This is a genomic window from Azohydromonas lata (assembly GCF_034427735.1).
Taxonomy (GTDB): Bacteria; Pseudomonadota; Gammaproteobacteria; order Burkholderiales; family Burkholderiaceae_C; genus Azohydromonas; species Azohydromonas lata.
Genome location: NZ_JAXOJX010000013.1, coordinates 1 through 112,740, shown reverse-complemented (window position 1 = coordinate 112,740; position 112,740 = coordinate 1). Strand labels below are relative to the sequence as shown.

Annotated in this window: 106 protein-coding genes (1 of these 106 only partly in view); 75 read left to right on the top strand and 31 right to left on the bottom strand. The window is 68.8% G+C overall.

The features are described 5' to 3' along the window. The 5 genes in view from SM757_RS10650 to SM757_RS10630 are tightly spaced (at most 20 nt apart) and all read right to left on the bottom strand, a layout consistent with a single transcriptional unit that may run on beyond the window. Positions 1-1,169: the 5' portion of a secretin N-terminal domain-containing protein gene (locus tag SM757_RS10650; protein WP_322465456.1), read on the bottom strand. The gene continues 787 nt to the left of window position 1, outside the view; the window shows 1,169 of its 1,956 coding nt (coding positions 1-1,169); it begins with the start codon at positions 1,167-1,169; its stop codon lies beyond the left edge, outside the window. Continuing rightward, positions 1,166-1,597, bottom strand: coding sequence for a hypothetical protein (locus SM757_RS10645; RefSeq protein WP_322465455.1), 432 nt, complete (start codon positions 1,595-1,597; stop codon positions 1,166-1,168). The genes SM757_RS10650 and SM757_RS10645 overlap by 4 nt, the downstream gene beginning before the upstream one ends. Before the next feature lie 20 nt (positions 1,598-1,617). Then, positions 1,618-2,343, bottom strand: a complete 726-nt coding sequence (locus SM757_RS10640; RefSeq protein ID WP_322465454.1) for a hypothetical protein — start codon at positions 2,341-2,343, stop codon at positions 1,618-1,620. A 13-nt stretch (positions 2,344-2,356) separates the two neighbouring features. After that, positions 2,357-2,965, bottom strand: a complete 609-nt coding sequence (locus SM757_RS10635; protein WP_322465453.1) for a hypothetical protein — start codon at positions 2,963-2,965, stop codon at positions 2,357-2,359. Then, positions 2,962-3,912, bottom strand: coding sequence for a type IV pilus biogenesis protein PilM (locus SM757_RS10630; RefSeq protein ID WP_322465452.1), 951 nt, complete (start codon positions 3,910-3,912; stop codon positions 2,962-2,964). Before SM757_RS10630 ends, SM757_RS10635 begins: the two co-directional genes overlap by 4 nt. Before the next feature lie 673 nt (positions 3,913-4,585). Between SM757_RS10630 and SM757_RS10625 the strand changes: the two genes are divergently transcribed. The 7 genes from SM757_RS10625 (at position 4,586) to SM757_RS10595 (ending at position 11,870) form a co-directional block, all read left to right on the top strand. Next, the gene (locus tag SM757_RS10625) at positions 4,586-5,014 is read left to right on the top strand and encodes a prepilin-type N-terminal cleavage/methylation domain-containing protein (protein ID WP_322465451.1); all 429 of its coding nucleotides are present in this window, start codon (positions 4,586-4,588) and stop codon (positions 5,012-5,014) included. Between the two features lie 93 nt (positions 5,015-5,107). Continuing rightward, entirely contained in the window at positions 5,108-5,593 is a 486-nt protein-coding gene (locus tag SM757_RS10620) for a pilus assembly FimT family protein (protein ID WP_322465450.1), read from the top strand. Positions 5,594-5,608: 15 nt separating this feature from the next. Further along, on the top strand, positions 5,609-6,049 hold the full coding sequence (locus SM757_RS10615) for a hypothetical protein (RefSeq protein WP_322465449.1): 441 nt from the start codon (positions 5,609-5,611) through the stop codon (positions 6,047-6,049). An 11-nt stretch (positions 6,050-6,060) separates the two neighbouring features. Next, positions 6,061-6,687, top strand: a complete 627-nt coding sequence (locus tag SM757_RS10610) for a prepilin-type N-terminal cleavage/methylation domain-containing protein (protein WP_322465448.1) — start codon at positions 6,061-6,063, stop codon at positions 6,685-6,687. A gap of 9 nt (positions 6,688-6,696) precedes the next feature. Beyond that, positions 6,697-8,805 (top strand): hypothetical protein, encoded by a 2,109-nt coding sequence (locus tag SM757_RS10605; protein ID WP_322465447.1) that lies wholly within the window; start codon positions 6,697-6,699, stop codon positions 8,803-8,805. Between the two features lie 69 nt (positions 8,806-8,874). Beyond that, positions 8,875-10,578: a GspE/PulE family protein gene (locus tag SM757_RS10600; RefSeq protein WP_322465446.1), complete on the top strand. Its 1,704-nt coding sequence runs from the start codon at positions 8,875-8,877 to the stop codon at positions 10,576-10,578. Positions 10,579-10,634: 56 nt separating this feature from the next. Next, complete coding sequence (locus SM757_RS10595; protein WP_322465445.1) at positions 10,635-11,870, top strand: type II secretion system F family protein; 1,236 nt, start codon at positions 10,635-10,637, stop codon at positions 11,868-11,870. A 935-nt stretch (positions 11,871-12,805) separates the two neighbouring features. Here the strand turns inward: SM757_RS10595 and SM757_RS10590 are convergent. From SM757_RS10590 to SM757_RS10580, 3 genes are all read right to left on the bottom strand, one after another. Further along, entirely contained in the window at positions 12,806-13,594 is a 789-nt protein-coding gene (locus SM757_RS10590; RefSeq protein WP_322465444.1) for a DNA adenine methylase, read from the bottom strand. A 143-nt stretch (positions 13,595-13,737) separates the two neighbouring features. Beyond that, positions 13,738-14,790, bottom strand: coding sequence for a phage portal protein (locus tag SM757_RS10585; RefSeq protein WP_322465443.1), 1,053 nt, complete (start codon positions 14,788-14,790; stop codon positions 13,738-13,740). Then, positions 14,790-16,577: a terminase large subunit domain-containing protein gene (locus tag SM757_RS10580; protein ID WP_322465442.1), complete on the bottom strand. Its 1,788-nt coding sequence runs from the start codon at positions 16,575-16,577 to the stop codon at positions 14,790-14,792. Before SM757_RS10580 ends, SM757_RS10585 begins: the two co-directional genes overlap by 1 nt. A 143-nt stretch (positions 16,578-16,720) precedes the next feature. Here SM757_RS10580 and SM757_RS10575 point away from each other — a divergent pair, with 143 nt between their 5' ends. The 29 genes from SM757_RS10575 (at position 16,721) to SM757_RS10435 (ending at position 37,913) form a co-directional block, all read left to right on the top strand. Then, on the top strand, positions 16,721-17,584 hold the full coding sequence (locus tag SM757_RS10575) for a GPO family capsid scaffolding protein (protein WP_322465441.1): 864 nt from the start codon (positions 16,721-16,723) through the stop codon (positions 17,582-17,584). Between the two features lie 40 nt (positions 17,585-17,624). Next, the gene (locus tag SM757_RS10570; RefSeq protein WP_322465440.1) at positions 17,625-18,635 is read left to right on the top strand and encodes a phage major capsid protein, P2 family; all 1,011 of its coding nucleotides are present in this window, start codon (positions 17,625-17,627) and stop codon (positions 18,633-18,635) included. Positions 18,636-18,637: 2 nt separating this feature from the next. Further along, positions 18,638-19,342, top strand: a complete 705-nt coding sequence (gene gpM, locus SM757_RS10565; protein ID WP_322465439.1) for a phage terminase small subunit — start codon at positions 18,638-18,640, stop codon at positions 19,340-19,342. Between the two features lie 105 nt (positions 19,343-19,447). After that, complete coding sequence (locus SM757_RS10560; protein WP_322465438.1) at positions 19,448-19,918, top strand: head completion/stabilization protein; 471 nt, start codon at positions 19,448-19,450, stop codon at positions 19,916-19,918. After that, positions 19,918-20,130 carry a tail protein X gene (locus SM757_RS10555; RefSeq protein ID WP_322465437.1) on the top strand — a complete coding sequence of 71 codons (213 nt, stop codon included), beginning with the start codon at positions 19,918-19,920 and terminating at the stop codon, positions 20,128-20,130. The genes SM757_RS10560 and SM757_RS10555 overlap by 1 nt, the downstream gene beginning before the upstream one ends. Positions 20,131-20,156: 26 nt before the next feature. Beyond that, positions 20,157-20,372 carry a hypothetical protein gene (locus SM757_RS10550; RefSeq protein ID WP_322465436.1) on the top strand — a complete coding sequence of 72 codons (216 nt, stop codon included), beginning with the start codon at positions 20,157-20,159 and terminating at the stop codon, positions 20,370-20,372. After that, positions 20,369-20,836 (top strand): lysozyme, encoded by a 468-nt coding sequence (locus tag SM757_RS10545; RefSeq protein ID WP_322465435.1) that lies wholly within the window; start codon positions 20,369-20,371, stop codon positions 20,834-20,836. Before SM757_RS10550 ends, SM757_RS10545 begins: the two co-directional genes overlap by 4 nt. Beyond that, positions 20,833-21,009, top strand: coding sequence for a hypothetical protein (locus SM757_RS10540; RefSeq protein WP_322465434.1), 177 nt, complete (start codon positions 20,833-20,835; stop codon positions 21,007-21,009). The genes SM757_RS10545 and SM757_RS10540 overlap by 4 nt, the downstream gene beginning before the upstream one ends. A gap of 11 nt (positions 21,010-21,020) precedes the next feature. Beyond that, positions 21,021-21,458, top strand: coding sequence for a phage tail protein (locus SM757_RS10535; protein ID WP_322465433.1), 438 nt, complete (start codon positions 21,021-21,023; stop codon positions 21,456-21,458). Between the two features lie 27 nt (positions 21,459-21,485). Then, the gene (locus SM757_RS10530; protein WP_322465432.1) at positions 21,486-21,935 is read left to right on the top strand and encodes a hypothetical protein; all 450 of its coding nucleotides are present in this window, start codon (positions 21,486-21,488) and stop codon (positions 21,933-21,935) included. Between the two features lie 49 nt (positions 21,936-21,984). Further along, positions 21,985-22,347 carry a hypothetical protein gene (locus SM757_RS10525; RefSeq protein ID WP_322465431.1) on the top strand — a complete coding sequence of 121 codons (363 nt, stop codon included), beginning with the start codon at positions 21,985-21,987 and terminating at the stop codon, positions 22,345-22,347. Further along, positions 22,344-23,153: a hypothetical protein gene (locus SM757_RS10520; RefSeq protein ID WP_322465430.1), complete on the top strand. Its 810-nt coding sequence runs from the start codon at positions 22,344-22,346 to the stop codon at positions 23,151-23,153. Before SM757_RS10525 ends, SM757_RS10520 begins: the two co-directional genes overlap by 4 nt. Positions 23,154-23,155: 2 nt before the next feature. Continuing rightward, entirely contained in the window at positions 23,156-23,482 is a 327-nt protein-coding gene (locus SM757_RS10515) for a hypothetical protein (RefSeq protein ID WP_322465429.1), read from the top strand. Between the two features lie 3 nt (positions 23,483-23,485). Next, positions 23,486-24,481 (top strand): hypothetical protein, encoded by a 996-nt coding sequence (locus SM757_RS10510; RefSeq protein WP_322465428.1) that lies wholly within the window; start codon positions 23,486-23,488, stop codon positions 24,479-24,481. Positions 24,482-24,484: 3 nt separating this feature from the next. Further along, entirely contained in the window at positions 24,485-24,940 is a 456-nt protein-coding gene (locus SM757_RS10505) for a phage virion morphogenesis protein (protein ID WP_322465427.1), read from the top strand. A 76-nt stretch (positions 24,941-25,016) separates the two neighbouring features. Continuing rightward, a complete protein-coding gene (locus tag SM757_RS10500) occupies positions 25,017-25,673 on the top strand; it encodes a phage baseplate assembly protein V (RefSeq protein WP_322465426.1) in 657 nt (218 codons plus the stop codon). 5 nt (positions 25,674-25,678) lie between these two features. After that, positions 25,679-26,032 carry a GPW/gp25 family protein gene (locus SM757_RS10495; RefSeq protein ID WP_322465459.1) on the top strand — a complete coding sequence of 118 codons (354 nt, stop codon included), beginning with the start codon at positions 25,679-25,681 and terminating at the stop codon, positions 26,030-26,032. Then, positions 26,029-26,916, top strand: coding sequence for a baseplate assembly protein (locus SM757_RS10490; RefSeq protein ID WP_322465425.1), 888 nt, complete (start codon positions 26,029-26,031; stop codon positions 26,914-26,916). Before SM757_RS10495 ends, SM757_RS10490 begins: the two co-directional genes overlap by 4 nt. After that, the gene (locus SM757_RS10485; protein WP_322465424.1) at positions 26,909-27,574 is read left to right on the top strand and encodes a phage tail protein I; all 666 of its coding nucleotides are present in this window, start codon (positions 26,909-26,911) and stop codon (positions 27,572-27,574) included. The genes SM757_RS10490 and SM757_RS10485 overlap by 8 nt, the downstream gene beginning before the upstream one ends. Positions 27,575-27,610: 36 nt before the next feature. Further along, positions 27,611-29,674 carry a hypothetical protein gene (locus SM757_RS10480; RefSeq protein ID WP_322465423.1) on the top strand — a complete coding sequence of 688 codons (2,064 nt, stop codon included), beginning with the start codon at positions 27,611-27,613 and terminating at the stop codon, positions 29,672-29,674. A gap of 2 nt (positions 29,675-29,676) precedes the next feature. Beyond that, complete coding sequence (locus tag SM757_RS10475) at positions 29,677-31,305, top strand: phage tail-collar fiber domain-containing protein (RefSeq protein ID WP_322465458.1); 1,629 nt, start codon at positions 29,677-29,679, stop codon at positions 31,303-31,305. Between the two features lie 2 nt (positions 31,306-31,307). Next, entirely contained in the window at positions 31,308-31,667 is a 360-nt protein-coding gene (locus SM757_RS10470; RefSeq protein ID WP_322465422.1) for a phage tail protein, read from the top strand. Positions 31,668-31,758: 91 nt separating this feature from the next. Then, on the top strand, positions 31,759-32,934 hold the full coding sequence (locus tag SM757_RS10465; protein ID WP_322465421.1) for a phage tail sheath protein: 1,176 nt from the start codon (positions 31,759-31,761) through the stop codon (positions 32,932-32,934). 27 nt (positions 32,935-32,961) lie between these two features. Beyond that, the gene (locus SM757_RS10460; RefSeq protein ID WP_322465420.1) at positions 32,962-33,471 is read left to right on the top strand and encodes a phage major tail tube protein; all 510 of its coding nucleotides are present in this window, start codon (positions 32,962-32,964) and stop codon (positions 33,469-33,471) included. A 36-nt stretch (positions 33,472-33,507) separates the two neighbouring features. Further along, a complete protein-coding gene (locus SM757_RS10455; RefSeq protein ID WP_322465419.1) occupies positions 33,508-33,816 on the top strand; it encodes a phage tail assembly protein in 309 nt (102 codons plus the stop codon). 8 nt (positions 33,817-33,824) lie between these two features. Next, the gene (locus SM757_RS10450) at positions 33,825-33,941 is read left to right on the top strand and encodes a GpE family phage tail protein (RefSeq protein ID WP_322465418.1); all 117 of its coding nucleotides are present in this window, start codon (positions 33,825-33,827) and stop codon (positions 33,939-33,941) included. Positions 33,942-33,968: 27 nt separating this feature from the next. After that, entirely contained in the window at positions 33,969-36,404 is a 2,436-nt protein-coding gene (locus SM757_RS10445; protein WP_322465417.1) for a phage tail tape measure protein, read from the top strand. Positions 36,405-36,414: 10 nt separating this feature from the next. Then, a complete protein-coding gene (locus SM757_RS10440; protein ID WP_322465416.1) occupies positions 36,415-36,864 on the top strand; it encodes a phage tail protein in 450 nt (149 codons plus the stop codon). Between the two features lie 8 nt (positions 36,865-36,872). Beyond that, positions 36,873-37,913, top strand: a complete 1,041-nt coding sequence (locus tag SM757_RS10435) for a phage late control D family protein (protein WP_322465415.1) — start codon at positions 36,873-36,875, stop codon at positions 37,911-37,913. 60 nt (positions 37,914-37,973) lie between these two features. On the opposite strand, the gene SM757_RS10430 is transcribed toward SM757_RS10435, so the two are convergent. The 4 genes from SM757_RS10430 to SM757_RS10415 all read right to left on the bottom strand — a co-directional run bounded on the left by SM757_RS10430 (position 37,974) and on the right by SM757_RS10415 (position 40,300). Next, on the bottom strand, positions 37,974-38,351 hold the full coding sequence (locus SM757_RS10430; protein ID WP_322465414.1) for an ASCH domain-containing protein: 378 nt from the start codon (positions 38,349-38,351) through the stop codon (positions 37,974-37,976). Continuing rightward, positions 38,329-39,381 (bottom strand): N-acetyltransferase, encoded by a 1,053-nt coding sequence (locus SM757_RS10425; RefSeq protein WP_322465413.1) that lies wholly within the window; start codon positions 39,379-39,381, stop codon positions 38,329-38,331. Before SM757_RS10425 ends, SM757_RS10430 begins: the two co-directional genes overlap by 23 nt. Positions 39,382-39,548: 167 nt before the next feature. Then, entirely contained in the window at positions 39,549-39,902 is a 354-nt protein-coding gene (locus SM757_RS10420) for a hypothetical protein (RefSeq protein ID WP_322465412.1), read from the bottom strand. A gap of 68 nt (positions 39,903-39,970) precedes the next feature. Beyond that, positions 39,971-40,300, bottom strand: a complete 330-nt coding sequence (locus SM757_RS10415) for a helix-turn-helix domain-containing protein (protein WP_322465411.1) — start codon at positions 40,298-40,300, stop codon at positions 39,971-39,973. Between the two features lie 92 nt (positions 40,301-40,392). Here SM757_RS10415 and SM757_RS10410 point away from each other — a divergent pair, with 92 nt between their 5' ends. The 15 genes from SM757_RS10410 to SM757_RS10340 all read left to right on the top strand — a co-directional run bounded on the left by SM757_RS10410 (position 40,393) and on the right by SM757_RS10340 (position 51,295). After that, positions 40,393-40,764 (top strand): hypothetical protein, encoded by a 372-nt coding sequence (locus tag SM757_RS10410; RefSeq protein WP_322465410.1) that lies wholly within the window; start codon positions 40,393-40,395, stop codon positions 40,762-40,764. Positions 40,765-40,798: 34 nt separating this feature from the next. After that, entirely contained in the window at positions 40,799-41,173 is a 375-nt protein-coding gene (locus SM757_RS10405) for an ogr/Delta-like zinc finger family protein (protein ID WP_322465409.1), read from the top strand. A 195-nt stretch (positions 41,174-41,368) separates the two neighbouring features. Further along, entirely contained in the window at positions 41,369-41,710 is a 342-nt protein-coding gene (locus SM757_RS10400; RefSeq protein WP_322465408.1) for a hypothetical protein, read from the top strand. Continuing rightward, entirely contained in the window at positions 41,707-44,397 is a 2,691-nt protein-coding gene (locus SM757_RS10395) for a toprim domain-containing protein (protein WP_322465407.1), read from the top strand. Before SM757_RS10400 ends, SM757_RS10395 begins: the two co-directional genes overlap by 4 nt. A gap of 4 nt (positions 44,398-44,401) precedes the next feature. Further along, positions 44,402-44,671: a hypothetical protein gene (locus SM757_RS10390; RefSeq protein ID WP_322465406.1), complete on the top strand. Its 270-nt coding sequence runs from the start codon at positions 44,402-44,404 to the stop codon at positions 44,669-44,671. Positions 44,672-44,688: 17 nt separating this feature from the next. After that, complete coding sequence (locus SM757_RS10385; RefSeq protein ID WP_322465405.1) at positions 44,689-45,384, top strand: hypothetical protein; 696 nt, start codon at positions 44,689-44,691, stop codon at positions 45,382-45,384. After that, positions 45,381-45,608: a hypothetical protein gene (locus SM757_RS10380; protein ID WP_322465404.1), complete on the top strand. Its 228-nt coding sequence runs from the start codon at positions 45,381-45,383 to the stop codon at positions 45,606-45,608. Before SM757_RS10385 ends, SM757_RS10380 begins: the two co-directional genes overlap by 4 nt. Before the next feature lie 2 nt (positions 45,609-45,610). Then, positions 45,611-46,063: a hypothetical protein gene (locus SM757_RS10375; RefSeq protein ID WP_322465403.1), complete on the top strand. Its 453-nt coding sequence runs from the start codon at positions 45,611-45,613 to the stop codon at positions 46,061-46,063. Between the two features lie 2 nt (positions 46,064-46,065). Continuing rightward, entirely contained in the window at positions 46,066-46,239 is a 174-nt protein-coding gene (locus SM757_RS10370) for a hypothetical protein (RefSeq protein WP_322465402.1), read from the top strand. Between the two features lie 433 nt (positions 46,240-46,672). Continuing rightward, positions 46,673-47,536 carry a YdaU family protein gene (locus SM757_RS10365; RefSeq protein ID WP_322465401.1) on the top strand — a complete coding sequence of 288 codons (864 nt, stop codon included), beginning with the start codon at positions 46,673-46,675 and terminating at the stop codon, positions 47,534-47,536. Further along, on the top strand, positions 47,523-47,741 hold the full coding sequence (locus tag SM757_RS10360) for a hypothetical protein (RefSeq protein ID WP_322465400.1): 219 nt from the start codon (positions 47,523-47,525) through the stop codon (positions 47,739-47,741). The genes SM757_RS10365 and SM757_RS10360 overlap by 14 nt, the downstream gene beginning before the upstream one ends. A gap of 2 nt (positions 47,742-47,743) precedes the next feature. Next, entirely contained in the window at positions 47,744-49,072 is a 1,329-nt protein-coding gene (locus SM757_RS10355; protein ID WP_322465399.1) for a hypothetical protein, read from the top strand. Next, a complete protein-coding gene (locus tag SM757_RS10350; RefSeq protein ID WP_322465398.1) occupies positions 49,072-49,428 on the top strand; it encodes a hypothetical protein in 357 nt (118 codons plus the stop codon). The genes SM757_RS10355 and SM757_RS10350 overlap by 1 nt, the downstream gene beginning before the upstream one ends. Next, the gene (locus SM757_RS10345) at positions 49,428-49,658 is read left to right on the top strand and encodes a hypothetical protein (protein WP_322465397.1); all 231 of its coding nucleotides are present in this window, start codon (positions 49,428-49,430) and stop codon (positions 49,656-49,658) included. Before SM757_RS10350 ends, SM757_RS10345 begins: the two co-directional genes overlap by 1 nt. A gap of 80 nt (positions 49,659-49,738) precedes the next feature. Continuing rightward, a complete protein-coding gene (locus SM757_RS10340; RefSeq protein WP_322465396.1) occupies positions 49,739-51,295 on the top strand; it encodes a recombinase family protein in 1,557 nt (518 codons plus the stop codon). On the opposite strand, the gene cynS is transcribed toward SM757_RS10340, so the two are convergent. The 3 genes from cynS to SM757_RS10325 form a co-directional block, all read right to left on the bottom strand. Then, positions 51,258-51,698: a cyanase gene (cynS, locus tag SM757_RS10335; RefSeq protein ID WP_322465395.1), complete on the bottom strand. Its 441-nt coding sequence runs from the start codon at positions 51,696-51,698 to the stop codon at positions 51,258-51,260. The two genes, SM757_RS10340 and cynS, sit on opposite strands and share 38 nt — an antisense overlap. Before the next feature lie 200 nt (positions 51,699-51,898). Then, positions 51,899-52,768 (bottom strand): phytanoyl-CoA dioxygenase family protein, encoded by an 870-nt coding sequence (locus SM757_RS10330; RefSeq protein ID WP_322465394.1) that lies wholly within the window; start codon positions 52,766-52,768, stop codon positions 51,899-51,901. A 75-nt stretch (positions 52,769-52,843) separates the two neighbouring features. Next, positions 52,844-56,479 (bottom strand): hydantoinase B/oxoprolinase family protein, encoded by a 3,636-nt coding sequence (locus SM757_RS10325; RefSeq protein WP_322465393.1) that lies wholly within the window; start codon positions 56,477-56,479, stop codon positions 52,844-52,846. A gap of 199 nt (positions 56,480-56,678) precedes the next feature. Here SM757_RS10325 and dctP point away from each other — a divergent pair, with 199 nt between their 5' ends. The 3 genes from dctP to SM757_RS10310 all read left to right on the top strand — a co-directional run bounded on the left by dctP (position 56,679) and on the right by SM757_RS10310 (position 62,030). Next, positions 56,679-57,641, top strand: a complete 963-nt coding sequence (gene dctP, locus SM757_RS10320) for a TRAP transporter substrate-binding protein DctP (protein ID WP_066336603.1) — start codon at positions 56,679-56,681, stop codon at positions 57,639-57,641. 227 nt (positions 57,642-57,868) lie between these two features. Further along, positions 57,869-60,754 (top strand): EAL domain-containing protein, encoded by a 2,886-nt coding sequence (locus SM757_RS10315; RefSeq protein WP_322465392.1) that lies wholly within the window; start codon positions 57,869-57,871, stop codon positions 60,752-60,754. A gap of 67 nt (positions 60,755-60,821) precedes the next feature. After that, the gene (locus SM757_RS10310) at positions 60,822-62,030 is read left to right on the top strand and encodes a pyridoxal-phosphate-dependent aminotransferase family protein (protein ID WP_322465391.1); all 1,209 of its coding nucleotides are present in this window, start codon (positions 60,822-60,824) and stop codon (positions 62,028-62,030) included. Positions 62,031-62,070: 40 nt separating this feature from the next. Here the strand turns inward: SM757_RS10310 and putA are convergent, their stop codons facing one another. Beyond that, entirely contained in the window at positions 62,071-65,790 is a 3,720-nt protein-coding gene (gene putA, locus SM757_RS10305) for a trifunctional transcriptional regulator/proline dehydrogenase/L-glutamate gamma-semialdehyde dehydrogenase (RefSeq protein ID WP_322465390.1), read from the bottom strand. A 103-nt stretch (positions 65,791-65,893) separates the two neighbouring features. Here putA and SM757_RS10300 point away from each other — a divergent pair, with 103 nt between their 5' ends. Continuing rightward, entirely contained in the window at positions 65,894-66,370 is a 477-nt protein-coding gene (locus SM757_RS10300) for an Lrp/AsnC ligand binding domain-containing protein (protein ID WP_066336613.1), read from the top strand. Between the two features lie 24 nt (positions 66,371-66,394). On the opposite strand, the gene SM757_RS10295 is transcribed toward SM757_RS10300, so the two are convergent. Together SM757_RS10295 and SM757_RS10290 are read right to left on the bottom strand one after the other, a co-directional pair. Beyond that, entirely contained in the window at positions 66,395-67,363 is a 969-nt protein-coding gene (locus SM757_RS10295; RefSeq protein ID WP_322465389.1) for a PQQ-dependent catabolism-associated beta-propeller protein, read from the bottom strand. A gap of 161 nt (positions 67,364-67,524) precedes the next feature. After that, positions 67,525-70,446, bottom strand: coding sequence for a PAS domain-containing protein (locus SM757_RS10290; protein WP_322465388.1), 2,922 nt, complete (start codon positions 70,444-70,446; stop codon positions 67,525-67,527). A gap of 288 nt (positions 70,447-70,734) precedes the next feature. Between SM757_RS10290 and SM757_RS10285 the strand changes: the two genes are divergently transcribed. Next, on the top strand, positions 70,735-71,241 hold the full coding sequence (locus tag SM757_RS10285; protein ID WP_322465387.1) for a YgjP-like metallopeptidase domain-containing protein: 507 nt from the start codon (positions 70,735-70,737) through the stop codon (positions 71,239-71,241). Between the two features lie 58 nt (positions 71,242-71,299). On the opposite strand, the gene SM757_RS10280 is transcribed toward SM757_RS10285, so the two are convergent. Continuing rightward, the gene (locus SM757_RS10280; RefSeq protein WP_066336632.1) at positions 71,300-71,515 is read right to left on the bottom strand and encodes a hypothetical protein; all 216 of its coding nucleotides are present in this window, start codon (positions 71,513-71,515) and stop codon (positions 71,300-71,302) included. A 212-nt stretch (positions 71,516-71,727) separates the two neighbouring features. On the opposite strand from SM757_RS10280, the gene SM757_RS10275 reads away from it, so the two are divergent. The 4 genes from SM757_RS10275 (at position 71,728) to SM757_RS10260 (ending at position 75,217) form a co-directional block, all read left to right on the top strand. Next, positions 71,728-72,882, top strand: coding sequence for a CaiB/BaiF CoA transferase family protein (locus SM757_RS10275; protein ID WP_322465386.1), 1,155 nt, complete (start codon positions 71,728-71,730; stop codon positions 72,880-72,882). Between the two features lie 51 nt (positions 72,883-72,933). Further along, entirely contained in the window at positions 72,934-73,341 is a 408-nt protein-coding gene (locus tag SM757_RS10270; RefSeq protein WP_066336635.1) for a DUF2784 domain-containing protein, read from the top strand. Positions 73,342-73,514: 173 nt separating this feature from the next. Further along, positions 73,515-73,760, top strand: coding sequence for a hypothetical protein (locus SM757_RS10265; protein ID WP_322465385.1), 246 nt, complete (start codon positions 73,515-73,517; stop codon positions 73,758-73,760). A gap of 17 nt (positions 73,761-73,777) precedes the next feature. Continuing rightward, positions 73,778-75,217, top strand: coding sequence for an aminotransferase-like domain-containing protein (locus tag SM757_RS10260; RefSeq protein ID WP_322465384.1), 1,440 nt, complete (start codon positions 73,778-73,780; stop codon positions 75,215-75,217). Between the two features lie 47 nt (positions 75,218-75,264). On the opposite strand, the gene SM757_RS10255 is transcribed toward SM757_RS10260, so the two are convergent. From SM757_RS10255 to SM757_RS10245, 3 genes are all read right to left on the bottom strand, one after another. Continuing rightward, positions 75,265-76,095, bottom strand: coding sequence for an enoyl-CoA hydratase/isomerase family protein (locus SM757_RS10255; protein WP_322465383.1), 831 nt, complete (start codon positions 76,093-76,095; stop codon positions 75,265-75,267). A gap of 179 nt (positions 76,096-76,274) precedes the next feature. Further along, on the bottom strand, positions 76,275-77,834 hold the full coding sequence (locus SM757_RS10250) for a methyl-accepting chemotaxis protein (RefSeq protein WP_322465382.1): 1,560 nt from the start codon (positions 77,832-77,834) through the stop codon (positions 76,275-76,277). A 173-nt stretch (positions 77,835-78,007) separates the two neighbouring features. Next, positions 78,008-78,139 carry a hypothetical protein gene (locus tag SM757_RS10245; RefSeq protein ID WP_322465381.1) on the bottom strand — a complete coding sequence of 44 codons (132 nt, stop codon included), beginning with the start codon at positions 78,137-78,139 and terminating at the stop codon, positions 78,008-78,010. Between the two features lie 205 nt (positions 78,140-78,344). Here SM757_RS10245 and SM757_RS10240 point away from each other — a divergent pair, with 205 nt between their 5' ends. Continuing rightward, positions 78,345-79,163 carry a thioesterase II family protein gene (locus tag SM757_RS10240; RefSeq protein WP_322465457.1) on the top strand — a complete coding sequence of 273 codons (819 nt, stop codon included), beginning with the start codon at positions 78,345-78,347 and terminating at the stop codon, positions 79,161-79,163. Positions 79,164-79,335: 172 nt separating this feature from the next. On the opposite strand, the gene SM757_RS10235 is transcribed toward SM757_RS10240, so the two are convergent. Both SM757_RS10235 and SM757_RS10230 read right to left on the bottom strand, forming a co-directional pair. Beyond that, the gene (locus SM757_RS10235) at positions 79,336-79,629 is read right to left on the bottom strand and encodes a hypothetical protein (protein ID WP_322465380.1); all 294 of its coding nucleotides are present in this window, start codon (positions 79,627-79,629) and stop codon (positions 79,336-79,338) included. A 172-nt stretch (positions 79,630-79,801) separates the two neighbouring features. Beyond that, positions 79,802-80,104, bottom strand: a complete 303-nt coding sequence (locus SM757_RS10230) for a helix-turn-helix domain-containing protein (protein WP_066342382.1) — start codon at positions 80,102-80,104, stop codon at positions 79,802-79,804. 285 nt (positions 80,105-80,389) lie between these two features. Between SM757_RS10230 and SM757_RS10225 the strand changes: the two genes are divergently transcribed. Continuing rightward, positions 80,390-82,033, top strand: coding sequence for an acyl-CoA synthetase (locus tag SM757_RS10225; RefSeq protein WP_322465379.1), 1,644 nt, complete (start codon positions 80,390-80,392; stop codon positions 82,031-82,033). 66 nt (positions 82,034-82,099) lie between these two features. Here the strand turns inward: SM757_RS10225 and SM757_RS10220 are convergent, their stop codons facing one another. The 4 genes from SM757_RS10220 to SM757_RS10205 form a co-directional block, all read right to left on the bottom strand. After that, entirely contained in the window at positions 82,100-83,167 is a 1,068-nt protein-coding gene (locus tag SM757_RS10220; protein ID WP_322465378.1) for an ornithine cyclodeaminase, read from the bottom strand. A gap of 138 nt (positions 83,168-83,305) precedes the next feature. Further along, positions 83,306-84,490, bottom strand: coding sequence for a hypothetical protein (locus SM757_RS10215; RefSeq protein ID WP_322465377.1), 1,185 nt, complete (start codon positions 84,488-84,490; stop codon positions 83,306-83,308). Then, positions 84,487-85,746, bottom strand: coding sequence for an MFS transporter (locus SM757_RS10210; RefSeq protein WP_322465376.1), 1,260 nt, complete (start codon positions 85,744-85,746; stop codon positions 84,487-84,489). The genes SM757_RS10215 and SM757_RS10210 overlap by 4 nt, the downstream gene beginning before the upstream one ends. A gap of 284 nt (positions 85,747-86,030) precedes the next feature. Further along, positions 86,031-87,452 (bottom strand): replication initiation protein, encoded by a 1,422-nt coding sequence (locus SM757_RS10205; protein ID WP_322465375.1) that lies wholly within the window; start codon positions 87,450-87,452, stop codon positions 86,031-86,033. A gap of 575 nt (positions 87,453-88,027) precedes the next feature. Between SM757_RS10205 and SM757_RS10200 the strand changes: the two genes are divergently transcribed. Together SM757_RS10200 and SM757_RS10195 are read left to right on the top strand one after the other, a co-directional pair. Continuing rightward, entirely contained in the window at positions 88,028-89,287 is a 1,260-nt protein-coding gene (locus SM757_RS10200) for an AAA family ATPase (RefSeq protein WP_218011443.1), read from the top strand. Positions 89,288-89,365: 78 nt separating this feature from the next. Then, positions 89,366-90,367, top strand: coding sequence for a ParB/RepB/Spo0J family partition protein (locus tag SM757_RS10195; protein ID WP_066335071.1), 1,002 nt, complete (start codon positions 89,366-89,368; stop codon positions 90,365-90,367). 802 nt (positions 90,368-91,169) lie between these two features. On the opposite strand, the gene SM757_RS10190 is transcribed toward SM757_RS10195, so the two are convergent. After that, complete coding sequence (locus SM757_RS10190; RefSeq protein ID WP_322465374.1) at positions 91,170-92,972, bottom strand: tyrosine-type recombinase/integrase; 1,803 nt, start codon at positions 92,970-92,972, stop codon at positions 91,170-91,172. A gap of 141 nt (positions 92,973-93,113) precedes the next feature. Further along, positions 93,114-94,391 carry a phospholipase D-like domain-containing protein gene (locus SM757_RS10185; protein ID WP_322465373.1) on the bottom strand — a complete coding sequence of 426 codons (1,278 nt, stop codon included), beginning with the start codon at positions 94,389-94,391 and terminating at the stop codon, positions 93,114-93,116. 227 nt (positions 94,392-94,618) lie between these two features. Between SM757_RS10185 and SM757_RS10180 the strand changes: the two genes are divergently transcribed. After that, positions 94,619-95,359 (top strand): YtxH domain-containing protein, encoded by a 741-nt coding sequence (locus SM757_RS10180; protein WP_322465372.1) that lies wholly within the window; start codon positions 94,619-94,621, stop codon positions 95,357-95,359. Positions 95,360-95,518: 159 nt separating this feature from the next. On the opposite strand, the gene SM757_RS10175 is transcribed toward SM757_RS10180, so the two are convergent. After that, positions 95,519-96,622: an alpha/beta fold hydrolase gene (locus SM757_RS10175; RefSeq protein ID WP_322465371.1), complete on the bottom strand. Its 1,104-nt coding sequence runs from the start codon at positions 96,620-96,622 to the stop codon at positions 95,519-95,521. A 175-nt stretch (positions 96,623-96,797) separates the two neighbouring features. Here SM757_RS10175 and SM757_RS10170 point away from each other — a divergent pair, with 175 nt between their 5' ends. From SM757_RS10170 to SM757_RS10125, 10 genes are all read left to right on the top strand, one after another. Beyond that, positions 96,798-97,142: a hypothetical protein gene (locus SM757_RS10170; protein WP_066335054.1), complete on the top strand. Its 345-nt coding sequence runs from the start codon at positions 96,798-96,800 to the stop codon at positions 97,140-97,142. 124 nt (positions 97,143-97,266) lie between these two features. Further along, complete coding sequence (locus SM757_RS10165; RefSeq protein WP_322465370.1) at positions 97,267-98,664, top strand: hypothetical protein; 1,398 nt, start codon at positions 97,267-97,269, stop codon at positions 98,662-98,664. A gap of 132 nt (positions 98,665-98,796) precedes the next feature. Further along, entirely contained in the window at positions 98,797-99,276 is a 480-nt protein-coding gene (locus tag SM757_RS10160) for a hypothetical protein (protein WP_322465369.1), read from the top strand. Between the two features lie 692 nt (positions 99,277-99,968). After that, the gene (locus tag SM757_RS10155) at positions 99,969-101,522 is read left to right on the top strand and encodes a methyl-accepting chemotaxis protein (protein ID WP_322465368.1); all 1,554 of its coding nucleotides are present in this window, start codon (positions 99,969-99,971) and stop codon (positions 101,520-101,522) included. Positions 101,523-101,635: 113 nt separating this feature from the next. Then, positions 101,636-102,883 carry a nucleoside recognition domain-containing protein gene (locus tag SM757_RS10150; RefSeq protein WP_322465367.1) on the top strand — a complete coding sequence of 416 codons (1,248 nt, stop codon included), beginning with the start codon at positions 101,636-101,638 and terminating at the stop codon, positions 102,881-102,883. Between the two features lie 95 nt (positions 102,884-102,978). Continuing rightward, positions 102,979-105,168 carry a 1,4-alpha-glucan branching protein GlgB gene (gene glgB / locus SM757_RS10145; RefSeq protein WP_322465366.1) on the top strand — a complete coding sequence of 730 codons (2,190 nt, stop codon included), beginning with the start codon at positions 102,979-102,981 and terminating at the stop codon, positions 105,166-105,168. Continuing rightward, entirely contained in the window at positions 105,165-107,240 is a 2,076-nt protein-coding gene (gene glgX, locus SM757_RS10140) for a glycogen debranching protein GlgX (RefSeq protein WP_322465365.1), read from the top strand. The genes glgB and glgX overlap by 4 nt, the downstream gene beginning before the upstream one ends. A gap of 190 nt (positions 107,241-107,430) precedes the next feature. Next, a complete protein-coding gene (glgC, locus tag SM757_RS10135; protein WP_322465364.1) occupies positions 107,431-108,690 on the top strand; it encodes a glucose-1-phosphate adenylyltransferase in 1,260 nt (419 codons plus the stop codon). Next, positions 108,690-110,141: a glycogen synthase GlgA gene (gene glgA / locus SM757_RS10130; RefSeq protein WP_322465363.1), complete on the top strand. Its 1,452-nt coding sequence runs from the start codon at positions 108,690-108,692 to the stop codon at positions 110,139-110,141. Before glgC ends, glgA begins: the two co-directional genes overlap by 1 nt. Before the next feature lie 47 nt (positions 110,142-110,188). After that, positions 110,189-112,740: glycogen/starch/alpha-glucan phosphorylase (locus tag SM757_RS10125; protein ID WP_322465362.1), on the top strand; the 2,552-nt coding region annotated here is incomplete at its 3' end.

Sequence of the window (112,740 nt, the reverse complement as noted above, 5' to 3'; positions counted from 1 at the left end):
GCGGTGTTGGCCCCCACGCCGCCGCGCACCAGGCCGTCGCGGAAGGCGGCCCAATTGATGCCCTGCTGCGAGTCCTTGTTGAGCTGGACGTCGATGACCTTGGCTTCGATGATGACCTGGCGCTCCACGGTGAGCTGCATGGCGCGCAGCAGCCGCTCCACGGTGCGCAGCTCCTTGGGCATGCCGCGCACCAGCACCGTGCCGCTCATCTGGTTGACGCTCACGGCGCGGCCGTCGCCGCAGCCCTCCACGCCCCGCAGCCGCTCGCCGGTGGGCGCGTCGCCCAGGTAGGACACGTCGGCGCGGCTGGAGGCGACGGCGGCGCTGCCGCCGCTGCCGGCGGCGCCGGCGCGCGCGCCGGAGGGGCCGAGCTTGGGAATCTGGCAGGCCAGGATGGTGCGCATCGAGTCTTCGAGCTCGCCCCAGAAGTCCGACTTGGAGATGGTGCTCAGCGCACTGGCCTGCGTGGAGCCGTAGCTGGCCGCGCCGCCGCCGTTGCCTCCACTGCCGCCGCTGCCGCCGGAAGACGACGAGCCGCCGCCGCTGCCGCCGCTGCCGGAGGAGCCCCCGCCGCCGCCCGTGGCCGCGCCGGCCACGACCTGAATGTCGCTCACGCCGCGGCGCTGGCCCAGCGTGTAGTTCACGATGTAGAAGCGCGTCTGCAGCTCCGGCGGCTCCACGACGATGCGCGTGCCGGAGACGCTGTACTCGTAGCCGTAGGTCTCGCGTATGGAGTCCAGCGCCTCGAACACGGTGACGTTCTTCAGGTGCACGGTGAGCAGCTCGCGGCGGCTGGCGGCGGCCGCGGCCTCGCCCTGCGCGCCGGACACGGGTGCGGCCGGCAGGCCGGCCCTTGGGCTGAGCAGGATGCTCCAGCGCGAGTCCGACGCGATGGCATGCAGCACCTGGCTGATGGGTGCGTCGGAAACCACCAGGTCAAAGCGCGGCTCGGCCTGCGGCACGGCGCCGCGCGGCAGCGTGCCGCGCAGCGGCGGCAGCAGCGACTGGCTCACGGCCGGCGGCAGCTCAGGCGCCGGCGCGGGCCGGGGCTGCGCGGCCTGGCGCAGCGTCTCGTCGATGCGCTGCTGCGCGGAAGGGTCGCGTGCGCTCTGCGGAGAAGCGCAGCCGCCCAGCAGCACGGCCGCGGCAAGAAAGGCACAGGTTTTCATGGGCGTTCACCACCGTTGGAGCCGCGGGCGCCGGCCGCCGCGCGCGTGTTCTTGAGCACCGAGGGGTTGACCAGCAGCCGCTCGGAAGCGCCGTCCTCGCCGGAAAGGGTGACGCCCTGGGCGTCTATGCGCGTGACGCGCAGGCCGTTGACGCTGTCGCCCACGTGCACCATGCGCCCGTCGATGGCGGCGGCCTGGCGCCCGCCGCGCAGCAGGACGACGCGCAGCCCCGGCAGCGCATCGCCGCGCGCGGCGCCGGCATCCGGGCGGGCGTCGGCACCGGCGGCCGGGCGGAAGGACGCGCCCAGGCCGCTCATCGAATCCGCCGCCAGGGCGGCAGGGATCGCGACGGCGGCCGCGGCGGCGGCCAGGGCCAGCGCGGCCAGGCGCGCGCGCCGGGGGCGGCGGCGATGGTGGTCGGACTTCATGGGCGAGGCTCCGCGATGCATCAGTGGAAGGGCGTTTCCGCGCGATTGCTCAGCGTGTAGAGGCTCAGCTGCAGGCTGGCCTGCGGGAAGTTGGCGGCGCTGAACTGCAGCCGGTCCCAGTACAGCTCGCCGGGCGCGCGCTGCAGGCTCTGCAGGTAGCGCAGCAGCGCGGCGAACTCGCCGTCCAGCGCGATCTCGGCGCGGTGGCGGTAGATGGAGGGCATGTCCGGCAGCGCCACCGGCGCCGCGCTGGCGGCCTGCGCCGCGGCGGCGTTGGGGGCGCCGGGCTTGGACGCGGGCGCCAGCGCCTGGCGCGCCATGGCGGGGGTGAACACGGCCTCGGCCGGCAGCGCCTTGAGCTGGGTGATGGCCAGGCCGGGCACGCCGGAGGCCGTTGGGCGCAGCACCGAGCCCCAGGCCATGGGCTGGCTCACGGCGGCCAGCAGCTCGCGCGAGGCCGCCACGCGCTGCCGCAGCTCGCCGCGCTCGCGCTGCAACTGGTCGGCCGCGGGCAGCGGCGCCGTGGCGGGCTGGGCCGAGAGCTGTGCCTGCAGCGTGGCCAGCTCGGCGCGCAGCCGTTCGGACTCCTGCGCGGCGTGCGCGGCGGCGTCGCGCGCGGGGGTGAACCACAGCGCCTCGGCTGCGGCCACCAGCGCCAGCGGCACGCCGGCCACCACCATCACGCGCTCGCGCAGCGAGAGGTCCTCCAGACGGTTCAGGAGCTGCAGCAACTTGGCATTCATCATTCACCCCCGGTCATCAGCGCAGCCGGAAGGACACGGCGCCGCCCTGCCCGCCCTGGCCGCCGCCCTGCGGCAGCGGCTGCATCTCCAGCCCATCCAGCCGCGCGCCCAGGGGCTGCAGCAGCTCGTTGGCGCGGCGCGCGAAGCGCAGCACCGCCGCGCCGCTGCCGGCCACGCCCTGCACCTCCAGGCGCCGGCCGCCCTCGCCCACGTTGAGCGCCGTGAGCCACAGCCCCGGCTCCTTCACGCTGGCCAGCGCCCCCAGCGCCTGCAGGAAAGCGTCGGCGCGCCCGCCCTCGGCCGCGTGCATCGCGTCCGTCAACGCCTGCGCGGCCTGCGCCTGCGGCCTGAGCGACTCGACCTCCTGGCGCAGCTGCAGCACGCCGGCGTTTTGCGCCTGCTCGCCGCGCAGCGCGGCCAGCCGCGCCTTGGCCTGCGAGAGCTGCTGCGTCAAATCGTCGCGCTCGCGCCGCGCCCGGGACGAAGCGGAGGAAACGTCGCTGCCGTGGTAGGCCACGCCCGCCAGGGCCAGCGCCAGCAGCGCCGCCAGCGACTTGCCGACCCCGAACGTGGCCGCGCGCGGCTGCAGCAGGTTGATGTGGATGACGCTGGCGTGCCGGCTCATGCCGCCTCCCTCATGCCGCGCAGCGCCGCGCCCAGGGCCACCATGCAGCGCGCCTGCAGCGCGGCGGACTGCGCCAGGTGCGGCACCTCGGTGAGATCGAACACCTGCTCCAGCGCGAAAGGCAGCACCGGCTGCGCCAGCCGTGCGGACAGGAAGGTGCCCAGCTCCGGCCACCGCGGCGCGGGACCGACCAGCACGCTGGCGGGCGGCAGGCCGGGGTAGGCATGGCCCAGCACGTCCAGCGAGCGCTGCAGCTGCGTGGCGATGCGCTCCTGCTGGCGCTCGTGCGCGGCGGGGTCGGCGGCCCCCGGCTCCTCGGCCGCCAGCTCGGCGAAGCGGTCCAGGACCAGCGCGCCCTGGTGCGTGAACACCATGGCCACGCCCGCTGCCTCGGCGCTGAGCAGCGCCACGCTCTGGCCCGGCGGCTCCACCGCGCCGGCCAGGTTGCGCAGCGCCGTCTCGCGGATGTCCACCACCTTGGGCCGCACGCCAGCCGCACGCCAGGTGGCCAGCCGCGCATCCAGCGCCTCGGAAGGCGTGCTCACCACGTAGCCCTGGCGGCCGCGCGAGGGCGCCTGCTCCTGCGCGGGAATGGGCAGCCAGGCCAGGTTGTGCTCCTCCTGCGGCGTGTCCCCCTCGGTGCTCAGCGCCCAGCGCAGGCTTTGCAACAGCTCGCGCGCCGGCACCGCCGGCTCGGCCATCACGCGCAGCCGGTATTGAGAGCGCGAGAGCGTGCACAGCAGCGGCAGCCGCCGCTCCACCTGGCCCATGAGCCCGCGCAGCGCATCAGGCTCGGCCTGGGCGTCGGCGCACGCCACCTCCACCGCGGCCAGCACCCTTGGGCGCTGCCCGCCGCGCGCGGCACAGCGCACGCTCACGGCGCACATCGACCGCCCGTCGCCGCTGTCCAGCACCGTCCATCCGCTTGTATTGGCACCTAGTCCCATGTGTCCCACCTGAACCAGCCCGCGCGTTTACGCAAAGCCTCGTCCTGTTGTGAATCTCATGATTTGTTACGACGCCATTAAATACCCGCCCCTCATTCAAGACCATGCGCAAAATGTCCCGGCAAATACCGTGACAAGGCGGTACCCCATCCCCAGGATTGGTGAAAACCATCCCTCACTCATTCAAACAATCAAATATTGAACCGATGGCTTCACTGGTGGATCGGCAGGCCGAAACAGGCAGAAAACACAGCCCTTCAAACCAGGCCTTAAGCAAAAAAACTCCTGTCAGTCCACGACTTTTCGTGAAGAAGCCTTGGATTTAACAATCTCCTGATCTTTCATCGAAAGGTTTTTGCCGGCGCCAGCAATCCGTCCAGCCGCTATTGGGTAAACGCCTCCAGCCGCGCTGGGTAATGGCACGCGGTAGGTATTACCCATTTTGTTCAAGACCTTCCCCCAAAACCCGATCGAAACCCGATCAAAACCAGGACGCCGAATATTTCAGGGCATGGACTTATATGAAACGGTCCATTTAGCCTTGTAACGCGCCATCGACAGGGCCGACCGGCCAACCGCCGTCAGAAGGGATCCGGAGGAGGCGGCGGACGCGGACCGGCCAGGGGCAGCGCACCCCAAGACCGTTGACTTTTAAACCGTGAAGGAAACAGACATGAAGACGCGTTTCGGCAAGCTGGCTCAAAAGGGTTTCACGCTCATCGAGCTGATCATCACCATCGTGATCATCGGCGTGCTGGCGGCGGTGGCCATTCCGAAGTTCCAGAACCTCAGCGGCGACGCCGAGGTGGGCGTGGCCGCAGGCGTGGGCGCAGCCATCGCCTCGGCCACCTCGGTGAACTACGGGCGCAAGAACGTGCCCAATGCCACGGCCTGCACCGCGGCGAACACGCCTGCGGGCTGCACCTACTGGCCGCTGGCCGCCTGCACCGATCTGGCCGGCGCCGCGCTGACCGCCATGGTGGACGTCCCCGCCGGCTACGCGGTGACGGGCAACGCCCTGCCCATCACCGGCACCACGGCCGCCTGCACGCTGACCACGCCCACTGGCCGCACGGTCACGTTCAACGCCTACGGCGCCTGAGCGAGCCCTGAGGGCTGCTCCCGCCGCCGCAGGGCCCGAAGCCTTCGCGTGGCGGGAGCGCTTTCCGCCCATTCCTGGCCTGAGCACCCGCGCATGAACACAAGGCTGCGCCGCTCCCGGCAGGGCTTCACCCTGCTGGAAGCCATCTTCACCATCGTGCTGCTGACGGCGTTGGGCGGCTTCGCCATGGCCAAGCTCGCCACGCCGGCCAGCCTGACGGTGTCCACGCAGGCCCAGGCCCTGGCCGACCTGCTGCGCCGCGCCCAAGGCCTGGCCATGGCCCGCGCCCAGCGCATGGGCGTGAGCGTGGCGGTGGCCGGCGGCAACGGCCGCGTGGCGCTGGCCTGCACCACCGGCACCACGCCGTGCAACACGGACGAGAGCCTCACGTTCAGCCAGGGCGTGTCCCTGGCGGGCAGCGCCGTGGTCTTCAACACCTTGGGCCAGCCCCTCAACGCCGCCGGCACGCCGCTGGCGGCGGACACCAGTTTCACGCTGAGCGTCACCAGCGCCGGCAGCACGGCGACCTGGACCGTCACGGTCGCCGCGCTGACGGGGCGCGTGTCGGTCAGCCCCTGACCCCGGCAAGACGCCATGCACACGCCACGCCTTTGCACCCAAGCGCGCCGCGCCGCGGCGCGGCCCCGGGGCTTCGCCCTGCTGGAAACGGTGCTGGTCATCGGCCTGCTGGGCCTGGTGGCGGCCGGGCTGCTGAGCATGCAGCCCCGCGTCTTCGCCACCCAGAACGAGGCGCGCGACCAGTACGTGGGCCTGGAAATCCAGCGCGCCTGCGCCGAGCGGCTGCTGGGCCTGCGGCGGCAACTGGGCTTCACCAACGTCAACGCCAGCCTGTGCAACGGCTTGGGCGGCGTGGGCGGATTCGCCGCCAACCCCGGCGTGGCGCTGCTCGACGCCGCCGGCACCAGCATCACCACCTGCGCCAGCGCCACCTGCACGGCCACCATCACCCTCGCCCGCGCCAACGGCGCCGCCGCAGTGCTGCCGGCGCTCACGCTGCAGCTCAGCGCCTACTGAGGTCCGCGGCCATGGCTCCTGTCCCGTCCAGCGCCCGCCCTCGCCCCCGCCGCCACGCGCGGCCGCCGCGCCAGCACGGCTTCACGCTGGTGGAGCTCATCCTCTCGGCCGGGCTGCTGAGCCTGCTGGCCGTGACGGCCACCTTCTTCTGGGTCAACGGTTGGGAGCTGGCGCGCAGGGTCAATGCCGACAGCGCCGCGCTGGACGAGGGCCGCGCCGCGCTGGAGCGGCTGGCGCGCGAAATCCGCGAGCTCAAGTACGACCGCGCCAGTGCCGCCTACTGCGTGAGCACCATGACGGCCACGCAAATGGTGTTCAACAAGACCAGCGGCGGCTACGTCTCGGCCTGCGGCGGCGCGTCGCCGGCCTCGGCCAACGGCGACATCGCCGTCACCATCCAGTGGACCGCCAACGGCACCAGCCTGAGCCTGCGCTATGCCGGCAGCCTGGCCAGCCCCGCCGCCACGCGCACGCTCACCGGCTACGCCAGCGCGTTTTCCATGCGCTACCTGGACGCGGCGCTCGCCACCACGACCAGCGCCGCGGCGCTGCGCTTCGTGGAGCTGAGCCTCACCGTGCAGCCGCCCGGGCTGCAAGCCACCCAGACCCGCACGCTGGTGGCCGTGCGAAACAACTGAAGCCCCCCCATGACGCCCCGCCGACGCTCCCACGCCAGGCCCGCGGCCCAGCGCGGCATGGTCACGGTCGTGGCCATGCTCTTCCTCGTCGCCACCGTGGTGTTCGGCCTGACGCAGATGCTCAACATGAGCAGCGGCAACGTGGCCGAGAGCCAGCGCCAGGCCGACCGCACGGCCGCCTTCTTCCTGGCCGAAAGCGGCCTGGAACAGGCCCAGGCCAGCCTGGCCGCGGCGCTGGTGGGCAGCTACACCAACAACTCCTGCACCGGCATCGCCAGCACCTACACGCTGGGCCGCGGCACGGTGGGCCTGAGCGCCGTCTCCTCGCCCGCCAACTGCGACAACAGCGGCGCCACGCCCTGCGGCGCCTGCACCGTGACCTCGGTGGGCCGGGTGGGCAACACCCAAAGCACGCTGACGCAGGACATGAACCTCACCGTGCGCAACGGCGTCTACTGCAACGGCGCCACCACCGACTGCGCCAACTCGCCCACGCTCAACTGGCAGCTGCAGCTCCAGAACACGGCCGCCGTCGCCGGCATCGGCCTCTTCGCGCTCACCTACGACGAGCAGGGCAACAACCAGGCGAGCTGCGCCGCCGCCTCCAACTGCCGGCTGCAGATGAGCGTGAGCTCGCCGGCCGCGGGCAACAACAGCGTGGGCCTGATGGGCAACGCCGTGCTCATCCCGGCCGGCAGCACCTACCCCATCTACCAGACCATGACCAAGGGCCGCAACAACCTCGCGGAGGTGGGCGGCTTCTTCCTGGGCACCAGCGCGCCCACGCTCACCGGCCCCACCACGGCCGCCGGCGCGGCCAGCTACTGGAACACCCGCAACAACGACGCCACCTCCAAGACCGTGGGCTCCAACGGCAGCAGCACCGGCGGCACCAACGACGGCACGGCCACCAGTGGCGGCACGTGCGCCGCGCCCGGCACCACCACGCAGAGCTGCACCAGCTGGTGCCAGGGCGGCGACATGCTGGTCTTCTCCTTCTCCGCCAACGTCACGCAGCTCAGCGACGAGCTCAGCGGCGTGACCTTCGGCACCAACGCCAGCGCGGGCCAGAACGTGGCCATGACGCGCATCGCCAAGTACCCCAGCCCGCAGGTCACCGGCGCGCCGGCCAACGTGGACGCGGAAATCTGGTACGCGCGCAACCCCAACTTCACCGGCGCCTCGCCGCTGGCCGTCAACGCCTCCTCCTACAAGGGCCGCGGCAGCGGCGCCGTGGGCGCGCGCTGGGTGAGCAACAACGCCGACACCACCAGCATCAGCAGCGGCACGCTCACCGTGGGCGCCAGCTTCACGGGCCCCCCCGGCCAAGTCATCAGCGTGGGCGACACGGTGTCGTGGTCCGGCGGCAACGGCAACCCGAGCTGCCCCACCAACACCAGCTGCGGCACCGTCACGGCCCAGGTGACGCCGCTGCTGGCCAATGAACAGTTGGGCGGCCGCGGCCGCTACCAGCTCAGCGGCGCGCTCAACGTGCCCTCGGCCAACAACCGCACCTGGACGGTGAGCTCCACCGTGCTGCGCGTCTCGGCCTGCACCGTCTGCCACTTCGCGGCGGGCGACGCGCTCTCCGGCCTGGTTTCGGGGCGCAGCATCAGCAGCCAGGCCACACCGAACAACGGCTACGGCGCCACCGAGGCCACGGGCGGCGTGGGCCGCTACGCCCTCAGCGGCGCGGCCACCTACGTGGCGCCCGGCACCAACCTCTACGCCGGCACGCCGGGCAGCACGCTGTACCTGCCCGCCACGTCCAGCCAGCCCACGGTCACGTCGCCGCAGATGCTCATCGCGCTCAAGTCCGGCACCGGCGCGATCACGCCCGGCACGCGGGTGACGGCGGTGAGCGCGGCCAACGCCGCCACCACCGCCTTCACCGTGAGCACCACGCCCACCACGCCGCTGGACGGCGCCACGCTGTGCGCGGGCACCTGCGCCTTCTTCGTCCCCAACACCGACACCACCTTCGCCCTGGGCGGCGTCACCGCCAACTTCAACGGCTGGGCCGGCGGTTTCACCTGCCTCAAGGGCGTGGACCTCACGCCCCAACCCGTGACCAGCTCCACCACCAGCACCGCGCGCTGGACCGAGGCCGTGCAGTGAGGCCATGACGTGAAAACGCCCGCCGTCCGGCCCATCTCCGCAACCACCCCCCACAGCAAAGAGGCTCACATGCAAGCCACCACCAAACCCCTGACCCTGGGCACCGTGCTGATCGAGCAGGGCCTGCTGCGCCCCGACCAGCTCGCCCAGGCCCTGGCCGAGCAAAGGAACAGCGGCCAGCTGCTGGGCAAGGTGCTCGTGGCGCTGGACATGGCCAGCGAGGAGCAGGTGGGCCAGGCCATCGCGCGGCAGCTGGGCCTGCCCTTCGTGGACCTGCGCCGCTTCGACGTGCTGCCGGACGTGGTGCGCCAGCTCAGCGAGCAGCACGCGCGCCGCTTCGGCGCCGTGGTGCTGGAGCAGCGCGGGGACGACGCCTGCCTGGTCGGCGTGGTGGACCCCACCGACCTGCGCGCGCAGGACGCGCTGGCCCAGCTGCTGCGGCGCCACGTGGAGCTGGCCGTGATCACGCACGAGCAGCTGCTGGCCACCATTGACCGCATCTACCGCAAGACCGAGCAGATCGGCGCCTTCGCCCGCGAGGTGGAGCGCGAGATCGACGACCAGGACCGGGTCATCGACCTGACCTCCATGGGCGGCACGCTCAGCGACGACGAGGCCCCCATCGTCAAGCTGCTGCAGACCATCTTCGACGACGCCGCGCGCGTGAACGCCTCGGACATCCACTTCGAGCCCCAGGAGCACGCGCTGCTGGTGCGCTTTCGCATAGACGGCGTGCTGCACGTGCAGGTGCAGGCCGACCCGCGCATCACGCCGGCGCTCATCGTGCGCCTGAAACTCATGGCGCAGCTCGACATCGCCGAGCGGCGGCTGCCGCAGGACGGGCGCATCACGGTGAAGTCGGCCGACTCGCGCTTCGACATCCGCATGTCCACCATGCCCACGCAGTACGGCGAGTCGGTGGTGCTGCGGCTGCTGCGCCAGGGCGGCACGCGCCGGCGCATCGAGGACCTGATGCCGCCCTGGGCCGCCGAGCGCATGAACCGCGCCATCCGCGCGCCGCACGGCATCGTGCTGGTCACGGGCCCCACGGGCAGCGGCAAGACCACCACGCTGTACGCCGCGCTGGAAACGCTCAACGACCCCGGCGTGAAGATACTCACCGCGGAGGACCCGGTGGAGTACCGCATGGCGGGCATCAACCAGGTGCAGATCAACGACAAGATCGAGCTGACCTTCGCCCGCGTGCTGCGCTCGCTGCTGCGCCAGGACCCGGACGTGCTGCTGGTGGGCGAGATACGCGACAACGAGACGGCCGACATCGCCGTGCGCGCGGCCATGACGGGCCACATGGTGCTCTCCACCCTGCACACCAACGACGCGCCGGGTACGCCGGCGCGGCTGCTGGACATGGGCGTGCCCGGCTACATGATCGCCTCCACGCTGCGCGCGGTGGTGGCGCAGCGGCTGCTGCGCGTGTCCTGCGCCTACTGCGCCGAGCCCTACGAGCCCACGCCCAACGAGCGCGCCTGGGTGGCCCACCACGCCAGCGCCCACGAGCTGTCGCTGGCCAGCTTCCGCAAGGGCCGGGGCTGCTCGCGCTGCAACGGGCTGGGCTTCAACGGCCGCCGCGGCGTGCACGAGGTGCTGGAGATCAGCCTGCCGCTGACCGAGGCGCTGCAGCGGGCCGACGTGCAGAGCGTGGAACGCCTGGCGCGCGAGCAGATCGCCGGCCGCACCCTGGCCCACGGCGCCGTGGCCATGGCGCTGGAGGGCCGCACCACCGTGGCCGAGGCCATGACCATCGCCCACTGACCGTCGCGCACGGACCGTCGCGCACTCGGCGGCGCCATCACACCGGAGCACTCCACATGCAGACCTACCTCTACGAAGGCCGCAACAAGCTCGGCGAGCGCATGAAGGGCCGCATCGAGTCCACCACCCCGCAGGCCGTGGCCCGCTGGATGCTGGACAGCGAGATCTCGCCCGTGCGCATACGCCCAATGCCCAAGCCCGTGGAATCGCCCCCCTGGCTGGCCGAGATCACGGGCGAGAACAAGGTGCCCATCCTGGAGCTGCAGATGCTCACGCGGCAGCTGGCCAACATGGTGCGCGCGGGCATGCCGCTGCTGCTGGCCATAGAAGGCATTCAAAAGACCACCGGCCACAAGGCGCTGGCCAAGGCTTTGACTGCAGTGCGCAACGACCTGGATCGCGGCCTGGAGCTGAGCGCGGCCTTCTCGCGCCACCCGCACATCTTCGACGACTTCTACGTGAACATGGTGCGCGTGGGCGAGCAGTCCGGCCGCCTGGACGACTGCTTCCAGGCCCTGTACCGGCAGATCGAGTTCGACCGCGACATCCGCAAGAAAGTGAAGTCCGCCGTGCGCTACCCGAGCTTCGTGCTGGGCGCCGTGGCCATAGGCCTGGCGGTGCTGATGCTGTTCGTGATCCCGGTGTTCGCCTCCACCTACAAGAGCCTCAAGGCCGAGCTGCCGCCGGTGACGCAGGTGCTCATCGCCATCTCCAACTTCAGCCGCGAGTACTGGTGGGTGCTGGTGGCCGGCGGCGGCGGCGGGGTGGCGTTGCTGCGGCGCGGGCTGGCCACGGAGCGCGGGCGCTACCGCTGGGACAAGCTCAAGACCAAGCTGCCCGTGGTGGGCAGCATCATCTCCAAGTCCAGCGTGGCGCGCTTTTGCCGCAACTTCGCCATGGCCAGCCGCAACGGCGTGCCGCTGGTGGCGGCGCTGGAGCTGGCCGCGCGCGTGGTGGGCAATGCGTTCTACGAGCGGCGCATCCTGCAGATGCGCCGCGGCGTGGAGCGCGGCGAGGGTTTCACCCGCGTGGCCACCGGGGCGGGCATCTTCAGCTCCATGGAGCTGCAGATGATCAGCGTGGGCGAGGCCACCGGCGACGTGGAGGAAATGCTGGAGCAGATCGCCCAGATCCACACCGAGGACGTGAACTACGAGGTCAGCAAGCTCAGCGAATCGGTGGAGCCCATCCTGTTGGGCGTCATGGGCCTGCTGGTGGGCATGCTGCTGCTGGGCGTGTTCTCGCCGCTGTGGAACCTGGGCCAGGCCGCCCTGCACCCGGCCGGGCACTGAGCGGTTGCGGGGGCAATCAGCCGGGTCAGTAGGTCTTGTAGGGCAGGAATTTGCAACCCGGCTTATAGACGGCTCCGCCTTCTTTGACGCGTTCGCCGCCGGCCGCTCGCGCCGGCGCGTACCTGGCCAACCCCTCAGCCAGTAGCCCACATCCCAGACCCCTCGGAAAGTTTTCGCGCCAAGAGCGCGCCGAGGCACAGCTGCGCCCGCCATAGAGCACCGCCATCAAAATTCAAAGGGGTGCGGGACCGACCTAACTTTCCTAACCTCTGTCGCAAGAACCAGAAAAACTCTTTGTGGATCAACAACTTGCCGTTCTAGCGAAAACCTAACTTTTTCATAACCTAGCCATAACCAGATTAGGTTTCTATACCTGAACCAATGACATAGAAAAAGTGCTTTTAAATCAATGACTTGCGAAAAAGTTAGGAGACAGATTAGGTCTGATTAGGTTGCGGACCTAACCAAGATTCCTTTTGCGCGACAACGACTTACGTGCACTTTTCCAGGCTGATTAGGTTGGTTAGGAAGTTCCCGCACCACTTCCGGAAAACGTGCTCAGCGACTTGCCGGCCTGCGACTCACTCCCAACTTCAGTACAACGCCACACATCCCGTCAGATCCCGTCACGTTGAGACCCAACTCAGCCGCCTCTCCTCCCGAGAGCAACAAGGCTTCCGACATCGCCGTCAAAAGCGGCACGTTTAGAGCGGGGGCGGGGCGGGGTCCCGAGCGCGCGCCGCGGGTCGGCATGGGGGTAAATGCCCCGTGTTGGTGCGAAAAGGCGGGCAGGCCCAGGGCGGGCCACCGAAGCGGGCTGGTGGGGGGTGGGCACGGCGCCGCGGCGCGCGGCCTGCCTGGGCCGGCGAGGGCCGGTGCGCAGGCATGAAAAAAGCCCCGCGAGCGGGGCCTAGTGGTGGGGTTGGTGGACGGCGTCAGAACAGCCCGGCGGGCTCGGCCTCACGGTCCCAGCTATAGATGATCAGCTCGCGCCGACGCGCCGCCTTGGCCCCGCCGCCGACCGTGTAGTCGATCTCCAGCTCCTCGAGTTGGAAGCCGTCGAAGGCGCGTCGGATGTCGGGGTGGTCATTGATGCTCAGGATGGCCTTGCCCTGCATGCCACGGAGGACCTCGGCCATGGCCTCGTATTGTTCGAACGGGAATGGCACGCCGTAGCCTTCGGTCTGCCAGTACGGTGGGTCCAAGTAAAAGAACGAATGCGGCCGGTCATACCGGCGCATGCATTCGCGCCAGTCCAAACGCTCGACGTATGTGCTGGCCAAGCGCAGGTGCGCGGCGCTGAGCTGCTCCTCGATGCGCAGCAGGTTGATAGGCGGCGTGGTGGTCGCCGTGCCCCAGGTCTGCCCCTCCAACTTGCCGCCGAAGCACTGCTGCTGCAGGTAGTAGAACCGGGCCGCGCGCTGAACGTCTGTGAGCGTCTCGGGCGGGGTGTCCTGAATCCACTTGAACACCTCGCGGCTGGACAGCGCCCACTTGAACTGGCGCACAAACTCCTCCAGGTGAACCTTCACAACCCGGTACAGGTTGACCAGTTCCCCGTTGACATCGTTGATCACTTCCACGTCGGCCGGCGGCCTGAGGAAGTAAAGCGCGGCGCCGCCGGCGAAAACCTCGATGTAGGTCTTGTGCGCAGGAAAGCGCGGGATGAGTAAATCAGCCAGGCGGCGCTTGCCGCCTATCCACGGAATGATCGGTTGTGCCATGGGTTGAGTGTTAAATGTTTACACTAGCCCCGCCGTCCGGACGGTGGCAGGGCCTTGATCCAAGGCAGGCGTGTTCTGCTGAGGATGGTTGGGTAGGTGTTACCGCACCGACCCAGCCGCCCTGTCTTTTTCGACGGCGCGGGCTACGGCATCGCAGGCTCCCTGCCAGCCGCGGCGGCCGTCTCGGCCGCATACGGCGCGAACTGGACAACCTCCTCTCCCAGCCACTCATTGAGCGACGCCAGACGGTTCTGCAGCGGCGTGATCTCGTTGCGCACGAACACCGCCGCGGCTTTCTCAACGTCGCCAAATCCACCGGCATTTGAGGGCACGATGCCCAGTAGCTGAGGCGGGATGCGGTGCGCCGCCAACACGTCGTCGCGCGTGACGCCCTTGATGTTTAGAAACTCGTCCTTGGCTGCGACCTCGCTGATCGGAATGATCTTGATCCCGTCAGTCTTGCCACCCGGGGCGTAGTAGAAGAGGTTGCGGAAGTTGCCCACGCCCTTCGACTCGCGCAGCGCCTGGCGCATGGCATCAATGTCGCCCTGGCTCTGGGCGTTGTCGCTCACGTACAGGATGAACCCTGCGTGGCTGCCGTTGTTGTAGTAGCGCCGGCGGAACAGCGTGGCGCTCTCGTTGAGCAGGGCTGCCTGTAGTGCGCTCAAGTACTCCGGCAGCCCGTACACCTCTTGATTGATGTCCGGCTCGCGCAGGTGCCACACCGAGCCGGGCTCGAACTGGTGCTCGTCCCGCCAGCCCCGCACAAAGAAGTAGCTCTCCATGTCCGCTCCGCGGCGCGTGTACTTCGCCAGCGCGTGCCGAAGCTGCAGCGCCCGGCCGCTGAGGGCGTTGCGCTTTTCAAGGTAAGCATTGCCAAATGTGAGGTAGTCCAGGACCAGAGCGCCAAAGGCCTCGCGACTGAGCAGCCGGTGCGGCTGGAACAAGCTGGCCAGCACGTTGCGCTTGAAGTAGATGCTGGAGGTGTGATGCGGATTCGCGCGGAAGGCCTTGGCCAAGCCGTCTAGACTTACCGGCGGCTCGTACCACCGGCCGTTCATCCAGCACTCGATGTAGTCCAGGATCTCGCGCTGGAGCACCGGCTCCGGGTCACCGAAGGTAAACGCTTGAACGCGGGTAGGCGGCGAGGCCTCGGAAGCCTGCGCATTGGTGCTGGCCTGCGTGGTTGTCGTCATCAGTAAATCTCCAGAATTCCGCGGTTGGTTGCGGTCTCGCCTTCAAGTGGCTCGTGGTCGAGGACGTGCATCACAGCCCACGCCAGGTCGGCGTGGCCTGTGGCTTCAGTGCGGCCCGCCAGGTAGGTAACGTTGCGGCCGGACTGCGTGAGACCCCGGCGGATGGCCATGAACGAGTGCGCCAGGTCGGTCCAGCTGGCGTCGAACTCCAGTCGACCTTTATCAATCACGCTCTGGGTCTTAAGCACCATTCGCGTTTTGAGGTCGAGGCTGTAGTTCAGCTCTGTGAGCGCTGGGAAGAACCCCTTCACCAGTTCGGCCACCGCAGCGCCATAACCACCGGTGGAGTCGATGCCGATGTACGTCACGTTGTAGCGCTGCGTGATCTGTCGGATCTTCTCGGCCTGCTGCTCAAAGGTCAGCTTTGCAAAGCTGTGCTTTTCGAGGATGCGGAACTTGCCGCCAGGCTGCAGCGGCGGTGCGATCACCACCACCGCCGCGTTGTCGCCGGTCTTCGACGGGTCCACACCGACCCACACAGGCATCCAGGCATAGGGGCGTGGCGCAAACGGTTGGAAATCCCGCCAGACCTCCCACGCGTCCACCATGCCCTTCTGAAGCGCTGAGAGCGGGAACACGCTCTGCGTGTCATCCACGAACTGGCACATCAGCAGGTTCGCGAACTCGTCGTCGGAGTACTCGAAGCGCAGCTCGTCGATGTCGAACAGGTCACACCCACCGCGCTGCGCGTCGAGGATGGTGCAGATCTGCCTCCAGATCTTGTCCTCACCCGTGAAGCCACCGGCCAGGCGCTCGTGCGACACGTCGAGCTTGATGCGGTCCTCTTTGCGGCGGCGCTTGTTATGGCGCTCACCGGTCCACATCTCGTAGGCCTCGTGCTGCACGGTGCTGGGCGTCGAGAAGTAGGTCTTGCGCCACTGCTTGTGAAGCGCCATGCCAGAGGCCACCTTCTGCAGCTCCGTGAAGCCATGCACCCAGAAGAATTCGTCGAAGTAGAAGTTGCCGTGGAAACCTTGGGCAGTGCGCGCATTCGTTCCCAAGAACGTCAGCTCGGCGCCGTTGCTCAAGAGGATCGGATCGCCGCTGAGCTCCACGTCAGCCGCGTCTTTCGCGAAGGCCTTGATGTAGTTTTTGAAGACGTGAGCCTGTGCCTTCGATGCGGAAAGGAATATCTGGTTGCGCCCGGTCTTGAGCGCGTCTTCAAGCGCCTCGCGTGCGAAGTACCACGTGGCCCCAATCTGGCGCGACTTCAAAATCATCCGCGTGCGCAGGTGCGAATTCCGAAGCCAGACCTTCTGGTAGTCGAATAGAGAGTCGCGGAATGCCTCGCTTACCTTCTCTACTTGTTCATCGGTGAAGTGATTGCGCTCTGGACGCTTTTTCGGGCCTTCGTTGCGCTTCGCGAGGTTCGGGTTGAGATCGCCATGCTTTCCTGAAAGCTCGAACTTCCGCACCCGCGCTGTGCGCTCCATCTGCCGGCCAAGCAGGTCAATCTCTTTGAAGTCACCGCCCGTCTTCTGGTCTTTCACGATGAGCTGGACCATGCGGGCTTCGAGCGTGCCGTCGACGCGCTCCAGCGGTGTGGCCTCATCCCATTTTTCTGCCTCTTTCCATTCGTGCACTGTGGTGCGCGGCAGCCCAAGGTGCTCGGCGATGTACGTGACACGCCAACCCTGCCAGTACAGCGCGCGAGCACGTGACTTGGCTGCAGCGCGGGTCTCTTCCACGCTGACAGGTGCTGTAGTGGTTGCTTCTGCATCAGCCATGCCTCGCAGTTTCCGCAGGCCTCCGCGCGCGCGCGAGAGCCGTATGAGTCGCTGCCCGCCGGCAAACCATGGCCTTATTGAACGAGCCTGTTACCAGCGACAACATGAGAACACGTACAGACCAACTGCAGAGGCCGCAGCCCATGTCCCAAAAATCCGGCGCCAAGAAGTACAAGGCGAAAGAGTTTCGTGTCGCCGTCGAAGGTGGAACCACCGATGGCCGCACCATCCAGCGCAACTGGCTGACCGAGGCGGCGGCGACCTATAGCCGCGAGTTGTACGGCGCCCGCGGCTGGGTGGAGCACCTGCGCAGCATCTCGCCGGACGGAATGTTCGGGGCCTATGCCGACGTGTTGTCGCTGCGAGCAGCCGAAGTCGCGGACGGACCGCTGAAGGGCCGCATGGCTCTGTACGCGACTATCGAGCCGCTGGAATCGCTCGTCGCGCTGACGAACGACAAGAAGCAGAAGATCTACACCAGCATCGAGATTGACCCCAATTTCGCGAAGACCGGCTCCGCGTATTGCATGGGCATCGGCTTCACCGACACGCCGGCCAGCCTGGGCACGTCAATCCTGGAGTTCGCATCCAAGAACCCGGACGCCAATCCGTTCAAGGGCCGCAAGTTCTCCGCGAACTCGGTCATCACCGAGGCCGTCGAGCAAGAGATGGCGTTCGAGTTGGACGAAGGTGCCGACGACAGCGGCGGCAAGTTCAAGGCGTGGATGACTGGCTTCGTGGCCAAGTTCTCCGCCAAGGCCAAGACCGACGACGAGAAGTTCGAGGACGTCAAGACGGGCTTCAACGCGATTGGCGAGCAGTTCACCAAGCAAGGCGAGGCCCAGGCCAAGACGGCGCAGGACCTGGAAGCGGCCACCAAGCGCATCGCGACGCTGGAAACCCAGTACTCCGACATCAAGAAGGTGCTGGACAACACCGACGCCAGGCAGTTCAACCAGCGCCCGCCGGCTACGGGCGGCACCGGCCAGCAGCTCACGGACTGCTGAGCCCCCGCCATCCCTCTGACCGATTCACAAAGGTTCTCACATGCGCAACGACACCCGCTTGGCGTTCAACGCCTACCTGACCCAGCTTGCCGCGCTCTCGGGCGTGGCCGAAGCGAACACGATGTTCACGGTCGCTCCTTCCGTGCAGCAGAAGCTGGAAACCAAGATCCAGGAGAGCAGCACGTTCCTGTCGTCGATCAACATGATCGGTGTCACCGAGCTGAAGGGGGACAAGCTGGGCCTGGGCGTCTCCGGCCCCGTGGCCGGCCGCACGAACACGGCCACCAAAGACCGCGCCACCCGTGACATCACGACGATGGACTCGCGCGGCTACGAGTGCTCGAAAACCAACTTCGACACCCACATCACCTACGCCAAGCTGGATGCCTGGGCCAAGTTCCCCGACTTCCAGGCCCGCGTGCGCGATGCCATCGTGCAGCGGCAGGCGCTGGACCGAATGCTCATCGGCTTCCACGGCGTCAGCCCCGCGGCCGAAACGGACCTGGCGCAGAACCCGCTGCTGCAGGACGTGAACCGCGGCTGGCTGCAGGCCCTGCGCGAGGAAGCCGCGGCGCGCGTCATGGACCACGGCAAGGAAGCCGGTAAGGTCACTTACGGCGTGAATGGCGACTACGAGAACCTGGACGCCCTGGTGTTCGACGCCGTCATGCTGCTAGACCCTTGGTTCCGCGAAGATCCGAACCTGCGGGTGTTCGTGTCGCGCGACCTTATGCACGACAAGCTGTTCCCCTTGGTCAACCAGCCCAAGGACCCGAGCGAGAAGATCGCGGCCGACCTGCTGATCTCTCAGAAGCGCCTGGGCGGTCTGCAGGCCGTGCAGGCGCCGTTCTTCCCGGACGGCACGGTGCTGGTGACCTCGTTCAGCAACCTCTCGATCTACTTCCAGGAGGGCGCCCGCCGCCGCCGTGTCGAGGACAACCCGAAGCGCGACCGCATCGAGAACTACGAGTCTTCGAACGACGCCTATGTGGTCGAGGAGTACGGCATGGCCGCGCTGGTCGAGAAGATCGAACCCAAGGCGGCCGCCTGACCATGAGCCGCTGCAGCCCCGCCCTGCGCCACCAACGCGAGGTGCTCGCCCGCCAGGCCGCCGCAGCCGCTCCGCACGGCGGCCACGTCCAGGGCAGCGCCTACGAGGTCACGCTCGCCCAGCTCGTCGAGCACCGCCGCACGCTGAAGGACATCCAGAGCGTCGAGCGGAAGATTGAGGCCAAGGCGACGATGCTGCCGGCGTACGACGCCTGGATTGACGGCGCCCTGCAGGCCGGCAACGGCGCGCAGGACGAGGTGTTGACGACGGTGCTCGTCTGGCACATCGACGTGGGCAACTACGCGCGCGCGCTGCAGATCGCGCGCTACGTGGTGCAGCACGGCCTGCAGATGCCGGACCGCTACGAGCGCGGCGTGCCGGTTGTGCTAATCGACGAGTACTCCATCGCCGCACTCACCGGCCGCATGCCGCACGAGCTGGCCCTGCAGGTGCTGCCGGAGGTGCTGCAGCTCACGGCCGAGCACGACGCGCCCGACCAGGCGCGCGCGAAGCTGCACAAGGCCATCGGCTACGCGCTGATCCGCAAGTCCGGCAGCGCCGACGTGGACGTCTCGGCCGTGGCCGAACCAGTTGCCCGTACCGCCCTGGGCCACCTGCAGCGCGCCCTGCACTTGCACGACCTGGTCGGCGTGAAAAAAGACATCGAGCGCCTGGAGCGCCGGCTGCGGCCGGCTGCTCCGGGCTGATCACAAGTTCCGGACCCCGGAGCCCGGGGGCTCAGTGCAGCGGCCGGAGGCTGACGCCAGGAAAGCCAAAGCACTGACCACCCCCGACCTACATCGCATCCAGCCATGAGCAGCTTCTACGCACCCGCCGCCACGCCCGAGAAACCGTCCCGGCCCGTCACAAACGACGGCTGGTGGCCGGACGTCGACCTGGTGCAATTGCGGGAACGCTCCAGGCTGGATGCAAGCGTCACCGACACGCGGTTGAGGTTCTCGGTCGTCATCGCGTGTTTCGACGTCAACCAGCAGTGCTGGGAGTGGCGACGCGTGCAGGAGGCCGCCGGCGCGCTCTCGCTGGACGAGGTATCGGCTCCGGAGATCGATGGCCAGAGCGTACTCGTGACGCTGTACCTGCGCGCGGTGACGTGTGCTACGCAGGTCGACCTGATCGAGCGGTATCGCGGCGTGGACACGACTGCCGGAAGCGACCGCAAGGCCGACGCCATGGATTGCTCCGTCGACGATCTCCGACGCGACATGCGCTGGGCTGTCAACGACTTGATAGGCCGCAGCCGCTCGACCGTAGAGCTGATCTGATGAACGTGATCGCGCAACAAGGCGACACCGTCGATGCCCTGTGCCAGCGCTACCTCGGCACGACGTCGGGCGGTGTCGTCGAGTCGACGCTGGAACTCAACCGCGGCCTGGCCAGCCTCGGACCGGTACTGCCAGAGGGCACGCCGGTGACGCTGGCCACTCCATCGACCACCACGCCCACGACCAGTCGCACGGTGTCGCTATGGGACTGATCACCGCACGAAACGAGGACCCTGACATGTCCCTGCCAACCTCTCCTCAAGCGGCCAGCGCAGTGATCGCCGCCGGCGCACAGGTCACTCCGCCTTTGGCCGTCGTCGCCACGGATTTACTCAGCCGGGGCGTACCGCTGATGGTGCACTTGGCTACCGGCCTGTACATCGCGCTACAGGCCAGCTACCTCATCTGGAAATGGCGCCGAGAGGCCCGCACGCCGAGGAGCATCGAGGTATGAGCACACGCCGCGCAATCGCCGGCCTGTTCCTGTCGGCCGCCGCGTTCGTCGGTCTCGTGGCCTCGGAAGGATACGAGCCCGTGGCCAAGCCTCCTGTGGCTGGCGACGTGCCCACAAACGGCTTTGGTTCCACGGGGTCGGACATCAAGCTGGGGGACAAGACCGATCCGGTGCGTGCCCTGGTTCGCGCCCTGAAGGATGCCGACCAGTTTCAGCTCGCGGTGCAACGGTGCGTAAAGGTACCTATGCACCAGCACGAGTTCGATGCCGCCGTGCGCCTGGCCTACAACATTGGCCCCACTGCCTTCTGCTCCAGCACGGTAGTCAAGCGGTTCAACGTCCAGGACTACACCGGGGCGTGTGACGCCTTTCGGATGTGGATCAAGTTCAAAGGCCAGACCGTGAAAGGTTTGGTGAACCGCCGGGAACGTGAGTACCGGCTGTGCATGGGAGAAGCGACATGACGATCACCAAGCAGTGGCTCCTGAGCCGTCTCAAGGAGCAATCCACATGGAAGGGCTTGTCCCTCATGGCCGGCGCAACCGGCGCTGCCATCTCGCCGGAACTCATCAACCAGATCGGCCTGGTGGTTGGCGCCGTGTGGGGCCTTATCGACATGGTGCGCAAAGAGCACTGAGGTGAGCTGACGTGGAGAAGCTGCGTTCGCTTCGTGATGCCCTCACCGCGGCCGTGCCCGAGATTGCGCGCGACCCCTCGAAGCTGACCGTCTTTGCCAAGGCGGGTACGTCCGTGGCCACCGGCGCCGGTGAGCGGATCAGCTGGGAGTACCGGTACACGGCGACGTTGCTTCTGCTGGACTTCGCCGGTAATGCCGATCACGTCATCGCAGCTGTGCATGCGTGGGTACGTGTGTATCAGGTTGAGCTGCTCGACAACCTGGACCTGCGCGCGCGCGGCATCCAGTTCGAGGCCGAGTTGCTCAACACCGCCGCGGTGGATCTGCAGATCACGCTGCAGCTGACGGAAGGCGTGCGTGTGCTGCCACGCGCCGGTGCACCGGCGACAGGCCCAGCCGCGCAGCGCTGGGAAATCACCCACCTGGCCGAGCCTCCGAGGCTCGGGTAACAGCAGAACCGACCAAGGACGGCACACATGAAGTTATCCCCCCAAGTCCGCAACAACATGGCCGAGGCCTATGAGCTCGCCTGCAACGGCCAGACGGTGCTGGCCGGTGCCATTTCCGGTGTCGCGGCACCGCCGCGGCTGCGGTTGCGCTCCGGTGCTCAGCCGGCAGACACGACGTCCGCGCGCACGGGCACTGTGCTGGTCGACATGGCCTTGCCTGCGGACTGGATGGCCAATGTCGCAGCCGGGGTAAAGGTGCTCGCCGGCACCTGGTCAGGTGCCGGCGCCGCCGCGGCGGGCGCAGGCATCAATGCAGGCCATTACGAAATCGTCAGCAATGACGGAGCTACCGTGCATGAGCAGGGTACGGTCACCGTTGCCGGCGGTGGCGGCGAGATCGAACTGGTGAACATCAACATCGCGGCGAACCAGCCGGTGCAGATCACCAGCAAGACCATCACGATGCCAAACGGCTGAGGTTGACTCTATGAGCTGGTATGCCGTTCATGACGCGGCTGGACATCTGGTGAGCCTCGGCACCGTGCTGGCTGATCCGCTGCCGGCGGGGCTGTCTGCCGTGCCGCTTGCTGGCGAGCCGGACACGGCGACCCAGCAGTGGCATGCCGAGACGCTGAGCTTCGTGCCGCGCACGGCCGAGGCCAGGTCGTGTGACCCTTACGACTTCATCTCCCGCTTCACGCTGTACGAAGAAGCGGCGATACGCACAGCGGCACGTACCGATGCGTTTATTGAAGTGCTGCTGGGCCGGCTGCGTGCGCCGACCCTGCGGCGCGTGGTGTTCGATGACCCGGTGCTGCTTGCTGGGCTGCAATACCTGCAGGACCACGACCTTCTCACGGCCGAGCGCGTCGCGGAGATCCTGTTATGAGTCTCGGCGACTGGGGCGCAAGCGAGGGCCACCAGCGCATGGCTGCGTCCGGCGCGCTGACGACAATGATTGCGCCCGGTTCGCTCAACACCAAAGGTGCGTGGACACAGATCGTGGCGAGCACGGCATTCGACGCAGCCGCGCTACTACTCACGCTGTCCGTAGGCACCACGAACGGCTCCGTGCTTGTGGACATTGGCATCGGTGCGGCCGGCACGGAGACAGTGCTGCTGGGGAACCTGCAGGCAAGGCGCATCTCTTCGGGCAACAACGTGGTGCAGCTGCTGCTTCCGCTGCAGATTCCAGCGGGCTCGCGCATTGCGCTGCGCTACCAGCAGACCGCGGCAAACGTGGTTCTGGGCGCCTGCGCCTCCGTGGTGGCCGCAACCTGGAATAGCCCTGCAACGGCCGGTCGCACGGCAACACACGGCGCGGTGCCTGCGTCGAGCAGCGGCACCGTGGTTGATCCTGGCGCCAGTGCCAACACCAAGGGAGCATGGGTCGAACTCACACCGGCCACGGACTCCGATGCGTCGTGGCTGCTGTTATCGGTGATGCCCACGGGCACCGCGATAAACGCCAATACGGCGTTCTATGTCGATGTCGCCGTAGGCGCGTCAGGCGCCGAACAAATCATTGTTCCTGACGTGCCGGTGTACGTGGCCGCCACCGTCGAAAGCTCCATGGCCCGCGTCCTGCTGCCCATTTCCATCCCGGCCGGCTCACGCCTGGCTGTGCGGATGCAGTGCAGTGCAACGACAACCCCGGGCCGCGAGCGTGAAGTCGTGGCGCATCTGATCGGCTGACCATGCCCACTTCCGCTGCATCTGGCTCGCAGGCCGCGACCATCAACACCGAGCATGCCCTGGGTGCGGAGATCACCGCCCCCGGCACTTACGTGCTTGTGGTCAACACACGCAACCTGGTTGCGGGCGACACGCTTGAACTGCGCATCAAGACGCGGATCAAGAGCGGCGCAGCGCTGGAGTCTGCCTACACGGTGAGCTTCTCAAATGTGCAGGCGGCGCTGAACAAGTACAGCGTGCCCGTGCCGAGTGACACCGGGCTTCAGTGCACGCTCAAGCAGGTGGCCGGTACGCCGCGCAACTTCGACTGGAACATTCTCCAGCTCTGATCCGTGAGCAGCCGCTATCTCGCCAGCTACGTCTCGCACGCCGCCAGCCCTGGCGCGATCACCGGGACCGGATTAGCCACGCTTGACCAGGTTGCAGCCGCTGGGGGCGGCATGATCACCGTCTCAGGTACCGGTGCCGCCACGCTGAATCCCATCGTCACCAACAGCGCCGGCGCCGTTACCAGCGTTGGCCAATCTGCCGCGGAGCTGAGCTTGGCCATCTCCGCTGCGGCCGGAGCGGTGGTGGTCAGCGGTGCCGGTGCGGCTGCGCTGAATTCCATCACTGCCATCGGCACAGGCACCGCCGGCATTGCCGGCGAGGCCACCGCGGCTCTGGACCCTGTCACTACCGCAGGCTCAGGCGCCACCAGCCCAGTAGAAACGCCTGATCCCGGAGGGCTCACTGGCACCGGTAGCACCGTGCTGGCGGCAGTCATCACCGCCGGCGCAGGCACTGTCGGTATCGCTGGCCACGGCGCAGCGATGCTGCAGCCTGCCACCGTGCAGGGGTCCGGCACACCAGTGATCGCTGGCACGGCCGCCGCGCAGCTGGCTGCTGTCACGACTCGGGGCATCGGCACATCGCCGACTACTGGGCTGCCGGACCGGCCCGCGGAAGGCTGTGTGCGCACTCTGCCCCGCGTGGGCCGCGTGCGCGGCGAGAGCCGCCTGCGTCGTGCTCAGTACACAAGGACGAACGAGGGAATCATGGCAATCGGCAACCAGCACACGTATGACAAGCTGCCCGGCGAAGCCAAGACATGGGGCATCGACTTCGACGAATTTTTTGTGATCGGCGAGCGCGACGACACACCCATCCAGGCCAGCATCGAGCTCCAGACGGGCGTCAATGCGAGCGTCGTCGGCATCCAGGGTCGTGTCGTGTGGTTTCACGTCCCGCCTGGCGGAGCGCCCGGCCACACTTCAGCCGGCCTCATCACGCTGCAGCTGAGCAGCGGCGACGTCGAGCAAGCGCAGATCCGCGTGCGCATCCGCTGACGTATGGACGGTCTCACCGCCCTCGAGGCCTGGGTTGGCCCGCTGCTGGCCAAGCTTTCGCGCAGCGAGATCCGCCGGCTGTCTGTCACGATCGCGCGTGACCTGCGCAGATCCCAACAGCAGCGCATCGCTTCACAGCAGAACCCAGATGGCTCGCCATATGAGCCGCGGAAGGAGCAGAAGCGCCTGCGCGACCAGGTCGGCTCTCTGCGCCGGGGTGCCATGTTCTCGAAGCTCCGAACGGCCAGATACATGCTGGCTCGTGCCGATGCCGAGGGAGCGCTGGTCGGCTTTCTGGGCCGTGCCGCGCGCATTGCCGCTGTGCACCAAGAAGGCCTACGCGACCGCGTGCAGCCCGGTGGACCGGAGGTCCAGTACCCTGTGCGTGAATTGCTGGGCTTCACACCGGCCGAGATCGAGCACCTGCGCGACCAGCTGCTGCAGCACCTCGCTCGCTGATCGCTGAAGGTTCGCAGAAGGGCAGCACCCACCGCCGTGCGTGCTTCGCGCGATGCATGTCGGCACAGTGGCCGGCATGGTCGCAGCTTCGTTCGCCGAGCAATCTCGGCTCCTTCTCAACTTGATTCGCCTCGGCACGATTGCCGAGGTGGACCACGGCGGCACGCGCTGCCGGGTGCGCAGCGGCCAGCTGCTCACTGCGTGGCTTCCATGGGTCACGTTGCGCGCCGGCACCACGTGCACCTGGTCTCCGCCAACGGTCGGTGAGCAAGGTCTCCTGCTGGCCCCTGGTGGCGACCTTGCCGCGGCCATCGTACTGCTGGGCATCAACAGCGACGCGCACCCGGCGCCGAGCGACGACCCGGACGTCACGACCACACACTACCCGGACGGTGCCGTCACCAGCTACGACCACGCCGCACATGCCCTCAGCGTCACGCTGCCGGCAGGTGGAACCGTCGACTTGACAGCGCCTGGTAGCGTCACCGTCCACTCGCCGTCGATCACGCTCGATGCGGAGCAGACCACCTGCACCGGCCAGATGCTGGTGCAAGGCCTGTTCACGTACCAAGCCGGCATGGCGGGCTCTGGCAGCGCCGGGCGCGGCGCTGCGGCCGTCATCCAGGGGACCGTAGAGACCACCAATGATGTGATCGCCAATGGCATCAGCTTGACCGGCCACACCCATACCGGAGTGCGCGCCGGCGGTGAGTCGTCTGGAGGCCCGCAGTGACCGGCATGCACCGCATATCAGGCCGCGCAATCGACGACCTCGATCACCTCCGCCAGTCCATCGCCGTGATCCTGACCACGCCGATCGGCAGCCGGGCGATGCGCCGGGACTTCGGCAGTCTGCTGCCGGAGCTCATCGATCAGCCCGATAACGGGGCAACGCGCGTACGTCTGTTCTCGGCTATTGCCGGCGCGCTCATGCGCTGGGAGTCGCGCGTGCGGATCTCGCGCGTGCAAATCCAAAGCGGTGCACAGCCTGGCCAAGCCGTTGTGTTGCTGGACGGCATCTACATCCGACCTGAAGGCCCGCAGCAGCTGCTCGCGCTGCGCGTGCCGCTACAGAGCCAAGCCGCCGCATGATCGATCTCTCCTTGCTCCCGCCACCCGACGTCGTCGAGACAGTCTCATTCGAGTCGATCCTGGCCGAGCGCAAAGCCCGCGCGGTCGAGCTCATGCCCGAACTCGCAGCAACGATCGATCTCGAGTCCGAGCCGGTCAATGTGCTGCTGCAAGAAAGCGCATACCGCGAGGTGCTGCTGCGGCAGCGCATCAACGAGGCTGCCTGCGGCGTGATGCTCGCGACGGCTACCGGTGCCGACCTGGACCAGCTCGGCGCTAATGTCGGCGTCGCCCGACTCGTGATCGACGCCGGCGACGCATCGGCAGTGCCACCGGTCGCGCCCACGTACGAGAGCGACGCTGCCTTCCGCGGCCGCATCCTGCTCTCGTTCGAGGCTTACACCACGGCCGGTAGCCGCCAGAGCTACGAGTACCACGCGCTGTCAGCAAGCGGCGATGTGCTCGACGCCAGTGCCGTGAGTCCAACGCCCGGCCATGTCACGGTCTACGTCCTATCACGCAGCGGCGTCGGCACCGCCAGCGCGCCGCTGCTGGCCGCCGTCTCTGCTGCGTTGTCGGCCGAGGACGTTCGCCCGCTCACTGACACCGTGAGCGTGCTCTCAGCGTCGATCGTCCAGTACCAGATCACCGCGACCCTGCACCTGCAGGACGGGCCCGACCCCGACGTTGTCCGCACCGCCGCGCTTACCGCTGCGCGGGCCTACGCAGCCGAGACGCATCGGCTTGGTCGTGTCGTCAGCCTCTCCGGCCTCTACCGCGCTTTGCACCAGTCCGGCGTGCTGCGGGTCGATCTCACTGCGCCGGCCGGCAACGTCGCGATTACCGATGGCCAGGCGCCCTACTGCACGGCAATCACGCTGACGACGGACGTGCTAGATGGCTGACGCGACGCTGCTCCCTCCGAACGCCACCGCGCTCGAGCGCGCTGTGGCCACTGCGTGCATCCCAGCCACAGATCTGCCGGTACCGCTGCGCGAGGCGTGGAATCCGACGAGCTGCCCAGCACCGCTGCTGCCATGGCTCGCATGGGCCTGGAGCGTCGATGCATGGGATACGACGCAGATGGACGAAGCCGCGCAGCGCGCTGCCATCGCGTCGAGCTTGGACGTGAAGCGACACAAGGGGACCGCCGGCGCAATGCGCCGCGCCATCGACGCGCTGGGCGCCACCGTGCGCGTCCAGGAATGGTTTGCGCAGGCGCCGCAGGGCGAGCCGTACACGTACAGGCTGCACGTCGACGTGACGCAGAGCGGCGTCAGCTTGCCGCAACTGCAGCAGCTGCTGCGTACTGCACAGCAGACCGCGAACCTGCGCTCGCACTTGTCCGACGTGACGGTCACGGTCACGTCCGAGGCGGCCATCACGTGGGCCGCCGCAGCGTGCTCCGGCCACGAGATCAGCGTGGCCTACGTTCCCCCGCTCGCGTACTCGGACGGCTCACCCGCATTCGGGCTGATCAATGACGCACTGCTGAACGGTGAAGACAACACCGTCGCCGCCATTCAGGCCCTGCATGCCTGCATTGCTTCCCTCGACCTCTAAGCCCCTTTGCCTATGACTACGCCACTGAAGGACCTGGTGGTCCAGTTCGAGACCGACACCGGGATTGCTCATGACGTCGTGCACGGCCCGGCGACGGGGCCGGGGAGCCTGGTGGCGACGGAGGGTGGCCTGGTTCGCACTTTGGCTCGCATGCAAGCTGAAGCTGCGGCACAGGTCACCGAGGCGGTGTTCCGGGTGGAGAACGTCGAGGCGTTGTTGGCCATGGATCCGCCTGCGAGGCGAACCGTTGTTTATCTTGAGGGCTACGACAGACCCGGCGACGGTGGCGGCGGTTCGCTGATCTGGATCCCGGCCAGTACCAAGGCGCACAACGGGGGCACGGTGTTCTGCCCCTATAGCAACCCGCTGAACGGACGGTATGAGCGTGCGGCAGACTACATGAATGCGGCCTGGTTCGGCGTCATTGGTGACGGCGCCGACTACACCGGGCGCATCGATGCTGCGCTGGACTACACGAGCACGAACGGGCTGCCCCTGTCCCTCCCGGCTGGCTACCACCCATATAACGGCAGCGGCCACGCGTTCGCCGGTCGGCGCCTGTTTATCGAGGGCGCCGGTCAGGACGTAACGGTCATCGGTCTGGGACTCGTGTCTCGTTTCATTGATACGGCAACGGCAAAAACGGAATTACTGCTCAAGGGAATTCAGTTCTCCGGCGGCCTGGGCGCATTCCGCAGCAGGTTCGCGGGCGTCAATGTTTCATTCAAAAAGGAAATTCGCGATTGCATATTTACCGGATACACGGGTTGCGCAATTGAAACAAACGGCGCCGACGAGCCGTATTGGATAATCGACAAAAACATTTTCACGGCAGCCAATAGTACGTCAACAATTGGTGTTGCTATCGGCAAGAATGCAGACGGCTCTATAATTTCTCGCAATTCGTTCCTAAAAAACAGGATTGATATAAAGTTGCGCAGCGCCGGAATGGCTGTAATTCTTGAGGACAACGATTTTATTCATTTTGATTCCGGCAATGGCACGCCGAGAATTCGCGTGTGGCTTGTGCCGGAAACGGCAATTGCAAATATTGGAACCGGATGCGAAATTAAGGGTGGAAAATTCGGCAACGAGAATCAAGTTTCTAGCGACTATCACATAGTTTATGCGGAGGAAGCAGCAGGCGCCTATAACGGCGACATGATGCCGGTGCTAACGGCCGACTCGGCAGCGTATGTCGCTGGGTGCCACGTAACAGGAGTCAAATTTAGCGGAAACGATTCTGGACATCCGCCGTTGATTTATTCGACGACGCCGCACATCCGTGCTGCTAACGTGTCGGACAATGTGCTGGACGGTACTCAGCCTGCGTATCTGCTCCAGTTCCGTACGCCTCCTGGACCTGACGCAAACAATAGCAACAATATTTTCTCGAATAACCGGTCGCTTGATGGCGGCATAAACGTTGTGCCTGTACGGGTGTCGAACGGGTATTTCATCGGTGGTCTGGTAGACGCAACCAGCCAATTCGCGGGCGACTACATGAACCCACTGCCGCACAGCGCCGGCGGTGCGGACCGCGTTGGCTTCTCTTCCATTTACACGTCGCGCGGCGTTGCGCTCACTGTGCTGCCCGGAGTCGATGTCGTTGGCATCACTGACGCGACCGGCGAAAACGAGGCCTACACGCTGAGCATCCAGGACGGCACCGGCGTGAACGTGCTGTTGGATGGCACCAAGATCGCTGTTGGCGAGGTGGCATGGGTGGAGATGGACGCAAGGCTCTCCGGCGCACAGCCACTGGCCAAGCTCACGATGCGCGTCATCCAGTACGGCAATGCCGTGCACTTGATGCGCCAGATCATTCCCGGTCCGCGCTGGAACCGCTATCGGTTCCCGATTGTGTTCCGCGAAAACACGACCACGATCGTGCTGCAAGTGCTCAACCAAACTGGTGCAGCCGGCACGGTGGATTTTGGGCGTGCCCGTGTGTACCACGGGCGTGAGCCCGCGGTATTTGGGCGAGCCACGTTCGAGCAGCTCAACCTCGCGGCCCTGCCATCTGTGCCGTACGGACTGCCAAGCGGCTCGCTGTGGGTTGACGCCGCAGCGGGCAATGTCGTCAAGCGCGTTTCTTGATCATGACCTACCGCACCATCCACACCTCGTACGGCCTGCGCCGCCAGGCCGCGGCCGAGGCCGCCGGCGTCGCGATCAATCTCACGCACATGGCCATCGGCGACGGCGGCGGTGTTGACGTCACGCCAAATGAGGCACAGACCCAACTCGTGCGCGAGGTCTACCGCGCACCGGTCAACCGCGTGTACCAGCTGCCGAACGACCCGAGCACTTACGTCGCCGAGCTCGTGCTGCCCGCAAATGTGGGCGGCTTCGTGATGCGCGAGGCGGGCCTGTTCGATGCAGATGGTGGGCTGTTTCTGGTTGGCAACCTGCCAACCACGGTCAAGCCCACTGCAGCAGACGGCGCCTTCAGCGATGCCGGCGTGCGCCTACTCTTCAAGGCGTCCAACGCCAGCGTGGTCACGCTTCAGCTCGACCCGGCCGTCGCTCTTGCAACCCATAGCTGGGTGACGAACAACATCACCGCCGCGGCACTGCTGCCCGGCGGCACCACGGGGCAGATCCTCAAGAAGGTCAGCAACGAAGACGGCGACACGGAATGGGGCGACGCCAGCACTGCCAACGTTGTTGTGGACGTGATCGAGGAGAAGCAGTCGCTGGTCAATGGCCAGACGCTTGTGACGCTGAACGAGTGCACGACGCGCGGCCTGGTCGTCTATGTCGACGGCCTACGTGTGCCGGACGACGAGTGGACCAAGCACGCGACCGACCCGACGAAGTTCACCTTCAACACGCCCATGGTCGGCGCACACGAGCTGATCGCCGCGCAGAACGAGCCGGTGGGCGACGCGCCGGCGCCGCTTGAGCGCAGCCGCAACCTGTCCGACCTACAGAGCGCTGCCACGGCACGCGCGAATCTGGACGTGTTCAGCCGCTCGGAGGCCCGGCAGATGGCACCGGCCGGACTGGTCGCCCACTTCGCACGCTCATCAGCGCCGGCAGGCTGGCTCAAAGCCAACGGCGCCGCAGTGTCGCGCACGGCCTACGCGGATCTTTTCGCCGCAATCGGCACAACCTACGGCGCAGGCGACGGGTTCAACACGTTCCGGCTGCCGGACCTGCGCGGGGAGTTTCTGCGTGGCCTCGACGACGGCCGCGGCGTTGATCCGCTGCGCGCCCTTGGCTCGGCTCAGAGCGATGCCAACAGGTCTCACAACCACAGCGCGACAACCGCCAGCAGCGGCAGCCACAACCACAACGCGACGGCTGCAAACAGCGGTGGGCATGCACACAACGCTAGTGCGAGCAGCGCCGGAACGCACTCGCACACCGCAACGGCTTCCGATGTCGGAGACCACCAGCACGATTCAGCGTGGGGCGAACACCCGAACTCCGGCACAGCGCCATTCGGCTCGTCCGGGCGAGCCAACGGCTACGGGTCGAACAGCACGGATACCGACAACCCGGGCTGGCTGACGTCCGGTGCCGGTGGTCACGGCCACAGCGTCACCGTGGACCAAAGCGGCGCGCACACGCACGCCATTAGCGTGCCGGAGGCCGGCGCGCACACGCACACCCTCAACGTCGCGAATGCCGGCGCGCACACGCACACAATCACCGTCAGCGCGGTCGGTGAGGCCGAATCCAGGCCTCGCAACGTGGCCATGCTGGCGTGCATCAAGTACTGAGCATGTCCACAAAGCCAGTTTTCCAACTCGACGCCGCCGGCCTGTTCGCCGGCGTGACCATCGCCGACGAGAGCCCCATGGAGCCCGATGTGTGGCTGCTGCCCGCCGGCACCGTGGACGCCACGCCGCCGGCGCACTGGCCGCCCCTGGTGCTGGCCCTCTTCGCCACCGAGGAGCAGCTGCAGAGCCAGGCGCTGGCCGAGCTCACCGAGTGGCCGCGCTACAACGGCGCGACCTGGGAACTGGTCCCGCGCCCGCGGCCCGCTGACCAGGTGCAGGCCGAGCCCACGGCCGTGGAGAAGCTGGCGGCATTCCTCGCCGCAAATCCAGACGTCGCCGACCTCGTGACGCGCGGCGGCTGAGCCGTAATGTGCTGAGGGGCAGCCACCACCGCAGGGCGTGCAATCGGCTGCGTGCTGAGCCACCCTCGGAGGGTCCGCCTACGGAGCCTCCATGCCCATCACAAGTTACCACCACGGCGTCCGCATCGTCGAAACGACGGACGGAAAGCGACCGATCCGCGACATCTCCACGGCCGTCATCGGCATGGTGGTGACCGCGTCCGATGCTGATGCAACTACGTTCCCGCTCGACACGCCGGTACTGCTCACCGACGTGTACGCCGCGATGGCCAAGAGCGGTGACCTGGGCACGCTGTCGCCTTCTCTCGAAGCCATCGCTGCGCAGACCCGCCCGCTGACGATCGTCGTGCGCGTGGCCGAGGGCGCAAACGCAGCAGAGACGACGAGCAACGTCGTCGGCACCGTCACGCCGGCCGGAAAGAAGACCGGCCTCAAGGCGCTGCTCACCGCCGAGGCCGTCACCGGCCTGGTGCCGAAGATCCTGGGTGTGCCAGGCCTGGACACGCAGGCCGTCACCACCGAGATGGTGGCGATCGCGCAAAAGCTGCGCGCCATGGCCTACGCGTTTGCGCACGGTGCGGACACGGTCAGCGAAGCCATCACGTACCGCGACGAGTTCGCCGCACGCGAGCTGATGCTGCTGTGGCCAGATTTCAAGCGCTGGGACACCGACACCAGCGCCTCGGTGCTTGCCCCGTCGACGGCCTATGCGCTGGGTCTGCGCGCGAAGATCGACAAAGAGCAGGGCTGGCACAAGACGCTGAGCAACGTCGCCGTCAACGGCGTGACCGGTATCAGCGCCGACGTGAGCTGGGACTTGCAAGATCCCGCAACTGATGCCGGCACACTCAACGCCGGCGAGGTCACCACGCTGGTCCGCCGCGACGGCTACCGCTTTTGGGGTTCGCGCACCTGCAGCGACGACCCTCTGTACGCATTCGAGAGCGCGACGCGTACCGGCCAGGTGCTGGCCGACATGATCGCGGACGGCCACATGTGGGCCATCGACAAACCGCTGCGTCCTGGGCTCATCAAAGACATCATCGACGGCGTCAACGACAAGATCCGCAGCCTGGTCACCGCCGGCCGGCTCATGGGCGGGCGCTGCTGGTGGGAAGAGTCTGCGAACCCGGCGTCGCAGCTGGCCCAGGGCGGCGCAGAGATCAAGTACGACTTCACGGCGGTCGCACCGCTGGAGAACCTCCAGTTTGTGCAGCAGATCACCGACTCGTACTACGCCGATTTCGCCAAGGGCATCCGCGCCTGAGGCCGCAACCACTGACCGAGGCCTGACATGGCATTGCCCCGCACCCTGAAAAATTTCGCGTTGTTCTTCAACGCCGTGAGCTACGTCGGCGAGGTGCCGAAGATCAAGCTCCCGAAGCTGGCTCGGAAGATGGAGGATTACCGCGCCGGCGGCATGAATATCCCGGTCAAGCTGGACTTCGGCATGGAACCGCTGACGCTGGAATGGACCGCCGGAGGCTTCCTCCCGAGCGTGATGCTGGACTTCGGCGCGGGCACCCACAACGCGACGATGCTGCGCTTCGCGGCTGCATTGCAGTCCGAGGACGCCTCCGGCTACGAAGGCCTGGAGGTATTCGCGATGGGCCGACACAGCGAGATCGACTTCGGCGAAGCCGAGGCCGGCAAGCCCACCGAGCACTCGTACAAGACCGAGCTCAGCTACTACCGGCTGACCGACAACGGCACGCCGATCATCGAGATCGATGCGGTCAACATGATCGAGCGCATCGGCGATGTCGACCGCATGGAAGAAATCCGGGCGCTCCTGGGCCTCTGATCCGACTCAACACATCCAACTCCAACGGCTACACCCATGAGCATCGACGCCACCCTTTCCAAGCCCATCACGCTCGACACGCCCGTGCAGCGCGGCGAGACGAAGATCACCGAGATCCAGGTCCGCAAGCCCAACGCCGGCGAGCTGCGCGGCGTGCAGCTTGTGCCGCTGATGAACATGGACGTGACCGCGCTGCAGACCGTGCTGCCGCGCGTCACCGTCCCACCGCTACTGGCCCCGGAGGTGCAGCGCATGGACGCGGCTGACCTGGTGCAGCTTGGCACGGAGGTCGTCGCTTTTTTGCTGCCGAAGGCCGCGAGGCCGGCGGAATCCCCGACCGAGTAGAGGCGGCGATGGCCGACCTGGCCATCACCTTCCATTGGGGCCCGTCCCAGCTGTGGGCCCTCTCTCTGGCCGAGCTGATGGCCTGGCGCGAGATGGCCCGGGAGCGATCCGAGCCGGCCGAGTGATTACCCACCCGACCGAGCACACCGCACATGGCATCCGCCCGTGACCTGCGCCTGCAGGTGATCCTCCAGGCGATCGACAAGGTGACCGCGCCGCTGCGTGGTATTTCGACCCATAGCACCGAGGCCGCAAAGGCTCTCAAAGCCGCCCGCGATCAGCTCAAAGAGCTGAACGCTCAACAAGCCGCCGTGCAGCGCTTCCGCGAGCTACAAACGGCCCTGAAGGCGAGCCAGGAGCAGGCCCGCGCGGTACGCGCGCGCATCGAGGAGCTGCGCAATGCCCAGACCGCCGACGCCGCGGCGGCGCAGGCGCAGGCGCGCGAGCTCGCCGCGGCCGAGAAGGTGCTGCGCAGCCTCACGCGAGCCACAGAGCAGCAGACCGCGCAGCTCAAGCCCATGCGCGAGCAGCTGCAGCGCATGGGCATCCGCAACGTGGCCGCGGATGAGCAGCGGCTGCAAGATGCCATTCAGGCGACCACGGGCACCATCTACCGTCAGCGGGCGGCGCTTGACGCCCTGGCAGCCACGCAGAAGCGCCTGGCGGCCGCGCGTGCCACTTACGACAAGAGCCAGCGCCTGGCTGGCAATCTGGCCGGCGCCGGCGCGGCTACGGGCGCCGCCGGCGCCGCGGTGGGGCTGCCGGTGGCCAAGGCCGTTACCGACTACAGCAGCTTCGAGGACGCCATGCTCGGCGTGGCCCGCCAGGTGCAGGGCGCGCGTGACGACAGCGGTCGGCTCACCGAGGTGTACGCCGCGATCAAGCAGCAGGTGCACGAGCTGGGCCGAGAGATCCCGCTGGCCACCAACGACATCGCCGCCATGGTCACCGCCGGCGCGCGCATGGAGGTGCCTACGGAAGCGCTCAAGGGGTACACGCGCACCGCGGCCATGATGGCCATCGCGTTCGACGCCGTGCCCGACGAGATCGCCGAAGCAATGGGCAAGGTCGGCAAGAACTTCAAGATCCCGGTGACCGACATCGGCAGCCTGGCCGACTCGATCAACTACCTCGACGACAACGCGATCAGCAAAGGCGCCGACATCATCAACGTGCTCAACCGCATCAGCGGCGTCGTGAGCACCGTGAAGATGAGCGCGGCCGATGCCGCGGCGCTGGGCTCTACCCTGCTGACGCTCGGCGACACGCGAGAGACAGCGGCCACGGCGATCAACGCGATCACGCAGAAGTTCGCCGCGGCCGAGAAGGGGTCGAAGAAGTTCCAGGCCGCGATGAAAGAGATCGGCCTCAGCTCGAAGGCGGTCCAGAAGGGCATGCAGGTCGACGCGATGGCCACTTTCAACCAGGTCGTCAACGCCGTGCGCAAGCTACCTCAGGACAAGCGCATTGGCGTGATGGTGGAACTGGTGGGGCTGGAGCACTCCGACACGCTGGCCAAGCTCGTGGACAAGCCGGAGGAGTTGCAGCGGCAGCGCGACCTGGCCAATGCACCGAAGGCGCAAGGCTCGATGAGCAAGGAGTTCGCGGCACGGCAGGACACGCTCAGCGCACGCTGGCAGATGGCTCGCAATAGGACGTTCGAACTCACCACGGCGCTGGGCGAGAGCCTGCGGCCCGCGCTCATCAACGTGATGGGCACGCTGGGTCCGATCATCGAGCGCACCTCGGCATGGGTACGAGAGCATCCGGTGCTTGTGGGCTGGATCATGAAAGGCGCCGCGGCGCTGTCGCTGCTGCTGATCGTCATGGGAGCCATCACGATGGCCCTGGCTGCGTTCATTGGCCCCTTTGCCGTCATCCGCTACGGCCTTGCGCTGTTCGGCATACAGGCCACGGGCACGGTGGGCGTCATTGGCCGGCTCGGCACTGCAGTGCGGTTCATTGCCGGGGCGTTCATGAACCTCACGCCCTGGGGGCGCGTCATCACGCTCCTGAGCATCGGCGCCACGCTGCTGTTCTCGAACTGGGACAACATCGTGTCGTGGATGAGCGGTTTGCCCGCTAAGTTCGCGACCATCGGCGCGCAGCTCGCGCAGGGCTTGGTGCATGGGCTCACGAGCGGCTGGTCATGGGTGCGCGACGGCATCACCGGCCTGGCCGACAGCGCCGTGGGTTGGTTCAAGGAAAAGTTGGGCATCCGCAGCCCCAGCCGGGTGTTCGCGCTGGCCGGCGGCGAGATCTCCGCCGGTGCCGCCCAGGGCATCGTGCAGCGTCAGAACCTGGTGCGCCGAGCCGCGCTGGGCATGGCCGCTGCGGCCACTGCGGCGCTGCCGCTGGGTGCAGCTGCGGGTGAGCAGCCGCCGATCAACGTCGACCGCCGTCCACCGTTGCAGGCAGCCGCCGGCGGCGGGGCTGCCGTAACGGGCGGCGGCAACACCTACCACTTCACGATCAACGCGCAGCCTGGCCAGGACCCGGAGGCCATCGCGCGCGCCGTTGAGGCCGCGCTCAATCGCCGCGACCGCGCCGCGGCGGCCCGCCGGCGCTCCAGCCTGTACGACGACTGAGGAAATCCGTATGCAATATCAGATGCTGGCTTTCGGCCAATTCGTGTTCGGTCTGCCCACGCTCGCTTACCAGACGCTGAGCCGGCAAACGGCCTGGCGCCATGCCAGCAACAGTCGCGTCGGGGCACGACCAGCGCGGCAGTTTCTCGGCGCCGGTGATGACGCAATCACGCTCAGCGGCCTGCTGGTTCCTGAGTTCGCCGGTGACCGGCTCAGCCTGGACCAGCTGCGTGCGATGGGCGACGCGGGCGGCGCATGGCCGCTCGTTGGCGGCGATGGCCGGGTGTTCGGGCAATTCGTGCTTGAGCACGTGCACGAAACCGGCACGCTGCAAATCGCCGATGGCACGCCGCGGCGCATCGAGTTTGAGCTGCAGCTGCAGCGCGTGGACGACAGCCTCACCGACAGTGTCGGCGGCAACGACGTCGACGTGCTGCTCGACGAGGCCACAGCCCCATGAGCACGCCCATGGACCCCGTCCGCTACCCGCACCCCGCGTACCGCATCACGCTTGACGACCAAGACCTCACACCGAAGCTGAGGCCGCGGCTGCGCAGCCTGACGTTGTGCCTGGCTCGCGGAGGCGAGGCCGATCAGCTCGACCTCGTGCTTGATGACCACGACGGTGGGCTGCAGATCCCAAGCACCGGCGTGGAGCTTGCGCTCTGGATCGGCTACGTCGGCGACCTGGTGGACATGGGCACGTTCACCGTCGACGAGATCGAGCACAGCGGCGCGCCGGACGAGTTGCACATCCGCGCCCGCAGCGCGAACCTGCGCGCCGAGCTGCGCAGCCGCACTGAGCGCAGCTGGCACGGAACGACGCTGGGGAGCATCGTCAAGACGCTGGCCAAGAAGCACGGCCTCGCCGCCCGCGTGGACCCGCGCCTGGCCAGCCGCGCCGTGACGCACGAGGACCAGAGCGAGAGCGACGTCGCGTTCCTGCAGCGCCTGGCCAAGCGCTTCGACGCCGTGGCAACGGTAAAGAAGGATCGGCTGCTGTTCCTGCCGATCCAAGGCACGCAAACGTCCACTGGCGCGCCCCTGCCCACGATCACGCTCACGCGCGCCGCCGGCGACCAGCACCGGTATCACACCAGCGACCGCGACGCGTACACCGGGGTGGTTGCGTACTGGCACGACCCAGCCCGCGCGAAGCGCCGGGGGGTAGTCGTCGGCACGCGCAAAAACGCGAAGCGCCTGCGCGAGACTTTCACAGATGAGGCTTCAGCACGAGCGGGCGCGCAAGCCGAGTGGAAACGCATCCAGCGCGGCGCGGCGACGCTGCAGCTGACGCTGGCTCTGGGGCGGGCGGACCTGGCGCCTCAGACGCCGGTGGCTGTGACCGGGTTCAAGCCGCAGATCGACGCCGGCGAGTGGTTGACCGTAAAGGTGACGCATACCCTCGGTGATGGAGGATTTACGACCAGCGTCGAACTGGAGAACGGCGCGGCGGCCGAGGACACGGGAGAAGCGGCGGAAGACGTGAGTAACGAAGTTGACGAGTGACCCCTGTTGCTCAAACAAAAAAGCCCGCGTTAAGCGGGCTTTTTCTATCGCGCACAGAAATTATTGAGGCACGTAGGCATAAGACTGCGGAGCCACTCCACTGGGGAGATACTCATTGAGCTTCTTAGGGTTTTTAAACCTTTTTACGCTCTTCACCTCAATAGCGTACCCAACATCTCTACCGTGAAAATATTCCGCAAAGAAATTTTCCGTGATTCCAGAAAAATCTTTCGTCATCTTCCACAGCTGCTCAGGATGTTCTGCGTGAACGCGCTGTATAGTGAATTCGCCTATCACTTTACCGACCGGCATAGTCGCATATATTACGACAGTTTTCACACGCGCATCGCGATGCACACGCCTCCTGAACTCAAAACGCTTGGATCCGTCAAGAATTCTGTAAGCGTATTCCGGTTTAATCGATAACAAGATTTTCATCTAGTCCTGCAGCAAATAAAACGTCACGGAGTTGTTTTTTACTGAGGCGCATCAGCCCCCAGTATTCATTGGGATCAAACCCCATTGCATCAATCATTTTACCTCGAGTAATTCTCTTGGGAAGTGCAAAGTTGTATGTAAACCTCAGAACATGGGGGTAGTCTTGGGTTTCCCAAAGACTCTTGAGTTCATCCAACTCAAAGACACTGTAAGGCTGACAGTACCTAATAAAAGCATTAATGTCAGGGAACGTAGAAATATGCCTGCTTTCCTCCACTACAGCTACAGACGTAGCCACCGACCGATAACGTGCAGGACCCAAATTGTCCGTAGTGCGATAAATCAGTATCACGTCACCAACCTGAATACGACCCATACCGCGCATACCAGCCAAGTAAACCTTATGGATGCTGTTGGTATGAGACACATCCATAACGATGGATGCATCTTCACTTTTCAAAATGGAGTCTGGTAACAACCGAGTGTGCCAGATAGGTTTTATGGAAAGCAGGTAGATGGCTTGAGTACCAAGCTTCACGAGCGGATAGCGTTCAAGAGTCGAGCCCTTGTCAACGAGCATCTCCTTAACAAGAACCAACTCCGTGCCGTTCTTGGTGGTCTTGGTCGATGCCTTAACGAAACCATAGCGTTCAAACAAAGCGACCAGGGCACTGTGCTTTTCGAAAACTGTGACGTAGACTTCCTTGGCTCCTTCTGTGATGGCATGGTCAAATATCTTTTTCAGAAATCTCTCACCAAGCCGCGTTCCGTGTGGGTTTATTTTCATAGTCCCCACTTTTATTCTTATCGCCGCAGGAAGCGCAGGAGTTACATCAGTCAGCGGTCCATCCTCACGCTTGAGGTAAAGAAAACCTTCGATGCTCTTATCATCATCCCCATAGAACACATACGCATGGTCCTCAGCTTTCTTAGCGAACCACGTGGGAAATTCCTCGTAGTCCTTCTTCAGCGAGTCAAAGAAGGGGTCCGAAAGGTCAATGTCCTTGAATTTTTGCCTAGAAAGCGTCATCACCTACTCCTGTAAAAACTTCTTATTTGTTAATAGAGCTTCTTACTTCAGAAGCCACAGTTGGCGTTGGCACAGATCTCTTACCCGGGAAGCGCAGAACGACAGCAGTAGCCCACCTATGGTGAACGGGTAGGCCTGAAGGTTCTCCACCGGCCGGGTTCTCATGCTCAGCTCTTGAACTGCCCCGATGCCCTGCACTTTTCAGTGGCCAGGTTGACCACGTCGACGAGGTTAGAACTGCGTCGGCCCTTGGCGTCTGTCACTCTCCAAACCTCGTCGATGTCCCGCGCACCAAACTCCCGCTGTGCGCGGTGCTTACTCATCACGCCATAGGCCTTTCCGTTCGGGGCCTCCAGCATCACGATATCTGGCCCCTGGCACAGCACTCGCACCGGCTGCACCGTCAACGGCCAGTCGCCCTTGATGTCGGCCGCGCTGATAGATCCAGCCGGCGCAGCGCTCGCCGCTGTGGCCACCACCAGGCTGGTCACAGCCAGCAAGCTGTCGATCGTCTTCTTCACTTCCTCTCCCTCCATCACAGCGCATCGAGGCTCCCCACTACGGGCAGCAATCACCGAGCGTCCCTGATTTATTTCTTCTGCTGTTGAGCCAATGCAGCCAGCACCGTAGACGCGGCTTGACGGCCCTCCGCTGCGGCGCGCCGGTAGTTCTCCACCAGCATGGCCTCCTCAGCCGTCAGCAGTGCAGCTGCGGCCTCTACGCGCTGGCCCGTGATGACGTAGTGCACGTCCACCCCATGCTGAGCCAAGCGCTCCAGGTACTCCCAATCCGGCGCTCTTTCACCCGCCTCGTAGCGCCCTTGAGCAGCGCGGCCCACGCCGCCAATGGCGCCCATCTCCTCCTGTGAGATGCGAAGTTTTTCACGCTCCTCTCGGAGTCGGTTACTTTTTGTGCTCATTTGGCTGCAAAGTTCCTTGCAATGCGACCGTTTGGCTGCAATCCTGCGTAAGCGTTCAACAGCCAATTACACACTCAAACGGGAGCCGTTCCATGCCGACCGAGAAACCTCAGCGATCGCCAAAGGGCGTTTCCGATTTGCCAATCGCCCTTGACCTGCCACCAGCGCAGATGGACTTGGTGGCCAAGTACGCGAGGGGTGAGAACCGCACCAAGTCGGCATTTGCACGGTTGCTCGTGAAACGAGGCTTGGCGGCCTACAAGAAGAATCCTCGGGTGCTGTCCAGCGTTCGAGTTGATGGTGCAACTTCTCGGCGGCACATCGGTTTGCGACTGATGCCTGACGAGGTCGCAGACCTGGAAGAAGGCGCGCGGAAGGAAATCCGCAGCGTCGCATTGTTCGCGCGCCTTCTGGCGCTTGTGGGCCTGGCCGAGTTCGAGGAGGAGCTCGGCGTGGGTACCTGACAACCACCACAGCAGACGTAGTAGGGAGCCCTTCATGACAGAAATTGCCACGACAACGCACCAGCGAGGCGGCCGCATGCGGCTCGGCTTTTTCTGTCCCCATTGCGGCTGCCGTTCCACCGGAAGGAACAACCGGTATCTGAGCCCGCTGCTGATGGAGTTGACGTTCGTTTGCAACAACCTGCAGTGCGGCCACATCTACGTGGCCCAGATCGAGGCCGTGCGCTCGTTGTCTCCCTCATCCATCCCCCGTACTGATATTCAGCTGCCACTGTCGCAGCACGTGAGGCGCGGTGCGCTCAATGCCGTGCTGAGCAACAGCCCTGTTGCTGCTACTGCTGACCCCGTCGACGACGTCCCCGCTGCCAGCCGCACTGGTGACCTGTTTGAAGGCCTTGCCTATGGCTGACGGATACCCACGCAGACGCGTCCGCCGCAAGGCCTGACGCGTCACCCCACACACGACATCAACCAGCGGAGCCTGCTCGGAGGCTCTGCGGGAAACGCTCAACCTGCTGTATCCGTTGACATGAAAACGACCCCAACGCCAACTGTTCTGAGCACGGCATGCATGCGCCATGAGCTTGAGCGCCACGAGAACCGCATGCGTGAGCTGCGAACGCTGACGCAGCACCTGCAGCGCCTGCAGGCCTACGTGCCTGCGTTGGTAGCCAAGGGCGTCGTGCTGGGCCCGAATGAGATAAACCTGGACACCAGCCGTAAAGGTCGCCCGTCCATCTACGTCACGGCGCCGCTGCAAGACCACAGGAACCATGCCCTGTACCGGGCGCTGCTTGAGCTTGGCTTCACGAAGCGTGAGCAGTTCGACCGCGGCGCGTACACGCTGCTGCTGCTGACCTTGGGCCCCGTGCGCCTGTCGTTCGCCGCAGGACTGCCGCTGCCTGAAGTTCAGGCCTCCGCAAGCGTGGAGATGGCCACGGCATGAATGCAGACCTGCAGCAGGACTTGCTCGACGCATTCGACGAGTTCGATTTCAAAGCCAAGGGAGGCTGGCTGCGGCGCGGCAAGTGCCCGCAGTGCGGCGAACGCGAGCTCTACACCAACGCCGATCACCCGTGGGTGCTCAAGTGCGGCAGGCTCAACCGGTGCGGCTACGAAGAGCACGTCAAGGCCCGCTACCCCGAGTTGTTCGAAGACTGGTCGAAGCGCACGCGCGAGGAAGCCAAGACGAACCCGGATGCCGCAGCCGATGCGTACCTCTCCATCGAGCGAGGCTTCAACCTGGAGCGCATCAAGGGCTGGTATCGCCAAGAGGCCTACTTTGACCCAGAGGCCGACAACGGCCGAGGCGCTACGTCGGCAACCGTGCGCTTCCCGGTCGGTACTGCGTATTGGGAGCGGCTTATTGACCGACCCGGCCGGTTCGACAAGAAGGCGCACTTCCGCAAGGGCAGCTCATTCAAGGGAATGTGGTGGCAGCCCCAAGGCCGCGACTTCGCCCGCGCCACCGAGATCTGGATTCCAGAGGGCATCTTCAACGCCATCGCGCTGGACCACCACGAGCTGCTCGCGGCCAGCAACATGAGTTCGAGCAACTACCCCGGCGCGGCGCTGGACGCCATCGCGGAGGAGTGCAAGGGTCGCAGCCTGCCGCGCCCTACCCTTGTATGGGCTCAGGACAACGACAAGGCAGGCCGCGAATACATGCTCAGGCACGTCAGGCAGGCCGAGAAAGCGGGCTGGACGTGCAAGGCTGCGCTTGTGCCGCAGACCGGTCGCCGCAAGCTGGACTGGAACGATCTTCACCAGCTCGGCAAGCTCGACGGACGCATGCTGGAAGAGTGCCGCTACCAGGGCGACCTGCTGCTGGCCAAGAGCGCGCTCGACAAGGGCTTGCTCATCTACCGGCACGACGGCCGGCACGAATTCCATTTCGATTTCGAGAATTCGCTCTACTGGTTCAAGCTGGACCTGGACGCCTATCACAAGGAAATCCAGGAGCTGCAGAAAGAGGGGCGCAAGAGCGACGAGGAGCAGCCCGCTGTCATCGAGCAGGCGCTGCTCAAAGCGCACGCGATCACGCGCATCGCCGAGTGCGTGCCCACGCCGCTCTACTACCTGGCCAACCGCATGACGGATGAGGCTTGGTATTACCTGCGCATCGTGTTCGCTCACGAGGGGCCAGAGGTAAAGGCCACGTTCACCGCGTCGCACCTTTCCTCCGCTACCGACTTCGGCAAGCGTCTGCTGCACGTCGCCCCTGGCGCCATGTACAGCGGCACGTCGCTGATGTTGCGCCGCATGCTGCAGAAGCAGCTTTTCAACATCCCCCGCGTCGAAACCATCGACTACGTGGGCTACACGGCCGAGCACAAGGCCTACGTGTTCAACAAGTTGGCCGTGCAGGACGGGCGCGTCTACAAGGCCAACGACGACGACTACTTCGAGCTCAACCGGCTGCAGATCAAGTCCCTCATGGGCCTGCCGCTGTCCATCAATCCGGATCTGCGCGACTACTCCGATGCATGGGTGCGGCTGCTGTGGACGGCCTACGGTGCCAAAGGCTTCGTTGCCCTGGCGTACTGGCTGGGGACGCTGTTCGCAGAGCAGATCCGCGCGGCCCAGCAGTCCTACCCGTTCCTGGAAATGTGCGGCGAGGCAGGCACCGGCAAAACGACACTGCTGGAGTTTTTCTGGAAGCTGCTGGGCAGGGTCGGCTATGAGGGCTTCGATTTCGTCAAGGCTTCAGTGGCGGGCCGCAACCGGGCGCTGGCCCAGGTTTCGAACCTACCCACGGTGCTGATCGAAGGGGACCGTGGCGGCGCCTCCGAGGACAAGGGCCCTCACGTTCGCCAGTTCGACTTTGACGAGTTGAAGCCGATGTACAACGGCCGCGGCATCCGCGCCCGGGGCGTGGCCGACGGCAGCAACGCCACGCTGGAACCCCCGTTCCGCTCGTCCATCGTCATTGCGCAGAACGCGGCCGTCCAGGCCTCGGAGGCAATCCTCAGCCGCATCGTGCACATGCGCTGGACCCGTGCACACCACAGCCCGGAGGGCCTGGCCGCGGGCAAGTCACTGGCTGCCATGCCCATCGAGCAGGTGAGCGGCTGGCTGATCAAGGCGTTGGCATCCGAGCGCGCCGTCTTGCAGAAGGTGCTTGAGCGCGCACCCGTGCACGAGAAGCGACTGCTGGACAAGGTCAAGATGGTGCGCATTGCCACCTGCCACGGCCAGATCGCGGCGCTGGCCGAAGCGCTGCGCCTGGTTGTGCGCATAGAGGACTGGCAGTTCGACGCTGTGATGAAGCAGATCGACGCTATGGCCATCGAGCGGCAGGCCGCGATCAACACCGACCACCCCATGGTCGTCGAGTTCTGGGAAGCGTTCGAGTACTTGGACGGCGGCGCAACGCCGGTGAACCACTCGCGCAAGGACGACACCACGGTGGCCGTGAACCTCAACCACTTCGCGCAGGTGGCGCGCCAGTACGGCCAGAACGTACCGCTGCTGACAGAGCTGAAGAAGCACTTGCCTACATCGCGCCGCTACAAGTTCATCGGCACCAAGAACGTGAACTCGGCCCTCAAGGAGGCGAACGCGCTCAACAAGAGCAGCGCGATCTGGTGCTGGGTATTCGAGCGCCCCGCTGAGGACCGCCCGGAGGCCTGAAGCCATGCGCCGCACCCTGATCCCTTCCGATGCCGATTTGCGCGCCGCTTGGGCCCGCCTTGGCCGTGAGCGGGCCATGCCCTCCACCTACGAGGCTGCCATGGCGCAACCGCTGGCCAGCCGCCTGGTGCGCATCAATGCCATCCAACACCTGCAGCGCGGCGCCGGCGCGCGGCAGCAGCAGCCGGTGCCTGTGCAGAGGCCCGGTGCTCATCACCACCACCGGCATTTCGACCCCAAGAGCCTCGCCGCCGGCGAGCGCGACGACGACTGACCTCAAGGAGCCTCGCTATGAACGTCAACCCGATGACCCTGACCTACCACCGCGGCGCACGGATAGCTGGCCGCGCCACCCGCGCCGCGGCGCCCCTGCACCTGATCGGCTTGGTAGGCCAGGACGGTGCCGAACGCCGCATTGCCCTGCAGGCGTTGCAGGCGCTGGGCTTCCAGGCCTGCAGCTTTGCCAGTGAGCTGCAGCGCCAAGCCGGCGAAGCTTGGTGCATGGACCAGCGGCACCTCGCTCCAGGCGAGTGCTGGGAGGTGCCGCTGCAGGCCCTGGCCGCGGCGCGCTGCGCAGACCCGTTCTTCCGCGCCTGGGCGGCCCGCCGCGGTCTTGACCTGGACTGCGCGCGCAGCCCCCGCTGGGCCACGATGCACTGGAGCCTCTACAAACGCGAAGCCGATGCCTGGGCGTTCGTGCGCGCCGTCGAAGCTTGGCTCGTCGACCAGCACGTGCGCCATGGCAGAGACCGCCTGGTCATCACCGACGTGCACACCCTCCAGGAGTACGAGCTGCTGCAGCACTGGGGCGCGCGCACGCTGGAGCTGGGCCTGCAGCGCATGGAGGGCCCAACCGGCGCGCACGACGCGTGGGTGAACACCGGCGACGCCTCGCACCTGGCTCAACGCGTGGCCACCACCGTGGCCGAGCTGTTCGGCGAGTCCGCCATGGGCATCGGGCGCTACATGAACGGAGGCCGGGCGTGAGCAACAAGATCGTTTCTGTCAGCGTGGAGCTGACCCCGGTAGAGGTAGCCATGGTGGAGGCTTTCCTGGCCGGCTGGCTGAACCGCACAGGCAGGCTGCCTGATGGCGGCCCGAGCCGATTGGAGCTCGTGTCCGGGGTTGTGCGTGTGCGTCAGGCATGCGCGCTGGCCTTGGGCACCGACAACGCACGTTCCATCAACAGCGGCAAGCGCGACGAGGCCTGACCATGCCTATCAAGCCCGAAAACGCTGGCCGCTACCCCGCTGACTGGCCTGAGGTCCACCGGCGCATCTGCGAGCGCGAGGGCTACCGCTGCAAACACTGCGGCGCGCCCGACCGCGAGCGCATCGCCCGCGGAACCGGCAAGGACGCCGGCACTTACATGACCTCGGACGCACAAGTCTTCGATGCAGAGACCGGCGAGCTGCTCACTGAGCAGTACCGGCACACCGATTACGAGCTGGACCACATGGTCACCATCGTGCTCACGGTGGCGCATCTCGACCAAGTCATTGAGCACGGCGACGACGAGAACCTCGCCGCGCTGTGCCAGCGCTGCCACCTGCAGCTCGACCGCCCATTCAACCTGGCCAAGGCCTGGCTCACCCGCCACAACGGCCGCGGTGTGTCCGACATGTTCGGGTTCGATGGCACGGTGCCACTACTGGTGAGCATATGACCATGCTCACCCCCGCCTACCACGACCTTATCCGCCTGCTGGCCCAGCAGGCGGCCCGGGAATGGTCGCTGGGGCAACGGCATCCCGCCGACGAGCCCCAGCCTCACCCCCAGAAATGGGACGGCGCGGGAGAGGGGTTGCAGCCCTCGCCCACGCCTGACATGCCCGACCTCTGACCGGAGTACCCGACATGTTGCGCCGAGCATCCCACAAAAACAGCCACCTTTCCTGCCCGCCAGGCCCCATTCACTGTGTAAGCGTTTCGCACTCTGCGATAAGATGCGCATGTCGCCGCTTATCGGCGATGCGGGCTTGGCAGCCCGATAGACCCAGCGGCAAAAGCCGCACCTCCCGCAGGACCTGCGGCTTTTTCGTGCCTGAGCACGCCTGTTCCAATGGCTGCCCGGGTGGGGAGGCCGCAAGGCCTGCCGGTTTACAGCCTCCGCTGGGTCGCCGGTCTGCCAACCCCACCTCGGGCCGCCGCCCTTTCTTGGCAGGAGGGGCAGCGGCAGTTCAACCGACTGACCCGCTGGAGGCCTTCATGGCTCTCTCCTTCCGCACCTGCGCATCCGCGCCGGCTCGGCACTCGCACGCACGAGGAGCCGGGGCATGAACTACTTCCCCTTTCACCTCGGCGACTACGCAGCGGCGACGCTGCACCTGAGCCTCATCGAGGACGCTTTGCTGTGCCGCATGCTGCGGCGCTACTACCTGGACGAGAAGCCGTTGCCGGCCGACGTGGCCGAAGTGGCCCGGCGCGTGGGCGCCCGTAACGCTGACGAGCTGCAGGCCGTTGACCTGGTGCTGCGCGAGTTCTTCACGCTCACGCCGGATGGATGGCGCCAAGCGCGTGCTGACCGCGAGATCGCCGCCTACCGCGCCGCAGCCGAGCGCGGCCGCGCCGGCGCCAAGGCGCGCTGGGAGCAGTCCGAGCTGCTGGACGACTTGTCCACAGGTGTCCCTGGCAATGCCAACCAGGAACCAGGAACCAAGAACCAAAAACCAGCTGCTGCACGCCGTGTGGATAAGGCGAAGAAGGCCAAAGCCACCCCGGCCATGGCCGAGGCAGCCGGTGCGGTGTGCGAGGTGCTGCGCGCCGTGGGCCTGAACGATGCCGACCCGCAGGAACCGTTGCTGCACGAACTGCTGGCCAGCGGCGTGACCGCGCAGGACTTGGTTGCCGTGGCCGTGCGCGCGGGGCATGCGGACCACCCATTCCGCTACACGTTGAAGGCGGCAAAAGGGCGAATCTCTTCTCAGCCTGAGGGTCGGGAGTGTGATTTGCTTACACTGTATGGACATACAGTGATCGATGCGGGCGCAGCAGACCATGCCCGTACCCAGGATTACCTCAGCCGGCTGTTGCTGTCAGACGATCAACGGGCAAAGGCACAGGCAGAGGCGCGACGCATCCGAGAGGAGTTGTCGCTGGGCAAGAAGTCGAAGAAGGAGCCTGCTGATGTCGCCTGCTGACTATGTCCCCGTTCCTCGCCGTGCTGCGGCCGAGCAGATGAGCAAGATCGACCGCGTCGATCGACAGCTCGAAGCCCTTCTCGCGCTGCTCGCTGCTGCGGGCGAGAACCGACTGGCTGCCAGCCACGTGCACGAGCTGCTTCTCCCTACGCGCAACGACCTCGCCGCCGCCGCCGAGGCGTGGCATCGAATCCTGGGACATTGACCATGAACAACCTTTCCCTGGCCCCATGGGCCAGCCGCGCCCTGGGCGCGTTGGCCGGACTGACCGGTGTCGGCCTGACCGCCGTGGGCGGCAAGCTGATGGTGATGGCCATGCAGCAGACCGAGCGTGACGCTGAGGCGCAGGCCTGGCTGGCCAGCGCCGGCGTGCTGCTGGCCGCCGGCCAGTTCCTGGCGTTCTGGATCGCTGCGCAGTTGCCGCTGGACCAGATGCGCCGCATGCGCTGGGGGCTGGTAGCCCTAGGCGTGCTGCTGGTGGGCGCCGAGATTGGCTCCGGCACGTACACGCAACTGGCCCTCGCACAGGCTTCGGACGCCACGGCCATGGCGCAGGCCTCGGAGATTTCGCAGTTGCAGCGCACGATCGATGGGCGCAGCGCGACAGCTGCCACTTGGCGAGCCAACTGCGCGGGCAACAGCAGCTCGAGCATCAAGGCCAGCCGCGACGCCGGCGCCGAGGCCTGCGCCAAAGCCGAGGCCATCGAGGCTGGCATAGAGCCCCTGGCGGCCCGCCTGGTGGCCTTGCAGGCCGCCCAGCGGCCCACGGCGTCCACGGTGCAGGGCGAGCATGTGCTGGTGGTGGCGCTGATCCGCTCCGCGCTGATCGCAATCACCGCCCTCGTGATGACCTCCGCCGGCGGCGCGCTGTGGCGCGCGGCGCGGCGTGAGCGATCGGCCGCCCTGCCCTTCGAGCCGATGGCAGTGCCGGTGGAGCGGCCCACGATGGCACCGCCGGCGCCGGTGCGCCTGGCCAGCGGGCCGCACCCGGTACCGGGCCGTTTCAGCACTGCCGCCGCGGCGTTCCCGGCCGCAGTGGTGACGGCGGCCGTTCCGGGGTTTGCCCATGCCGTTCCGCCGGTGCCAGTGGTGGTGCGAGCGGAACAGCGTGTTCCGGAACAGGCGCCTGCCCCTGTTCCGCCAGTACCGGCGCCGGAACAAGCCGCCGCGTCGGCGCCCATGCCTGTTCCTGCGCCGGCGGCGGCTCCTGAAGCCGCCCCCGTGCCCGTGCCCGCGCCGGAGCAGCGCGTGGTCTGCCTGCAGGCGCCCGAGACGGCCGGCTGCGGCATCGAGCCGGACGAGCAGCCCGAGGTGGTCCAGACGGGCCTGGAGGCCAGCATGCGCGACTACTACATGCGCGTGCTGCAGGGCGTGCGCGCCGGAACGATCCAGCCGAACGTGCGCTCCGTGCGCGCAGCCGTGGGCGGCGCCACGGCGACGGTCCAGCGGTGCCTGGGCGAGTTGCACCGGGCTGGCGTGATCGAACCGCGGAACAAGGGCCGCGGCTACCAGCTGACGCAGAACGGAGGCTGCTGATGGTCGGGAACATGCTGAAGCGGCTGAAGATCGCGACGCGGAACAAGCTGCGCGTGTTCCTGGGCTACGACGCGGAGCTGCTGCGCCTGCAGCAGGCGCAGCGCGCGCTGGACCACCTGGTGCGCGAGCGCACCGACGTGCACGCCGACGTCGACCTGCGCGGCCGCAGCCAGGTGGTGCTGATTGGCCGCTACCGCGGCACCGACTACGTCGAGATCCGGCCGGTGGCGCACGAGGACCTGGCCCGCCTGGTGGACTACCTCAACACCATCACGCCCCACGCCCGCCTGGGCCGCGTTGACGTCGCGCAGCCTTACCGCGCCGTGGTGGCCAACCACATCAACAGGAGCTTCTGATGCACATCGCCATCTGCATTGGCTGCGGCTGCACTGATCACGCCGCATGCGAGGACCCAGAGACATGCCAGCCATGCCACTGGCTGGACGTGGACTACGACGAGGGCCGTGGCGTGTGTTCGGCATGCCCCGATGAACTGGAGCGCTGGGAGCACGGCGACCGCACGGTCGCCGTGCCGGTGGAGGCCTGCGCCGAGCTGCTCATCGATGAAGCCGACGTGCCGTACTGACCGGCCACGGCCATGGACTACAGCGCCTGGACCAGCCGCACGCCGCGGCGGCCAGGCGTTTTTCATTGGAGGACCAGACCATGAAGGCGACCATCTACGCCCGCTTCAGCACGGACATGCAGTCCGAGAGTTCGATTGAAGGCCAGGAGCGCCTGTGCCGCCAGCGCGCCGAGTCCGAGGGCTGGACGGTGACCGCCATCCGCGCCGACCGCGCCGTGAGCGGCCAGACCCCGGTGGACTCGCGCCCGGCCGGCAAGCTGCTGCTGGCCGACGTCGCCGCCGGCCGCCTGCAGGTGCTGTTGCTGGAGGGGCTGGACCGGTTGTCCCGTGACCAGGTTGAGCAAGAGCGCGTCGTACGCCGCCTGGAATACGCCGGCGTGCGCATCGTGGGCGTGAGCGACGGCTACGACTCGACGATGTGCGGCAGCCGCGTGATGCGCGGCGTGCGCGGGCTCATCAACGACATCTTCGTTGACGACCTACGCAAGAAGGTCCACCGCGGGATCTCCGTGCGCGCCGCGCGCGGCCTCTACACCGGAAGCGTGCCGCCCTACGGCTATCGCATCGTGCGCACGGACGAGGGCAGGGTGCTGGAGATCGACGAGGACCAAGCGGCTACCGTGCGCTGGGCCTTTGAGCGCTTCGCTGCTGGCGACAACCTCTACACGCTGGCCTCGACGCTCAATGCACGCGGCGTGCCGTCGCCGGGTGGCAAGCAGTGGGACGCGGCCTACATCTGCGGCTCCATGCCCGCGCGGCCGGGGCTGCTGCAGCGTGAGCTCTACATCGGCCGCCTTTCCTGGAACCGCACGCAGTACCTGCGCGACCCGGAGACCGGGAAACGCTCATGGGTGGCCAGGCCGGTTGACGAATGGATCGTCACCGAGCGGCCTGAGCTGCGCATCGTTGACGAGGCGACCTGGTCAGCCACGCGCGCGCGCCTGGCCGCCGGCGGGCCTGGGCGGGGAGTCACCAAAGGGGCGAAGTCACTGCTCAGCCGGCTGCTGCGCTGCCCGCACTGCGCCGGCGCGATGCTGGCCGTGAGCAGCGCGCGCTACGGCTGCGCCGCGCGGGCGCGCTTCGGCCCAACGGCATGCCAGGGCTACTACGTGCGCCGCGACATCGTGGAGCGCCGGCTGCTGGCCCACGTGCGCGAGCAGCTGCTCACGCCTGCTGCGGCCATGGCCTTCGAGGCCGAGTTCAAGAAGGCCATCGCCGCGCACCGCAGCCAGGCTGACGAGCAGGCGCTGCAGCGCCGTCGGCGCGAGCTGGAGGGCGAGATTCGGCGCCTGGTGGACGGCATCGCCGCGGTGGGCGTGTCGCCGGCGCTGGCCAGCCGCCTGCAGGCCGCTGAGGCCGAGCTGGAAGGAGTGGGGCAATCGTTGCTGCTGCTGAACCGTCCGGTGGCAGTGCCGAACGTGCGCGAGCTGTTCGCGAGGAAGCTGATGGACCTGGGGACCGCGCTGGAGCAAGACATGCGGTGCGCCCGCGAGATGCTGCGGGAGATCCTGGAGGATGTGTTTTTGGAGCTGGACGGCGAGGCCGTTTATGCAGTGGTCCAGACCGCTCGCCTGGAGCTGCTGGTGGCCAACGGGGTGTCTACAGCGCAGGTTGCAGGAACTTGCCCGACATCGTGATGCTCACCCGGTCGCCTGCCGGGTGGGGCTCGCGCTGCAGGTCCATCCTGAAGTCGATGGCGCTCATGATGCCGTCGCCGAACTCCTCGTGGATCAGCTCCTTGAAGGTCGTCCCGTACACGCTCACCAGCTCGTAGAAGCGGTAGATCAGCGGGTCGGCGGGCACGCTGGTGGGCAGCGAGCCCTTGTAGGGGACGACCATCAGCCACTTCTTCTCCTCGTCGGTGAGGCCGAAGAGGTCGGCCACCACGGCGGCCTGCTCGGCGCCCAGCGTCATCTGGCCCAGGCAGGCGGCCGTGACCCATTCCTTGCTCAGGCCGACCTGGTCGGCCACGTCGGACCACTTCAGGCCCTTGGACACCTTGGCGGCGATGATCTTTTCGGTGACGTCCAGGCGGCTCATGTTGTCGTGTCTCCTTGCGGCATTGGCGGGTGGGCACCCGCGCGGCGGCGGCACGGCAGGCACCGCCGCAGTGCACGGCGGCCGGCCCCGCCACCCCGGCGCGGGTGGAAAAGGTGCGCCGGCATCAAGAGGCTGCCGGCGCGGGGCGCCAGTCCGCAAGGGCCGTGCCACGCGCAGCCGCGCGGTGCGGCCCGCGCCGCTCAGTAGGCGCCCTTGAGCAGCCCGTCTATGGCGTGCGCCTGCTCTATGGGCTGCAGCTCGTCCACCACGCGGCCGCCCAGGTGGCGACGCACCTCGGCCGGCAGCGACGCGAAGTAGGCGGGCGTGAGCTGTATGTCGTGGCGCTCGCCGTTGCGGGCGTCCGGCGCGTCCACGCCCACCACCAGCACGGGGCGCGACGACTGCGAGCGGTTGGCCGTGCCGCGGTGGACGGTGAGCGCCGAGCGCGCGGAGATGTCGCCCATCCTGGGCATGCGCACCTGGCGCAGCGCCTCGTAGCGCGGGTAAAGCTCGCGCGGCGGGAACATGCCGGCCTCGCGGCGGCCGCCGGCCTCGGCGTCCAGGCCGAACTCGTCCCACTGCGTGCCGGGGGCGATCTCGAAGGGGCCCATCTCCGCCGTGGTGTCCACGGCCGTGAGGTTGAAGGCCAGCGAGCTCAGGCGGCGGCCCATGGCCGTTTCCGGCGGCATGGGGAAGTCGCGGTGCCAGGGCTGGTCCTGCGCGCCGGGGCCAGGCACATCGAAGCCGATCTCTATCACCTTGTAGTCCGGCCCAAGCACGGCGCGGCACACGGCGACGAACCAGGGGTGGGTGACGATGTCGATGAAGCCGCGCAGGCGCTCGGGGTGGACCTCGACGTAGTAGCGCTCGGGGCCGCGCGGCAGCGCGCCGCGGGGGCGGGCGCGGGCTTCGGCGAAGAGGGTGTCGATGTCCTCGCGCAGCCGCTCGACCCAGGCGCGCTCGAAGGCGCCGCGCAGGGCGATGATGCCGTCGCCGTAGAGGCCGCCCATGATGGCGGCGGTGTCGTAAGGAGCCTGCGGCGCGGGGCCGCCGGGGGCTGGGGTGTTCATGCGCTGTGTCTCCTGCAGGCTGCCAAGTCAGCCCAGGAGACGGGGCAGGCAGCGCGCCCGCCCCGGCTTCAACGCTCAGGGCGCGCCGTAGCCGCCGCCGCCAGGCGTGTCGATGACGAAGCGGTCGCCGGCTTGCATTTCCACCGAGCCGATGTGCCCCAGCGCCTCCTCGCGGCCGTCCGCCCGCAGCACGCGGTTGCGGCCGGGTTCGCCGGGGCTGCCGCCTGACAAGCCAAAAGCCGGGTGCACGCGGCCGTTGGAGAGGATGGAGGCCGTCATGGGCTCCAGGAAGCGCAGCACCCGCGTGCCGCCGTCACCGCCACGCCAGCGGCCGGCGCCGCCGGAGCCCGGCCGAATCTCGTAGCTCTCCAGCCGCACCGGGAAGCGGTACTCCAGCACCTCGGGGTCGGTCAGGCGCGAGTTGGTCATGTGCGTCTGGACGACGGCCGTGCCGTCGAAGCCGCCTTCGGCCTCGCCGCCCAGGGCCACGCCGGCACCGGAGCCGCCGGAGACCGTCTCGTAGTACTGGTATTTCGCGTTGCCGAAGGTGAAGTTGTTCATGGTCGGCTGCGCGCCGGCCAGCACGCCCAACGCGCCGTAGAGCGCGTTGGTGACGCAGGTGGACACCTCCACGTTGCCGGCGACCACGGCAGCCGGCGGCGCGGGGTTGAGCATGCAGCCCTCGGGGACGATGACTTCGATGGGCTTCAGGCAGCCGGCGTTGAGCGGGATGTCGTCGTCCACCAGCGTGCGGAAGACATAGAGCACGGCGGCCATGGCCACGGCCTTGGGCGCATTGAAGTTGTCGTCGCGCTGGGGCGACGTGCCGGTGAAGTCCACCACCGCCGAGCGCGCCTGGCGGTCCATGCGCAGCGCGACCTCGATCTTCGCGCCGTTGTCCAGCGGCAGCGTGAAACGGCCGTCGCGGCTGAGGGCCGGGTCCAGGCGGGCGATCGCCATGCGCACGCTTTCCTCGGCGTTGTCCTGCACGTGGCGCATGTAGGCCTGCACGGTGTCCAGGCCGAATTGGGCGACCATGGCGTGCAGCTCCTGCACACCCTTTTCGTTGGCGGCGATCTGCGCGCGCAAGTCGGCCAGGTTCTGCTGCGCGTTGCGCGCCGGGTAGGGGCCGCTTTGCAGCAGCGCGAGCATTTCCGCTTCACGCAGCCGGCCGCTTTCGACCAGCAGCACGTTGTCGATGAGCACGCCCTCTTCGCCGATGCAGCGCGAGAAGGGCGGCATGGAGCCCGGCGTGATGCCGCCGATGTCGGCGTGGTGGCCTCGCGAGGCCACGTAGAAGAGCACGGCCGTGCCGCCCTCGTTCCACACGGGCGTGACCACGGTCACGTCCGGCAAATGGGTGCCGCCGTGGTAGGGATCGTTGAGGACGAACACGTCGCCAGGCCGCATGCCGGGGTTGCGCGCGATCACGGTCTTGATGGACTCGCTCATGGACCCGAGGTGCACGGGCATGTGCGGTGCGTTGGCAATCAAATTGCCTTCGCCGTCGAAGAGGGCGCATGAAAAATCCAGGCGCTCCTTGATGTTCACCGAGTAGGCCGTGTTCTGCAGCCTCAGGCCCATCTGCTCGGCGATGTTCATGAAGAGGTTGTTGAAGACCTCCAGCATCACCGGGTCCACCTGCGTGCCCACGGCGCGGGCGGCGGCGCGCGGCGCGACGCGGGTGAGCAGCAGGTCGTGCAGCCCGGTGAGCCGCGCCTGCCAGCCGGGCTCGACCACGGTGGTGGCGTTGGCCTCGGCGATGATGGCCGGGCCGTCGATGACGGCGCCCGGCAGCAGCGCCTCGCGTTGGTACAGGCCCGCGTCGCGCCACTGGCCGTCCACGTGCATGCGCACGCCGGCCTGCTTGAGCGGGCGGTGCTCATGAGCTGCGTCGGCCGCCTGTTGCGGCTGCGCGCCGGGGCCCACGGCCTCCACGGCGGCGCTCTCGATGACCAGCGCGCGGCCGGGCATGAGGAAGGCAAAGCGCGTGCGGTAGGCCGACTCGAACGCGGCGCGCACCTCGGCCTCGGTGCCGAAGGGCACTTCCAGGGCCGTGTCCGTGCCCTGGTAGCGCAGGTGCAGCCGGCGCACGATGCGGATGTCGCCGTCCTCAAAGCCCTGCGCGGCGATTTCGGCCGACGCCTCGGCGCCCAGGCGATCCAGCAGCGCCTGCGCGGCGGCCAGGCCCTGGCCGTCCAGCGTGCGCTCCACGGTGGCTTCGCGCAGCGCGAGCTGGTCGGCCAGGCCCATGCCGTAGGCCGAGAGCACGCCGGAGAGCGGGTGGATGAACACGCGCGTCATGCCGAGCGCGTCGGCCACGGCGCAGGCGTGCTGGCCGCCGGCGCCGCCGAAGCACTGCAGCGTGTACTGCGTGACGTCGTAGCCGCGGGCCACGGAGATTTTCTTGACGGCATTGGCCATGTTGGCCACGGCGATCTTGAGGAAACCTTCGGCCAGGGATTCGGGCGTGGTTGGGCGGCCCGTGGCGCGGCCGACCTCCACGGCCAGCGCGGCAAAGCGGCGCTGCACCGTCTGGCGGTCCAGCGGCTCGTCGGCGCTTGGGCCGAACACGGCCGGGAAGTACGCCGGCTGCAGCCGGCCCAGCATGACGTTGGCGTCCGTCGTGGCCAGCGGGCCGCCGCGGCGGTAGCAGGCCGGGCCGGGGTTGGCGCCGGCGGAGTCCGGCCCAACGCGCAGCCGCGCGCCGTCGAAGTGCAGGAGCGAGCCGCCCCCGGCCGCCACGGTGTGGATGCTCATCATGGGCGCGCGCATGCGCACGCCGGCCACCTGCGTCTCGAAGGCGCGCTCGAACTCGCCGGCGAAGTGCGACACGTCCGTGCTGGTGCCGCCCATGTCGAAGCCGATGACGCGCGACTGCCCGCCCGCCAGCGCCGTGCGCGCCATGCCCACGATGCCGCCGGCCGGGCCCGACAGGATGGCGTCCTTGCCTTGGAAGCGGTCGGCGCGGGTGAGGCCGCCGCTGGACATCATGAAGTACAGCGGCACGCCCGGCATCTCGGACGCCACCTGCTCCACGTAGCGGCGCAGGATGGGCGACAGGTAGGCGTCCACCACCGTCGTGTCGCCGCGCGAGACGAATTTCATGAGCGGGCTCACCTCGTGCGAAGCCGACACCTGCGTGAAGCCCACTTCGCGCGCCAGCGCCGCGGCCCGCGCCTCGTGCGCCGGCTCGCGCCAGGCGTGCATGAAGACGATGGCGCAGGCGCGCAGGCCGGCGTCGAAAGCGGCCTGCAGCTCGGCGCGCAGCGCGGCCTCGTCCAGGGCGCGCAGGACCTGCCCTTGCGCGTCCAGCCGCTCGGCGGCCTCCACCACGCGCTCGTACAGCAGCTCCGGCAGCACGATGCGGCGGTCGAACAGGCGCGGGCGGTTCTGGTAGGCGATGCGCAGCGCGTCGCGGAAACCGCGCGTGGTCACCAGCAGCGTGCGCTCGCCCTTGCGCTCCAGCAGCGCGTTGGTGGCCACGGTGGTGCCCATCTTCACGTTGGCCACCTGGTCGGCCGGGATGAGCGCGCCGGGCGGCAGGCCCAGCAGGCGGCGAATGCCCTGCACGGCGGCGTCGCGGTACTGCTCGGGGTTGTCGGAGAGGAGCTTGGCGGTGGCGAGGCTGCCGTCCGGGCGCCGGCCCACGATGTCGGTGAAGGTGCCGCCGCGGTCTATCCAGAACTCCCAGCGCTTCGTGTCCGTCATGGCTTGGCTTCCTCGTCTTGCGTCGTCCGTGCATCCATGCGCCGGGGGGCGCGGGTTCAGCATAGCCGCAATCCCCTGCCCCCCGAGGCAGGCGGTGCCGGTCCGTGGTGGCGGGCCGGCTCAGCAGAATTCCCGTTGACGACGCCCACCGCAGCGGCCGCCGCCCGGTGCGGCCGCGCAAGCCTTCGAAGGAGCCCCCATGTTGAAACCCCTGCTGGCCGCCCTGGCCCTGGGTGCCGCGGCGCTGGCCGCATCGGCACAAACCGTTTGGGAAGCCGCCACGCCCTTCCCCGAAAAGGACTTCCAGGCCGAGAACCTGGCCCAGTTTGCCAAGGACGTTGAGAGCGCATCCGGCGGCAAGCTCAAGATCAGCATCAAGCGCGACGCCGCGCTCAAGCCCGCCGACGCCAAGCGCGCGGTGCAGAACGGCCCGCTGGCGCTGGCCGACCTCCGGCTGGCCGACGTGCAGTCCGAATGGGCCACCTTCGGCGTGGACAGCGTGCCCCTGCTGGCCAGCGGCTACACGGCCGCGCGCAAGCTCTACCAGGCGCAGCGCGTGCCCATCGGCAAGAAGCTCGCGGGCCAGGGGCTGGTGATGCTGTATTCCGTGCCCTCGCCGCCGCCGGGCCTGTTCGTGAAGAAGCCCGTGAGCAAGCTGCTGGAGCTGCGCGAGCTCAAGTGGGCCGCCTACAGCCCGGCCACCGAGCGCATGGCCAAGCTGGTGGGCGCCAAGCCCGTGGCCCTGGCCGCGGACCACGTGGCGCAGGCCGTGGCGCAGGGCCAGGTGGACGCGGCGCTGGTGGCGGCCGACGGCTTCAACGCCGACGCCTTCGAGCCCATGCACGCGTTCGTGGACCTGCAGGCCTGGCTGCCGCGCAACGGGCTGTTGATGAACCTCAAGGCCTTCGAGGCGCTGGACAAGGACACGCGCGCCGCCGTCGTGAAAGCCGCCATCGCCGCCGAAAAGCGCGGCTGGAAGGAGTCCGAGACGCGCCACACCCGCTTCCTGGGCCTGATCAAGGACATGGGCATGGACGTGGTCACGCCGTCCGAGCCGCTGCGCACCGGGCTGCAGAAGACCGTGGGCGAGCCCATGCTCGACGAGTGGCTGCAGCGCACCGGCCCCGAGGGCAAGCAGCTCATTGACGACTACCGCCGTTGAGGCGCGCCGGGCGACGGGCGCCGGGGGTTTCCCCTGGCGTGAAAAATTCACACGCAACGCGCGCGCGGGCAGCTACACCGCGCGCGTTGCCTACAGTCCGGCCGTTTTCGAACGATCACCTCGTTCAGCCAATTCGTTCAGCAGAAACAGGCGCTGGTTCCGGACTCCTCGAATGCAGGCGGATGCACTCCTCGATCAGCCCTGCCCGTGGATTTTGAGGATCAAGCGTGACGCTCTTATTGCAGGACTCGTGTTGCCCGCCCGCGGCGAACACCGACGCAGCGCTGCGCCGGCTGGCTGACGAGATCACGGTGCTGGTGTGGGTGATCGACGAGCACGGCGTCATCACCCAGCTCAACCGCCAGGCCCGCGTCTACTTCGAGCGGCCCAGCCAGTTCTCCTTCTCGGCCTGGCGCAGGTTCATCCACCCGGAGGACAAGCCGCAGGTGCGTGCCGCGCTGGCCAGCGCCACGGCCGCGCGCGAGGACTACCAGATCCGCTACCGCCTCGTGCGCAGCGACGGCAGCCTGCGCTGGATGAAGGGCGTGGGCGCGCCGTGCTTCGACGCGCAGGGCCGCTACTGCGGCTACGCGGGCACGATCACCGACGTGTCGGCCTCGCACGCGCTGCGGGAGCAGCTCACCCGCAGCGAGGCCGAGTACCGGCTGCTGGCCGAAAACGCCAGCGACCTCATCACGCGCCACGACGCCGCCGGGCGCTACATCTACGTCGCACCCGCGTGCGAGCACCTGCTGGGCTACACGCAGGCCGAGCTGCTGGGCCGCAACGCCAACGAGCTCATCCACCCGCAGGACGTGGGCGCCGTGCGCGCCGAGGTCGAGGCCCAACTGGCGCACGGCCGCCACCCGGCGCAGATCGAGCTGCGGCTGCGCCACCGCGACGGGCACTACGTGTGGCTGGCCACCGCCACGCGCGCGATGGCCGACCCCGACACCGGCGCGCTCAGCGGCACCGTGGCCGTGTCGCGCGACATCTCCGTCGAGAAGGCCATGCGCGAGCAGTTGCAGGTGCGTGAGGAGCGCTACCGCAGCCTGGCCTCGCTGCTGTCGGACTGCTACTGGGAGACCGACGCCCAGGGCCGCTTCACCGTCATGGGCCCCGAGGCCTCGTCGTGGCTGGGCATGGACGCGGGCTGCCTGCTGGGCAAGACCCGGCTGGACCTCGCCGCCGACCCCGCCGATCCCGGGCTGCAGGAGTACCTGCGCCGCTTCGCGCAGCGCCAGCCGTTTCGCGACCTCTGCTACGGCGTGCGGTCGCAGCACGGCCAGGAGCCCTACTACATGTCCATCGCCGGCGAGCCCATGGTGCGCGACGGCAGCTTCGTCGGCTACCGCGGCATGTCGCGCAACGTCACGGAGCAGCGGCGCATCGAACAGCGGCTGCAGGCCCTCAGCGACGAGAACCGCAACCTCATAGACAACTCGCTGGACATGGTGTGCACCCTCGACGCCGAGGGCCGCTTCCTGCGCATCAACCCGGCGGGCTGCCGCATCACCGGCTATGCCGCGCAGGAGCTGCTTGGGCAGCGCTGGCACCAGTTCGTGCACCCGCAGGACCGCGAGCACGCGCTGCGCGTGGACCGCAACGCCTTTGGCGACGGCCACGACGAGCTGCACGACTTCGAGATCCGCTGGGGCACCAAGGACGGCGGCGAGGTCTGCCTGGCATGGTCGGCCAAGTGGGTGAGCGCCCAGCAGATGCTCTACGTCACGGCACGCGACATCACGCTGCGCAAGCAGGCCGAGCAGCGGCTGCGCCGCCTGGCCACCAGCGACATGCTCACGGCCTTGCCCAACCGCGCGCGGCTCTACGAGCACACGGACCACATGCTGGGACTGGTGCCCAAGGACCGCGATTCGCTGGCGGTGATGTTCATCGACCTGGACCGCTTCAAGGAGGTCAACGACTCCATGGGGCACGAGGCCGGCGACCTGCTGCTGCAGCAGGTGGCGCGGCGGCTGCGGCTGCGGCTGCGCCCCAACGACATGGTCGCGCGGCTGGGCGGCGACGAATTCGTCGTGGTGCTGCCCTGCGACCATGGAGCCGACTCCGCTGCGGCGGTGGCGCGCAAGCTGCTGGAGCAGTTTGACGAGCCCATGCTGTTGGGCGGCCAGGAGGTGTTCGTCGGCGCCTCCATAGGCATCGCGCTGTACCCGCGCGATGGCCAGACCAAGGAGGCCCTGTTCCAGAGCGCCGACAGCGCCATGTACCGCGCCAAGTCCGGCACCGGCGGCCGCGGCAGCGGCAACTACCGCTTCTTCACGCCGGAGATGCACGAGCAGGCGCGCGCGCGGCTGACGCTGGAGAGCGCCCTGCGCCGCGCGCTGGAGCGCCGCGAGCTGGAGCTGCACTACCAGCCGCGGCTGGACGTGGCGACGCTGCAGGTGGTGGGCATGGAGGCGCTGCTGCGCTGGAACCACCCGCAGCTCGGCAGCGTGCCGCCGGCCACCTTCATCCCGCTGGCCGAGGACACGGGGCTCATCAACGCCATGGGCGCCTGGGTGCTGCGCCAGGCCTGCCGCCAGAACCAGCTGTGGGTGCAGACCCTGGGGCGGCCGCTGAAGGTCTCGGTCAACCTCTCGCCGCGCCAACTGCACGATCCGCAGCTCGTGGCGGACGTGCAGTTGGCCCTGCGCGAGGCCGGCATGGCCCCGGCGCTGCTGGAGCTGGAGCTCACCGAAAGCTCGCTGATGCAGGACCCGCAAGCCGCCGCGCTGACGCTGCAGCGGCTCAAGGCCCTGGGCCTGGAGCTCTCGGTGGACGACTTCGGCACCGGGCACTCGTCGCTGTCCTACCTGTGGCGCTTCCCGGTGGACGTGCTCAAGCTGGACCGCACCTTCCTGCCCCGGCTCACCAGCTCGGTCGAGTGCGGACAGGCAGGCAAGCTGGCGCCGGCCATCGTGCACTTGGCGCACACGCTCAACCTGCGCGTGGTGGCCGAGGGCGTGGAAACGCGCGAGGTGTTCGACTTCCTGCGCGACGCCGGCTGCGACGAGGTGCAGGGCTATTTCTTCTGCAAGCCCGTGCGGCCGGCCGAGTTCGAGCGCTATCTCCGCAGCGGCATGGCCGCCGCGCCGGGGGCGGCTTCGTAAAGGGTGGACAATTCCATCCCGCGCCGGCGCGGCGCGGGCTGTGTCCTTGTTGCCGGAACCCCCTGCCATGCCCTTGCTGCTGCCTCCCAGCGTGATGTCGCTGGACGACATCCTTCCCCAGGAACCCCTGCTGATGATGGGCGCCGGTCCCGTGCCCATCCCGCACAAGGTGTCCTACGCCAACTCCATCGTGATCAACCACTTGGGCGAGACCATGAACAAGGTCATCGAGCAGGTGAAGGCCATGGGGCGCTACGTGTTCCAGACCGAGTCGGAGCACGTGCTGGGCGTGGCCGGCCCGGGCTCGGCGGCCATGGAGATGGCCATTGCCAACCTGGTGACGCCGGGCGAGCGGGTGCTGTCCATCTGCAACGGCTACTTCTCGCGCCGCATGGCCGAGATGGCCACGCGCGTGGGCGGCCTCGTGACGGTGCTGGAGGTGCCCAACTTCGAATTCGCCGCCGCCGCGGCCGTCGAGGAGGCGCTCAAGGGCGGCGACTACAAGGTCGTGACCATCGTGCAGGGCGAGACGTCCAACACGGTGTTCAACCGCGAGCTGGAGGCCATCACGCGGCTGGCGCATGCGCAGGGCTGCGTGGCCATCGTGGACGCGGTGTGCACGCTCAGCACCATGCCGCTGGAGATGGACGCGTGGAAGGTGGACGCGGTCATCACCGGCGGGCAAAAGGGGCTGTCCTCCATTCCCGGCGTGTCGCTGCTGGCGCTGTCGGAGAAGGCGTGGCGCAAGATCGAAAGCCGCAAGCACGTGCTGACGCACTGGTGCCTGGACGCGCTGCTGGCCGACAACTTCTGGAACAAGAAGTCCTACCACTACACCGCGCCGGTGTCGGGCGTGCTGGCGCTGCACGAGGCGCTGCGCCTGGTGTGCGAGGAGACGCTGCCCAAGCGCTTCGAGCGCCACCTGGTGTGCTCCAAGGCGCTGCAAAACGGCATCGAGGCCATGGGGCTGGAGCTGCTGGTGCCCGAGGCGGCGCGGCTGAACTCGGTGATCGGCATCAAGGTGCCCGTGGGCATCTCGGCCGACGCGGTGCGCTCCTACATGTCGCGCGTGCACCGGGTGGAGATCTCCGGATCCTTCGGCCTGGAGATCGTGCGCATCGGCCAGATGGGCGAGCAAAGCCGCGCGCACAACCTGTTCCGCACGCTGCACGCGCTGGGCGCGAGCATCCAGTACGCAGGCGCGGCGCTGGACCTGCCGGCAGGCATCGCCGAGCTGGAAAAGGGGCTGGCGCAGGAGAGCGTGACGGTGGCGTGAGCGCAAGCGGCCGGCCGCCTGTGCCGGCCGCCGTTACCCATCACCCAATCGTCATCAGGCTCGCGTTGCCGCCGGCCGCAGCCGTGTTGACGCTCAGCGCGCGCTCCACCAGCAGCCGCTCCAGCGGGATGGCGGTGTCGCCGGGCTGCAGCGCCGTGACGGACACGATGGCGCCTGCGCGCTGCGCCAGGCCGGCCGACAGCGCCTGCCGCTCGGCCGCGCCACCGTGCAGCAGCACGGCGTCGAAGTCCACCTTCAGCAGCGCGGCGTCGGCCTCGTCCACCACCTCCACGCTGGCGCGCACAGCCTCGGGCAGCGACAGGTGCAGCGCACGCGCCGAGGCCGGCCAGACGGCGCGTGCGCCCACGGCCAGCACGGCGGCCAGTTGCGCCAGGCGGTCCTCGTCGCTGCCCGCCACGCTCAGCACGCCCTCGCGCGGCGCCAGCGTGTAGACGTTGCGCTCGCCCGTGGGCCCGGCCAGCACGCAGGCGGCGCCGGCGCGGGTCTGCCCGGCGAACTGCTCGCACAGCTCGGAGAGCGTGGTGCGGTTGTGCGCCGCGGCCCAATCGCCCAGCGCCTCCAGCGCCGGACGCGCCGGGGCCGTGGTCTCCACGCGGCCCAGGGCGTCGAACGCCACCGCCGGCGCATGCGCCGGCCGCGCGGCCAGCAGCCGCAGCAGGTACAGCGGGCCGCCGGCCTTGGGGCCCGTGCCCGACAGGCCCTCGCCGCCGAAGGGCTGCACGCCCACCACGGCGCCGACCATGTTGCGGTTCACGTAGACGTTGCCCGCGTGCGAGCGCTCCACCACGCGGGCGATGGTCTCGTCGATGCGCGTGTGCAGGCCCATGGTCAGCGCGTAGCCCGTGCCGTTGATCTGCGTGAGCAGCGCGTCCAGCTCGGCGCGGCGGTAGCGCAGCACGTGCAGCACGGGGCCGAAGACCTCGCGCTGGAGCTCGTCCAGGCTCTCCAGCTCGATCAGCGTCGGGGCGATGAAGCTGCCGTTGGCCGGCACGGGGCGCAGCGCCTGGTGCACGAAACGGCCGCGGCCGCGCAGCGCGTCGATGTGGCGCTGGATGCCGGCCTGCGCCTCGGCGTCGATCACCGGGCCCACGTCCACGGCCAGCTCGTCGGGGCTGCCCAGGCGCAGCTCGGCCATGGCGCCCTTGAGCATCTCCACGATGCGGTCGGCCGCCTCTTCCTGCACGCACAGCACGCGCAGCGCCGAGCAGCGCTGGCCGGCGCTGTCGAAAGCGGAGGCCACGGCGTCGTTGACCACCTGCTCGGCCAGCGCCGAGGAGTCCACCACCATGGCGTTCTGGCCGCCTGTCTCGGCGATCAGCGTCACGGGGTTGCCGCGCGCATCCAGCCGCTGCGCCAGCGTGCGCTGCAGGATGCGGGCGACCTCGGTGGAGCCCGTGAACATCACGCCCTGCACGCGGGCGTCGCCCACCAGGCGCGCGCCCACCGACTCGCCCTGGCCGGGCAGCAACTGCAGCGCCGCGCGCGGCACGCCGGCGGCCAGCAGCACGCGCACGGCCTCGGCGGCGATCAGCGGCGTCTGCTCGGCCGGTTTACAGAGCACCGGGTTGCCGGCGGCCAGGGCCGCGGCCACCTGGCCAATGAAGATGGCCAGCGGGAAGTTCCAGGGGCTGATGCAGACGACGGGGCCCAGCGGCACATGCTTGCCGTTGTCCAGCTCGCGGCGGGCCTGCGCGCCGTAGAAGCGCAGGAAGTCCACGGCCTCGCGCACCTCGGCGATGGCGTTGGAGCAGGTCTTGCCTGCCTCGCGCACCAGCAGGCCCATGAGGCGGGGCATATCGGCTTCGAGCCGGTTGGCGGCGCGCTCCAGCATGGCGGCGCGCTCGGCCGGCGCGGTGGCGGCCCAGGCCGGGGCGAAGGCGGCGGCCTCGCGCAGGGCGGTTTCGACGTCCTCGGCGGACGCCTCCTGCACCTGGCCGACCAGGTCGTCATGCCGTGCGGGGTTGACCACGGGCTGCGCGGGCAGCGGCGAGGGCGAGCCGGCCAGCAGCGGCGAGGCGTTCCAGCTCTCGGTGGCGCTGGCGCGCAGGGCCTCGGTGAGCGCGGCGAGCTGGTCCTCGTTGGCCAGGTCCAGGCCGCGCGAGTTGGCGCGCGCGTCGCCGTAGAGCTGCGCCGGCAGCGGGATGGACGGATGCGGCAGGCCGACCGTGCCCTCCTTGCGCGCCATGTCGCGCACGGTGCGTACGGGGTCGCGCACCAGCGTGGCCAGGTCCACGGCCGGGTCGGCGATGCGGTTGACGAAGGAGGTGTTGGCGCCGTTTTCCAGCAGCCGGCGCACGAGGTAGGCCAGCAGCGTCTCGTGCGTGCCCACGGGGGCATAGACGCGGCAGGGGCGGCCCAGGCCGCCGTCCTTGGGCTGGCCCACGACCTGCTCGTACAGCGGCTCGCCCATGCCGTGCAGGCACTGGAACTCGTACTGGCCGGGCTGCCAGCGCGCGGGGCCGGCGATCTCGTGGATGGCCGCCAGCGTGTGCGCGTTGTGCGTGGCGAACTGCGGGTAGATGGCGTCCGGCGCCTCCAGCAGCTTGCGCGCGCAGGCGATGTAGGCGACGTCGGTGTAGACCTTGCGGGTGTAGACGGGGAAGCCGTCGGCGCCGTCGATCTGCGCGCGCTTGATCTCGCTGTCCCAGTAGGCGCCCTTGACCAGGCGCACCATCAGGCGGTGCTGGCTGCGGCGGGCCAGGTCGATGATGAAGTCGATGACGAAGGGGCAGCGCTTCTGGTAGGCCTGCACCACGAAGCCGATGCCGTTCCAGCCCGCGAGCTCCGGCTCGAAGCACAGCTTTTCCAGCAGGTCCAGCGACAGCTCCAGGCGGTCGGCCTCCTCGGCGTCGATGTTCAGGCCGATGTCGTAGCGCCGCGCCAGCAGCGCCAGCGAGCGCAGCACGGGGTAGAGCTCCTCCATCACGCGCGCCTGCTGGGCACGCGCATAGCGCGGGTGCAGCGCCGACAGTTTGATGGAGATGCCGGGCCCATTGACGATGCCGCGGCCGGCGCTGGCCTTGCCGATGGCGTGGATGGCGGCCTCGTAGGAGGCGAGGTAGCGCTGCGCGTCCTCGCCGGTGAGGGCGGCCTCGCCCAGCATGTCGTAGGAGAAGTTGAAGCCCTGGGCCTCGCGCTTGCGGGCGTGGGCCAGGGCGTCTTCTATCGTTTCGCCGCAGACGAACTGCTCGCCCATGAGGCGCAGGGCGCGGTCCACGCCGGCGCGGATCAGCGGCTCGCCGCCCTTGCCGATCAGCCGCGCCAGCGCCGAGGACAGGCCGCGCTCGCTGTGGGTGGCCACCAGGCGGCCCGTGATCATCAGGCCCCAGGCGGCGGCGTTGACGAACATGGAGGGGCTGCGGCCCAGGTGGGCCTGCCACTGGCCGCGCGCGACCTTGTCGCGGATGAGCGCGTCGCGCGTGGCGCTGTCGGGGATGCGCAGCAGCGCCTCGGCCAGGCACATCAGCGCCACGCCTTCCTGCGAGGAGAGCGAGAACTCCTGCAGCAGCCCCTGCACCAGCCCCGCGCGGCCGGCGTCGGCCTTGCGCTCGCGCAGCGTGCGCGCCAGGCGCTGCGCCAGGGCCTCCGCTGCACCCGCTTGCGCCTGGGGCAGGCTGGCCTGCTCCAGCAGCGGCGGCAGGGCCTGCGGCTCAGGCAGCCGCCAGGCGGCGGTGATGGCCGCGCGCAGCGGCGGCTGCGGCAGCAGCGGGGTGAAGGCGGAAAAAGGCGGCACGGGCATGGCGACGCTCGCAGGATTTGGTGAATCCTGCGATCATGTTCCTAATGCCTCCGAATAACTGATCGTTATTTCTTCTTTCCTGCGAATTTTTCTCTAGACAACCATGCCCAATGACCTGGACGGCCTGGACCGCATCGACCTCAAGATCCTGGACGTGCTGCAGCGCGACGGGCGCATCTCCAACCTGAAGCTGGCCGAGACGGTGGCGCTGTCGCCGACCTCGGTGCTGGCGCGGGTGCAGCGGCTCACGCGCGACGGCTACATCCTGGGCTACGAGGCGCGGCTGAACCCGGAGAAGCTGGGTGCGGGCATGACGGTGTTCGTGGAGGTGCTGCTGGACCGCACCACGCCCAACGTGTTCGAGCAGTTCCGCGCCGCGGTGCAGGCGCATCCGCAGGTGCAGGAGTGCCACATGGTGGCCGGCGGGTTCGATTACCTGCTCAAGACGCGCATGGCCGACATGCACGCCTACCGCGCCTTTGCCGGCGACGTGCTGTGGCAACTGCCCGGCGTGCGCGAGACGCGCACCTACGCGGTGATGGAAGAGGTCAAGAGCTCGACGCGGCTGCACCTGGGGTGAAAGCCGCCACGGCCGCCATCGCTGTCACGGCAGTACCACCGCCATGTAGGGCACGCGCCCCACGGGCACGCTCTTGAGCGCCTTGGCGGTGGCCGTGTCGATGATGGTCACGTCGTCGCTCAAGCCGTTGCTCACCACCAGGCGGCTCTCGTCCGGGCTCAGCGCCACGTGCCAGGCGCGCTTGCCCACCAGCACGGTCTTGGTGAGCTGGCGGCTGGCCACGTCGATGATGCCCACGTGGTTGGCGCGGCCCATGGAGACGTAGAGCGTCTTGCCGTCGCGCGTCATGGCCAGGCCCACGGGCGTGATGTCCTCGGCGCGCGCTCCCTTGAGCTCGAGCTTGACGGTGTGCGTCACGGCCAGGTCCTTGACCGAGATGACGCTCACGCTCGCGCCGAGCTCGTTGCTCACCCACAGCTGCGCGCCGTCGGGCGTGAACACCATGCGCCGCGGGCGCTTGCCCGCGGCGATGTTCTTCACCAGCTTGCCGGTGGCCGTGTCCACCACGTGGACCATGTTGGCCACCTCGGAGGTGACGAACACCAGCTTCCCGTCAGGCGAGGTCTTCACGCCCTCGGGTTCCTTGCCGACCGCAACGGAGGCCAGCGCCTTGCCGGTGGCGGCATCGATGGTGACCAAGGCACCTTCATCCTCGGCCGACACGTACAGCGCCCGGCCGTCCTTGGAAAAATCGAAGGCCTCGGGCTCGTCGCCCAGCGAGATGCGGCCGACCGACTTGCGCGTGGCGACGTCGATGATGTCGGCCTGGCCAGACTCGGTGCACGCCACGAACAGCCGCTTGCCGTCGGGCGCGAGCTGCATGTGGCGCGCGCGCTTGCAAGTGTTGATGACGCCCGCCACGGCCTGCGTCTTGAGGTCCACCAGCGTGATGGCGTGGTCCTTCTCGCTGGATACCCAGGCGGTCTGGGCCAGCGCCCCAGTGGTGCCCATCAAGGCCAGTGCGGCGCCCAGGGACAGCTTGGGCTGGAACATGTCCGGTCTCCTTGTCATGCGCGCAACGCTATCCGCAGCCCAGGGCCCCTCCTCCAGGAAAAATTCCCGAAAGCGCGCCGCGCCCGCGTCCCCGTGTTGCCCCGGCGGCGGCGCCGTTCACCGTGGCGACCCCGACCGGCACACGCCCTGCGCGGAGCGCCTCACCTCGCGGCCAGCACCCCCAGGGACGTGCCGCCGCCCGCCGCCAGCGCCGGGGCCGGGTAACGCGCCAGCACGGCTTCCACGTCGTCCAGCGCCACCGGCTTGGTCAGGTGGGCGTCGAAGCCGGCCTCGGCGCTGCGGCGCTTGTCGCCCTCGCTGCCCCAGCCGGTGAGGGCCACCAGCAGCGTGCCGGCCAGCGCCGGATCGGCGCGCAGGCGGCGCGCCACCTCGTAGCCGTTCAAGCCCGGCAGGCCGATGTCCAGCAGCACGATGTCCGGCCGCCACAGGGGCGCGGCCTGCAGCGCCGCGGCGCCGTCGTGCACCGCGCGCGCCTCGTGGCCCATGAGCTCCAACATCATCGCCAGGCTGTCGGCGGCGTCCACGTTGTCGTCCACCACCAGCACGCGCCGCCCAAGGGACTGGAGCCCGTCGGCCAGCGCCGAGGCCCCCTCGGCCCCCTCGCCGGGCTGCCGCGCCTTCACCAGCGCCTCAGCCGCCGCCTCCACCGTCGATTCCAGGTTCGATTCCAAAGTTGATTCCAAGCTTGACCCCACCATCGCTGCTCCCCGCGACGCCAGCGGCAGCCGCAAAGTAAAAGTGCTGCCCTGGCCCAGCCCCGGGCTTTCGGCGCTGATGCACCCGCCGTGCATCTCCAACAGCCTGCGCGCCAGCGACAGGCCGATGCCCAAACCGCCCTGCGCGCGGTGGCGCGTGCCGTCGGCCTGCGCGAAGAGGTCGAAGACGCGCGGCAGCATGTCCGCGGCAATGCCGCTGCCGTTGTCGCGCACGCTCAGCACCACCTCGGCCGGCGTGTCCGGCGCCGCGTGCGCGGCACCGCCCGCCGGCTCCACCACCAGGCGCAGCGCGATGCGCCCGCCCGCGGCCGTGTACTTGGCGGCGTTGTTGAGCAGGTTGCTCACCACCTGCGCCAGCCGGGTGAGGTCGCCGTCCAGCCACAGCGGCTCGTCGCACAGCTCCAGCACCAGCGCGTGGCCGCCGGCCTCCACCAGCGGGCGGCTGGCCTCCAGCGCGTGCTCCAGCACGGCCTGCACGCACACGCGCTCGCGGCGCAGGTCCATCTTGCCGCGGCTGATGCGCGAGACGTCCAGCAGGTCGTCCACCAGCCGCACCAGGTGCGCGAGCTGCCGGGCCATCATGTCGCGCGCCTGTGCCCCGGCGCCTTCTTGCAGGGCGGGGTCGCGCCGCAGGATCTCCAGCCCGTTGCGTATGGGCGCCAGCGGGTTGCGCAGCTCGTGCGCAAGCGTGGCCAGGAACTCGTCCTTTTGCCGGTCGGCCTCCTTGAGCGCCTGCTCCGCCTGCCGGTGCCCGGTGACGTCGCGCGTCACGCCCAGGACGAACTCCACCTCGCCGTCGGCGCCCGGCTCCGGGACGAAGCGCGCGCTGTAGTGGCGCAGGCCCTGCGGGCCGTCAAAGGAGAAATCCAGCTCGCCCGGCTGGCCCATGTCGAAGACGGCCTGCAGCACCGCATCCCAGACCTCGCAGTCCCGCGCCGGCATGCCCAGCTCGCGGTTGGTGCGGCCCAGGAAGTCGTCGCGCGGCCGCCCCGTGGCCCGCTCCACCGCGACGTTGACGAAGACGTGGCGCAGCGCGCGGTCGAAGCGGGTAAGGATGTCGGGGCTGTTGTCGGCCAGCGTCTGCAGCTCCAGCTCGCGCTCGCGCAGCGTGGCCTCCACGGCGCGGGCCTCGGTGACGTCGCGCGAGACGCACAGCAACTGCTCCACCGGCCCTTCAGGCCCGGGAATGGGCGTGACCACCACGTCCCACCACCGCGGCGTGCCCGCCAGGGTTGGGCACATGGCACGAAAGCGGCCGACACCGCCGCCGCGGGCCGCGGCCAGCGCGGCTTCGGCCTCGGCGCGCGCGCCGCCGGGCTCCCAGAAGGCCAGCCAGTCGCGGCCCTGCAGCTCGGCGCCAAGGGGCACTTCCATCAGGCCGCGGCCGTGGTCGTTCATCCACAGCAGCCGCCCGTCCGCCGACAGGCCCTTGATGCAGTCGGCGCTGCTTTCCACCACGCTGTGCGCGAAGGCGGCGCTGCGCGCCTGCGCGGCCTCGGCGTGCTTGCGCCGGCTGATGTCGGTGAGGGTGCCCAGCACGCGCAGCAGCCGGCCCTGGGCATCGAGCAGACCGCGGCCGCGGTTGCCCACCCAGGCCACCTCGCCGCCGGGACGCAGGATGCGGAACTCGCACTCGTAGAGCGCCCGCGCCGCGATGGCCTCGCGCACCGTGCGCCGCACGCGCTCGCGGTCCTCGGGGTGGACGAGCTGGAAGAAGCCGGCGCCGGTGTGCTCGAAACCGCCCGGCGCCAGGCCGTGGATGCGAAAGCACTCGTCGGACCAGGAGACGGCATCGGTGTCCACGTCCCAGGTCCACAGCCCCGTGGCCGACGCCTCCAGCGCCAGCCGCAGGTGCGCCTCGCGCTCGGCCGCTTGGGCCGCCATGCGCTCGCGCTCCAGCGCGGCGGCGCGCAGCAGCCGCCAGCGCTCCAGCGCCCGGCCCACGCTGCGCGAGAGCGCTGCCGGGCCGGCCGCGCGGGACAGGCAGTCCTGCGCACCGGCGCGCAGCAGCTCGCGTTCGGCCTGCGCGCCGCATTCGCCCGCGCACAGCACCACGGCGCAGACGCGGGCCAGGCCGTCGCCGCCGGCCAGCAAGCGCAGCGCCGTGGGCATGTCCATGCCGGACAGCGGCTCCAGCAGCAGCGCGCAATCGATGGCGGCATGCTCGCCGCTGCCGCCGTCCAGCATGCGCAACGCCGCGGCCACGTCGGCCACCTCGCTGCAATCGAAACCCGCTTCCCAGCCCCCGGCCAGTTGGGCGGCGACGGCCTCGCGCGCGGCCGCGTCGGCCCCGGCCACGAGCACCCGCCACGCCTGCTCCCGCGTCGCGCTGACGCTGCTCGCCATAGGCACTACTCCAAGTCACGGCCCGCCGGCCTCAACAGCGCTGAGCTTGCGCATCGAACGCACCCTGTTCACGCCGGCTGCCGCAATATTTTCGGCGCACGCACCGCGCACGGCCCTGCAGGCGAGGCGGGCCGGAGCGGGCGGCTAGCATCGCCGCCCATGTCCGAATCCGCATCCCGCCGCCCGCCGGTCCCACGCCGGCGCGAGCCCGCCGGCTCAGCGCCTCCACCGGCCGGCTCCCACCCTGCCGACGCGGCGCCGGCCCAAGAGGCAAGCGGCGCGCCTGAGATGGCCAGCCTGAAATACCTGGCCGGCTATCCCGAGCCGCTGCTGGCGCAGGTGAGCACGCTCATCAGCCAGAACAAGCTGGGTGCGCTGATCGCGCGCCGCTACCCCGAGAGCCACACCGTGCGCACCGACCGCGCGCTGTGGGACTACGTGCAGGCGCTCAAGACAAATCACCTGCGCAGCAGCGAGCCGCTGGCCAAGGTGCAATACGACCCGCAGATACGGCTGCTGCAGCACGCGCTGGGCACGCACCGCCTGGTGTCGCGCGTGCAGGGTGGGCGATTGAAGGCCAAGCGCGAGATACGCATCGCCAGCCTGTTCCGCGAAGCCCCCGCGGCCTTCCTGCGCATGATTGCCGTGCACGAGCTGGCCCACCTGCGCCACCAGGACCACGACAAAGCCTTCTACCAACTGTGCTGCTACATGGAGCCGGAGTACCACCAGCTCGAATTCGACTTGCGGCTGTACCTGACGCACTTGGAGCTGCAGGGCCGCCTGGCCGGCTGAAACGAAACGGGCGGCCCACGGGAAGGCCGCCCGCATTCAAGTCAAGAACAGGAGCGGCTCAAGGCCGCTTGGTGTTCGAGCTCTTGGGCACCGAGCCCTGGTTGTCGCTGCTGCCCACATGCGCGTCACGCTCGGCCGCGCGGGGGGCGTTGGTGTAGTTGCCGTCCTCGTCGTCAGGAGTGAGGAGCTCCTCCAGCTCTTCGCGCTCCGTGGCGGCCTCGCGGCGCTCGGTAGTGGACTTGCCGGGGCCGGCGGGGCTTTTCGCGTCAGGCATGTCGATCCTTTCTGCTGCTTGCACGCGGACCAGCATGTCCGCCCCCCATCCGCGGCAAGGGCCATGCCCTGCCCCCGGGAAATACCCGCCTGCGTCCCAAGCCAAGGAATTTCCAACACATCACACCCCATGCTGACGTTTCCAAACAAGCTGATACGGACCGAAGATGCCGCCCAATTGCGGCAAACGCACGAAGGCACCGGAGACATTGCATGGGAAGAAACACCACCGCCGCAGGCCCGCTGCAGGGCCTGCGCATCGTCGAGTTCGCGGGCCTGGGCCCCTGCCCGCTGGCCGGCATGCTGCTGGCGGACATGGGGGCCGACGTCATCGTCATAGAGCGCGCCGCCGCGCCCGCCAGCGGCGCTCTGCAGCGCGTGGCCACCGACCGCAACAAGCGCTCCATCGCGCTGAACCTGAAGCATCCCGACGGGCTGGAGGCCGCGTGGCGGCTGCTGGAGTCGGCCGACGCGCTCATAGAAGGTTTCAGGCCCGGCGTGATGGAGCGCCTGGGCCTGGGGCCGGATGCCGCGGCGTCGCGCAACCCGCGGCTGGTCTATGGCCGCGTCACCGGCTGGGGCCAGAGCGGCCCGCTGGCGCAGGCCGCGGGCCACGACCTCAACTACGTCGCGCTCACGGGCGCGCTGGACCTCTCGCGCCGCGACGGCGCTGCACCCACCGTGCCGCCCAGCCTCGTGGGCGACATGGGCGGCGGCGCCATGTTCCTGGCCTTCGGCCTGGTGTGCGCGCTCATGGAGGCGCAGCGCAGCGGGCGGGGCCAGGTGGTGGACGCCGCCATGGTGGACGGCGTGGCCGCGCTCTCGGCCATGGTGCGCCACATGCGCGGCAGCGCCTGGTGGCCCAGCGAACGCAGCCACGCCGTGCTGCTGGGCAGCGCGCCCTTCTACGACGCCTACGAGTGCGCCGACGGCCGCTTCGTGACCCTGGCCGCGCTGGAGCCGCCCTTCTACGCCGAGCTGCTGCGCCGCCTGGGCCTGGACGACGTGGACCCCGCCCAGCAGCACGAGCACGCGCGCTGGCCGGCGCTCAAGGAGCGCATCGCCGCGCTGATGCGCACGCAACCACGTGCGCACTGGTGCGCGCTGCTGGAGGGCAGCGACGCCTGCTTCGCCCCCGTGCTGGATTTGCAGGAGGCCGAAACCCACCCCCACAACACCGCGCGCGGCGTGTACGTGAACGTGGCCGGCGAGGTGCAGCCCGCCGCCGCGCCGCGCTTCTCGCGCACCCCCGGACGCGAGCCCGCACCCGCGCCGCGCCCGGGCGAGCACGGCGCCGAGCTGCTGCGCGAGCTGGGCTATGGCGACGACGCCGTGGCCGCCCTGCGCGCTGCCGGCGCCTGTGCCTGAGCCGGCGCACCGCCGCCGCCGCGCCCGCACCGCCTCCACCCCGGGACCTTGATGCCCCCGCTCCTGTACGCCTGGGCCGCCGATGCCGTGGTGCTGCTGCACCTGCTGTTCATGGTGTTCGTGGCGGCCGGCGCCGCGCTGCTGCCGCGCTGGCCGCGGCTGCTGTGGCTGCACCTGCCGGCGCTGCTGTGGGGCTTCTACGTGGAAGCCGGCGACCGCCCCTGCCCGCTCACGCCGCTGGAAAACCGCCTGCGCGCCCTGGCCGGCACGCGCGGCTACGAGGGCAGCTTCATCGAGCACTACCTGCTGCCGCTGCTCTACCCTGAGGGCCTCACGCGCGAGCTGCAATGGGGCATTGCGCTCACCGTGCTGGCCGTCAACGCCGCGCTGTATGCGCGCTGGCTGTCGATGCGGCCCTCGCGCGTGCGCCGGCACCGCCAGCACCCGCCGCCGGGCTGAACCGGCGGCGATGCGCGCGCAACCAGGGCCGCCGCGCAACGCGGCGGTGCGGCGGGCGCGGCTGTATCAGCGCGCGCACTGACACAGTCCCACGCCGCGCGCGGCGGTTTGTGCCTTGGTGCGGCGGCATCGCGCCGATACGGTGGCGGCATAGCCCAACCGGAGATGCCGCCATGACCCGCAGCGAAGCGCTCGCCCCGCCTTCCACCGCCCCCGCAGTACCATCGCGCCGCGCCCGGCGGCCCTGGCGGCGCATGGCGCAAGCCCTGGCCCGATGGCTGCGGCGCACGGGCCTGGCGCCCCGGCTGGACGAGGACGGCCGCTGGCTGGCCGGCGCCGCCAGCCTGGAAGAGCTGGAGCGCCGCCAGCGCCGGCTGGAGCGCCACGGCAGCCCGCTGCCCCCCATCCGGCTGCCCTGAAAAGGAAGCACGACCCCATGTTCACCCTGGACCGCGACTCGCCGCTGCCGCTGGCGCAGCAGATAGAGCGCCAGCTCCTGGCGCTGCTGCGCCAGGGCCGGCTGGCCCCGGGCGCGCGGCTGCCCTCCATACGGCAGCTCGCGTCGCAGTTGGGCGTGAGCCCAAACACCGTGGTGGTGGCCTACGACCGGCTGGTGGCCGAAGGCTGGCTGGAGCCGCGCGGCACGGCCGGCTGTTTCGTGGCGCAGCCCGGCGCGCGGCCGGCCGACGAGGCCACGCTGATCGAAGCCGGCGTGGAGCAGGACGCGGTGTGGATGGCGCAGCAGGCGCACGACCTGCCCGTGGGCCTGCTGCAGGCCAGCAGCGGCGCGCTGCCCGCGAACTGGCTGCAGGAGGCCGTGCCGCGCAGCGTGCTGCAGCGCGCCTTCGACGGCCTCCCCGGCGGCATGGCCGCGCGCTGCCCGGCGCAGGGCGCCGCGGCGCTGCGCGAGCGGCTCTCGACGCTGCTGCGCGGCCAGGGCATCGTGGCCGACGCCGCGCGCATCATGACCACGGCCGGTGCCACGCAGGCCATAGACCTGATCTGCCGCGCCTTCGTCAAGCCGGGCGATGCCGTCATCGTGGAGGACCCCGGCTACCACCTGCTGCAGGCCCGCCTGGCCGACAGCGGCGCGCGCATCGTGGGCGTGCCGCGCGTGGCCGAGGGCGTGGACCTGGAGCGGTTCGAGGCGGCGTTGCGCGCGCACCGGCCGCGGCTGGCCTTCATACAGACGCGGCTGCACAACCCCACGGGCTGGACCGCCTCGCCTGCCAACCTGTACCGGCTGCTGACGCTGGCCGAGCAGCACGGCCTGCTGATCGCCGAGGACGACGTGTACGGCCACCTCCTGCCCGGCCCCGGCACCACGCTGGCGCAGCTGGCGGGGCTGTCGCGCGTCATCTACTACTCCAGCTTCTGCAAGGTGCTGAGCCCCGCGCTGCGCGTGGGCTACCTGGCGGCCGAGCCCGCGGTGCTGCAGCCGCTGCTGCGGCAGAAGATCTTTGCCTGCCTGAGCGGGGCGACGCTCAACGAGGCGGTGATGGCCGAGCTGCTGGCCGGCGGCCGGGTGCGCAAGCACATGGAGCGGCTGCAGCAGCGCCTGGCCGGGGCGCGGCACGCGTCGCTGGCCGTGCTGCAGGACGTTGGCCTGGCCTTCGACCAGCCGGCGCAGGGCGGGCTCTTCCTGTGGGGCCGGCTGCCCGCGGGCGTGGCGCTGGAGCCGCTGGTGAAGGACGCCTGGCAGCAAGCCATCCTGCTGGCCGGCGGCCCGACCTTCAGCACCCTGGCCGAGCACGCCAACTGCGTGCGCTTCAACGTGGTCCACGCGCAGAACGTGCGGCTCAGCCGCTATTTGCGGGAGCACTTCGAAGCGGTGGAGGTGGGGCGCCGGGCGGTGGAGAGGGCGGCGCGCGGGTGAGGCGGGACCGGGCGGCGCGGAGCGCGCGCACAGGCCCTTGGCCCTGCTCAGCGCCCCGTGAACACCGCCTTGCGCTTCTCCTGCCAGGCCCGCACGCCCTCGCGCAAATCCTCCGAGGCGTTGACGTGGGCGATGTCGGCGGCCAGGGCCGCTTCGTCCAGCGCGCCGCGGCCCATGGCGTTTAGATGGCGCTTCATGCCCAGTAGAGCCAGCGGCGCCATGCCGGCCAGGCGGTCGCACCAGGCCTGCCCCGCCTCGGCCAGGGCCTGCGGCTCCACCATGCGGTCCAGGTAGCCCAGGGAGAGCATCTGCGACGCCTCGAACTTCTCCGCCGCCAGCAGGATGCGCCGCGCCATCGGCAGCCCCAGCCGCGCCACGTAGCGCTCCATGCCGCCCCGGTAGAACAGCAGCCCAAGCTGCGCTGCGGGCACGAACATCTCCGCGGCCGTGGTGCCGATGCGGAAGTCGCAGGCCAGCGCCAAATCCGTGGCGCCGCCGTACAGGCCGCCGTTGATCACCGCCACCGTCACCGGGCGCGCGGCCTCCAGCGCCGCGGCCAGGGCCTCGAAACTCTCGGCGGCGTTGGTGATGTGCTCGCCCGCGTCGCCCAGGTTGAAACCGCTGCAGAAGTGCCGGCCCAGCCCCTGCAGCCGCAGCACCAGCACTTCGGGACGGGCGTTCACCTCGGCCAGGTGCGCCTGCAACACCTCCAGGTCCGACAGCTCCAGCCGGTTGGCCACCGCCGGGCGGCGCAGCGTGATGGTGGCCACCGCACCGTCGATGTGCAGCGCGGGCGGCAGCGCGACGGGAACGCCTTCGGCTGCGGGACGGTGGGCGGAGGGAGATGCGGTCGGGGAGGAAGGCTCGTGCGTGCTCATGCTCGGTGCGGGCTGCGGCTCAGTGGTGGCGCCCGCAACGGCTTGGGAGGCGCGTCCTGCGCTTGGGCCGCCGAGAGCGGTTGTGATGATACGCACCGGCGTTGGCGGGGAGCTGATGTTGGTGCTATGCGACCCCAACCGCCTCGCACGCCTTGCGCGCGCGCCATTCCCAGCCGCGCTCACGCGGCGCCCGCGTTGAGCCTGAACGAGCCCACCACGCCCAGCAGCTGTGCGGCCTGCTGGTTGAGGCTGTCGGCGGACGCGGCGCTTTCTTCCACCAGCGCGGCGTTCTGCTGCGTCACGTGGTCCAGTTGCGCAATGGCCTCGCTGACCTGGCTGATGCCCTGGCCCTGCTCGTTGCTGGCGGAGCTGATCTCGTTGATCAGGTCGCTCACGCGCTTCACCTGCGTCACGAGGTCGCTCATGCTGCGCCCGGCATCGCCCACCAGGCGCGAGCCGGCCTCCACCTTCTCCACGCTCTGGCCAATGAGGGTCTTGATCTCCTTGGCCGCCTCCGCGCTGCGCTGCGCCAGGCTGCGCACCTCGCCCGCGACCACCGCAAAGCCCCGGCCCTGCTCGCCCGCGCGCGCGGCTTCCACTGCGGCATTGAGCGCCAGGATGTTGGTCTGGAAGGCGATGCCGTCAATCGTCCCGATGATGTCGGCAATGCGGCGCGAGCCGGTGCTGATCTCTTCCATGGTCGCCACCACGCGGCCCATCACCTCGCCGCCCTGCTCCGCGGCCTGGCTGGCACTGCCGGCCAGTTGCGTGGCCATGTTGGCGGTGTCGGCGTTTTGCTTGACCGTGGAGGTGAGCTGCTCCATGGCCGCCGCCGTTTCCTGCAGGTTGCTGGCCTGCTGCTCGGTACGCTGGCTCAGGTCGGCGTTGCCGCTGGAGATCTGCGCGCTGCCCGTGGCGATGGACTCGCTGCCGTGGCGCACCTGCGTGACGATGCGCGTGAGGCTTTCGTTCATGTCGCGCAGCGCGCCCAGCAGCTCGCCGGTCTCGTCCCCGCGCCGAACGTCTATGCGCGCGGTCAGGTCGCCCGCGGCCACGGTGCGCGCCACCTGCACGGCCTGGTGCAGCGGCGCGGTGATGGAGCGCGTGAGCCCCCACGCCAACCCCATGCCCACCAGCAGCGCCACGGCGCCCACTGCCAGCATCAGCACGCGCGAGGCGGCGATGCTGTCGGACAGGCCGTTGGCGCTGTCCTTCACCAGCGCCTGCTGCCGCACATGCAGCGCCTCCACGTGCTCCTGCAGCACGTCGATGGCGGGCAGCGTTTCGTCCATCAGCAGCCGGTTGGCCTCGTCGCGCCGGCCCACGGCCAGCAGCTCCGACACCTTGCCGAACGAGCCCACGTAGGCCACGCGCGCCTCCTTGACCTTGCCGACGAGCGCCTTGCCCTCGGGCAAGTAGGCCAGCCGCTCCAGCGTCTCCAGCGACTCCGTCACCTTCTTCTTGTTGAAGGCGATCATCTGGCGGATCTTGTCGGCGTGCGCCTCGTCGCGCGCGAAGAACAGCTCCATGGTGCGCCGGGCATTGGCGCGGGTGTAGGTGTTGAGCGTGGCGGTGGCGTCGGCCGTGACCATGTCCACCTCCACGGTACGGCGCGCGGCGGCATCGGCTTGGTTGAGGCTGAGCACGGCCGTGCCCACGGCCACCAGCAGCAGGGCCAGGACGACGGCAAATCCGAGCCCCAGCCGCGTGCCGAGGCGAAGCTTGTTCAGGAAGTTCATGGAGGGAATCGAGGAGCCGACGCAGCTGGCTGCCGGCGGCTGGGCGCCGGGCAGCACAAAACCGTCAGCGGTCAAAAGAAGGCGGAGTGCGCCTGACCATCGGGTTAACCCAAAGGCGATTGAGCCGCCGACACAACTTAGATACAAACTCAGCATGCATACCGTGTGGGAATTCACGCAGACCGCGCCCCTGTGAGACGCGCAGACAGCGCCGCGGGCACGGCCCCGGCCAGCAAGTCGAACACCCGGCGCACCAGCCGGTTGCCGTAGATCTCGCGGTGCACGGCCATAAGGCTCGTGCCCACCGGAAGCACTTGGCCCCCTGCCGTCAACGCCGCTGGACGCCGCGCTGACGGAAACCGTGAAATCCGCCGCATTGGCGGGCGGCACGTTGCCGGCTGTGGCGCACCGCACGATTTGAGTCAGCGTGGCGTAACGCGGCGCCGCGAAGACTGTTGCTTCTTTGCGCAACACGGGACGCCGGCAACACGGGCGTCCGCCTTGAACGTCATGGCTGCCCGCTGGTTTCTTCCCTTACGCACCGTGCCCGCGCAAAGCCGCGCGCTGCGCGTGCTGACGCTTCCTCATGCCGGTGCGCCGCTGCGTTGCTATCGCTGGCTGGAGGGCTGCGTGGGCGACGACGTGGAGCTGTGGACGGTAGCGCTGCCTGGCCGCGGCAAGCGCCGCGCCGAGGAGGCGCACACGAGCGTGCACAGCATCGTGGAGGCGCTGGCCGAAGAGCTGCCGGCGCTGGCCGAGGAGCCGTATGTGCTGTATGGCCACAGCATGGGGGCGCTGTTGGCGTTTGAGCTGGCGCGTGTGGCGCGCCGTCGCGGCTTGGCGTTGCCGGTGGCGCTGCTGCTCTCCGGCGCACGCTCGCCCGAGAGCTTCCTGATTCCGCAAGACCCGCCCTGCAGCCAATGGCCGCAGGGCAAGTTGGTGGACCACTTGCGCGCGTTGGGCGGCGTGGCGCCGGAGCTGCTGGCCTACGGCGAGCTGCTGGAGCTGTTCTTGCCGGCGGTGCGGGCCGACTACGCGCTGTGCGAGCGCTACGAGCCGCGGGCCGAGCCGCCCTTGCCGGTGGCGATGGCGCTGATGAGCGGCACCGAAGACCGGGACGTGGACGACGAGTCCCTGACTGCCTGGGGCGCACATGCGACGGGCCCGGTGGTGATGCGCAAGTTTTTGGGCGACCGCTTCTTCATCAACGGCCACCGCCGGGAGCTGCCGGCCTTCGTGACCACGCTGCTACAGCACTGCAAGGCGGGCCAGGTGAAAACCTGGACCGCGGACGCCAGCGGCCCCGCGCCGGGCACGCAACCCGGCTGACCCCAACCCTTACAAGGCGCGCGGGCGGGCGTTGACTTGGCGTAGGTTGCAACGCACGTCGGCTTACGGGAGGCGGCTCCCCTTTCAGCCCTTCCCGCCCAGCGCTGCCCCATCGCGGGAATGACGCAACCGGGTGCGCACGCGTTGCGCCATTGGCCAGCCGGCCCTCAAATCACTTGCGCTCTTCCTCCCCACCCTGCCGAGAGGCCTGGCGCGCGTCGCCGTCCTTGTCGTGGCTGCCCTGGCTTTGTTGGGCCTGCTCCTTCTCCTTTTCCTTCTTTTCGGCCTGGTGGTGGCCTATGGCGCAGCCGGCGGCGGCGCCCAGCACGCCGTGCTCGCCGGCCACGTGGCCGGCCACGCCGCCCACGGCCGCGCCCTTGATGCAGCCCTTGGCCTGCACCACGCCGGGCAGCGCCAGCGGGGCGATCAGCGCGGCAATGGCCAGCAGTCGGTGCGGGGTCTTCATGGCGGATCTCCTCATGCGAATCAATGGATGCCCCCACGGTAGCCCGCGCTGCGGCGGCGCGCCGTCGGCGCTTGCCGCCAACCGCTGTAGGACGGCTCCCATGCGCGGCGGGCCCGCGCACGGCAGCGTCCGCCGCGCCGGCCGCGCCCACTGCACCGGCCGCGCCGGCGGCTCAGGCGTCTTCGTCCACCGGGCGCTCCTTGCGCACCACGCCCAGCTTCAAGTCCAGCACGCCCAGGATGCGGTTCATGGTCTGCACGGTGCCGTCGCTGCGGCCCTGCTCGATGTCCTGCAGCGTGCGCGCCGACAGGCCCGCCATGCGCGCCAGCTCGTAGCTGGTCAAGCGCAACGTCTTCTTCAAATGCCGTACGGCGTCGCGCAGGCTCCACTCGGGGTGCGCCAGTACGTCCTCAACGGCCTGGCGACGCATTTCCCGTTGCTGCGACAACGACATCGGCGTGTAGCGCTTGTCCATGTTCTCGTGCCCCTCCCATGGGCGAACACGGGCCGTGCAAGGCTGTAAAGCGCTCGCGGCCCCTCCCCTGATTTCTCCAAACCCTCGATTCATGAAAGCACGGATAACCGGTCAAAACAAAGGCACGGTTTCGGGTGTTATTCACAGATTTTTGTGCAAATAGATTTTTTGATCTGCCTTCAAGAAACACTGACTCCCGCGCGGCGGCCGTCAGCCATCTGCGCGATGCTTGACGGGCTGTACAGGCCCGGCAGACGGGCCCGCTGACCCCAAGGAGACGACGCGATGACGCGCATGAACCCCTACGACACCGGACTGGACAAGAACGCGGCCAACTTCGTGGCGCTGTCGCCGCTGAGCTGGCTGGAGCGCTCGGCCCACGTGTATCCGCAGCGCGTTGCGCTGGTGCATGGCGCGCTGCGCCAGACCTGGGCCCAGACCTTCGAGCGCTGCCGCCGCCTGGCCAGCGCGCTGCAGTTGCGCGGCGTGGGCCGCGGCGACACGGTGGCGGCCATGCTGCCCAACGTGCCGGCGATGGTTGAGGCGCACTTCGGCGTGCCGGCCGCGGGCGCGGTGCTCAACACGCTCAACACGCGGCTGGATGCGGAGTCCATCGCCTTCATGCTCCAGCACGGCGAGGCCAAGGTGCTGCTGACCGACCGCGAGTTCGCTCCCGTCATCGGCAAGGCGCTGGAGCTGCTGGGCGGCCCGCGCCCGCTGGTGGTGGAGGTGGAGGACGCGCTGGCCCCGCCGGGGCAGCGCCTGGGCGAGATCACCTACGAGGAGCTGCTGGCCGGCGGCGACCCGGCCGCGCCCTGGCAACTGCCCGCCGACGAGTGGGACGCCATCGCGCTGAACTACACCTCCGGCACCACGGGCAACCCCAAGGGCGTGGTCACGCACCACCGCGGCGCCTACCTCAACGCGGCCAACAACGCCATCGCCTGGAGCCTGCCGCACCACCCGGTGTACCTGTGGACACTGCCCATGTTCCATTGCAACGGCTGGTGCTTCCCGTGGACGCTGGCGCTGGTGGCGGGCACCAGCGTGTGCCTGCGCAAGGTGGACCCGGCCCTGATCTACCCGCTCCTGCGCGAGCACCACGTGACGCACATGTGCGGCGCGCCCATCGTGTACGGGCTGCTCATCCACGCGCCCGCCGCGCTGCGCGAGGGTTTACAGCATCAGGTGAAGGGTTTGATCGCGGGCGCGGCGCCGCCGGCGGCGGTGATCGAGGGTTGCGAGCGCATCAACATCGCCATCACGCACGTGTACGGACTGACCGAGGTCTACGGGCCGGCCGCCTTGTGCGCGCAGCAACAGGAGTGGGCCTCGCTGCCGCTGCCGGAGCGGGCGCGGCTCAATGCGCGCCAGGGCGTGGCCTATCCGCTGCAGCAGGCGGTGACGGTGCTGGACACCGAGACCATGCAGCCCGTGCCGGCCGACGGGCAAACGCTGGGCGAGGTGTGCTTCCGCGGCAACGTGGTGATGAAGGGCTACCTGAAGAACCCGGCGGCCACGCAGGAGGCGTTTGCAGGCGGCTGGTTCCGCACGGGCGACCTGGCGGTGCTGCACCCGGACGGCTACGTGAAGATCACGGACCGCAGCAAGGACGTGATCATCTCCGGCGGCGAGAACATCAGCTCGCTGGAGGTGGAGGACGTGCTGCACCGCCACCCGGACGTGATGCTGGCGGCAGTGGTGGCACAGCCCGACCCCAAGTGGGGCGAGGTGCCCTGCGCTTTTGTGGAGGTGAAGCTGGGGTCCGGGGTGACGGAGGAGGAGCTGATCGACTTCTGCCGGTCGCATCTGGCCCGCTTCAAGGTGCCCAAGCGCATCGTCTTCGGCGAGCTGCCCAAGACGTCCACCGGCAAGATCCAGAAGTTCGTGCTGCGCCAGGCGTTGAAGTCGGCAAGCGCGATCGGGTAAGGCGAAGCCGTCAGCCCGTGCCGCCGGGGCGTTCAAACAGCCGGCCAGGTTCGATGCGCCTTTGCCTCACTGCGCGCGCACCACCGCCCTCTCCTGCCGCAGCAGCCCAAACAAGTCCTTCGGGTCGTCCTGCGCCGGCACGAGGTCTATGCGCTGGCCGATGCCCAGCGACAGCGCGGTGTCGTGGACCCAGGTGAGGGCCGAGTAGTCCTCCAGGGCGAAGCCGACCGAGTCGAAGAGCGTCACCTCCTCGTCCGCGCGGCGGCCGGGGTGCTGGCCGGCGAGCACGCGCCACAGCTCAGTGACGGGGAAATCGGCGGGCATCTGCTGGATCTCGCCCTCGATGCGCGTCTGCGGCTCGAACTCCACGAACACGGCCGCGCGCTCCAGCACGCCGCGGTGCAGCTCGGTCTTGCCGGGGCAGTCGCCGCCCACGGCGTTGAGGTGCATGCCGGGCTCCAGCAACTCCGGCGTCAGGATGGTGGCGTTGGCCTTGTCGGCCGTCACGGTGGTGACGATGTCCGCGCCGCGCACCGCCTCGACCGTGCTCGCGCACACGGTGAGGTCCAGGCCCTGGCCCGCCAGGTTGCGCACCAGCTTGGCGGTGGCGGCCGGGTCCACGTCGAAGAGGCGCAGCTCGCGCACGCCCACCAAGTCGCGGAAGGCGATGGCCTGGAACTCGGCCTGCGCGCCGTTGCCTATGAGCGCCATGCGGCGGCTGCCGGGCCGCGCCAGCGCGCGGGCAGCCAGCGCCGAGGTGGCGGCGGTGCGGATGGCGGTGGTGAGGGTGAGCTCGCTCAGCAGCCGCGGCGCGCCGGTGGCCACGTCGGCCAGCACGCCGAAGGCCATCACGGTGGGCAGGCCCTCGCGCGTGTTCTTCGGGTGGCCGTTGACGTACTTGAAGGCGAAGCGCTCGGCGTCGGCCACGGGCATGAGCTCGATCACGCCGTCGCGCGAGTGGTTCGCGATGCGCGGCGTCTTCTCGAAATCGTCCCAGCGCAGGAAGTCGCGGCGCAGTTGCTCGGCCACGCCGGCAATGCTCGCGGGCAGGCCCTGGCGCTGCACCAAGCGCACCAGGTCGCGCGCGCCCACGTACAGCGTGTCGGTGTGGATGAAGCTGCTCTGGCTGGCCATGGCTTATCTCCCGTCAATTCGATGAAGGGAGTCTGGCCAGGGGCCGCGGCAAGCGAAAGCGCAAAAGCTGCAGCGAAGCGCTGCACTGGCTGAGCAAAACGTCAGGCCGCGTTGACGTTCTGCTCAATCCTCACCGCTTCAAGGGGCCGGCTTGGGGAAGCGTTCGGTGGCGGGCGAGTAGGCGTTACGCAGGTAGAGGGACGGCGCGCCCTTGCCGTCTATGGGGGCGGTCCAGACGTCGGTGCTGGCGGCGGCGCTGTCGCTGGCCAAGGCGTAGAGCACGTGGGCGTCGTCCAGCCACTCGATCTGGTCGTCCACATTGCGCTTCTCGGCCAGGGGCGTTTCCACGAGCGTCTTCAGGTCCAGCACGTGGAACTGCCAGACGATGCGCCCGTCTACCACGTAGCGCTTCTTGTAGGCCACGCGGGTGGCGTCCGGCGACACCGAGGGGCACTCCACGTTGTCGTGCAGCACGGTGGCGCTGCGCCGGGCGATGTCGCCGCGCAGCAGGTAATGCTGCCCGCCGCTGGAGAGCGTGGCGAAGAAGTTCTTCCCGTCCGGGGTGAAGGTGACGCCCCAGAAGTTGAAGTCCTTGGCCTTGAAGGGCTGGCCGTCCTTGGTGATGGCCAGGTTCTCCAGCTCCAGCAGTTCGCGGCCGGTGGCGGTGTCGAGGATGACGGTGCGCGTGGCGAAGTCCAGGCTGGTGTAGCCGTGGCCGGCGGCAAAGACAGTGTAGGCGGCCAGGCGCCCGTCGCGCGAGACGCGGGTGCGGCTGGGAATGCCCTGCAGCGGCAGCTCGGCCGTGACGGCGAAGGTGGTGGCGTCAAAGAGCTTGGCGCTGTAAGTGGTGACGACGCCGCGCTCGGCCGTGAGGCACATGCCGCGCCCGCCGGAAACGTGGGCGACCTCGCAGCGCAGGTGCGCAACGAAGTGCGCTTCGCCGCCGCGCGCGGCCTCGCGCCAGGCGAGCTGGCCGTAGTGCTCGTCCATGCCGGTGTGGCGGAAGAAGAGGCGGCCCGTGGCGCTGGACGCGCTGGCTACGGTGGGCGCCGGGCGGGTGGGCGTGGCGGCCGGGGCGGCGGCGGGCGGATGGGCGGCGGCATCGGCGCTGTCCGTCGGCGGCAGTGCGGTGGCAAGCGTGGACGCCGCCGGCGCGGCCGGCAAGGCGGCCGTGGCCGTCGGCTCTGGAGCAGTGACGGCTGACGCCGCGCTGCCGCCGGCCGGCGGCAGCCGCTGCTTGGCGTGGTACAGGTAGCCACCGACGGCCACGACGGCCGCGGCACAAAGGGCCGAGAAGGCCAGCACGGGTTTCTTGTTGTTCACGACTTGCCCCCCTCCAGGCCGCGGTACGCGGCCAGCATCGCCAGCCCCATCGCGGCGATGAACACGCTCACCGCCACGGTGGCGCCCTGCCCTTCCCACAGCCAGCCGAAGACGACGGACGACAGCAGCTTGGCCAGGCCGATGGCCGTGGCGATGAGCGCCAGCCCCGTGGTGCGCCGCGCGGCGGGCACCTCGGCGCTGGCCATGGCCATGAGCACGCCCTCGGTACCGGCGTTGAACAGGCCCAGCAGGGCCAGGCAGCCGATGAGCGCGGGCAGGCCCAGTTCGCCCGTCCCCAGCAGCACGGCGTACAGCAGGGCCAGCACGGCGTAGCCGAGCAGGAAGATGCGCCCGCGCCCCAAGCGGTCGGCCACGCGGCCCGCGGGCACGGACAGCAGCATGCAGGCCGCCGCCGTGACGACGTAGAACAGCGGAAACCAGCCCGCGGCCGCCGGGTGGCGCCGCTGCAGCAGCAGGTAAATGAACCCGTCGCTGATGGTGGCCAGGGCCAGCAGTGCGCCGCAGCCGGTGAGCACCAGGAAACGGCGCGTGATCCAGCGGCCGGGTGCGGCGGCGATGGGTAACGGCGCCACCGCCTGTGCCGCAGCCAGCGCCTGCGTGGGCCTGGGGACAAAACACCACAGCACGGCCACGCCTAGCACGCCTACGACGAAGCTGGTGAACCACAGCGCGTCAAACGCCCCCGGCAACTGCGCCAGCAAGACGAAGGCGGCAACGGGCCCAAGCAGCGAGCCGCAGGCGTCCAGCGCACGGTGCACGGCAAACGCCCCGGCGTACTGGCCGGCGGGCGTGTTCAGCGAGATGAGCGCATCGCGCGGGGCGGTTCTCAAACCCTTGCCGGCGCGGTCCAGGCCGACGATCCACAGCAGCGAGGTCCAGCCCGCCGCCACCAACAGCCCCAGCTTGCACAGCGTGGACAGGCCGTAGCCGGCCAGCGCCAGCTCCTTCTGCCGCGCGTGGCGGTCGGCCAGCCAGCCCGCCAGCAGCGCCAGCAGCGCCACGGCGAAGCCGTTGTAGACGCCGTCGATCACGCCGTACTGCGCCGGGCTCAGGTGCAGGTGCAGCACCAGGTACACGGGCAGCGTGCTGTTGACCATCTCGGCCGAAACGTCGGTGAGCAGGCTGGTGAAGCCCAGGCCCCACACCACCGGGCTCACGCGCGCGGCCGTGGCCACATCCACGCGTGCCGCCCCCTGTCCGAGCTTCACCTGCTCGAACCACTCGAACCTGTACATGCGTGCCCCCTGCCCTCGTGTTTTCCGCTTGACGGTTGCGAAGCGTTGCATTTGCGCGCGCAAGGCGCACCCATGCAAACGAAGGTTGCGCGGGCAAGGCAAAGGCCGCACGCGGGGGGCGGAAGGCTGTGCGCCAGCAGCCAAAGAGCCCGCTTCGGGACCGCTGGCCGGGTGCGGCAGCCCCGGGTCAGCGTATGGAAACCTGGTTTCCAACGCGACGGTTCTTGATTGCCGTCAAGCGGCGTCGAACGGCGCACCGGCAGCCATCCCGGGCGCTTGCGCGCTCAACCGAGCTGCAGCATGCCGCGGGCGATGGCGAACTCAAGCAGGTCCTTTTCCGTGGGCTCGGCGCTTTGCCAGCGGCGCGCGAGCCAGCGCAGGAAGAGCGGCCCGGCGATCTTGCTGCGAGGGCCGTCGCGCTCCCAGGCGCGGGCGATGGGGGCCATGAGGCCGGGCAGGGCCTCGTCCTGGAAAGCCTGGCGCAGCATGAGCTGTTCTTCCTCCGGCAGGGTGCCGAAGCGCGCCTCGCAGTCGCGCGACTGCGCGCGCTCCCACTCCTCGCGTATGCCCTGCACCGAGGCCTGCACCGCCGAGGCCGCAGGCTCGGCCACGGGCAGCGCGGGGGCCGGCACGCCGGCATAGCCTTTCTTCAGCGCGTCGCGCAGGTAGGCCGCGGGCGAGGTGAGCGTGGGCAGCGCGGGGTTGCGCAGGCGCTGCTCGACGTGCTCGATGGTGGCGCGCAGCAGCGTGTCGTCGGTGCGGGTGTAGAGCAGATCGGCGTCTTCCTCCTTGAGGCCAAGCTGGCGCAGCCGCTCCACCAGCTCCAGGTCGAAGGTGTTGCGCGCTTGCGCCACCTCCAGCGGCGCGGGGCTACGGCGCAGCACGCGGAACTGCAGCTCGCTCACGCGTCGGCCTTCCTTGTGCTCTATGAGCTCCAGGATGAAGTCCTGCTGCAGCGCCTCCACCTCGGCCAGCGCCGGGCGCAACACGTCGCGCTTGAAGTAGCGGTAGTCGACCTTTTCCACGTCGCTGCGGCCGGTGAGCACCGAGGCCCACCAGTGCAGGTCTTCGCGCATGGTCAGCCGCGAGGGCGAGGTGAGGTATTGCATGCCCAGCTCGAACAGCACCGCGGCGGCGTAGGAGCGCATCTGCGCTCCCACCTCCAGCAGGATGCGCGTGTAGCGGCTGGGTTTCAGCAAGCGCTCGCGCACGCGGTCGGGGTAGCTCCAACTGATGATCACGGGGTAGCCGGAGCCGCGCTCGGCGATTTCAACGGCACCCAGCAACTGCGAGGACGTCCAGCGCTGCTCGCCTGCGCCCACGGAGTTCCACTCGATCAGCGTGGTCTGCATCTCGCGGATGTGCTCCTTGAGCAGCGCGACGTTGCGCGAATTGAAGTGCGCGTCGCCGATGAGCGTGGCCAGCGGAATGCTGTATTGCCGCTCCTCGACACCCTGCTGCTGCGCGTGAAAGAGCAGCGCGTTGTAGATGCGGCGCGACAGCAGCGTCAGCCGCCCCTTCTTGGGCCGAATGGCGATGGACTCGTTGGCCTTTTGCACCATGGCGTCGTCGGTTGCGCGGCGCAAAGGCGCGCGTGGGCGGCGCTCGCGCGCGGCGGGCGAATCGGGCGCCTCCTCATGTCCAGCAGGATCGGCAGGCTGCTGTGCGTGCAAGGCTGGATCGTCGGGGTCGTCCGTGATGTCCATCCACCCATCATGCCACGAGTGTGAAGCGGGTTATTCACAGTTGTGAACTTCTTAAATCACAAATGCGCCGCAGCGGCGCTTGAAGTAATTGAGAAAACGTGTTGAAGGCATTGAAATACATTGACAGTGCGCCAAGTCCTTGTCGCATCTGAAGTTTTCCGAACAACTGTGAGTGGATTTGGGGTTTGGTGTGAGCTTTTATGGTCTTCATCGTGAGTGGACATGGGTTTCACCCTGCCGCCAACGTGAGGAAGCCTGGGACTTGTTGTGAGTGGATATGGGTTTCGTGCTTTTCCGGGAGCTTGGACGTGCCGTTCACAGCGCGGAAGTCGTCGCGGCATGCGGGAAAGCACGGGGATTGGGCGCCGCTTGACCGGTTTCAAGACGCGTTGCAAAGCCTGAAGTCACAATTTCCCTCACACATCGCGCCAGGGGCCTTGGCTGGAATCCCATCGCTCCTCACAACAGCGCAGCGTTGCGTTCAAGCCTCGTGTCCTCTGCGGGGTGCTCGAAAATCAATGGAGAGTCAACGGATTTCTATAAACTGCCCGCATTTCTGTTGACTCTTTAAAGAGATGAAGAACGAACAAGCGGCGGGTGTTGGAAACCAGGTTTCCACGGCGGCGGCGGCGGTGAGCCGCCCGGCCATAGACATGGCGCGCATCACGGCGTTGGCCACGCGGGCGTCCAACATGGTGGAGGGCATACGCGGCCGCCTGCTGGCGCCGGAGGCGCGCAAGGTGCCGCCCAACTTCTCGGCCACGCAGGTGGCGGCGCTGTGCGGGGTGGACAAGGCGCACGTGGCCTACCGCATCAGCAAGGGTGACTTGCCCGCCGGGCAGCTCACGCCCACGGGCGGGCGGCGCGAGTTCTCGCTGGACGAGGTGCAGCGCTGGACGCGTGAGTACCGCCGCATGGCCATGCGCCCGGCGGGCCAGAAGGCCGTGACCATCGCGGTGGGCAACTTCAAGGGCGGCGTGTCCAAGACCACCACCGCCATGATCCTGGCCCAGGGCCTGAGCATGCGCGGCCACCGCGTGCTGGCCATAGACGTGGACCCGCAGGGCTCGTTCTCCACGCTCTTCGGCATCCTGCCGGAGACGGAGGTCGAGGAGGACATGACCATCGTCCCCATCTGCCGCGGCGAGGCGGACGACATCCGCTACGCGATCCAGCCCACCTACTGGCCCGGCATCGACCTCGTTCCCGCGGCGCCGCTGCTGTTCCAGGCCGAGTTCAGCCTGCCGGCCATGCAGATGAACGACCCGACGGCGCGCTTCTGGGACGTGCTCAACGCCAGCCTCGAAGGCGTGCGCGAGGAGTACGACGTGATCATCATCGACACGCCGCCCTCGCTGTCCTACGTCACCATCAACGCCTTCATGGCGGCCGACGGCATCCTGGTGCCCGTGCCGCCCTCGGCGCTGGACTTCGCCTCCTCCGCGCAGTTCTGGAGCCTCTTTGCCGACCTGGGCAGCAACCTGGACCAGGCGTCCAAGCGCGGCAAGACCTTCGACTTCCTGCATGTGCTGCTGTCGCGGGTGGACCAGTCCGACGTGGCCGCCCCCGCCGTGCGCCAGTGGATACAGGCCACGTACGGCGAATACCTGCTGCCGGTAGAAGTGCCCAAGACCACCGTCACGTCGTCCAAGGCCGCCGAGTTCGGCACGGTTTACGACGTGCAGAAGTACGAGGGCTCGGCCAAGACCTACAAGCGCGCCGCCGAGGCCTATGACCGCGTGGTGGAGCTCGTCGAGCAGTCGGTGATCGAAGCATGGCGCACCCGCGCGGCGCAAGCCGCCGCCGCCCCGGCCCAGGCCGGCACCGCGGCTTGAAGACGTGGAAACCAGGTTTCCACGGCAGCCGATGACCGATAACGACACCCCAAGATTCAAGACCTTCAGGAGCGCCTCATGAGCAGCATAGGCAAGCGGCTTTTGGCCACCACGGCGGACATTGCCGCCTCCATAGAGGCGCGCAGCGCGCAGGGCGAGGCGGGCAAGCCGCCGCTGCCGCGCACGGCGCCGGGGCAGATGCTGGCCGCGCGCAGCGAGATGCTGGCCATGCAGGGCGAGCTGCAGGCGCTGCGCGACAAGCTGAAGTCCTTCGACGGCTCGCTGCCCACGGTGAAGCTGGACCCGGCGCTGGTGGACACCACGCGCTGGGCCAACCGCCACGCCACGGCGTTCACGACGGCGGCGTTCGCGCGGCTGAAGTCCAGCATCGAGCTCGCCGGAGGCAACACGCAGCCCATCCTGGTTCGCTGCTGCGAGACGGCCGGGCGCTACGAGATCGTCTTTGGCCACCGCCGCCACCGCGCCTGCCTGGAGCTGGGCTTGCCGGTGCTGGCGGTGGTCTGGGACGGCGAGATGCCGGACCTGGACCTGTTCCTGTCCATGGACCGCGAGAACCGCGAGCGCGAGGACCCGTCCGCCTACGAGCAGGGCATCACCTACCTGGCCGCGCTGGACGCCGGACTGTTTCCCTCGCAACGCCGCCTGGCCGAAGCCATCGGCGTGAGCCACACCTGGGTGCGCAAGGCCACGCAGGTGGCGCAGTTGCCCGCGGCCATCGTCGAGACCTTCGAGACGCCGCTGGACATACAGCCACGCCACGCGGAAGAGATCACGCAGTCGCTGGACCAGGACCGCAAGGCCGTGCTGCGCCGCGCCGAGCGCGTGCGCCAGATGACGCGCCGACCAAGCCCGGGCCAGATCGTGGCCCACCTCACGGGGCGGGTGGCGGAAAAGACGGCACCCGAGAAATTCCACGCGGGCGGGCGCCTGGCCGGCGTGTGGAAGCGCGACAGCCGCGGCCGCGCCGTGATCACGCTGGAGGCGCACGCGGCCGACGACGCCTTCATGGACGAGCTCTCCGACATCGTCATGAAGATGCTCAACCGCCCGCGCGGCTGAGCCAACTCGCCGGCCGCGCCGGGAGGCGCCAGGCTTGGCCGCGGCCGGCGGTGGAAACCTGGTTTCCACCGCTGCGCTGGACAACTCCCACCGGCGCGCCGACGTGGCGCGCTTTCACAACGGCGCCGCGGCGCACCGGCTGCGGTGCAGGGTGGGGCGGCCCAAACCCGTTCATATACAGGCAGCCCGTGCGCGCCAGCGGTCCAGGCACGGTGTTTTGAGGCTCATGTGAGGACGCTTGTGATGCTCCATGCCTGCGTGGCGTTTGAGCGTCTAACCGGCAGTGCGTATGGCCTGCGGGCCTGCACGGGGCGCTGAAGTGGCGGCCGGGCGCCCGGGAACCGGGTTTGGCTGCGGCGAAGAGGGCGGTCGTGCCTGGCTTGGACGCAGTTCTGGAGGCGTCCACGGTGCGGTGCAGTGCTCATGTGAGCTTCTCTGTGATTCTTGAGTCGAAGCGCAGCCCACGTTGCGAAGCGGGATCGCTAGGCCCCCGCCTGGCATTGCCTTCGTGCTCATCTGTAGGAGGCCCGCTCGCGGGCCGAAGGGTCTCCTGGCCGCGGTTCGGTCCGCGAGCGGGCCTGCTACAAGCTGGGCTGTATGTTCCTAAAAGCCGCTTGCGCGCCAACATTTCCGGCAAACGGCGCTGCAAAACACCGTTGCCAAAGCGCCGTCAGGCCAAGGCCTCTTCTGTCGGACGCGAGGAACGTATCGACGCGCGTCTTTGCCTCTGTCCCGCCACGCGTGGAAACCTGGTTTCCACGCGTGGGCTGCCATCCGCGATCCATCGGTCCTTGCCGCCCGTTCACTCCCCGAAGGCCTTCTCCATCCCGTCCTGCAGCCGCTGCAGTTGCGCCTTGGCATAGCGCATGGTGGTGCGCGGGTCGGCGTGGCCGAGCTGCGCCTGCACCACTTCCAGCGGCGCGCCGCGCTCCAGCGCCCGCGTGCCGCAGGTGTGGCGCAGCCAGTGCACGGACGACTTGTCAGCGCTGCGGCGCTGCGCGTCCGTCAGCGGCGCCCAGCGCAGCGCCCGCCGCAGCCAGCCCCGCACGGTCTCGTACAGCGAGCGGTAGCCTATGGGCGCCAGCGCATCGTCCAGGCTGGCCACCAGCGGCGCCTCTTCCGGCGCGCGCTCCAGGGGGGGGAGCCCGCGTGCCGCCAGGTAACCCGCCAACGAGCGCAGCGCCTGCGTGGGCACCGCGGCAATGCGCTTCTTGGCTCCCTTGCCCTGCACCTGCATGGCCCAACGCCCGCCCACGGGCCGCAAGTCCGACAGTCTCGCCGACACCAGCTCGCTCGCGCGCAGCCCCGTGGCCTCGGTAAAACGCAGCAAAAACAGCATGCGTTCGCGCGAAGGTGAGCTTGGTTGTGATTCGATCCAGCCCACCAGCGCCGCCCAAACCGCGGGTTCGAAGGCCCGCGTGTCCAGCGCATGCTGCGCCGCGTCGTCGCCCGTGCGCCGGTTCACCAGTTCCCAGGGGTTGTGGATAAGGTAGCCGCCCTTGACCAGCCAGGCGAAGAGGCTGGCCACGATGACGACCGCCTGCCGCCGGCTGGCCAGCGTGAGCTGCCCCGCGAAAGGCGCCCAGCCCGGCTCCATGGGGGCGGCGCGCCGCCGCGAGATCCATCGGTCGGGCACATGCTCCAGAAACGTCATGTAGGCCAGGCAGTCCTGCGCCGTGAGCGCCGAGAACGATTTGTTGATCTCCACGGCCGCCCACAGCCGCAGCCGCAGCGCCTCGCGCCGGTAGGTCAGCGCCGTGGCCTGGCTGCCGGCACGCGCCGCCACCCACTGCTCCACGGCCTCGGCATCGCTGCCGGCGGTGATGGCCACGCCGGCAAAGGCGGCACGGTTGGGCCCGGAAGGGGGTTGCAGCGCGAGGTCGAAGTGCGGGCGCTGGTCCACTCCCGCTGCCAAGGCGCGGCCCGCCGCCGAAGGCGTGGCCCACGCATCCGCCACGGGCGCCAGCGCCGTGCCCGCGCCGGGCAGCAGTTGGCGCAGGTAGCTCTCTATGCGGCGAGCCTTGGTTTCGCCGATGGCGGGGACGGCGCGCCACCAGCGCCCGCCGCGCGCCACAGCCTGCCGCAGGTCCTGCAGCAGCAAAAAACCGTTGGCTTGCAGCCGCTGCGCCAGGCGAGGGTCGAACCACAGCGCGATGGCGTCCGTGGGCTGCGGCGCCTCCGAGGCGACCTGCTCCAGCGCGCGCAGCGCCTCGATCTGCCGCTGGCGCAGCCGCTGGTTGCGCGCTGCACGCCGCTCGGCCGGAAAAGCCTGGCGGTAAAGCTCCTGCAACTCGGCCTCGCTCCAATCCTCCAGCCCGTTGGCGGCGGCCCAATCGGCCAGGGCAGGGTGCTCATCACCCTCCATGCCGCGTATGACCAGCCCAACCAGCCGCCAGCGCGCATCCCCCGCGCGCCGCGCCATGGAGCGCAGCCGCTGCACCACGGCCCTGTGCGCGGCCATCGCCGCATTGCCATGCTCTATGCCCAGGTAGCGCTGCGCCGAGGCCTGTACGGACAGCCCGTCCGCCACCGCCCGCAGGTGCGCGAAGTGATGCGGCCCCATGCGGCGCAGGCAAGTGCTTGTGGCGTCGGACTTCGTGGGCATGGCGGCAGGCGGGGACAGTAATCGGCGATAAAAATCATACCTTCGATTACTGCCGTTATAGGAGATGCAAAAAGCCGCCTCGCGGCGGCTTGGTGGCGTATCGGCGGGTTGGAGAAAGGCCGCTGCCGGCGATTCAGGCGTTCAAAGCTGTTCCTTGAGCAGGTGACAGGCGCGGTCCAGCAGCCGGTGGCCGCAGCTGCGGCGCTGCCAGGTGGCCAGGTCCAGCTCGTCGCACTCGCGCATGTCGGACTCGAAGATCTCTTCCAGCCGCTGCGCCAGGCCCTGGTCCAGCAGGCCCAGCGTGATCTCGTCGTTGATTTCGAAGCTGCGGTCGTCGAAGTTGCTGGAACCAATGGCGCACCAGGCGCCGTCCATGGTCAGCACCTTCTGGTGCAGCAGCGTGTGCGGAAACTCGAAGATCCGCACGCCCGCGCGCAGCAGGCGCTCGAAGTTGTGGTGAGCCGCATGCTGGACGATGGGCATGTCCGAGGCGTCGGCGGAAGGGACCATCACGCGCACGTCCACGCCGCGCTCCACCGCGGCGGCCAGCGCCTTGATGGCCTTGTCCTGCGGCAGGAAGTACGGGTTCTGAATCCACAGCCGCCGACGCGCCATGCACAGGATCAGGTGGTGCAGGATCTTCACCGCCGGCGCCGCCCGCTCCGGCTTGGCGCGGGCCACGTGCATCGTGATGTCGCCCGCGCGCTGCAGCGGGGGGAACACGTCCTCGCCCACGAACAGCTCGCCGCACTCGGCCACCCAGTTCTCGCTGAAGGCCGACTGCACCGCGTGCACGCCGGGGCCGCGCAGCCGCAGGCCGATGTCGTGAAAGGGCGGCTTTTCCTTCATGCCCTCGTACAGCCAGTGGTCCACGATGCAGTGGCCGCCCACCAGCGCCACGCGCCCGTCGGCGATGCAGGCCTTGCGGTGGTCGCGCCGGTTGAGCACGCCCAGGTTGTGCAGGCGCGGTGCGTGGTAGCGGACGATGCGGCAGCCGGACTCCTGCATGAGCCGGCTGGCCGCCTCGCCCATGTCGTTGCAGCCGCGCGCATCCAGCAGCACGCGCACCTGCACGCCGGCGCGGGCGCGGGCGGCCAGCGCCGCGGCCAGCCGCGCCCCCAGGCGGCCTTCCTTCCAAAGAAACGTCTCGAAGTGCAGCGACTGTCGCGCCGCCGCAATCTCCTCGAACAGCGCTTCGAAGAAGGCGCCGTTTTCCAGCAGCTCCACGGCGTTGCCCGGCATGAGCGTGGAGTGCGTGAGGCCGCTGACCGAGGGCAGCATCTCGTGCAGCGGCTGGTCGCAGGCCAGCGTCAGCTCCGGGTCCCGGTGCCGCTTGATGGACCAGATGGCAATCCCCAGCAGCACCACCAGCACCAGCAGCGCCAGTGCCATTGTCAAAAGCGTGTCGGGTTCCAGCATGTGCGCGATTTGGGCACGCGTACCGTGCGCTGGCGATACCGCGCCGCAGCGGGGGGCGGTTGCCCCCCACGGACGTCAGTCCAGGTGGACCGGACGATCGCTGCGGGCGGCCGGCAGAGGCCGAGCCGGGAGCTCCACCGGGTGGACCCGGGGGAGCGGGAACGTCGGTTGCACCCAAGGCGGCAGGAGCCGGCATTTGCCGGGTTCCATCGCAAAGGAGGTTGACGATGAAAAACGCATGGACGGCCCTGGGGGCCCTGGCCGCGGGCGCGGCTGCGATGTACCTGACCGACCCCGAGCAGGGCGCCCGTCGGCGCGCGGACCTGCGCCAACGCTTTGCTACGGCCACCGACGACGCGCTGGACAACCTGCAAAGCGCGGGCGACCAGGCCACGGACCGCCTGCAAGGTGCCGCGCAGGACGGCCGCGGCCTGCTGCGCGACATCCTGACGCGTGTGCAGGACCTGGCCGAGCAGGGCCGGCTCAACAGCCGCCAGGCGCTCAACCGCGTGGACGACATCGCCCGCGACGCGCGCAACGAGTCCTCGAACCGCTGGCATGAGGGCTACGTGCCGGAGTCGCGCCGCTCCGGTGGCGGCGGCGGGCTGCTGCTGGCCGTCAGCGGCATCGTGGTGGGCGCGGCCGCGATTTACCTGCTCAAGACGGAGTCCGGCCGCCAGCGCCTGGCCGGCGTGCGCGAGCAGGCCAGGCAGCTCAAGGACCAGCTCGGCCAGCAACTGACCGAGCGCAAGGAGCAGATCAGCCAGCAACTGAGCCAGCGCAAGGAGCAACTGGCCCAGCGTTTCGGCAAGCACGAGGATTCGGCCACGGCGGGCAGCGAAGCGGACGATGCGGCCTACTCGGCGCCCGCATCCCGTGAGTCCACCACCACGCCGGCACTGGCCAACGGCAACCGGCCGGCCACGGGCTCGTCGTCGGAGCTGCAGGGCGGCGGCGGGTGGCACTGAGCTGACGGCGCACGGCCGCGCGCCTGAGGCGGGCGGCCGTGCGTGGGGATATGGCGAATTAGGGGGCGCGGCGCGTCAGCCTCGGGCTGGCGTGCGCACCCCCTTCTTGTGCCGTACGGCACCTCCCTTTGACGGTTTTGCCTCCTGCCGCTTTGGCGCCTACCTTGCCGTCATTTCCCGCACCCAATCCAGCACCCTGGGCCAAATTTCCCGGTGCGCGCTCTGGCCGATGAGCGCGCCTATGTGCTGCAGCGACACGCCCACGTCGCCCCCGTAATGCAGCACCAGGGGCTGCGGGCTGGCCGTGGCCTGCACGAAGCCCGTCACCGACGCGGCCGGGACGACGCGGCTGCGCAGGTCGGCAATGGCGGCCAGGGGCACGCGCACGTCGCGCGGCGACACTGCCTGTCCGCCCACCACCAGCGTGCCCTTCATGAATTGGTCCTCGCGGTACAGCGCGTCGCTGACCTGCGCCACCAGCGGGCCGGGCAGCGGCAGCTCCTGCAGCGTCCAGCGCAGGGCCAGCAGGTGGCGCCGCCAGGCCTGCGGTCCGCTCAGGGCGGCGGCCCAGGCGTCCTGGCGCGATTCGGTGATGAATTCGTCCGGCGAGGCCAGGCTGGCGCCCAAGCTCACCAGGCTGCCCGGCACGTGCGTGAAGCCCTGGGCATAGCCCGGCGGCAGCGAATGCACCAGGGGCCCAAGCGCCCCGGTGGCCTCCCCGAAGCACAGCGGCGACTCCACCAGCACCAGCGAGGCCGGCCCCTGCGGATGCCGCGCCGCATACAGCGCCGACAAGGTGCCGCCCAGGGAGTGGCCCAGCAGGTGCGGGCGCCCTCCGGTGGCGGCGGCGACGCGCTGGGCCATGCGGGCGACGGCGTCCACGTGCTCGTCCAGGCCCCAGTGCGCGGGCGCGGACGTCCACTGCAGCAGGTGCACGGCGCAACCCCGCGCCAGCGCCGCGCGCACGACGCTGCACTGCGGCGCCAGGTCCCAGATCCAGTGCGCCTTGATGGGCGCGGGAACGATCAGCAAGGCCGGTCCTTCGCCGCCGCCGTCGTAGCGCAGCAGCTTCAAGCCCGGCTCTTCGTGCAGCACGCGGCTGGGCGCGGGCTGCGGCCCCAGCCCCAGGCGGTCCATGTGGGCGCCGGCGGCCAGGCGCAGCGCGTCCAGCCGTTTGAACAGGCTGCCCAGCTCAGCGTAGGCAAGCGGTGCGGCAAGAGAGCCGGTGAGAGGCGCGGCAAGGGCGTTGGGCAAGGCAGTCATGGCGAGGATGGTGGCGACAGCGGGCAGTGAATGGGGTCGCTGCCGCGGGGCAAGCCCCGTTCCGCGGCCTTGGGGCCGCTGGCCGGGCGGGCAGCCGGCGGCCCGGGGCGGTGCGCTCGCACGTTCCGGGGGGGACAACGCAGGGGCGGGCCTGCGGATTGCAAGAGCTGTGCATATGAGCAGTACCCAAAAACACAAACCCATTGCCCGCGTTCCTGAGCTTTCCTTTGGGGAGATCGAGTGGCCTGAGCGCGCCGAGCTGCGCCAGCGGCTGCGCGGCCTGCAGCGCCACCCGCTGCCGCAGGACCCGGATGCCGTTCCCCTGCGCATAGGCGTCGAGGACGCCTATGGCGACCTGGCCCACGTCATAGAAACCACGCGGCTGAGCGAGGCCGTGCGCGTGTTTGAAACCTTGTCCGACCTGGGACTGGTGCCCGGCCACGGCCGCTGCCGCGCCAGCGACGGGCGCACGCTGATGCGCACCTACCGCCCACCCACGGCCGTGGCGCAGCGCGGCTGAACCTTGCGCGCGGCAAGCCGGCCAAGGCTGGGGACATCCCAACCCGTGCCCGGCAGGCGCCGCCCAAAGCGCCGCGAGGCTGCCCCGTGACCAGTGGCGGCGCGGCAGCGCCAACAATGGCCGCATGACGCCGGACTGCCTCCCCCCGCTGCTGCTTGAAGCCCTGCGCGCCGCGCCGCGCCCCTACCGCATGCCGCCGCTGCCGGCCGACGTGCGGGCGGCGCGGGAGGCCGGCGTGGACGCGGCGCTGGCCTTCGCGCTGGAGCAGGCGTGCATGGCGGCCGACGCCGGCCGCGCCGCGCCGCAGGCCGTGCGCGAGCTCTTCCTGTGGGCGCTGGCCGAGGTGATACGCACGGCGCTGCGCGCCGAGGGTGGCGATCCGGCTTTCCAGGCTCAGGCCCTGCGCGCCCGCACGCCGGACGTCGAAACCTATGCCGCGCTGCAGGCGCAGGCCAAGGCGGACACGCGCGCCGTGCGCGCCGCCGTGTCGGCCATCGCCCACCCGGCCCGCCTGGAGCGGCTGCCGCCTTCGGCCGCGCGCGAGGCGTTAAGGCCGCTGTACGGCCTGGTCCAGGCCGGCGACTGGGCGGCGCTGGCCCACGCCGCCCAGTCGCTGGCGCAACATCCGCCGGCCTGGCCGGACGCACCGGACGCACGTGATGCGCCTGACCTTGCCGCCGCTTTGCCTGCCTTGGCGGCGCTGCCCGCCTTGCAGCGCCTGCGCCAGGGCGTCGCGCTGCTGGCGCTGGACAGCGTGCAGCGCTACCGCGCGCTGTGTGGCCAGCGCGGCCCGCAGGCCGGCAGCCAGGCCGCCGCGGCCACGGGCCGCGCCGCGGCGCGCTTGGGCGCGGCGGCCGAAGACGCCACCGTGCAGGCTTTCGGCGAGGTGGCCACGCTGCTCAACCGCCAGCCGGGGGAGGCCGGCGCCTACAGCGTCGCCCAGGGCCTGCATACGCCGGGGAGCCTGGCGGGCGACGTGCAGGGCGCCAAGGACGAATGGGATGTGGCGCTGCTGCGCGCCGCGCCAGGCGCCGATGCGCTGGACGTGGTGCTGCTGGCCGAAGTCAAGGCCTGCGCCGCCGCTGCCACCACCGACTTGCCGCGGCTGCGGCGCGGCCTGCGGCGTCTGGCGCTGGCGGCCGAGGACCAGCGCCATGCCTTTGCCGGCGCTGCCGGCGAGGTGTGGCTCAGCGGCCGCTCCCTGCGGCAGTTGCAGCCGCCGCCGGCCGGCCTGCCGCCGCGCGCCCTTTATTGCTGCACGGCGCCGGCCGAGGCGGCGCCGCGCTGGCTGGACGCGGCCGCCAAGGCCGTGCTGCTGGCCGAGCCCGCCAGCCTGGGCTTTGCCGCGGCGCTGTCCAGCGGCGCCCAAGCGCACGAGCAGGCGCTGGCGCCGGCCTGGGAGGCGCTTTTCACGGTGCCGCGGCTGCGTACGGCGTTGGCGCAGTACGGGCTGGCCCGGGACGCGCGCGAGGCCATGCTGCATCCGCGTGACCTGTTGGCCGCCTTGGCCGAGCGGGCTTGAGCGGGCCGGGCGCCCACCGCACTTTTTTGGGCCGGGCCCTTAAGTGTTTCGTCATTGTGTCGATGAGGGGCCGCTGCCCGCCTCCAGCCGGGGCGGGCTTGGACAACGAAAACGGAATTCGTCGGATTGCGCATGTCCCGAGGGTTGGTTCGAAACGCGCTGCTGGGCGCCTTGCTGGCGGTGGCCGCGCTGGGGGCGCGGGCCGACGTCTCGGAGGCGCGCTACACCTCGTTCGACGGCGAGGGGCATGCGCCCATCGCGGTGTCGGAGGTTCGCATCCTGGACAAGGAAGACCCGGCCGAGATGGAGCCCGTGGGCCTGATAGAGGCGCAGGGCCACAACGACTCGGACGTCGATGTGCTGGAGCAGGTCAATGGCCTGCGCCTGCCCGGGCCGCTGGCCATCTTCAATTCGAATGCGGTCCCGTCGGTCCAGGGTGCCGACGATGCCGGCCTGGCCCTGCACGCACTCAAGTCCGTAGCGGCCCGCCACGGCGTGCAGGCGCTGCTCATCATCGAATCCGAGCGCGCGCAGATCCGCAGGGACGTGGTCGGCCACCGCCTCGTGGCCAAGGCTTTCCGGCGCAAGGCGCGGCGCGACAAGTTGTCCTGAGCCGCGAGCGCCTGCGCCGCGGGACGGTTCCGTCCGAAGCCTCCGTTTTCCCACGGTTGCCTCCGCACCGTGCATTCCTGCCGCTTCAAGACGCTCTTTGAAGCCAGGCAGTGAGCCTGTCACGCATTTTGCTTACGCCATGTTGCGTGTCATCAAAGCGACAAAAGAACTCACGTGCTTGTGTTGGCCCTCGCAAGGTCTGCCTTCACGCACAGGTGATGTTTCTTTTGTCAGCGTGCCGTCAGATATATCTTCTTGATCAGTCGTGAATTTCTGGCGACATTGATGACTATTTTGCGCCGATATATGGTTTTCACTGACTAAGAGGTATTTGCCGATGATGATTAGGCAAAACAAAATCACCGCTTCAGATGACGCGGGTGTAATTTTTGATCCAATTTCAATTCGAATTCAAGAATTTTTTGATAACTCTCAACCTGGCGTTTTCGCTGGTCAGGGAAGGGACGAGTAAATTCTCCTGCCCGTGAAGATCGAGAGTTGAATTACTCCGATTCTGTGCGCAACCCTGCCGCCTTTTTATTCCTGATCGGTAAATTGTCGGCCGATTGGGAAGCGCAGCCAGGTTAATTGTGATGCACGGGGATTGAAGTGGAATTTTCTTGTATCGATGGCGGAGCCCCCATCTTTCTTCGCCTGCCGAAAATTTAAAGCGTTGCCTGCATAGGATTGCCATGAGAACCAACCTTTCCGTGACCGGCCGTGAATACCCGCTGCCTGCCGATGTGACGCTGATGTCCACGACCGACGTGGAAAGCCGTATCAGCTACGCCAATGCCGCCTTCATACAGGCTGCCGGGTTCGACCATGACGAGCTGATGGGCCAGCCGCACAACTTGGTGCGCCACCCCGACATGCCCGGCGCGGCCTTTGCCGACATGTGGGACACGCTCAAGGCCGGGTTGTCCTGGACGGCGCCGGTCAAGAACCGGCGCAAGAACGGCGACCACTACTGGGTGCTGGCCAACGCCACGCCCATGCGCCGCAACGGGCGCGTGGTGGGCTACATGTCGGTGCGCACGCCGGCCACGCCGGAGCAGGTGCGCGCGGCCGAGACCTTGTATGCCGACCTGCGCGAGGACCGCGCCAACGGGCGCCGCGTGCACCGCGGGCTGGTGGTGCGCACGGGCTGGCGCAAGCCGCTGTCGCTGTTCCAGCTCATGTCGCTGCGCGTGCGCGTGGCCCTTGGGCTGGGCGCCACCGGCGCCGTGGCCGCGGTGCCGGCGCTGCTGGCGGCCTCCACGCCGCTGCAATGGGCGGGCGTGGTGGGTGCGTGGCTCGTGGCGGTGCTGTTGGGCAGCCTGTTCCTCGGCCAGCAGATCGTGTCGCCGGTGCAGCGCATTCTGGATCACGCCAACCGCGTGGCCAGCGGCGAGGCCGGACCGGGGCTGGCGTTCAACCGGATCGACGAGATCGGCCTGCTCATGCGCGCGGTCAACCAGGCCGGGCTGAACCTGCGCGCGCTGGTGGACGACGTGGCCGAGCAGACCCACGGCGTGGCCTCGGCCAGCCGCCAGATCGCCTCCGGCAGCATCGACCTCAGCGGCCGCACGGAGCAGACCGCGGCCAGCCTGCAGGAGACGGCCGCTTCCATGCACCAGATCACGCAGACCGTGCAGCAGAACTCGGCCACGTCCGACCAGGCGCGCACCCTGGCCGAGCAGGCCTCCGAGGCGGCCTCCAAGGGTGGTGCGGTCATGCACGAGGTGCGTGCGCAGATGGGCGACATCCAGTCGCACAGCGCGCGCATTGCCGACATCAGCGGCGTGATCGACGGCATCGCCTTCCAGACCAACATCCTCGCGCTCAACGCCGCGGTGGAAGCCGCCCGCGCGGGCGAGGCCGGGCGCGGCTTTGCCGTGGTGGCCTCCGAGGTGCGCGCCCTGGCGCAGCGCTCGGCCACGGCCGCACGCGAGATCAAGTCGCTCATAGAGGAATCCGTGCAGCGCGTGGACGCGGGCAACAAGCACGTGGCGCAGGCCGGCGAGACCATCCAGCACATCATCGACCAGGTGCGCCACGTCACCTCGCTGGTGTCGGAGATCTCGCAAGCCTCGCAGCAGCAGGGCGAGGGCGTGGCGCAGGTGCACATGGCCATCGCCGAGCTGGACGACACCACCCAGCGCAATGCCGCACTGGTGGAGGAGAGCGCAGCCGCCGCGAAATCGCTGGACCGCCGCGCGCAGCGCCTGGCCGACGCCATCAGCGTCTACCGCGCCGCGAGCTGACGGGACGCCGCACCGCGCGCGCCGCCGCCATGGCGCGTGGCGGCAGGCGTGCGTGAAGCGTCGCGTATGCTGCGCCGCCTTTCGTAGAACAGCCTGCCGCGCCTGCCGTACCGATGATCCTCAACCACGTCTGGGTCGCCTTCATCCTCCTGGGCTTCGGCGCGGCGCTGGTGCAGCTGGCGCTGGGCGACGTGGGCGTGTTCGGCCGCGTCATGGCTGGCATCTTCGACACGGCCAAGACGGGCTTCGACATCTCGCTGGGCCTGGTGGGGGTGATGAGCTTGTGGCTGGGCGTGATGCGCATAGGCGAGCAGGCCGGGGTGATCCAGCTCTTCGCCCGCGCCCTGGCCCCCTTCTTCGACCGCCTCTTCCCCGGCGTGCCCCGCGGCCACCCGGCCGCCGGCAGCATGGTCATGAACTTCAGCGCCAACATGCTTGGGCTGGACAACGCGGCCACGCCGCTGGGCCTGAAGGCCATGCGCGAGCTGCAGGCGCTCAACCCGCGCAAGGACACGGCCAGCGACGCCATGGTGACCTTCCTGGTGCTCAACACCGCCGGCATCACGCTCATCCCCACGTCGGTCATCGCGCTGCGCCAGGCCATCGCCGTCGAGCAGGGTTTTACGGGCTTCAACGGCGCGGACATCTTCCTGCCCACGCTGCTGGCCACCTTCATCTCCTTCACGGCGGGGCTGGTGGCGGTGGCGGCTTGGCAGCGCATCAATTTGCTGTGCGCGCCGGTGCTGCTGTTCTTCGCCGGCTTCATGGGGCTCACGGGCGCGCTGTACGCGTGGCTGAGCACCTATCCGCCCGCGCGCATGGCGGAGCTGGTGGGACTCTTGGGCAGCGGGGCGGTGGTGTCGGTGATCGCCCTGTTCGTGGCCGCGGGGGCCTGGCGGCGCATCAACGTCTACGAGTGCTTCGTCGAGGGCGCGCGCGAGGGGTTTGACGTGGCGGTGCGCATCATTCCCTACCTCATCGCCATGCTGGTGGCCATCTCCATCTTCCGCACCACGGGCGGCATGGACGCGCTGATCCGGCTCATCGCCGCCGCCGTGGCCGCACTGGGGCTGGACACCCGTTTTGTTCCGGCGCTGCCCGTGGGCCTGATGAAGACGCTCTCCGGCAGCGGCGCGCGCGGGCTGATGGTGGACGTGCTCAAGACCTACGGCGTGAACTCCTTCGAGGGCCGGCTGGCGTCCATCATCCAGGGCTCGACCGAGACCACCTTCTATGTGCTGGCCGTGTACTTCGGCAGCGTGGACATCAGGAAGACGCGCCACGCGCTGGCCTGCGGGCTGATCGCGGACGCGGTGGGGCTGGTGGGCGCCGTCGCCGTGGGCTACGCCTTCTACCGCTGAAGCTGCGCCGGGCCGCGGCGCAGGGCGCTGCCGCCGCCAGTTACAGTGACCGCAGGCCGCCAGGCCGCTGCCGTCCAACCAGAAGGAACCCCCGGATGCTCCCCGCCGCCACCGTCCAGTCCCTCATGCGCGCCGACCATGGCGACCCCTTTGCCGTGCTGGGCCTGCAGGGGCCGGATGAGGACGGCGCCTGGTGGTTGCGCGCGCTCCTGCCCGGCGCGCAGCGCGTGTGGGCCGTGGCCGCAGAGGACGGGCGGGCGCTGGCCGAGCTGCAGCGCATTCCCGGCAGTGAGCTGTTCGAGGGCACGGTGGTGGGGCCGACGGAGCGCTTTGCCTACCGCTGGCGCGTGGACTGGGGCTCGGCGCAGTCCGAGCTGGACGACCCCTACCGCTTCGCGCCGCTGTTGGGCGAGCTGGACCTGTGGCTGCTGGCCGAGGGCACGCACCAGCGGCCCTTCCAGGCGCTGGGCGCGCATCCCGTGGTGGTGGATGGCGTGCAGGGCGTGCGCTTTGCCGTGTGGGCGCCCAACGCGCGCCGCGTGTCGGTGGTGGGCGAGTTCAACCACTGGGACGGCCGCCGCCACCCCATGCGGCTGCGCCGCGAGTGCGGCGTGTGGGAGCTCTTCATCCCGGCCGTGGCCGAGGGCGCGCTCTACAAGTTCGAGCTGCTGGATGCGCAAGGCGCGGTCGTGCTGCGCGCCGACCCCTACGCCTTCGCCGCCGAGCTGCGCCCGGGCACGGCCTCGCGCGTGGCCGCGCCGCCGCCGGCCGCGCCCGTCTCACCCGCGCGCGCCGCGGCCAATGCCTTCGACGCGCCCATGAGCATCTACGAGGTGCACCTGGGCTCTTGGCGCCGCGCCGACGGCGGGCGCTGGCTCACCTACCGCGAGCTGGCCCGCGAGCTCGTTCCCTACGCCGCCGGACTGGGGTTCACGCACCTGGAGCTGCTGCCGGTGCACGAGCACCCCTTCGACGGCTCCTGGGGCTACCAGCCCACGGGGCTGTACGCGCCCACCTCGCGCTTCGGCTCGCCGCAGGACTTCAAGTTCTTCGTGGACGCCGCGCACGAGGCGGGGCTGGGCGTGATCCTGGACTGGGTGCCGGGCCACTTCCCCACCGACGCCTTTGCGCTGGCGCGCTTCGACGGCACGCACCTCTTCGAGCACGCCGACCCGCGCGAGGGCTTCCATCCCGACTGGAACACGCTCATCTACAACTTCGGCCGCGCCGAGGTCAGCAATTTCCTGATCGGCAACGCCCTGTACTGGCTGGAGCGCTTCGGCGTGGACGGGCTGCGCGTGGACGCCGTGGCCTCCATGCTCTACCGCGACTACAGCCGTGCCCAAGGGGAGTGGCTGCCCAACCGCCACGGCGGGCGCGAGAACCTGGAAGCCGTGGAGTTCCTGCGCCGCATGAACCACGTGGTGGGCACCGAGCGGCCGGGCGCCGTGACCATCGCCGAGGAGTCCACCGCCTGGCCGGGCGTGAGCCGCCCGCCGGGCGGCGACGCCCTGCACGGCCTGGGCTTTCACTACAAGTGGAACATGGGCTGGATGCACGACACCCTGAGCTACCTCGGCCGCGAGAGCGTGCACAGGCCCTGGCACCACGACCAGTTGCGCTTCGGCTTCATGTACGCGTGGAACGAGAATTTCATATTGCCGCTCTCGCACGACGAAGTGGTGCACGGCAAGCGCTCCCTGCTGGGCCGCATGCCGGGCGACGACTGGCAGCGATTCGCCAACCTGCGCGCGGGCTACGGCTGGATGTGGGCGCACCCGGGCAAGAAGCTGCTGTTCATGGGCGGCGAGATCGCCCAGGAGCGCGAGTGGAATTTCGAAGGCAGCCTGGACTGGCACCTGCTGGAGCACGGCCCCAATGCCGCGCGCCACGCCGGCGTGCAGCGCCTGGTGCGCGACCTCAACGCCGTGGTCCGCCACTTCGGCGCACTGCACCGGCGTGACGTGGACCCCTGCGGCTTCGAGTGGATTCGCCACCACGACAAGGAGCACGCCGTCTTCGCCTTCCAGCGCCGGGACGACCAGGGCGGCGTGGTGGTGGCGGTGGCCAACTTCACGCCCGTGGTCCGCCACGGCTGGCGCCTGGGCGTGCCCTGTGCGGGCACCTGGCGCGAGGTCATCAACACCGACCTGGCCGTCTACGGCGGCAGCGGCGTGGCCAACGGCGAGCGCGTGGCCGAGGCCGTGCCCTGCGACGGGCTGCCGTTTTCCATCGCCATGGACATCGCGCCGCTGGCCACGCAACTGTGGGCGCCCGCGCCGTGAGCCCGCCCGCCTGCACCCCGCCCGCGCTGGGCGCGGGCCGGCCCTGGCCCTTGGGCGCCACGCCGACTGAAGGCGGCGTGAACTTCGCCGTGGTCGCGCCGGACGCGACGGGCGTCGAGCTGTGCCTGTTTGACGACCAAGGCTGCACCGAGCTGGTGCGGCTGGCGCTGCCCGCCAACACCCACGGCATCTGGCACGGATGCCTGCCCGGCGCCGGCGTGGGCCTGGTCTACGGGCTGCGGGTCCATGGGCCCTGGAGCCTGGCGCACGGCCACCGCTTCAACCCGGCCAAGGTGCTGCTGGACCCCTACGCGCGCGAAGTCGTCGGCCGCTACGACGGCAGCGACCTTTTTCTGGGGCACGACCCCGCGCATCCCCACCGGCCGGACGGGCGTGACAACGCCGCCGTGGCGCTCAAGGCGCGCGTGGTGGCCGAGCCGCCGCCCGTGGCCGACGGCGCGCACGTGCACGTGGCGCCGGCCGACGCCGTGCTTTACGAGCTGCACGTGCGCGGCGCCACCATGCGCCACCCCGGGGTGCCGGCCGAGCTGCGCGGCAGCTACCTGGGCGTGTCGCATCCGGCCTTCGTCGATCACCTGCGCCGCTTGGGCGTGACCACGCTGAGCCTCATGCCGCTGGCGCACCGCGCCGACGAGGCGCGGCTGCTCAAGCTTGGGCTGTCCAACTACTGGGGCTACAGCCCCATCGCCTGGTTCGCGCCGGAGGCGCGCTACGCCAGCGCGCGGGCCGGCGCGAGCGCACTGGCCGAGTGCCGCGAGATGGTCGATGCGCTGCACGCCGCGGGCTTCGAAGTGCTGGTGGACGTGGTGTTCAACCACAGCGCCGAGCTGGACGAGCACGGCCCAACGCTGAGCCTGCGCGGCATCGCCAATCGCCTCTACCACCACCTGCGGCCGGGCGACGCGGCGCATTACGAGAACTGGAGCGGCTGCGGCAACGTGCTCAACCTGGCCGAACCGTCGGTGCTGCGCCTGGTGATGGACGCGCTGCGATGGTGGGTGCGGCACATGGGGGTGGACGGCTTCCGCTTCGACCTCGCGCCCGCGTTGGGCCGCGACGCACAAGGCTTTTCACCGCACGCCGCGTTCTTCGCCGCCGTGGCGCAGGACCCGGTGCTCTCGCGCGTCAAGTTGATTGCAGAGCCCTGGGACATTGGGCCGGGCGGCTACCGGCTGGGCCAGTTCCCCGCGCCGTGGCAGGAGTGGAACGACCGCTTTCGCGACGGCGCGCGTGCCTGGTGGCTCACCAGCGGCGTGGCGCGCGGCGGCTTCGTGCACGCGCTGGCCGGCTCCAGCGAGGTGTTCCGCCACGGTGCGCGCGGGCCGCTGGCCGGCGTCAATTTCATGACGGCGCACGACGGGTTCAACCTGCGTGATCTGGTGAGTTACCGCCAGCGCCACAACTTGGCCAACGGCGAGCACAACCGCGACGGCCACGCGCACAACCTCAGCACCAATGCGGGCGTGGAAGGCGAGAGCGACGACCCCGCCGTGCTGGCGCTGCGGCTGCGGCTGCGCCGCGCGCTGCTGGCCACGCTGGCGCTGTCGCTGGGCACGCCCATGCTGCTGGCCGGCGACGAGATCGGCCACAGCCAGCGCGGCAACAACAACGCCTACTGCCAGGACAATGACATCACCTGGCTGGACTGGGAACACGCCGAAGCCGGCCTGGCCGACTACGTGGCCCGCTGCCTGGCCCTGCGCCGCCGCCACGCGCGGCTGCGGCAGGACCGCTGGCTCAGCGACACCGAAGTGTGCTGGCTGCACCCGGACGGCGACGCGCTCTCGCCGCAGGACTGGGAGCGCGTGGACAAGCGCGCCTTTGCCGCATGGCTGCCGGACGGCGGCGCGGGCTGCGAGCTGCTGCTGCTGTTCAACCCCGACACCACGCCGCACCGCTTCACCTTGCCGGCCGCCGAGGGCGGGCCCTGGCGCCTGGTGCTGCGCAGCGACGTGGACCTGATCGCCTCCGTGCTGGGCGAAGACTGCGTGCTGCCCGCGCACTGCCTGTGGGTGGCCGAGCGCGGCGGTGCTCACACCTTGTTGGCTTGACGCAATAGGGCCTGCCGGGGCACGCCCCACAATGGCGCATACTGGGCTGACGGACCGGCTGGTGGCCTGCGCAACGACGGCACGAAGCTTGCGAACCATCGGCCAGGGACAGGTCCAGTCCCCTGCCGCCTCGGCGGTAACTCCATTACAACTGGACATCAGCAGTATGAGGACCGAGGTGACAAGTTCCATGGACCGGCCGCTGCATTCGGCCCAACTGGTGCGCAAGACGATTGCGCTGGTGCTCGCGGGCGGACGAGGCTCGCGGCTCAAGCAGCTCACCGACCGCCGCGCCAAGCCCGCGGTCTATTTCGGGGGCAAGTTCCGCATCATCGACTTTGCGCTGTCCAACTGCATCAACTCCGGCATACGGCGCATCGGCGTGATCACGCAGTACAAGTCGCACTCGCTGCTGCGCCACCTGCAGCGCGGCTGGAGTTTCTTGCGCGGCGAGATGAACGAGATGCTGGACCTCATGCCCGCGCAGCAGCGCGTCAACGAGGAGTACTGGTACCGCGGCACGGCCGACGCGGTCTATCAGAACCTGGACATCATCATCTCGGGCAAGCCCGAGTACATCGTGGTGCTGGCAGGGGACCACATCTACAAGATGGACTACTCCATCATGCTGCGCGATCACGTCGCCAGCGGCGCGGGCTGCACCGTGGGCTGCATAGAAGTGCCCAAGGAAGAGGCCAGCGCCTTCGGCGTGATGGCGGTGGATGGCGAGCGGCGCATCACCAGCTTCGTCGAAAAGCCCCAGGACCCGCCCACCATGCCCGGCAGCGAGACCACCTCGCTGGCCAGCATGGGCATCTACATCTTCAACGCCGACTACCTGTACCGGCTGCTGGAGGAGGAGATGGCCAGGCCCGAGTCCAGCCTGGACTTCGGCAAGGACATCATCCCGCGCACCGTGGCCGAGGGCCGCGCGCTGGCGCACCCCTTCTCCATGAGTTGTGTTCGCAACCGCGGCAGCGGCGAGCCCTACTGGCGCGACGTGGGCACGATCGACGCCTTCTTCGACGCCAACCTTGACTTGTCCCGCATCTCGCCGGAGCTCGACATCTACGACGAGGACTGGCCCATCTCGACCTACCAGCGCCAGTTGCCGCCGGCCAAGTTCATCCCCGACAACGACGGGCACCACGGCCTGACCGTCAACACCATGGTCTCCGGCGGCTGCATCATCAGCGGCTCGCACCTGAGCAACTCGGTGCTGTTCTCCAACGTGCGCATCCACTCCTTCTGCCACGTCGACGAGGCGGTGATTCTCCCTGGCGTGACGGTGGAGCGTGGTTGCGTGCTCAAGCGGGTGGTGATCGACCGCGGCTGCGTCATCCCAGCCGGCATGGTGATTGGCGAGGACGCGGCGCTGGACGCCGAGCGCTTCGAGCGCAGCGAGGGCGGCGTGGTGCTGGTCACGCGCGAGATGTTGGCGCGGCTGTGATGCGGGTACTGCAAGTCAGCGCCGAGATCTTTCCCCTGCTCAAGACCGGCGGGCTGGCGGACGTCGCCGGCGCGCTGCCCGGCGCCCTGGCGCGTGCCGGTGCCGAGGTCCGCGTGCTGCTGCCGGGCTTCCCGGCACTGCTGCAGGGTTTAAGCAACGCCGCCACCGTGGCGGAGTTCCACGCGCCCTGGGGCGAGCCGGCGCGGTTGCTGTTCGGACAGTTGCCAGCGCTGGACGGGCTGCCGGCCTACGTGGTGGACGCTCCCGCGCTCTACGACCGCCCCGGCAACCCCTACCAGCAGGACGACGGCTGGCCCTATGCCGACAACCACCGGCGCTTCGCGCTGCTGGGCTTTGCCGCGGCGCGGCTGGCCGAAGGGCTGGACGGCTGGTGGGCGCCGCAGGTCGTCCACAGCCATGACTGGCACGCCGCGCTGGCCAATGCCTACATCGCGCTGAGCCCGCACTGGCCGCCCGTGCGCACGGTCTATACCGTGCACAACCTGGCCTACCAGGGCTTGTGTGCGCCGCAGCATCTGGCGGAGTTGGGCTTGCCGCCTTCGGCCTTCGGGGTGGAGGGCGTGGAGTTCCACGGCCAGATCTCGTTCATGAAGGCGGGGCTGTTCTACGCGGACCACGTCACCACGGTGAGCCCAAGCTACGCGCGCGAGATTCAGACGCCGGAGCAGGGCTGCGGGCTGGAGGGCCTGCTGCGCTGGCGCGCCTCGCAGGGGCAGCTTTCCGGCATCCTCAACGGCGTGGACCGCGCCGTGTGGGACCCGGCCGCCGACCTCAACATTGCCCGCCGTTACGACGCGTCCAAGATGGCCGGCAAGGCGCATTGCCGCACCGCGCTGCAAAAGGAAATGGGCCTGGAGGTGCGGCCCGGCCCGGTGTTCGGCATGGTCAGCCGCCTGGCCGAGCAAAAGGGCTTGCCGCTGCTGGTGGCGCTGCTGCCGGAGCTGGTCAAGCGCGGCGGGCAGCTCGTCACGCTGGGGTCGGGCGACGCGGCCATCGAGGCCGCGTTGCGCGAGGCCGCGGCGGCACACCCGGAGGCCGTGGCCATACGCGTGGGCTACGACGAGGCGCTGGCGCACCGCATCTTCGCCGGCAGCGACGTCATCCTCGTGCCCTCGCTGTACGAGCCCTGCGGGCTCACGCAGCTCTACGGCCTGCGCTACGGCGCGCTGCCGCTGGTGCGGCGCGTGGGTGGCCTGGCCGACACGGTGGTGGACTGCTCGCTGGAGAACCTCGCCGAGTACAAAGCCACGGGCTTCGTGTTCGAGACCTTCGATGCCGGGGACATGCTGCGTGCACTTCGACGCGCGTTTGCGCTATTTGCGCGGCAAAGCGACTGGAAAACCGTACAGAAGAGGGCGATGGCGCAACACTTCGGGTGGGACGACGCGGCCGAGCAGTACCTGGCCCTGTACCGTGCGCTCGCCGCCTAGCTCTCCAACCTCAAGCCATACCAACGGATCAGCCGGGAGATCAGGCGATGAGCCTCGACGATTTCACCTACGACCACCCTGACCAGGACGTCGCGTTCTTCAAGCGCGCCATAGCCAACAAGCTGATCTACGCCGTGGGCAAGGACCCGGTGGCTGCGCGCAAGGAGGACTGGCTGCATGCCGTGGCCCTGGCCGTGCGCGACCAGCTCGTGGAGCGCTGGATGCGCACCACCCGCGCGCAATACCAGCAGGACGTCAAGCGCGCCTACTACCTCTCGGCCGAGTTCCTGGTGGGCCGCACCTTCACCAACGCCCTGTTGGCGCTGGAGGTCATGGCGCCCATCAAGCAGGCGCTGGCCGACTTCGAGGTGGACTTCGACAGCCTGGCCGACCTGGAGCCCGACGCCGCGCTGGGCAACGGGGGCTTGGGCCGGCTGGCGGCGTGCTTCCTGGACAGCATGGCCACGCTGGGCGTGCCGGGCTTCGGCTACGGCATCCGCTACGAATACGGCATGTTCCGCCAGACCATCGTCGACGGCCGCCAGGTGGAGGTGCCGGACTATTGGCTCTCGCACGGCAATCCCTGGGAGTTTCCGCGGCCCGAGGTGCGCTACCGCGTGTGCTTCGGCGGCCACGTGGAAGGGCAGGGCATGCAGCGCCGCTGGGTGCCCAGCGAGGACGTCGAGGCCATGGCCTACGACACCATCATCCCCGGCTACGGCACGCAGGCCACCAACACGCTGCGGCTGTGGCGCGCGCTGGCCACGGAGGAGATGAACCTCTCCGCCTTCAACCAGGGCAACTACTTCGCCGCCGTGGAGCGCAAGAACCACAGCGAGAACGTCTCGCGCGTGCTCTACCCGGACGACAGCACGCCCTCCGGCCGCGAGCTGCGCCTGCGCCAGGAGTACTTCTTCTGCAGCGCCAGCCTGCAGGACCTCGTGCACCGCTTCCTGCGCTCGCACAAGGATTTCAATCTGCTGCCCGACAAGGTCAGCATCCACCTGAACGACACCCACCCGGTGCTGGCCGTGCCGGAGCTCATGCGGCTGCTGGTGGACGAGCACGGCATTCCGTGGGCGGCGGCCTGGGACCTCACGCGGCGCATCTTCAGCTACACCAACCACACGCTGATGCACGAGGCGCTGGAGACCTGGCCGGTGGCCATGCTGGGCCGCGTGCTGCCGCGGCACCTGCAGATCATCTTCGACATCAACGCCGAGTTCCTCAAGCGCGTGACCGAGGCGCACGGGCACGACGTGGAGCTGCTGCGCCGGGTGTCGCTCATCGACGAATCCGGCGAGCGCCGCGTGCGCATGGCTTACGTTGCCGTGGTGGCCAGCCACAGCGTCAACGGCGTGTCGCAACTGCACTCCGACCTGATGCAGCAAAGCATCTTCGCGGACTTTGCCCGGTTGTGGCCGCAACGCTTCAACAACAAGACCAACGGCATCACGCCGCGGCGCTGGCTGGCGCAGGCCAACCCGCGCCTGGCCGCGCTGCTGGACGGCCGCCTGGGCCGCGGCTGGCGGCGCGAGCTGGACCAGCTCGGCGTGCTGCGCAAGATGGCCGAGCAGCCCGCCTTTGTCCAGGCCTTTGCGCTGGCCAAGCGCCACAACAAGGAGCGGCTGGCGCAGTGGATCGCCACGCACCTGCCGCAGTTGAAGCTGGAGCTGGACCCGGACGCGCTCTTCGACGTGCAGGTCAAGCGCATCCACGAGTACAAGCGCCAGTTGCTCAACCTCTTGGGCGTGATCACGCGCTACCACCGCATGGTGGACGAGCCGGAGCGCGACTGGGTGCCGCGCGTGGTGATCTTCGCGGGCAAGGCGGCCAGCGCCTACCACGTGGCCAAGCAGATCATCCACTTGGCCAACGACGTGGCGCGCATCATCAATGCCGACCCGCGCACGCGCGGCCGGCTCAAGGTGGTGTTCCTGCCCAACTACTCGGTGAGCCTGGCCGAGGTGATCATCCCCGCCGCCGATCTCTCCGAGCAGATCTCGACCGCCGGCACCGAGGCCTCCGGCACCGGCAACATGAAGTTCGCGCTCAACGGCGCGCTGACGATCGGCACGCTGGACGGCGCCAACATCGAGATCCAGCAGAACGTGGGCGAGGACAACATCTTCATTTTCGGCAACACCACGGCCGAGGTGCAGGCGCTGCGCGCGCGCGGCTACCACCCGCGCGAGTTCTACGAAGGCGATGCCGAGCTCAAGCGCGCGCTGGACGCGCTGCGCGACGGCGACTTCAGCCCCGAGGAGCCCGGCCGCTACCGCCAGCTCTTCGACACGCTGGTGAACTGGGGCGACCACTACATGCTGCTGGCCGACTACCGCAGCTACATGGACGCGCAGGACAAGGTGGACGCGCTCTACCGCGACCGCGATGCCTGGACGCGCAAGGCCATCCTCAACGTCGCCGGCATGGGGCCGTTCTCGTCGGACCGCACCATTGCCGAGTACGCGCGCGAGATCTGGAAGACGACGCCGGTGAGGTTGCCCATGGGCAAGGCCGGCGGCAAGGACGGTCAGGTGCCGGGTGGCACGCCCGGTGCGGCCGCAACCGGGACGGAGTCGGTGACGGCGGTGGAGAC

What these genes read in the sequence shown, in the direction of transcription:
- SM757_RS10560 (WP_322465438.1), top strand. Translation starts at nt 19,448, where the DNA reads ATGAGCAGCTTCTACGCACCCGCCGCCACGCCCGAGAAACCGTCCCGG.
- SM757_RS10265 (WP_322465385.1), top strand. Translation starts at nt 73,515, where the DNA reads ATGACCCGCAGCGAAGCGCTCGCCCCGCCTTCCACCGCCCCCGCAGTA.
- SM757_RS10175 (WP_322465371.1), bottom strand. Translation starts at nt 96,622, where the DNA reads ATGACTGCCTTGCCCAACGCCCTTGCCGCGCCTCTCACCGGCTCTCTT.
- SM757_RS10410 (WP_322465410.1), top strand. Translation starts at nt 40,393, where the DNA reads ATGCCGACCGAGAAACCTCAGCGATCGCCAAAGGGCGTTTCCGATTTG.
- SM757_RS10645 (WP_322465455.1), bottom strand. Translation starts at nt 1,597, where the DNA reads ATGAAGTCCGACCACCATCGCCGCCGCCCCCGGCGCGCGCGCCTGGCC.
- SM757_RS10230 (WP_066342382.1), bottom strand. Translation starts at nt 80,104, where the DNA reads ATGGACAAGCGCTACACGCCGATGTCGTTGTCGCAGCAACGGGAAATG.
- SM757_RS10225 (WP_322465379.1), top strand. Translation starts at nt 80,390, where the DNA reads ATGACGCGCATGAACCCCTACGACACCGGACTGGACAAGAACGCGGCC.
- SM757_RS10345 (WP_322465397.1), top strand. Translation starts at nt 49,428, where the DNA reads ATGCACATCGCCATCTGCATTGGCTGCGGCTGCACTGATCACGCCGCA.
- SM757_RS10630 (WP_322465452.1), bottom strand. Translation starts at nt 3,912, where the DNA reads ATGGGACTAGGTGCCAATACAAGCGGATGGACGGTGCTGGACAGCGGC.
- glgC (WP_322465364.1), top strand. Translation starts at nt 107,431, where the DNA reads ATGGACCGGCCGCTGCATTCGGCCCAACTGGTGCGCAAGACGATTGCG.
- SM757_RS10515 (WP_322465429.1), top strand. Translation starts at nt 23,156, where the DNA reads ATGCCCACTTCCGCTGCATCTGGCTCGCAGGCCGCGACCATCAACACC.
- gpM (WP_322465439.1), top strand. Translation starts at nt 18,638, where the DNA reads ATGAGCCGCTGCAGCCCCGCCCTGCGCCACCAACGCGAGGTGCTCGCC.
- SM757_RS10475 (WP_322465458.1), top strand. Translation starts at nt 29,677, where the DNA reads ATGACCTACCGCACCATCCACACCTCGTACGGCCTGCGCCGCCAGGCC.
- SM757_RS10620 (WP_322465450.1), top strand. Translation starts at nt 5,108, where the DNA reads ATGAACACAAGGCTGCGCCGCTCCCGGCAGGGCTTCACCCTGCTGGAA.
- SM757_RS10160 (WP_322465369.1), top strand. Translation starts at nt 98,797, where the DNA reads ATGTCCCGAGGGTTGGTTCGAAACGCGCTGCTGGGCGCCTTGCTGGCG.
- SM757_RS10370 (WP_322465402.1), top strand. Translation starts at nt 46,066, where the DNA reads ATGCTCACCCCCGCCTACCACGACCTTATCCGCCTGCTGGCCCAGCAG.
- SM757_RS10590 (WP_322465444.1), bottom strand. Translation starts at nt 13,594, where the DNA reads ATGGCACAACCGATCATTCCGTGGATAGGCGGCAAGCGCCGCCTGGCT.
- SM757_RS10210 (WP_322465376.1), bottom strand. Translation starts at nt 85,746, where the DNA reads ATGTACAGGTTCGAGTGGTTCGAGCAGGTGAAGCTCGGACAGGGGGCG.
- SM757_RS10460 (WP_322465420.1), top strand. Translation starts at nt 32,962, where the DNA reads ATGGCATTGCCCCGCACCCTGAAAAATTTCGCGTTGTTCTTCAACGCC.
- SM757_RS10485 (WP_322465424.1), top strand. Translation starts at nt 26,909, where the DNA reads ATGGCTGACGCGACGCTGCTCCCTCCGAACGCCACCGCGCTCGAGCGC.
- SM757_RS10355 (WP_322465399.1), top strand. Translation starts at nt 47,744, where the DNA reads ATGAACAACCTTTCCCTGGCCCCATGGGCCAGCCGCGCCCTGGGCGCG.
- SM757_RS10570 (WP_322465440.1), top strand. Translation starts at nt 17,625, where the DNA reads ATGCGCAACGACACCCGCTTGGCGTTCAACGCCTACCTGACCCAGCTT.
- SM757_RS10330 (WP_322465394.1), bottom strand. Translation starts at nt 52,768, where the DNA reads ATGAACACCCCAGCCCCCGGCGGCCCCGCGCCGCAGGCTCCTTACGAC.
- SM757_RS10240 (WP_322465457.1), top strand. Translation starts at nt 78,345, where the DNA reads ATGGCTGCCCGCTGGTTTCTTCCCTTACGCACCGTGCCCGCGCAAAGC.
- SM757_RS10255 (WP_322465383.1), bottom strand. Translation starts at nt 76,095, where the DNA reads ATGAGCACGCACGAGCCTTCCTCCCCGACCGCATCTCCCTCCGCCCAC.
- SM757_RS10530 (WP_322465432.1), top strand. Translation starts at nt 21,486, where the DNA reads ATGAAGTTATCCCCCCAAGTCCGCAACAACATGGCCGAGGCCTATGAG.
- SM757_RS10205 (WP_322465375.1), bottom strand. Translation starts at nt 87,452, where the DNA reads ATGGACATCACGGACGACCCCGACGATCCAGCCTTGCACGCACAGCAG.
- SM757_RS10580 (WP_322465442.1), bottom strand. Translation starts at nt 16,577, where the DNA reads ATGGCTGATGCAGAAGCAACCACTACAGCACCTGTCAGCGTGGAAGAG.
- SM757_RS10640 (WP_322465454.1), bottom strand. Translation starts at nt 2,343, where the DNA reads ATGATGAATGCCAAGTTGCTGCAGCTCCTGAACCGTCTGGAGGACCTC.
- SM757_RS10150 (WP_322465367.1), top strand. Translation starts at nt 101,636, where the DNA reads ATGATCCTCAACCACGTCTGGGTCGCCTTCATCCTCCTGGGCTTCGGC.
- SM757_RS10375 (WP_322465403.1), top strand. Translation starts at nt 45,611, where the DNA reads ATGCCTATCAAGCCCGAAAACGCTGGCCGCTACCCCGCTGACTGGCCT.
- SM757_RS10520 (WP_322465430.1), top strand. Translation starts at nt 22,344, where the DNA reads ATGAGTCTCGGCGACTGGGGCGCAAGCGAGGGCCACCAGCGCATGGCT.
- SM757_RS10610 (WP_322465448.1), top strand. Translation starts at nt 6,061, where the DNA reads ATGGCTCCTGTCCCGTCCAGCGCCCGCCCTCGCCCCCGCCGCCACGCG.
- SM757_RS10260 (WP_322465384.1), top strand. Translation starts at nt 73,778, where the DNA reads ATGTTCACCCTGGACCGCGACTCGCCGCTGCCGCTGGCGCAGCAGATA.
- SM757_RS10605 (WP_322465447.1), top strand. Translation starts at nt 6,697, where the DNA reads ATGACGCCCCGCCGACGCTCCCACGCCAGGCCCGCGGCCCAGCGCGGC.
- SM757_RS10635 (WP_322465453.1), bottom strand. Translation starts at nt 2,965, where the DNA reads ATGAGCCGGCACGCCAGCGTCATCCACATCAACCTGCTGCAGCCGCGC.
- SM757_RS10540 (WP_322465434.1), top strand. Translation starts at nt 20,833, where the DNA reads ATGACGATCACCAAGCAGTGGCTCCTGAGCCGTCTCAAGGAGCAATCC.
- putA (WP_322465390.1), bottom strand. Translation starts at nt 65,790, where the DNA reads ATGCCCGTGCCGCCTTTTTCCGCCTTCACCCCGCTGCTGCCGCAGCCG.
- SM757_RS10170 (WP_066335054.1), top strand. Translation starts at nt 96,798, where the DNA reads ATGAGCAGTACCCAAAAACACAAACCCATTGCCCGCGTTCCTGAGCTT.
- SM757_RS10495 (WP_322465459.1), top strand. Translation starts at nt 25,679, where the DNA reads ATGCACCGCATATCAGGCCGCGCAATCGACGACCTCGATCACCTCCGC.
- SM757_RS10555 (WP_322465437.1), top strand. Translation starts at nt 19,918, where the DNA reads ATGAACGTGATCGCGCAACAAGGCGACACCGTCGATGCCCTGTGCCAG.
- SM757_RS10395 (WP_322465407.1), top strand. Translation starts at nt 41,707, where the DNA reads ATGAATGCAGACCTGCAGCAGGACTTGCTCGACGCATTCGACGAGTTC.
- SM757_RS10385 (WP_322465405.1), top strand. Translation starts at nt 44,689, where the DNA reads ATGAACGTCAACCCGATGACCCTGACCTACCACCGCGGCGCACGGATA.
- SM757_RS10195 (WP_066335071.1), top strand. Translation starts at nt 89,366, where the DNA reads ATGAGCAGCATAGGCAAGCGGCTTTTGGCCACCACGGCGGACATTGCC.
- SM757_RS10500 (WP_322465426.1), top strand. Translation starts at nt 25,017, where the DNA reads ATGGTCGCAGCTTCGTTCGCCGAGCAATCTCGGCTCCTTCTCAACTTG.
- SM757_RS10200 (WP_218011443.1), top strand. Translation starts at nt 88,028, where the DNA reads ATGAAGAACGAACAAGCGGCGGGTGTTGGAAACCAGGTTTCCACGGCG.
- SM757_RS10190 (WP_322465374.1), bottom strand. Translation starts at nt 92,972, where the DNA reads ATGCCCACGAAGTCCGACGCCACAAGCACTTGCCTGCGCCGCATGGGG.
- SM757_RS10310 (WP_322465391.1), top strand. Translation starts at nt 60,822, where the DNA reads ATGCCCTTGCTGCTGCCTCCCAGCGTGATGTCGCTGGACGACATCCTT.
- SM757_RS10285 (WP_322465387.1), top strand. Translation starts at nt 70,735, where the DNA reads ATGGCCAGCCTGAAATACCTGGCCGGCTATCCCGAGCCGCTGCTGGCG.
- SM757_RS10325 (WP_322465393.1), bottom strand. Translation starts at nt 56,479, where the DNA reads ATGACGGACACGAAGCGCTGGGAGTTCTGGATAGACCGCGGCGGCACC.
- SM757_RS10400 (WP_322465408.1), top strand. Translation starts at nt 41,369, where the DNA reads ATGCGTGAGCTGCGAACGCTGACGCAGCACCTGCAGCGCCTGCAGGCC.
- SM757_RS10440 (WP_322465416.1), top strand. Translation starts at nt 36,415, where the DNA reads ATGCAATATCAGATGCTGGCTTTCGGCCAATTCGTGTTCGGTCTGCCC.
- SM757_RS10575 (WP_322465441.1), top strand. Translation starts at nt 16,721, where the DNA reads ATGTCCCAAAAATCCGGCGCCAAGAAGTACAAGGCGAAAGAGTTTCGT.
- glgA (WP_322465363.1), top strand. Translation starts at nt 108,690, where the DNA reads ATGCGGGTACTGCAAGTCAGCGCCGAGATCTTTCCCCTGCTCAAGACC.
- SM757_RS10165 (WP_322465370.1), top strand. Translation starts at nt 97,267, where the DNA reads ATGACGCCGGACTGCCTCCCCCCGCTGCTGCTTGAAGCCCTGCGCGCC.
- SM757_RS10455 (WP_322465419.1), top strand. Translation starts at nt 33,508, where the DNA reads ATGAGCATCGACGCCACCCTTTCCAAGCCCATCACGCTCGACACGCCC.
- SM757_RS10430 (WP_322465414.1), bottom strand. Translation starts at nt 38,351, where the DNA reads ATGAAAATCTTGTTATCGATTAAACCGGAATACGCTTACAGAATTCTT.
- SM757_RS10470 (WP_322465422.1), top strand. Translation starts at nt 31,308, where the DNA reads ATGTCCACAAAGCCAGTTTTCCAACTCGACGCCGCCGGCCTGTTCGCC.
- SM757_RS10425 (WP_322465413.1), bottom strand. Translation starts at nt 39,381, where the DNA reads ATGACGCTTTCTAGGCAAAAATTCAAGGACATTGACCTTTCGGACCCC.
- cynS (WP_322465395.1), bottom strand. Translation starts at nt 51,698, where the DNA reads ATGAGCCGCCTGGACGTCACCGAAAAGATCATCGCCGCCAAGGTGTCC.
- SM757_RS10220 (WP_322465378.1), bottom strand. Translation starts at nt 83,167, where the DNA reads ATGGCCAGCCAGAGCAGCTTCATCCACACCGACACGCTGTACGTGGGC.
- SM757_RS10180 (WP_322465372.1), top strand. Translation starts at nt 94,619, where the DNA reads ATGAAAAACGCATGGACGGCCCTGGGGGCCCTGGCCGCGGGCGCGGCT.
- SM757_RS10585 (WP_322465443.1), bottom strand. Translation starts at nt 14,790, where the DNA reads ATGACGACAACCACGCAGGCCAGCACCAATGCGCAGGCTTCCGAGGCC.
- SM757_RS10365 (WP_322465401.1), top strand. Translation starts at nt 46,673, where the DNA reads ATGAACTACTTCCCCTTTCACCTCGGCGACTACGCAGCGGCGACGCTG.
- SM757_RS10155 (WP_322465368.1), top strand. Translation starts at nt 99,969, where the DNA reads ATGAGAACCAACCTTTCCGTGACCGGCCGTGAATACCCGCTGCCTGCC.
- SM757_RS10450 (WP_322465418.1), top strand. Translation starts at nt 33,825, where the DNA reads ATGGCCGACCTGGCCATCACCTTCCATTGGGGCCCGTCCCAGCTGTGG.
- SM757_RS10600 (WP_322465446.1), top strand. Translation starts at nt 8,875, where the DNA reads ATGCAAGCCACCACCAAACCCCTGACCCTGGGCACCGTGCTGATCGAG.
- SM757_RS10275 (WP_322465386.1), top strand. Translation starts at nt 71,728, where the DNA reads ATGGGAAGAAACACCACCGCCGCAGGCCCGCTGCAGGGCCTGCGCATC.
- SM757_RS10270 (WP_066336635.1), top strand. Translation starts at nt 72,934, where the DNA reads ATGCCCCCGCTCCTGTACGCCTGGGCCGCCGATGCCGTGGTGCTGCTG.
- SM757_RS10445 (WP_322465417.1), top strand. Translation starts at nt 33,969, where the DNA reads ATGGCATCCGCCCGTGACCTGCGCCTGCAGGTGATCCTCCAGGCGATC.
- SM757_RS10465 (WP_322465421.1), top strand. Translation starts at nt 31,759, where the DNA reads ATGCCCATCACAAGTTACCACCACGGCGTCCGCATCGTCGAAACGACG.
- SM757_RS10300 (WP_066336613.1), top strand. Translation starts at nt 65,894, where the DNA reads ATGCCCAATGACCTGGACGGCCTGGACCGCATCGACCTCAAGATCCTG.
- SM757_RS10390 (WP_322465406.1), top strand. Translation starts at nt 44,402, where the DNA reads ATGCGCCGCACCCTGATCCCTTCCGATGCCGATTTGCGCGCCGCTTGG.
- SM757_RS10235 (WP_322465380.1), bottom strand. Translation starts at nt 79,629, where the DNA reads ATGAAGACCCCGCACCGACTGCTGGCCATTGCCGCGCTGATCGCCCCG.
- glgB (WP_322465366.1), top strand. Translation starts at nt 102,979, where the DNA reads ATGCTCCCCGCCGCCACCGTCCAGTCCCTCATGCGCGCCGACCATGGC.
- SM757_RS10360 (WP_322465400.1), top strand. Translation starts at nt 47,523, where the DNA reads ATGTCGCCTGCTGACTATGTCCCCGTTCCTCGCCGTGCTGCGGCCGAG.
- SM757_RS10435 (WP_322465415.1), top strand. Translation starts at nt 36,873, where the DNA reads ATGGACCCCGTCCGCTACCCGCACCCCGCGTACCGCATCACGCTTGAC.
- SM757_RS10295 (WP_322465389.1), bottom strand. Translation starts at nt 67,363, where the DNA reads ATGTTCCAGCCCAAGCTGTCCCTGGGCGCCGCACTGGCCTTGATGGGC.
- SM757_RS10280 (WP_066336632.1), bottom strand. Translation starts at nt 71,515, where the DNA reads ATGCCTGACGCGAAAAGCCCCGCCGGCCCCGGCAAGTCCACTACCGAG.
- dctP (WP_066336603.1), top strand. Translation starts at nt 56,679, where the DNA reads ATGTTGAAACCCCTGCTGGCCGCCCTGGCCCTGGGTGCCGCGGCGCTG.
- SM757_RS10545 (WP_322465435.1), top strand. Translation starts at nt 20,369, where the DNA reads ATGAGCACACGCCGCGCAATCGCCGGCCTGTTCCTGTCGGCCGCCGCG.
- SM757_RS10550 (WP_322465436.1), top strand. Translation starts at nt 20,157, where the DNA reads ATGTCCCTGCCAACCTCTCCTCAAGCGGCCAGCGCAGTGATCGCCGCC.
- SM757_RS10595 (WP_322465445.1), top strand. Translation starts at nt 10,635, where the DNA reads ATGCAGACCTACCTCTACGAAGGCCGCAACAAGCTCGGCGAGCGCATG.
- SM757_RS10415 (WP_322465411.1), bottom strand. Translation starts at nt 40,300, where the DNA reads ATGAGCACAAAAAGTAACCGACTCCGAGAGGAGCGTGAAAAACTTCGC.
- SM757_RS10505 (WP_322465427.1), top strand. Translation starts at nt 24,485, where the DNA reads ATGGACGGTCTCACCGCCCTCGAGGCCTGGGTTGGCCCGCTGCTGGCC.
- SM757_RS10185 (WP_322465373.1), bottom strand. Translation starts at nt 94,391, where the DNA reads ATGCTGGAACCCGACACGCTTTTGACAATGGCACTGGCGCTGCTGGTG.
- SM757_RS10350 (WP_322465398.1), top strand. Translation starts at nt 49,072, where the DNA reads ATGGTCGGGAACATGCTGAAGCGGCTGAAGATCGCGACGCGGAACAAG.
- SM757_RS10625 (WP_322465451.1), top strand. Translation starts at nt 4,586, where the DNA reads ATGAAGACGCGTTTCGGCAAGCTGGCTCAAAAGGGTTTCACGCTCATC.
- SM757_RS10490 (WP_322465425.1), top strand. Translation starts at nt 26,029, where the DNA reads ATGATCGATCTCTCCTTGCTCCCGCCACCCGACGTCGTCGAGACAGTC.
- SM757_RS10615 (WP_322465449.1), top strand. Translation starts at nt 5,609, where the DNA reads ATGCACACGCCACGCCTTTGCACCCAAGCGCGCCGCGCCGCGGCGCGG.
- SM757_RS10405 (WP_322465409.1), top strand. Translation starts at nt 40,799, where the DNA reads ATGACAGAAATTGCCACGACAACGCACCAGCGAGGCGGCCGCATGCGG.
- SM757_RS10290 (WP_322465388.1), bottom strand. Translation starts at nt 70,446, where the DNA reads ATGGCGAGCAGCGTCAGCGCGACGCGGGAGCAGGCGTGGCGGGTGCTC.
- SM757_RS10250 (WP_322465382.1), bottom strand. Translation starts at nt 77,834, where the DNA reads ATGAACTTCCTGAACAAGCTTCGCCTCGGCACGCGGCTGGGGCTCGGA.
- SM757_RS10340 (WP_322465396.1), top strand. Translation starts at nt 49,739, where the DNA reads ATGAAGGCGACCATCTACGCCCGCTTCAGCACGGACATGCAGTCCGAG.